The organism is Arthrobacter sp. SAFR-023, from assembly GCF_051965295.1.
Classification (GTDB): Bacteria; Actinomycetota; Actinomycetes; order Actinomycetales; family Micrococcaceae; genus Arthrobacter.
Genome location: NZ_JBQCMF010000009.1, coordinates 1 through 111,838, shown reverse-complemented (window position 1 = coordinate 111,838; position 111,838 = coordinate 1). Strand labels below are relative to the sequence as shown.

Genomic DNA, 111,838 nt, shown 5'->3' with positions numbered 1-111,838 from the left:
CTGGACAAGCTGGATCCGGCTGTCCTGGATGCCCTGCGCATCGGGGTCCACCAGCTGGTGGCAATGCGCGTACCCGCCCATGCGGCCCTGGACCAGACCGTCGGTTTGGCGCGGGCGGTCATCGGTGCCGGGCCGTCCGCCCTGATCAATGCCGTCCTCCGGAAGGTAGCGGCACACAGCCTGGACGAGTGGCTGGACGAACTGGTTGCCGGCGAGAAGGACGAGACCAAGGTTGCCTCAGTCCGGTACGCCCATCCCGAGTGGATTGTCCGTGCCCTGCGGCAGTCGCTGGTGGCCCACGGCCGCCCGGTCGGCGAGATCAATGACCTCCTGGAAGCCGACAACGCGGCCCCCGTGGTCAACCTGGTGGCGCTTCCCGGACTCGGAAGCCTGGACGAGGCCCTGGAGAACGGAGCCGTCCCCGGTGAACTGGTGGAGGGATCCGCCCTTTCCAGCGGTGGTGACCTCGGCCGGCTGGAGTCCGTCCGGTCCGGCACCACCCGCGTGCAGGACGTCGGCTCCCAGCTGGTGGCCCGGGCGTTGGCAGCCGCCAGCCTTGAGACAGGGCCCGGCTTTGAGGCAGGGCCCAGCCTTGAGACACGGCCTGGCGAAAACGTGGCAGCTGCAGAAGGTTCCGTGACAGGGGGAAGCGGCACCGGGGAAGCCTGGCTGGATCTCTGCGCCGGGCCGGGCGGGAAGGCAGCCTTGCTGGGCGCGCTGGCGAACGAACGCGGAGCCACGCTCCTGGCCAACGAGCCCGCCTCGCACCGGGCCAAACTTGTTAGCCAGGCATTGTCCGCTGTTCCGTCGGAGGTCTGGACCGTCAGGACCGGCGATGGCCGGGAGGTTGGCTCCGAGCAGCCTGCCGCCTTTGACCGTGTGCTCGTGGACGTGCCTTGCAGCGGACTCGGAGCCCTGCGCCGCCGGCCCGAATCCCGCTGGCGCCGCACCCCGAAGGACCTCGCCGATCTGGGGCCTCTGCAGCGCGAACTGCTGAACTCAGCCTTGGCGGCCGTGCGGCCCGGCGGCGTGGTTGCCTACGTGACCTGCTCACCGCACCCGGCCGAAACCACCGCTGTGGTCAGCGACGCCCTGCGGAAACGCGATGACCTGGAACTTCTGGACGCCGGCAGCGTGCTGGACGCCGTCAGCCTGGGCGGCGGCCTGGGTGCGGGGCACGAGAAGACAGCCCAGCTGTGGCCACATGTCCACAGCACGGATGCAATGTTCCTCGCCCTCATCCGCCGCAAGCGCTGATTTCCCTGCGCTGACTTCCCGGAAGCGCTGACTTCCCGGAAGCGCTGGCTTCCCGTAAGCGCTGAGTTCCCAATGACCGTTTCCACACCCCGGACTTCCGTCCCGCGAAAGGACCCCGCATGACGCAGTGCTGCATCAACCCCAGCATCCTCTCCGCCGACTTCGTGAACCTCGAAGCCGAGCTGCAGAAAATCAGCAACGCTGATTCCGTGCATGTGGATGTGATGGACAACCACTTTGTCCCCAACCTCACCCTGGGACTTCCCGTGGTCCAGCGGATCCAGGCCGTTAGCCCGGTGCCGCTGGACGCCCACCTCATGATCTCCGACGCCGACCGCTGGGCGCCTGGTTATGCGGACGCCGGCCTTGCTTCCGTGACGTTCCACGCCGAGGCATCAATCGCGCCGGTGAAACTGGCCCGGGAGCTGCGGGCCCGGGGCTCGAAGGCCGGGATGGCGCTGCGGCCGGCCACTGCGCTGGAGCCGTACCTGGACATGCTTTCGGAGCTGGACATGCTGCTGATCATGACAGTGGAGCCCGGCTTTGGCGGCCAGGCATTCCTTGACCTCACGCTGCCCAAGATCCGCCGTGCCCGCGCCGCGATCGAGGGATCCGGCGTGAACGTGGCCATCCAGGTTGACGGCGGCATTACCGAGGAAACCATCGTCCGTGCCGCCGAAGCCGGGGCCAACGTCTTCGTCGCCGGGTCCGCGGTGTACGGCGCCGCAGATCCGTACGGCGCCATCGACCGGCTGCGCAAGGCCGGCAGCCTTTAGCCGCAGTCTGTAAGGGTCAGGTTTCCCGGGAGCCCGGTCAAGGGCCCGATTCCCCGGGAGCCTTGTCATGGAACCGCGTCTCGGAGGTCGCAACCTGCCTCCATGACGGCCGCATGACGCTTTGTAGCGGGAATAGCCTGGGCACCCGCCGAGTTGTGTCAGAATAGCAACACACAATACGTGCTCCGGGGTCGGTGTAAGTCCGAACCGGCGGTGACAGTCCGCGACCCGCGAGCTGGTGTTTCCTTCACGGAAGCCCGGCGGACGGTTGAACTGGTGAAATTCCGGTACCGACAGTTAAAGTCTGGATGAGAGAAGCACGTACAGCTGTACTTGTGGCGTTCCAGGACGCCGCTGCGTTTCGCTGTCGTATACCCCCGGAGCAGTCTCGGCTCTTGAGGGAAGGAACGGCACGCACGCATGGACATCCTGCGTTGGCTCTTCGAGGCACAGATCCCCGTGGGCGGATCAGTGCTCATTCTCCGCGAAGTGCTGGGAAACATCTTTGGCCTAGCCAGTGCCCTCGGCGGCATGCGGCGCAAGGTCTGGGCGTGGCCGGTGGGCATCGCCGGCAACCTTCTCCTGCTGACAGTCTTTCTGGGCAACGTCTTCGGCTCCGCCACGCCGGCCACCCTCTGGGGCCAGGCCGGGCGGCAGGTCATGTTCATCATCGTGGCTGTCTACGGCTGGCAACGCTGGCAGCAGAGCCGGCGTGCGTCCGGGTCCTCGACGGCGATCGCGCCCGCCTGGGCCAGCGCCAGGACCCGCATGGTGCTGGTACTCGCGCTGGTGGCCGGCACCGCTGCCCTCACCCCGCTTTTCGACTCCCTGGGCTCCTACCCGCCGGTGTGGGCTGACGCCTGGACGTTCATGGGCTCGCTCCTTGCCACGTACGGCATGGCCCGCGGCTGGACCGAGTTCTGGCTGATCTGGGTTGCCGTGGACGTGGTGGGCGTTCCGCTGCTCTTCAGCGCCGGATACTTTGCCAGCGCCTTCATGTATCTTTTCTACGGCTTCTTCACCCTGGCCGGCTTCATCGTCTGGTGGCGGGCCTCGCGGGTCCCGACTCAGGCGGCCCCCTCCACGGTCAAGGTTGAGACCGCCTTCCCGGATCCGGCGGTGTCCAAGTGACCGGCCTCCAAACGAACGGACAGCCGGTATCGGCCTTCACCGCCGCTGAAACAGCCGCTATGGACATGGCCCTGGAAGCCGCCCTGCAGGGCCCCCGGGGCGCCAATCCGCTGGTGGGCGCCGTCGTCGTCGGACCTGACGGAAGCCAGCTGGCCACGGGATACCACCGCGGTGCCGGCACCGCGCACGCTGAGGCCGACGCGATAGCGGTGGCGGTCAGCACCGGCGTCGACCTTCACGGGTCCACCATGGTGGTCACCCTGGAGCCGTGCAACCATGTGGGCCGTACAGGACCGTGTGCCCAGGCAATCATCGACGCCGGGATAGCGAACGTCGTCTACGCCGTCGACGACCCCCATGACCCCGCCGCCGGCGGGGCCGCTACCTTGCGGGCGGCGGGAGTCAGCGTTCGGAGCGGACTGGCCGCCGAGCGCGCGCTGGAGCTGAACCGGCGCTGGTTCCGGGCCGTCGGCGCCAAGCGCCCGTTCGTCACCCTGCACATCGCCCAGACCATGGACAGCCGGATCGCGGCCGAGGACGGCACCAGCCAGTGGATTTCCAGCCCGGAGTCGCTGGCGGACAACCACGGCATCCGGAGCCGCATCGATGCCATCCTGGTTGGAACGCAGACCGTGCTGGTGGACAACCCCCGCCTCACAGCCCGCGACGCCAACGGCGATGCCACGGGAAAGCAGCCGCTGCGCGCCGTCATGGGACTTCGCGACGTGCCTGACGACGCCGCCGTGCGCGGCGACGACGGCAAGGTCCTGCACCTGCCCACGCGGGACCCGCACGAGGCCCTGGAGATGCTGTTCGCCGCGGGCGCCCGGCACGTCATGGTGGAGGGTGGATCGAAGATCCTCAGTGCCTTCCTGGGCGAAGGACTCGTGGATGAACTCATCGTGTACCTGGCCCCCACGCTGCTGGGCTCCGGAACGCCGGCACTCAACGGCCTCGGCATCGGAACGCTGGCGGAGGCGCAGCGCTGGGAATGGGACGCCGCGTCCGGCGGCGCGGTCCAGTTCCTCGGCCGGGACCTTCGCCTGCACCTGCTCCCGGAAGCAGCCGCACCCAAAGACCTGCCCGCAGCGGCACAGCCAACATCAACACAATCAGCATCAACACAATCAACGTCAACCGAATCACTACCTGTCCGCACAGCAGCGGGCACAGCCATGGGAGGCTACTGATGTTCACCGGAATTATCGCCGAACAGGGAAAGGTCCTGTCCGTGGACCGGAACGGGGACTCGAGCGCAACGCTGCGCCTGCATGCACCCGGAACCGCTGACGGCCTGCCGCTGGGCGGCTCCATCGCCGTCAACGGCGTCTGCCTCACCGCCACGGCCATCGACGGCAAGGACTTCAGCGTCGACGTCATGGGTGAGACCCTCACCCGCAGCACCATCGGTGAGCTCGCGGCGGGCGACCCCGTCAACCTGGAGCGCTGCGTCCCCGCCGGCGGGCGCCTCGACGGCCACGTGGTCCAGGGCCACGTGGACGGCGTCGGCGAACTGCTCGAACGCGAGCCGCAGGGCAACTGGGAACGGCTCCGGTTCGGCGTGCCCCAGCGGCTTGCCCGCTACATCGCGGAAAAGGGGTCCATCGCCATCGACGGCGTCTCCCTCACCGTCACCGAGGTCAGCCCGGCAGCGGAGACGGCGCCATGGTTCGAGGTGGGGCTGATCCCCACTACCCTGGCCGACACCGGCCTTGGAGCAAAGCCTGCCGGCAGCAGGGTAAACCTTGAGGTGGACGTGCTGGCCAAGTACACCGAGCGGCTGCTTGCTTTCCGCCCTGCAGGTTCGGAATTCGCGCACGGTGCCGAGTTCGGCACGGAAGATTCGGAGGTCCAGCGGTGAACGGCACGGTAAAACTCGACGGCACCGCCAAGCTCGAGGCGGCGGTTTCCGACGCTCTCACCTCGGTTCCCCTGCAGCTCGACCCGATCGAGGACGCTGTCCGCGCCATGGCGGCCGGCAAGCCGGTCCTCGTGGTGGACAACGAGGACCGGGAAAACGAAGGCGACATCATCTTCGCCGCCCAGCACGCCACGCCCGCGCTCATGGGCTGGACCATCCGGTACAGTTCCGGCGTCATCTGCGTGCCGCTTGACGGTGCCCGGGCGGACGCGCTGGAACTGCCGCCCATGGTGGAAGTCAACCAGGATGCGAAGGGCACGGCCTACACCGTGTCCTGCGACGCCGCCACCGGCGTAAGCACCGGCATCTCCGCCACCGACCGGGCGCTCACCGCCCGCGTCATTGCCGATCCGCAGAGCGGCCCGGACACGCTGACCCGCCCCGGGCATATTTTCCCGTTGCGGGCCGTTAATGGGGGAGTGCGTGAACGCCCCGGCCACACCGAAGCGGCCGTCGACCTCTGCCGGCTTGCCGGTCTGGAGCCGGTGGGCGTGATCGCCGAAGTGGTGTACGACGACGGTGAGATGATGCGGTTGGACGGACTCCGGGTTTTCGCTGCCGAGCATGGCTGCCCCTTGATCTCGATTGAGGACCTGGTTGCCTATCTGGGAGCTGACCACCGTGTATCTTCACAGGAGAGCAGTTTGGAAGTCAGTCCGGCCGGAGAAGGGGAAACACGATGACGGCATCTCAAGCAACGGAACCGAGCAGCAACGGCCGGTCGCCGCATCCGGTGAGCAAAGGACCCGTGGTGCAGCTGCCGACGGCGTTCGGCAGTTTCGTGTCGCAGGCCTGGACCGATCTGGTGACCGGCGCCGAACACCTCGCCGTCAGTTCCCCGAATCCGCCCAAAGACGGGAAGGCGCCCCTGGTGCGCCTGCATTCGGAATGCCTCACGGGCGATGTTTTTGGCTCCTACCGCTGCGACTGCGGCGAGCAGCTCGCCTACGCCCTCGAGCTGATCGCCGAGAACGGCGGTACGCTGCTGTACCTGCGCGGCCAGGAAGGCCGCGGCATCGGGCTGGCCAACAAGATCAAGGCCTACGCCCTGCAGGAGGCCGGGTTCGACACCGTCGAGGCTAACGAACAGCTGGGACTGCCCGTGGATGCCCGCTGCTACAAGGCTGCGGCGCAGATCCTGGCCGAGATGGGCCTGCACGAGATCCGGCTGCTGAGCAACAACCCGGACAAGCAGAACCGCCTGGCCACGGCCGGCGTCAAGGTGGTCGAGATGGTGCCCACCGAGGTGCCGTCCCGCGAACAGAACCTCCGGTACCTGCAGACCAAAAAGGACCGCATGGACCACCTGCTGACCCTCGACACCGAGACCGCGGGCCTGCCCCGCACCGGCACTGACACTTTTGACCTCGAACAAGACTGAACGGATTGCGAAGACTTTATGAGCGGACACGGCGCACCCCAGATTGACCTGACCACCCTCGACCCCGCTGAAACCTCGCAGTTGAAGCTGGCGATCGTGGCGGCAAGCTGGCACACGCAGATCATGGACGGCCTCCTGGACGGCGCCCTGAGGGCGGCCAAGGACGCCGGCATCAACGAGCCGACGGTGCTGCGCGTGCCGGGCAGCTTTGAGCTTCCGGTCGCTGCCGCGCGGCTGGCACCGCACTTTGACGCCGTCGTCGCCCTCGGCGTCGTCATCCGCGGCGGTACGCCGCACTTTGACTACGTCTGCCAGGCCGCGACGTCGGGACTCACCGACGTGAGCGTCAACACCGGCGTGCCGGTAGGTTTCGGGGTGCTCACCTGCGATACCGAAGAGCAGGGGCTGGACCGGGCAGGACTGCCCGGATCCTCCGAGGACAAGGGGCATGAGGCTGTCACAGCCGCACTGTCCACGGCACTGCTGCTCAAAAACTACTGAGTGCTCAGGTAGTACCGAGACGACTGGCGGGGATGTGCGCGTGTGTAATCGCTCACATCCCCGCCGTCATGGAACTGCCCGACAGGCGGGCCCCCGCCCCGAGCAAGTAGGCTGGAGGGCGTGAAGAATTTCGAGACGCTGTTCGCAGAACTGAGCGAGAAGGCAGCGACCCGCCCCGAGGGCTCCCGCACCGTCGCTGAACTGGAGTCGGGAATCCACGGCATCGGCAAGAAAGTCGTGGAAGAAGCGGCCGAAGTCTGGATGGCAGCCGAGTACGAATCCGACGAAGCCGCCGCCGAGGAGATCTCGCAGCTCCTCTACCACCTGCAGGTCCTGATGCTCGCCAAGGGACTCAGCCTGGAAGACGTCTACAAGCATCTCTAGCCGCCTCTGAGTGGCCCCGCTTGCCTGACACAACCTTCCAAACCAGAAAGACCTCCTAATGCTGCGTGTAGCCGTACCCAACAAGGGATCCCTGTCCGAAGCCGCCTCCGCAATGCTGTCAGAGGCGGGCTACCGCCAGCGCCGGGACAGCCGCGAGCTGGTCATGGTGGACCCCGACAACGACATCGAGTTCTTCTTCCTCCGCCCCCGGGACATCGCCGTTTACGTCGGGCAGGGAACGCTCGACGTCGGAATCACCGGCCGCGACCTTCTGCTGGACGCGCAGGTGGAGGCTGAGGAACTGCTTCCGCTCGGCTTCGCCGCCTCAACGTTCCGCTTCGCCGGGCCGATCGGCGACTTCCGGACGGTAGATGAACTCGAAGGCAAGCGGCTTGCCACGAGCTACGACGGACTCCTGCGCGATTACCTGGCGGAGCGCGGCATCAAGGCGAAGGTGGTCCGGCTGGACGGCGCCGTGGAATCCTCCGTGCGCCTCGGCGTCGCGGATGCCATCGCCGACGTCGTGGAAACGGGCAACACCCTCAAGGCCGCCGGCATGGAGATCTTCGGGGATCCGATCCTGAAATCCGAGGCCGTCCTTATCCGCCGCGCTGGCGAAGGCGGGGCCGCCAACGGTACTGCCAAGGAGATCGAGGTCCTGATCCGCCGCCTGCAGGGTGTGCTGGTGGCGCGGCAGTACGTGCTCATGGACTACGACATTCGCAAGGAACTCGTGGAGCAGGCCGCCGGCCTCACGCCCGGCCTGGAATCTCCCACCGTCTCGCCGCTGCGCGATTCCGAGTGGGTGGCCGTCCGCTCCATGGTGCCGAAGAAGGAAACCAACCGGATCATGGACGAGCTGTACGACCTCGGCGCCCGCGCCATCCTGGTCAGCAGCATCCACGCCTGCCGGATCTGACCCCGGTTTCCTCAGACAGCACACCCCAGCAGTACAACAGGAGAAGTCATGGCTGTAGCCGTCCGCGTTATCCCCTGCCTGGACGTTGATGCCGGCCGCGTGGTCAAGGGCATCAATTTCGAAGGCCTTCGCGACGCCGGGGACCCCGTGGAACTGGCGCACCGTTACGACAACGCTGGCGCCGACGAACTCACGTTCCTTGATGTGACAGCGTCCTCCGGCAACCGGGAGACCACGTTCGACGTCGTCCGCCGCACCGCAGAGGAAGTGTTCATTCCGCTCACCGTCGGCGGCGGCGTCCGCGGCGTGGCGGAGGTGGACAAGCTGCTGCGGTTTGGAGCCGACAAGGCCTCCATCAACACCGCGGCCGTGGCCCGCCCCGACGTCATCGACGAAATCACCCGGCACTTCGGCTCCCAGGTGCTGGTGCTGTCCGTGGACGCACGGCGGGTCCGCCCCAGATCCCAGCCCACGCCGTCGGGCTTTGAAGTGACCACCCACGGTGGCCGGCAGGGCACCGGAATTGACGCCGTTGCCTGGGCCAAGGAAGCGGCGGACCGCGGGGTCGGCGAGATCCTGCTGAACTCGATCGACGCGGACGGCACCAAGGACGGCTTCGACCTCGAACTCATCCGGCTGGTCCGGTCTGCAGTCAAGGTTCCAATCATCGCCTCCGGGGGCGCCGGGGAACCTGCGCACTTCGCGCCCGCCGTAGAGGCCGGCGCGGACGCTGTGCTCGCTGCGTCGATCTTCCACTGGGGCCCGGACGACATGATGTCCCAGGTCAAGACCGCAATCCGCGACGCCGGCTTCGAGGTCCGCTAAAAGAGCAACGCGGGGTCACTTAGCGCCCATAAACACGAGGTTTTTGGGCGTTAAGTGACCCCGCGTTGCTTTGTTAAAGCCCTACCTCGGCTGACTGCAGGAGGGCGACGGCGTCCGGCTGGCCTTCGAAGGTCACTAGCGCATGGCGGGTGCGGCCGTGGGCGTGCATCAGCAGCTCGCCGGGTTCCCCCACGATGGCCACGGATACGGGTGCGCGCTTGGCGACGTGCCTGGGTCCCGAGGGGCTGACCAGGACGATGCCGAGGTCCACGCCGCGGTAGAGGATGGCTGCCCGCTTGACGAGCTCATCCCACAGGGCGTCCGAGTACGCCTCGTCGAGGGCACGGGGGGCCCAGCGGTCAACGGCGCGCCGGATGTCCTCCGTGTGGACGAAGTATTCGATCAGGTTCGAGCTCTCATCCAGCGCCTTGATCTTCATGGGGGAGAGCGCGGGTGGTCCGGCGCGGAAGGAGTTCACGAGCTTGGCATACTCGTCGGCGGTCCGGAGCTTTCCGGCCAGTCGGGCGGTTGCCTTGTCCGAGGCCTTGGACAGGCTCTTGATGATCAGCCCCAGCCCGACGGCAGCTTTCCGCTCCCGCAGGTACAGGTGAGCTGCGAGATCCCTGGTTTTCCAGCCCTTGCAGAGCGTGGGGGAGTCAGGACCGGCCGCAAGCAGGGTCTCGGCCAGGACTTCTCGGGACGGATCGACGAAATGCATCACTTGGAAAACTAGCACGTCCCCGGGAGAGTTGCGCAGTCTGTTGATCCAGGTGAATTTGTGCCCTTGTTCACAGGGGCGGGCGGGTGACAGGCGGCCATCGTGCCGGCGTCCCCGTGGGGGCACTAGACTTGACGTGATGTCTGAGCAGCCCGCCCCCAGCCCCGCCCCCGCCGCCACGGCCGGTGCCCCTTCGTCCGACGCCGGCGAAAGCATCCTGCCCGGAAGCCCCCTTCCGGCCGGGATTGCCTCGGCGCTGAAGCGCGACGGTGCCGGACTTGTGGCTGCCATCGTGCAGCAGTTCGACACCAATGAGGTCCTCATGCTGGGCTGGATGGACGACGAAGCCCTGAACCGGACCATGACCACCGGCCGCGTGACGTTCTACTCGCGCTCCCGCCAGGAGTATTGGCGCAAGGGTGACACGTCCGGCCACGTGCAGTGGGTCAAGTCAGTGGCCCTGGACTGCGACGGCGATGCCCTCCTTGTGCGGGTGGACCAGGTGGGCGCAGCATGCCACACCGGTACGCGGACCTGCTTCGACGGCCGGGCCTTCGACGTTGTGGCAGGTTCGGCCAGCTAGCGGCCCGCTACCCACCAGGCCGCTTCCACCCAACGGCCATAACTCACCAGGCACTACCAAGAACAGACGGAGAACCAATAGCGATGCAGGACCTCGGAATCATCAGCCCTGGCCTCGAAGAATTCCGGGAACTCGCCGCCCACAGCCGCGTCATCCCTGTCCGGCTGAAGGTGCTGGCGGATGCCGAAACGCCGATCGGGCTGTACCGGAAACTGGCCCAGGGCCAGCCGGGCACGTTCCTCATGGAGTCGGCGGCTGTCGGCGGTGCCTGGTCCCGCTACTCCTTCATTGGTTCCAGGTCCCGGGCCACGTTGACCACCAAGGACGGGCAGGCGCACTGGCTGGGTGAACCGCCGGCCGGGGTGCCCGTGGACGGAAACCCCGTTGACGCCATCCGCGACACCATCGAGGCGCTGCGCACGGACCGGTTCGACGGGCTCCCGCCGTTCACGTCCGGGCTGGTGGGCTTCCTGGGCTGGGAGACGGTCCGGCACTGGGAAAAGCTGACCAGCCCGCCCGAGGATGACCTGCAGCTCCCGGAGCTGGCCCTGAACCTCGTCACCGACATGGCTGTCCACGACAACATGGACGGCACTGTGCTGCTGATCGCCAACGCGATCAACTTCGACAACAGCTCCGAGCGCGTCGACGAGGCCTGGCACGACGCCGTCGCCCGCGTGAAGGAACTGCTGGCTCGCATCAGCACGCCGGTGCTCCAGCCGGTGTCCGTGCTGGAGCCGGCGGCCCTCGATTTCGCCGCCAGCGTCCAGGAACGCTGGCACGAGCCCGACTACCTCGCTGCCCTCGACCGCGGCAAGGAAGCGATCGTGGACGGCGAAGTCTTCCAGGTGGTCATCTCCCGCCGCTTCGAGATGGAGTGCGCGGCGTCGCCGCTGGACGTCTACCGGGTGCTGCGCAACACCAACCCCAGCCCGTACATGTACATCTTCAGCCTCGAGGATGCCGCCGGCCGCCAGTATTCGATCGTCGGATCGTCACCGGAGGCCCTCGTGACCGTCACCGGCGAGGACGTCATCACCCACCCCATCGCCGGCTCCCGGCCGCGCGGCAAGACAGTGGACGCGGACAAGGCGATGGCCGAGGAACTCCTCGCGGACCAGAAGGAACGGGCCGAGCACCTCATGCTGGTGGACCTGTCCCGGAACGACCTGTCCAAGGTCTGCGTGGCAGGTTCCGTGGACGTCACCCAGTTCATGGAGGTGGAGCGCTTCAGCCACATCATGCACCTGGTCTCCACCGTCGTCGGACGCCTGGCTCCCACGGCCAAGGCCTATGACGTCCTGAAGGCCACCTTCCCGGCCGGAACCCTGTCCGGCGCCCCGAAGCCCCGCGCCCTGCGCCTCCTGGACGAACTCGAGCCCCACAGGCGGGGCATTTACGGGGGAGTCGTGGGCTACCTGGACTTCGCCGGCGACATGGACATGGCCATCGCCATTCGCTCTGCTCTTCTGCGCGAGGGACGCGCCTACGTCCAGGCCGGCGGCGGCATCGTGGCGGATTCCAGCAACCCCGCCGAGGCACAGGAAACCGTCAACAAGGCCGCGGCACCGCTGCGGGCTGTGCACACGGCCGGCTCACTGCACAACATCAGTTCGGATTCCGTCAGCGCTCCCGATTCCGTCAGCAGTCCTGGTTCCGTCACGGAGGCAAACTCCTGATGGCGGTACCCGCAGGACCCGCCACCCCGGCCAAATCGCGCAGCACGGTTCCGGGCTGGGCACGCAAGTCGACCGTGGTGCTGCTGATCGCGGCCCTGGCGCTGGCGGTCTTCGGCACCACGACGCAGACCTGGCTGACGGTCCATCTCGACCCCCAGCAAATGGGCCAGGCCGCCGGAAGCGAAGGCGGCCTCCAGGTCCAGGGCAGCAAAGCCGCCACCACGGTCACGGCCCTGGCCCTCGTCGCACTGGCGGGCGGGCTCGCGGCCTCCATCGCCGGAAAGATCGCCCGCTGGGTCACCGCGGCCATCATTGTGCTGGCGGCGGTTGGCGTCATTGCCGCAGCCGCCACTGTCCTCGCTGATCCGCTGGGCGCAGCCCAGGGATCCATCGCCGCGGCCACCGGTGTTTCGGGTGGCAGCGCGGACGTGAGCGTCAGTGCCTTCCCGGTGCTGGCCGTCGTCGCTGGTTCCCTGTTGGCCGCCGGCGGCCTGCTGGTGGTTCCGGCCGGCCGGTACTGGAAGTCCCGCACCAAGTACGACGCCGCCGCGGCGGGTCCCGCAGCCGGCCAGAGCGGCCCGGTGGACGAGATCGACAGCTGGGACAGGCTCTCCCGGGGCGACGACCCCACCTGAGCCGGCGGGTCACGCAGCCGCGCCCCCCGGCCGCGATGCCGAAGGCCGCGGCAAAAAATGGCAGAATGTAAGCAGTATTGATCCTGAGGAGATTCACATGAGCAAAGCCACTGTTTCCGGTACCAAGCCCGCCGCCCCCAAGGAGCACCACGGCATCGACCACAGCATCGACCTGGGCCACGGCAACAGCCCGGCCGCCTGGACCTGCGTGATCGTCATGCTCATTGGCGCCCTCATTTCCTCCATCGCGTTTGTCATTGCCAACACCCCGATCTTCTGGGCCGGCATCGGCGTTATGGTCCTGGGCCTGCTGGCGGGCTTCATCATGCGCAAGGCCGGCTACGGCGTAGGCGGCAGCAAGATCAAGAACAGCCACTAACCGTGACGGTTCTCGACGACATCAACGCCGGTGTCAGGGAGGACATGGAGGACCGGAAGCGCCTCGTGTCCCTCGCGGAGCTGAAGGATCGCACCCTGGCGGCGGCTCCTGCCCGGGACGCCTGGGCTGCCCTGGGCGGCACGTCCGCGGACCGCGGCGAACTCAAGGTCATCGCCGAGATCAAGCGACGCAGCCCCTCCAAAGGCGACCTTGCCAGCATCGCGGACCCCGCGTCGCTGGCCGTGCAGTACGCCGACGGCGGAGCCGCGGTGATCAGCGTCCTCACCGAGCAGCGCCGTTTCAGCGGTTCGCTGGCTGACCTGGATGCCGTGCGCGCCCGGGTGGACGTCCCGCTGCTGCGCAAGGACTTCACCCTGGACGAGTACCAGATCTGGGAAGCCCGCGCCCACGGCGCGGACCTCATCCTCCTGATCGTGGCAGCCCTGTCCGACCAGCAGCTACGTGAATTCAGTGCCCTGAGCCGTGAGCTCGGCATGAACGTGCTGGTGGAAACGCACACGCCGGAGGAAGTCGAGCGGGCCGTGGCCGCCGACGCCCGGATCATCGGCGTCAACGTCCGCAACCTCAAGACGCTCGACGTCGACCGCTCCCTTTTCGCCTCGCTCGCCGGCAGCATTCCGGCCGGCGCCGTGGTGGTGGCGGAGTCGGGCGTTCGGAACGCCGACGACGTCGCGCACTACGCGGCGCACGGGGCCAACGCCATCCTCGTGGGGGAGGCGCTCGTCAGCGACGCCACCCCGCGTGAACGCATCGCGGAGTTCACCGCGGCCGGGGCCGCGGCCATCGCCGCCCGGGCCTGAGCTCCCACCCAACCGTGGCGCCATCCGTCCGCACGACATGCCGGCAGATGGCGCCTGACATCAATAGGAAAAAGTGAACAGGATGGTGAGACTGATGGCCGACGCGCCAACAGCCGGCTCTGACGAGGGCACGGTGGACGCATTCCTGCAGGGAGGCACCTCGCTGCGCCACGCCCCGGGACCCTACTTCGGCGCCTACGGCGGCCGCTGGATGCCCGAGTCACTGATCGCCGCCCTGGACGAGCTCGAGGACACGTTCGAGAAGGCCAAGGCCGATCCCGAGTTCATTGCGCAGATCGCGGACCTGAACAAGAACTACTCCGGCCGGCCCTCACTGCTGACCGAGGCCAAGCGCTTTGCGGAGCACGCCGGCGGTGTCCGGATCTTCCTCAAGCGCGAGGACCTGAACCACACCGGCTCGCACAAGATCAACAACGTGCTGGGCCAGGCGCTCCTTGCCAAGCGGATGGGTAAGACCCGCGTCATCGCCGAGACCGGTGCCGGCCAGCACGGCGTGGCCAGCGCCACTGCTGCCGCCCTGCTGGGCCTGGAATGCGTCGTTTACATGGGCGCCGAAGACTGCCGCCGGCAGGCGTTGAACGTGGCCCGGATGGAACTCCTGGGCGCCACGGTCATCCCCGTCACCAACGGCTCGCAGACCCTCAAGGACGCCATCAACGAAGCCCTCCGGGACTGGGTAGCCAACGTCGGCAACACCCACTACCTGCTGGGCACGGCAGCGGGTGCACACCCGTTCCCGGCTTTGGTCCGCTACTTCCACGAAGTCATCGGCGAAGAGGCACGCGAACAGATCCTGGAGCAGGCCGGCCGGCTTCCGGACGCCGTCTGCGCGTGCATCGGCGGTGGCTCCAACGCGATCGGCATCTTCCACGGTTTCCTCGATGACCCCTCCGTGAAGATCTACGGCTTCGAAGCCGGCGGCGACGGCGTCGAGACCGGCCGCCACGCGGCCACCATCACGCTCGGCCGGCCCGGCGTGCTGCACGGCGCCCGTTCCTACCTGATGCAGGACGACGACGGTCAGACCATCGAGTCGCACTCCATTTCCGCCGGCCTGGACTACCCGGGTGTCGGACCGGAGCACTCCTACCTCGCCGACATCGGACGCGTCAGCTACGAGCCCATTACGGACAGCGAAGCCATGGAGGCCTTCAAGCTTCTGTGCCGCACCGAGGGCATCATCCCCGCGATCGAGTCCTCGCACGCCCTCGCCGGGGCCATCAAGGTGGGCCAGCGGCTGGCAGCGGAGGCCGGTACCGCCGGGGCGTCGGATAAAATCGTGGTGGTGAACCTGTCCGGCAGGGGGGACAAGGACGTGGCCACCGCCGCGGAGTGGTTCGACCTGCTGGACAAGGACTCGGCCGAGGCGGCCATCGGCAAGGAAGGGGAGCAGCTGTGACCACGGCGGACAACACCAGCAAGCAGGCCACCAGCAAGTCGGCCATCGCCATCGACAAAGCCCGCGCAGAAGGCCGCGCAGCCCTGATCGGCTACCTGCCCGCCGGGTACCCCAATGTCGAGGAGACCATAGCCGCCGGCATCGCCCTGGCCCGCAACGGCGCCGACCTGATCGAAATCGGCATCCCGTACTCCGACCCGGTCATGGACGGCCCGGTCATTCAGGCAGCCACCACCGAGGCCCTGGCGAACGGGTTCTCCGTACGCCAGGTCTTTGACGTCGTTGCCGGCATCACCAGCCAGACGGACGCCGCGGTCCTGGTCATGACGTACTGGAACCCGGTGGTCCGCATGGGTGTTGACGAGTTCTCGCGCCGCCTGGCCGAGGCCGGGGGAGCGGGGCTCATCACCCCGGACCTGATCCCGGACGAGGCAGCCGAGTGGATGGACGCGTCGGAGAAGTACGGCCTGGACCGTGTCTTCCTGGTGGCGCCCTCCTCCACCCCCGAGCGCATGCGCCGGACCGTGGACGCTAGCCGCGGCTTCGTCTATGCCGTCTCCATCATGGGCGTCACCGGCGCCCGCTCGTCGGTGAGCTCGGCGGCCGAGGACGTTGTGGCCGCGGCGAAGGCCGCCGGCGCTGAACGCGTGTGTGTGGGTCTCGGCGTTTCCACCGCTGAGCAGGTCGCGGAAATCGCGGCCTACGCGGACGGCGTGATCGTCGGCTCGGCGCTCGTTGCGGCCGTGCGCGACGGCGGCGTGGACGCCGTTGCGCAGCTCACCAAAGACCTCAGTACCGGACTGACCAGGAAGTAACGCAACCATGCAGACGCTCCTCACCGCAGCCGTGCTGGTACAGACTGGCCCGCTTTCAGCGGGTATGGTGCCCGCAAGCATTCCGAGCCCGGACTGGTCCGGGTTCGATATTCCGCTGCCGTGGGGATCGCTCCGCATCCATGCCTACGCCCTGTGCATCCTGGCGGGCATTGTCGTCGGCCTCTGGCTGACGTCCGTCCGCTGGGCCAGGCGCGGCGCGCCTGAAGGCAGTGTCTGGGACATCGCCATCTGGGCCATCCCCTTCGGCATCATCGGCGGCCGGCTCTACCACGTGTTCTCGTCCCCGGACGCGTACTTTGGTCCGGGCTTCGACGGCACCGGGGACCTGTCCCTGATCCCGCAGATCCAGCGCGGCGGCCTGGGAATCTGGGGCGCCGTGGTGCTGGGTGCCTTCGGCGCCTGGATCGGCTGCCGCCGTGCAGGGGTCAAGCTCACGGCGTTCCTCGATGCCGCGGCGCCCGGACTTCTGCTGGCGCAGGCCCTCGGCCGGTGGGGAAACTACTTCAACCAGGAGCTGTTCGGCGGCCCCACCACGCTGCCGTGGGGGCTCCAGGTGGACGCGGACAACGCCAATTTCCCGGCCGGCTACCCGGCGGACACCCTGTTCCACCCCACGTTCCTTTACGAATCGCTCTGGAACATCGCGGGCGTGCTGATCCTGCTGGCCCTGGACCGCCGGTTCCACTTCCGCCGCGGCCGGCTCTTCTGGCTGTACGCCATGTATTACACGCTGGGCCGGGTCTGGATCGAGGCCATGCGGATCGACGATGCCGAGCAGATCAGCCTGTTCGGCATTACCACCCGGCTTAACGTCTGGACCAGCATCTTCGTGTTCCTCGCCGCGCTGGCCGTGTTCATCTGGCTGGGCCGGCGCAAGGACGGCGACGCGGACAGTGTCTACCTGCCGGGGCGGGAGCCAGCCCCTGCTGCGGCTGCCAAGGCCGACGGCGGCACGCCGGCCGGTGCTGGAGCCGCCGGTTCCCCGGTGGCCGGGGTCGGGTCAAAGGACTCGGGCTCCACGCCGAATGTGACCGGCCATCCGGTCCGTAATACGGACCCTGCTGTCTCAGATAGTGAATCGCGTGGTAATCTCCCTGATAACCAAAACGGTTCCGGGCTAACTTCTGCCCAAACGGAAGCAGTCCCGGCATCCACCGGCGGAACCCCAACCGCCGCGGAGTCGCGGAACACCGGAAAGTCCGGTGGCACAGACACCGGGACCGCACCGGAGGCCGACAGCTCACGCTAGAAGGCGCCGGTACCAGGGCAGCAGAGAGTTACCGCTCGGAGCGCCCAGCACCCACAACGTCGTGGCAGAGGCGAACTCCGGTCAGCAAGAGCTGCTGACCGGTCAAGCCCGGGGCGGAAGCCTGCGTAACTGTTAGTTCAGCACGCATGCCTGCCCTACAATTTCCAGTAAGCAATAACACTTTGTTGTGCCCATCACAGTGGCGCTCTGAGTGGGGCCAACGTTGTCCCTTCCATACGCACGATCAGGAGGAAGGACGTCTCCCATGACCCAAACTCTTTCAGGCCCCAGCTGGTCCGAACCGAACCAGCCGGACGCCGCCATGTCGCCGTTCAAGCGGTTCGCGGCGCTCCCCGAAGCAGCCGGGCTCTACAACCCTGAGCAGGAGAAGGACGCCTGCGGTCTTGCGATTATCGCCACCCTGCGCGGCGAGCCCGGTTACGACATTGTCGACGCCGCCCTCACCGCCCTGCGCAACCTCGAGCACCGCGGTGCCGTCGGCGCAGATGAGGGTACCGGTGATGGCGCCGGCCTCCTGATGCAGGTGCCGGACGAGTTCTTCCGGGCCGTCACCGAATTCGAACTGCCCGCGCCCGGCCAGTACGTGGTGGGCACCGCCTTCCTGCCTGCCGAGCAGCGCGAGGCCGAAGCCGCCAAGGCCGGCATCGAGGGCCTGGCCGCCGACGAGGGACTGACTGTCCTGGGCTGGCGCGAGGTTCCCGTCGTCGCCGATCTTGTCGGTGCCATGGCGCGCGCCTGCATGCCGTACTTCTCCCAGCCGTTCTTCGCCTCGGCAACCGGCGAGCAGCTGGACCGCAACGACCTCGACGGCCGCGCCTGGCGTATCCGCAAGCGCGCCCAGAACAAGTTCGGCGTCTACTTCCCGTCGCTGTCCTCGCGGACCATCGTCTACAAGGGCATGCTGACCACGGCCCAGCTGGAGCCGTTCTACCCGGACCTGTCGGACAAGCGCTTCAAGACCAAGCTGGCGATCGTCCACTCCCGGTTCTCCACCAACACCTTCCCGTCGTGGCCGCTGGCCCAGCCGTTCCGCACGATCGCCCACAACGGTGAAATCAACACCGTCAAGGGCAACCGGAACTGGATGCGCGCGCGCCAGTCCCAGCTCGCCAACCCGCTGCTGGGCGACTCGCCGGAAGAGCTGTTCCCGATCTGCACCCCGGGCGCGTCCGACTCCGCGTCCTTCGATGAAGTTGCCGAGCTGCTGTGGCTGTCCGGCCGCCCCATCACCCACGCGATCATGATGATGATCCCGGAGGCCTGGGAAAACCACGCCACCATGGATCCGGCCCGCAAGGCGTTCTACGAGTACCACTCGCTCCTGATGGAGCCGTGGGACGGCCCCGCCGCCGTGTCGTTCACCGACGGCGCCCTCGTGGGCGCCACCCTGGACCGCAACGGCCTGCGCCCCGGCCGCTACTGGATCACCGAGGACGGCCTGGTCGTCTTCGCCTCCGAGGTGGGCGTCATCGACGTCGAACCCTCCAAGGTGGTCAAGAAGGGCCGCGTCTCTCCCGGCAAGATGTTCCTGGTGGACACCGAGGCCGGCCGGATCATCGGCGATGACGAGGTCAAGGCCGAGGTCGCCGCTGCGAACCCCTGGGCCGAGTGGGTCAAGGACAACCTGATCGACCTCAACGAGCTGCCGGAACGCGAGCACGTGGTGCACACCGCCGCGTCCGTGAACATCCGCCAGCGCACCTTCGGCTACACCACCGAAGAGCTCAAGATCCTGCTGGGCCCGATGGCCCGCACCGGCGCCGAGCCGCTGGGGGCCATGGGCTCCGACACCCCGGTGGCTGTGCTGTCCAAGCGCCCCCGCCTGCTCTTCGACTACTTCGTGCAGTCCTTCGCGCAGGTGACCAACCCGCCGCTGGACGCCATCCGTGAAGAGCTGGTCACGTCCCTGACCTGCGCCATCGGCCCCAACGGCAACCTCCTGGACACCAAGCAGGTGCGCCAGCCGCAGGTCTCGCTGCCGTTCCCGGTGATCAACAACGACCAGCTGGCCAAGATCGCCAACATCGAGGACGCTGAGGGCAATCGCGTCGCAATGAAGGTCCGCGGCCTTTACCGCCCCGAGGGCGGAGAGAACGCGCTGCGTGCCCGGCTCACCGAAATCTGCGAGCAGGTGTCCGGTGCCATCAACCGCGGCGTGCAGTATGTGGTTCTCTCGGACCGCGATTCCAACGCCCAATGGGCGCCGATCCCGTCACTATTGCTGGTCAGCGCCGTGCACCACCACCTGCTGCGCAGCGCCAACCGCACCAAGACCGCCCTGGTGGTTGAGGCCGGCGACGTCCGCGAGACGCACCACGTGGCAGTCCTCGTGGGCTACGGTGCCTCCGCCGTGAACCCCTACTTGGCCATGGAATCCGTTGAGCAGCTCATCGCTGCCGGCGACGTGGTGGGCGTGACCCCGCAGGACGGCGTCTACAACCTGATCAAGGGCCTTGGTAAGGGTGTCCTGAAGATCATGTCCAAGATGGGGATCTCCACCGTGGCGTCCTACACCGGTGCGCAGACGTTCGAGGCGCTTGGCTTGGGCCAGGAACTGGTGGACGAATTCTTCGCCGGCACGCACTCCCAGCTGGGCGGTGTGGGGCTGGACGTCATTGCGGCCGAGGTTTCCGCGCGGCACCAGATGGCCTACCCCGAGGGCGGCATTGAGCAGCCGCACCGTCCCCTGCTGGGCGGCGGCGAGTACCAGTGGCGCCGCGACGGTGAGCCGCACCTCTTCAACCCGGAGACTGTCTTCCGGCTGCAGCACGCGACGCGTGAGCGCCGCTACGACATCTTCAAGGCCTACACCAAGGGCGTGGACGACCAGTCCGAGAACCTGATGACCCTGCGCGGTCTGCTCAAGTTCAAGGACGGCGTGCGCCCGGCCGTGCCGCTCGAGGAAGTCGAGCCGGTCTCCAGCATCGTCAAACGCTTCTCCACGGGTGCCATGAGCTACGGCTCCATCTCCAAGGAAGCCCACGAGACCCTCGCGATCGCCATGAACCGGCTGGGCGGCAAGTCCAACACCGGTGAAGGCGGCGAGGACGTGGACCGCCTGCTCGATCCCGAGCGCCGTTCCGCCGTCAAGCAGATTGCTTCGGGCCGCTTCGGCGTCACGAGCCTCTACCTGAGCAACGCGGACGACATCCAGATCAAGATGGCCCAGGGCGCCAAACCCGGCGAAGGCGGCCAGCTGATGGCCCAGAAGGTCTACCCCTGGGTTGCCCGGACGCGCCACTCGACACCCGGCGTCGGACTCATCTCTCCGCCCCCGCACCACGACATCTACTCGATCGAGGACCTCGCGCAGCTCATCTACGATGCGAAGCGCGCGAACCCCTCGGCCCGGGTGCACGTCAAGCTCGTCTCCGAGGTGGGGATCGGCACAGTTGCCGCCGGCGTCACCAAGGCGAAGGCCGACGTCGTGCTTGTTTCCGGGCACGACGGCGGAACCGGCGCGTCGCCGCTGAACTCGCTCAAGCACGCCGGCGTGCCGTGGGAACTGGGTCTCGCAGAGACCCAGCAGACCCTCATGCTCAACGGCCTGCGCGACCGCGTGGTGGTACAGGTGGACGGCCAGCTCAAGACCGGCCGCGACGTCGTCATTGCCGCGCTGCTCGGCGGCGAGGAATTCGGCTTCGCCACGGCACCGCTGGTGGTTGAGGGCTGCATCATGATGCGCGTCTGCCACCTGGACACCTGCCCTGTGGGAGTTGCCACCCAGAACCCCGAACTGCGCGCCCGCTTCAGCGGCAAGCCGGAGTTCGTGGTCAACTTCTTCGAGTTCCTGGCCGAGGAAGTCCGCGAGATCCTCGCGGAGCTCGGTTTCCGGAGCATCGAGGAAGCGATCGGCCACGCCGAAATGCTGGACACCCAGGACGCCATCAGCCACTGGAAGGCCGAGGGCCTGGACCTGGATCCGATCCTGCACGGCCTCGAGTTCGACGATGACGCCCCGCTGCGGAACCTGACCGGCCAGAACCACGAGCTGGACAAGCACTTCGACCAGCGGCTCATCACCATGGCCGCCGAGGCGCTGACCGACCGTGCCCCGGTGAAGATCACGGTGGACGTCATCAACACCGACCGCTCGGTGGGCACCATGCTGGGCCACGTCGTGACCAAGACGTTCGGCACGGACGTGCTGGCCACGGACACCGTCGACATCACGCTGAACGGCACCGCCGGGCAGTCGCTGGGCGCCTTCCTGCCTGCCGGCATCACGCTGCGCCTGTACGGCGACTCCAACGACTACGTCGGCAAGGGTCTCTCCGGCGGCCGGATCATCGTCCGCCCGGACCGCACCAACGTGTTCCAGGCCGAACGCAACGTCGTTGCCGGCAACGTCATCGGCTACGGCGCCACGAGCGGTGAGCTGTTCCTGCGCGGCCAGGTGGGCGAACGCTTCCTGGTCCGCAACTCGGGCGCCACCGCTGTTGTCGAAGGCATCGGCGACCACGGCTGCGAATACATGACCGGCGGCCAGACGCTGATCATCGGCCGCACCGGCCGGAACTTCGGCGCCGGCATGTCCGGCGGTACGGCCTACGTGCTGGACCTGCGGACCGAACGCGTCAACAAGCAGGCCCTCGAGTCCGGCGAACTCCAGCTCCTCGAGCTGGACGCCGAGGACCGCGACATCGTCCACGGCCTGCTGGTCAAGCACGTGGAGGAAACCGAATCCCAGCTGGCCGCGCGTCTGCTCGATAACTTCGACGACACCGCTGCCCGCATAACCAAGGTGCTGCCGCGCGACTACGCCGCAGTACTGCAAACCCGTCTTGACGCCATCGAAGAGGGCCTTGACCCCGACGGCGAAGAAGTTTGGTCTCGAATCCTGGAGGTGACCGGTGGCTGATCCACGCGGATTTCTGAAAGTACGTCAGCGTGAAACCCAGCCGCGCCGTCCCGTTCCCGTCCGCATCATGGACTGGAAGGAAGTGTACGAGGCCCAGGAGAAGGGCACGCTGAAGGCCCAGGCGGGCCGCTGCATGGACTGCGGCGTGCCGTTCTGCCACCAGGGCTGCCCGCTGGGGAACCTGATTCCCGAGTGGAACGACCTCATGTGGCGGGACAAGGGCGAGGAAGCGATTGAGCGGCTGCACGCGACCAACAACTTCCCCGAATGGACCGGCCGGCTGTGCCCCGCCCCGTGCGAGGCGTCCTGCGTGCTGGGCATCAACCAGCCCGCGGTGACCATCAAGCAGGTCGAGGTGTCCATCATCGATGAGGCCTTCGATAACGGCTCGGTCAAACCGCTGCCGCCGCACCGCCTCACCGGCAAGACGGTCGCCGTCGTCGGTTCCGGCCCTGCCGGCCTGGCGGCTGCACAGCAGCTGACCCGCGTGGGCCACACCGTGGCCGTCTACGAACGGGACGACAAGATCGGCGGCCTGCTGCGCTACGGCATCCCCGACTTCAAGATGGAAAAAGAGCAGGTGGACCGCCGGCTCGAGCAGATGAAGGCCGAAGGCACCCGCTTCCGCACCGGCGTCGCGGTCGGTACTGACGTCACCTGGGAGCAGCTGCGCCGCCGCTACGACGCCGTGGTGATCGCCACCGGCGCCACCGTGCCGCGCGACCTGCCCATCCCGGGCCGCGACCTCGACGGCGTGCACTTCGCCATGGATTACCTGGTTCCCTCCAACCGCGTGGTGGCGGGGGAGTCCCCGGAGAACCACATCGACGCCCGCGGCAAGCACGTGGTCATCCTCGGCGGCGGCGACACCGGCGCGGACTGCATCGGCACCGCGCACCGCCACCAGGCGGCCTCGGTGACCACGCTGGCCATCGGCAAGCAGCCGTCGCTGGAACGCGCCAGCCACCAGCCGTGGCCGACGTTCCCCACCCTCTTCGAGGTGGCCAGCGCGCACGAGGAAGGCGGTGAGCGCACGTACCTCGCCTCCACCGTTGAGTTCGTGGGCGAGGACGGCAAGCTGACCGGCGTCAAGGTTGCAGAGACCGAATTCGTTGACGGCAAGCGCCTCCCCAAGGCCGGCACCGAACGGATCATCCCCGCTGACCTGGTGTTCCTGTCCCTGGGCTTCACCGGACCTGAAAAGGCCGGCATCACCGAGCAGGTCGGCGCCGAGTTCGACGGCCGCGGCAACGTGGCCCGCGACGGCTACTACATGACCAACACCGAGGGTGTCTTCGTGGCAGGCGACGCCGGCCGCGGACAGTCCCTGATCGTGTGGGCCATCGCCGAGGGCCGTGCCGCCGCGGCCGCGGTGGACAAGTACCTGATGGGAAGCACCATCCTTCCTGCGCCTGTGGCTCCGACGGACCGCGCCATAGCTGTCCTGTAGCGCGCCTTCCTTCTGGCGGCCGATCCGGGGAATTCATCTCCGCGACAACTTAACCAATGCAAGTGACAAATAGGGTAGGTATATGAGACGCGCAAAAATTGTGGCCACCTTTGGACCGGCCATTGCCAGCTATGAAAACACCCTCGCGGTGCTGGAAGCCGGCGTTGATGTAGCCCGTATGAACATGAGCCACGGCGACTACTCCGTGCATGACAACACCTATGAAAACGTCCGCAAGGCCGCGTCCGATCTGGGCAAGGCCGTGGCCATCATGGCCGACCTGCAGGGCCCGAAGATCCGCTTGGGCCGCTTCGTCGACGGTCCCCACGAGCTGGCCGTGGGGGACATCTTCACGATCACCACTGAGGACGTTCCCGGCACCAAGGACATCTGCTCCACCACACTCAAGAGCCTTACCGAGGACGTCAACCCGGGCGATGCCCTGCTGATCGATGACGGCAAGGTTGCCCTGCGCGCCATCGAGGTCGACGACGTCAAGGTGGTCGCCAAGGTGACCGTGGGCGGCTTCGTGTCCAACAACAAGGGCATCAACCTCCCTGGCGTTGCCGTCAACGTCCCCGCACTGAGCGAAAAGGACGAGGACGATCTTCGCTGGGCCATGCGCCGCGGCGTGGACCTCGTTGCCCTGTCCTTCGTCCGTGACGCCTCGGACATCAAGCGCGTGCACGAGATCATGGACGAAGAAGGCCGCCGCGTGCCGGTGATCGCCAAGATCGAAAAGCCCCAGGCCGTGGACCAGCTCCACGAGATCATTGACGCGTTCGACGCGATCATGGTGGCCCGTGGCGACCTCGGCGTGGAGCTTCCGCTGGAGGAAGTGCCGATCGTGCAGAAGCGCGCCATCGAACTGGCACGCCGCTGGGCCAAGCCGGTCATCGTGGCCACCCAGGTGCTGGAGTCCATGATCGACAATCCGCGCCCGACCCGTGCGGAGGCCTCCGACTGCGCCAACGCCGTGCTCGACGGCGCCGACGCGGTCATGCTGTCCGGCGAGACCAGCGTGGGCAAGTACCCGATCGAGACGGTCAAGACCATGGCCCGGATCATCGAGTCCACCGAGGAGCACGGACTGGAGCGCGTCCCCCCGCTGGGCACCAAGCCCAAGACCCGTGGTGGCGCCATCACCCGTGCCGCCGTCGAAATCGCGGACCAGCTGGACGCTAAGTACATCTGTACGTTCACGCAGTCCGGTGACTCGGCACGCCGCCTGTCCCGCCTCCGCCCGATCAAGCCGGTATTCGCGTTCACTCCGGTGGAGCACGTCTGGAACCAGCTGGCGCTGACCTGGGGCATCCAGCCGCAGCTGGTTGCCATGGTGGGCCACACGGATGAGATGACCGCACAGGTGGACCGCAGCCTGCTGGACATGGGGCTGGTGGAAGACGGCGACCTCGTGGTCATCGCTGCCGGTTCCCCTCCCGGAAAGGCCGGTTCCACCAACTCCCTGAAGGTACACAAGGTGGGCGACCTCGCCGACACCCCGCGCCTTGGCGAAGCAGCCGAGAAGAAGGAAAAGCTCGGTCCGTGGCCGGAAAAGAAGAAGAAGAACAAGGACAAGGCTGCAGCAGCTCCGGCTGAGTAGCTAGTCCTGAGGGAGGATCCCCGCCTGGACCAGTTTGCTGGTCGGTAGCGGGGGTCCTTCCTTTTTGTTTTTCTCGGGCTCCGTCCCTGGTTTCCGGGAAACCAGAAGGACCCCGGCGCGTTGTGCCGGGGTCCTTCCTGTCTTGATGCTTTTCTTGCTGCTTGTGGCGCTAGTTGACCTGGTTGATGATGGTCTCAGCCACTTCGCGCATGCTGAGGCGGCGGTCCATCGAGGTCTTCTGGATCCAGCGGAAAGCTTCCGGCTCCGTGAGACCCATCTTGGTGGTCAGCAGGCTCTTGGCGCGTTCGACGAGCTTGCGGGTGGCGAACTGTTCCTGCAGGTCGGTGACCTCGGATTCGAGGGCCTTGATCTCCTCGTGGCGGGACAGCGCGATCTCCAGGGCGGGGATCAGGTCGGCAGGGGTGAACGGCTTCACCACGTAGGCCATGGCACCGGCGTCGCGGGCGCGCTCCACGAGTTCCTTCTGGCTGAAGGCGGTCAGCAGCACCACGGGGGCGATGCGTGCCTTGACGATCTTCTCGGCCGCGGAGATGCCGTCCATGACGGGCATCTTGACGTCCATGAGGACAAGGTCGGGCTTGAGCTCTTCGGCCAGCTGCACGGCCTTCTCGCCGTTGTCGGCCTCGCCGATGACGTCGTAGCCTTCGCCGCGCAGGATTTCGATGATGTCCAGGCGGATGAGGGTTTCGTCTTCGGCCACGACGACGCGGCGCGCCGGCTGGGACGTTTTGTTTGACTCCGTCGGTTCTGACACGGGATCTCCTTGAAAAGGTACGGCGGGACTATGACTATCTTAGTTGGGCCCCGCGCTTGTACTTGGATCGGCATGGCTTGTTGCGACGGCGGTGGCGCGATTCTGCCTTTCAGCCTATCTGCATGTAGAGTAATTCCGCGCACTGGTAGTGGCCGCGTTGATCACACTTCGCTGTGAGCCTACGATTGTTACTCCGTGTACTCCGCGCCCGAGTGGCGGAATTGGCAGACGCGCCGCACTCAAAATGCGGTATCGAAAGGTGTGTGGGTTCGAGTCCCACCTCGGGCACAGTGTTTTCCCATTCAGGGGCTTTTAGCCTCCTGAGTGTGCACATATTGTTCACTTGTGGGCCCCTTCGGGGGCCTTTTCATTGGTGGCCGGGTGCCTCCTTGCATGCCTTGCCGATCGGCGGTGCGTCCTTCGTTACCAGTTCATGGATGTCCGTGGCCTGGGCAACATGACCTGAGAAAAATCTGGCCCGGTTTCCTTTCCCGCGTTTTTGGGCCTTCACTGGATTCCTCCTATGCGTTTCGCGGTGTCTTCCTGCTCCTTCATCGGTGGCTCCGGCGTCTACTGCATGACGCTGTGACTTTTTGGCGAGATTTCCTGAAGCGAGGTGGCGGCTGCCCTGTGTGTTCTTCATACCTGTTCATTGCCTCCATCTTGGACAACTACATGACCCTGGGGGATTGGGGCGAGATGTCCCGAACGATGCTGCCCGCTGCCTGGCTGGTTGTTCATATCCGTTCATGGCCCACGCTTTGCTCGACAGCATGACCGTAGTCGACGAGAGCTCATGTGTCTGCGCAGGGATCCGCTGACGGCCACTTGCGCGGGAGTATCTTCAAGGGCATGGCTAAGCTGTTCGTGTGCGGGTAATCCGGCGTGCCACGGCTGCGTTCCGCCCGGACGTCGAGCTTCCTGCATTTATGGACATGCCCGACGCACGACCTGGCGGGCGCTTGTGCCCGCCAGTGTAACCCCCTAGGGCACCCTTGCGGGTATTAAAGTAGGGCAGGGCATAAGGCTGTCACGAGGGCAGCATTCGCGTGGATTTCTACCAGCAGGGGAGCCGCCATGAGGTGTCGCGTTGGTGGACCGCCTTACGCGACTTAACAACTGCTCCTGCCGACACCGAGCAACTGTCAGTGATGGGTGCATGGGGGCAGGTGACGACTGCCCCATGCGAGTTTTTTACGCCTAGGCGAGGGCGGGGGTGTCCCAGAGGTTCAGGACGGTGCCGATGTTCTTTTCCTCGGCCGTGCGATACAGCTCGGTGGCCCAGGCAACGTCTTCTATGGGCATGCCACCGACGGAGTAGAGGATGATCTCTTCATCGTCGCGGCGGGCTGGGAGCTTGCCGGTGGCGATGTCGGCGATCTCCTCGATCTTCGAGGCCGGGATCTTCCCTTCCTCTAGCAGTCCGAACCAGTGGGATCCGGGAATGCCGAGAATCTGGTAAGCCGTGGGGCCGTATTCCTCGAGCCAGGCCTGATAGAGGCCCTCGGCGTCGATTACCAGGCGGGCATCGCCCTGGAGGAAGTCGTCATCGAAGCGGGCAGCTGCGGGCAGGAGCAGGAGGGCTCCGGGTTTGATGGCGTGCTTGGGGAAGTAGGGGAATGCTTCGCTTCCTGCGGCGTCGGTGGACGTGGTGGCCATGACGACGTCGGCATCGGCGATTGCGTCCTCGATGCTTTCGGCTGCGGCGACCTTGGTGAGCTGGGGGAATTTTGCCGTTGCCCATTCGACGAATGCTTGCGTGGTGCCGGTGCTGCGGCCCTTCACGAATAACGTGTCGATTGAGGGGCGCAGGGCCAGCGTTGTTTGGAGGACAGAGCGGGCGATCACGCCGGGGCCGACCACGGCGGCAACCTCGGCGTCGGCTTTGGCGAGGTTGCCGCCGGCGCCCGGGACGGCGCCGGTGCGGTAGGCGCTGAGGAGGTTGGCGCTCATGATGGCCAGCGGCGCTCCGGTGTCGCTGTCGTTCAGGACGAACACGTGGATCGAGCGGGGGAGCCCTTTCTGGCGGTTCTCGGTGTTGGATCCGTACCACTTCACGCCCGAGGTGCCGAAGCGGCCACCCAGATAGGCGGGCATGGCCATGAAGCGCCGGTCCGGGCCATCCTTTGGCATTCCCTCGAATTCAGGGGCTGCCGGGAACGTGATCATTGCGCCGTGGGAGTTGCCGTTCTCGCAGGCCATCCGGTAGTCGCCTTGGGGTTGCGCCTGCGGACGAAGTCGTGGTGCAGCAACGGGGCCTCCTCCCGGGCGAGGACGACGGCGCGGCGCGCGTCCGCGGTGAAGGGTTCAAACCTGGCATTCCTTCCGGTTCGGCAGAGAGCTGCTGGAACCCATGTGTGTGGAGGAAGACGACCGCCTCGCCAGTGACCTTCCGGACGCGGTTGTCACAGTTCCGCTGAGTTCGTGGCGGCCACCAGAAACCCGGCGCTGCGGCACTACACTGATGCGGTGGATCAAGATTCTCCGGGTGGACGTACCCTCAGTTCGCCGATGATCGCCGTCATCGCGATCGGTGTTGTCCTGGTGACGGTCATCGTCATTCTTGTCGGTGTCCGGCTTGGCCAGTCGCTGACAAGCGCACCATCGAGTGCGGTGTCCAGTCCTGGGGCTGCTTCATCAACTGCAGAGGTGCCGGCCAGCACCCCGAAGGTGGAGAGTAAGCCGACGGAAAGCACGGAGCCCGAACCAACTGAGAGCAGCACGGCGCCCACCGTGTCGGTGCCGCGCCACTTCGAGCGGGTGACACCAGCACCCGTCCCGGAGCAGTCCTTCGCTGAAGTCCAGCCGCTGCCACCGCCACCGCCGACGGTTGGGCAGGCCGATGTCGTAGCCGCCGCGCCTCCCAGCCCGACACCTGAGCCCACCTGCCCCGCCGACGAGGGTGTGGCCTTGACGCTCGTCAGGGCCGAACCTGTACCGGGCAGCGACGTCTTCGATGCCTTGAAGCTAACCTTCGTGCTGGACAGTAGGTTCTCCGTTCCGGTCAGCATCGAGGTCGGTGACCTGCTCACTGTCAGCGCCGTCCGGGTGAACGGTGCTGAGATGGGCACCGGCTACGTCGACCTGCCTGAGACGTACGAAGTCCCGCCGGGCCGGACGACCTTCGCGACGGACGAAAGCCACCACCTGCTGGCGTTCAGGAACTTCGGCTCGCCAATTGCATCCTTGAAGCTCAGCGGATCAGCACGGTTGATAACGCGGACCTGGGACAGCGAGAACTCGATGTTTTGCCAGTACAGGGGCATGACATTGGGTAAGCCGCTGCAGGGAAACTGGGGCAGCTAGCACGAATCTTTACGCAGCCCTGTGGGTACCTGTGCGCAGGTCCAACTCAGCCCATTTCAGCAGGACGCAGTATGCGCTGAGGACTTCCAGCGCCGCCTCTTACTCCTCGACAACTTCCCAGGCAGTCATTTCCTCTTCACTGTAGTGGCTCAGGGAGATGAGGCGGTCAGCGGTTGTCCTGTAGCCGGCCCTGAGCTCAGCTGAGTGGAGGCCGAGCTTGCCGTAGGCCGGATCGCAGCCGCCCAGCCTGGCGATGCGTTCCCGGCGGAGCTGAGGCTCAATGATTGCCCATTCGGGATCGTCGCAGAGGTGGCTAGGTGTCGTCGACCTAACCCGGTCCCGCTCCAGTGCGTCAATCCATGCTTCCTGCTCGGGCGTGGCCGGGACAAAGTGGGATGAGGTCTTTTGGTAATGACAGAAGGTGCACATCAGTTGCAGGTTTTCCAGATCGCTGGAGTCACCGTCGATGTGATCGATTTCGTTGCCGACGCAGCCGCACAGGACACAGACCTTGTCCCGTTCCAGCACCAGGGTCCGCACCCCGGCCGGGATGCGCCGAGCCATCGCGTGATAGCCACCCGCGAGCAAGTGGGCGATCCTGACATTCAGCGCCGATTGCACCTCCGGGTCTGCGAGCCGCTTTTCATCCTGAATGACGCCACGCCAATACCTGACGTCAATGGCAATGGAGCGGCACAGCTCCGTGCAGAACAGGAACGGCCGATGCGATTCGTCGGCCAGGAGCAGGTCGAAGCAGTTCGCGCAGCAGTCCTCGTCGTAACGGGGCCTTGAAGGCGCTGCGGCGGTGTCGGTCATGGACTGATTGTGGCAGACAATGCGGCCGGATCAGCGTGACCGCAATAAAACAAGCGGTCCTGTGAGCCGGGATAAACTCCGGCCATGGGATTCATGGATGGGGCAGTCAACGGCATGATGACGAGACTTGTACCGGCCGGCTTTATGCCGGATGAGGCGTTCTGCCTGGGGCAGGCCGCATACATCAAGGAAGGCAAGCGTGACCCGGGTGTCCCACCAGCAGTGGTGGACCGCCAATCTGCGACGGCACTCATCAACCAGACGCTGACCACGTTGGGCACCTACCCGATGGGCGTGGAGGCGCACATACAACGAATCAGGCTCTGGGAGCGCATTTTCGGCTTCCGCTCGTGGCACGAACCGATCGACCCCGAAGAGGTTTACGGCCCGATAGAGCTGCTGACGCTCGGCTATTCAGTGCCGGCCTCCCAGGCTTCAGGCGGCAGGGCAATCGCCCCACAGGCTTCGCCGCTGCAAACGGAGGCTCCAGGCGAGCGGACCTTCCGGATCGTCGTTGGCAGCAGCCAGGACGGAGGGTTCATCGACCAGATGACCGAGGCACTTCAGAAGGCGGAGAACCTGCTGCGACGAGAAGTGGAGTCCACAGGCTACGTCTGGAACGGTGATGACGGGGACTACTCAATCTTCACGGTGGGCGACGACGACCTGCCCGAAGGGATACCGGACGGCGCCTTGGACCGTTATTTCCCCGGGACCGTCTGCGCGCTGGGCGTGATCACCGCAGGGAAGAAGTAGGACAGAGAGTTCCCTCTACCGAGCCCTCCGCGGATGAGACTCGGGCCGAGGACGTGCCCTTGCTGTTGATGGCCGGACCCGACGCAGGACAAGTTTGTCGGGTCAGATCATTCACAGTTTACTTACTAATTGATAACCGAGTAACTTCAGTGGGTGCGAGAGCGCCGGAAGGTCCCGCAGTGTCCCCATGCCCCGGGGCTTTTTGCTGCCCTGACTGAGGAACCGGGCGGAAAATCACGCCTATCCGATGTCCACTATCAGCGGCATGTGATCGCTGTGGGTCAGCCACGCCTCCGGCTCACCGACGGAGACTTTTGCTTCCACAGCCGATGACAGGAACGCGTAGTCGATGTGGTGCCCGAACCGCAGGTTCTTTGTATGGAAGTACGTTTTGACCAGCTCGCTGCCGTGTGCAGTTTGCTCCTGGCGGTGGAAGACGCTGTCGAGGCCGAGTCCGCCCAATTTGTCAACCAGCATGGAATGGTTCCGGCCGGGATGTTCGCGGTCCCAGATCGTGTTGCTGTTGAAGTCGCCGACGATCAGGCCGCGTCCGCCGGCAAGGTAATCGGCGTGCCGGTCAACGATCTCGTGTGTGACCCGGACATAGCGGAGCTCGCGGCTTGCCTGGTGCGCCCACAAGGCAACGATATTCAGCCCGTCGACGCTGAACGGGATGTGCCATGGCAGGGCATGGTGCGCAGTCTCGGTGACATTGTAGCTGGCGGGGCGGAACCCGATCACCCCGAGGCCCTTGTTCGGATTCGACCCCGTCCAGGCCGCGAAGGGGAACTCCGTGTTCACGATGTCTTTCTTCGCTACCTCCTGGATGATGGCGACGTCGGGAAGCAGGGCTTCGATCAGGTGGCGCTTCTTGTAGAAGGCCATCGAGCAATTCCAGGAGACAATCCGCATTCAGCACAGCACCTTTGTTCAATTGAGATTCGCAACCGGTCGGAACTTGCTAACTGAGCCTAGCGGCAGCTGAATTCGGTCAGGTCGACGCTGGTGGCATTACCGCCATAATCGTTCGCCTCGACGGCGGCCTGCTCGTTCGCGTAGAGCGGCCCGGTGACCTCGAAGACGGTCCCGGTGACTGTCTCGCCGTTCAGCCACCGTCCCCGAATCACGATGCCGCCCGGGCAGCCGCTCTCCAGCGTGGTCATCACGTTGAACTTGGCGCAGGCCGTGTAATCGCAGGTGTGATCCGGGGAGTCCGCGTAGAAGATGCCGGGGGCTTTCTCGCTCCAGCCGGCGTCAGCAATGGCCTTGGTGGCCGCTGCCCGGTCCGCGGACGCCTTCGCAGCGGCGCTGGCCTCCGCCTTGGCTTTGGCGGCCTTCTCGTCCGCATAAACCTTGGCCCAATACGCGTCGGACTTAGCCTTCTTCGCCGCCGCAGCATCCTCCGCGGCCTTTTGCTCCGCAGCCGCCGTGGCCTCCGCCTGGCGGGTGGTTTCCCCTGCGCTCCAGGCGAACCAGCCAGCCGTCCCACCACCGATCAGCAGGACGGCCACCAGGAAGGCGACGAGAAGCTTGCGCTTCCTTTTGGGCGCAACGGGTACAGCGGTGTCGGTCATGAGATCCCCCAGAAACTTTCAGTGAACGTACAGATGATACGGCGCTAAAGCGTCCGACGGTGCCGTGCGGGCTTATTACGGCAGCCGTAGCGAGGGGCTGAAAGACTCGCCTAGTCTGCGCATGAAGACGATGCGGACGCGAGCCGACCGGCGAGGACTGAACTAAGGAGAGGAATGTTCAACGCTGAAACTGCACCTGTGAGGGCATCAGCCGTGACGGAGCTTGCACGCACCGGGCACCGCGCGCTCACGGGCCTCGGGCGGAGGATAGGGTTGTCTTCGTGATGAACGAAGGCCTTGTCCACACCAATGCTGCCGATTGGCTGTACAACGCCATCAAGGACGTCGATGGTGACGTGTTCCTGGCCAGTCCCTATGTGTCCTCTGATGTGTGCAGGCTGTTGGCGGCTACCGGCACAGCATCAGACTTCCGGTGGCGGCTCTTCACTTGCTTGGACCCGACCGCGGTGGCGAACGGCTACTTGTCCGTCGAAGGCTTGATTGAACTCAAGCAGAATGGTGTCAACGTCAGCCATGTTGACCGACTGCATGCCAAGACGTTCATCGTTGGTAGCCGTGGCTTTCTTGGGTCAGCGAACCTCACCGGTGCAGGGCTGGGCAGTTCGAAGGCTGCAAACTTTGAGCTGGGTGTTGAGCTGGGAGCTGCCCAGATAGACGGAGTTAAGAGAGCCATAAGTACTTGGCCGAGTCGAGACGTTCGGGCCAAAGACTTGGAGAAGCTTCTCCTGCAAGCCCGTAGGCTAACGGCGGCAGAGACACCTGCTTCCGGTGACTTGGACCAAGACTCTGCTCTGGCTCTTGTCGAGCAGTTGCTGGTTGATGCTCGTGATGAAACCCGGACCCTGTGGCTCAAGTCCGAGTACGGCGAGCCGGCGCTGGACCAGTGGCGCAGCGAGTGGTATTTCGGCAGCCCTGCTAAGGGCCGGCCAAGCATCAAGCCAAGAGACTTGGTGTTCATTTGCGCACAGAACCGAGACTGTTACGCCGTCGTGGAAGTGACGTCAGATCCAGAGTTCCTGCCTGATGATTACCGTACCGAAAGGGGCGAAGAAGCCGATCGTTGGCCATGGGTGAGCCGGACAACGCCCCGCTTCGTGCCGGATGAAATGTTGGAGCTCAAGGCACACGAGCTCGTACGCAGCACTGGCGGGCTTCAGAACGGTCACATCAAGCTGAAGTTCGACCAGTTCACCTATGGTGTTCGTTCCCTCGCCAGGCTCGTGACGAACTAGGATTGGCAATCCGCATCTAATATGCCTGTCCGTGGCTACGGGGGGCCTTTTGTGGTGGCTGTGCCCAGCAGGAGCACTAGCTGAGGGATTACTTCGTCGTATGGCTGAAGCTATGCGGGCCAAGATCTTGCGGTCGGGATCAGCCGGATTCCGACTCGTAGGCGGGGCTCAGGACATGCCATCTTCCAGTAGTTCGCCTATGAGATGTACGAAGGAGGTGAGAACGCCAATGACGTTCGTTGAACGCCAGCCATCGGCTTGGTTCGCATATCAATGCTCGGGCAAGGTCGTGCATCGAATACCGGCTAAGCCGGCCGCCGAGGTGCTTTTCATTTCTAATTACGGGAACGGTTGGAGACGCTGGAGCGCGCAGGGAGTGGCCCTGATTCTGAAAACCCGTGCCAATCTGATCCCGCCGCAGCCACCAGCGGCGTAGGTTGAGCGACCGGCGAGTCCGAAGGAGCGGGTACGGAATAGACGCCGTCCACCGGCGAGAATGGTCTCTATGAAGACTGGGGACGACGTGCACGCGCAGGCGCCGCGTAGGGCTAGGGCCGGCGGCGGGGTTGCTGACAAGCTGGGCAACTCGTACGAGTTGTCGTGGGCCGTCCACTACGCTTTACGGTGCATCCAAGATGAGCGGCGCGCTATCACCCTCGAGGATCTCGATCCGGAGCTTGCTGAGGGTTCTGAGTTCACGTTCACTGATGAACGGGGCAGCGTCGCCGTCACGCAGGTGAAGCGTCAGCACAGCATTAACGATCATTGGACCGTCGCAGCCCTGCGGAGTCGCGGCATTTTCGCGGCTGCAGCGGGGCACGTCGCTGACGGCCGGGAGTATCACTTTCACTCGATGACGCCGTGCGGGCGGCTACGCGTGCTTAGCGAGTGGGCGCGACAGTCCACGGATCTCGGGCAATTCATAAGGCACCAACTCACCGAGCAGTTGAGTCCGGTATTCGATGAGCTGTCAGCTCCCGACATCTTTGGCAGCGCGGACGGCGCTTGGCAAGCGATTCGCGGCATGTGGTTCGAAGTCGGTGACGAACAGCAGCTTGTCAAGACGAACGCCATGATCGCCGCTACGGTGCTGGAAGGGGCGGCAGAGCCGCTGCTACCCGTCGCCGTCGGCGCAGTGTTGCTAAACAATCTCCGTAAGCGGCTCACGAGACGTGAACTGCTTGAAGGACTGGCCCTACACGGCATATACGCCCGCCACGCAACAGCGAAACGAACAGCTCATGATGAGGTACACGCCACAACATCGAGTTGGTGCCGTACCGTGGAGCGAGAGTTACTCCAACCAGCTATCCCGCGCACAGAATCCACGGAGCTCATCGAGCTTATGAGCAGAACGCGCCTGGCACTGGTGGTCGGCACTGGCGGCGGAGGCAAGAGTTCGGTCGTCTATCAGGCGGCGAAGGGCCTTGAATCAAAGGGCTCCGAAGTGCTGGCGTTCCGACTCGACCGTCGCGGAGCGTTCAATTCGACGGCCGAGTTGGGGGCGCAGCTGGGCTTGACTAGCTCGCCGGTTGCATCCCTGCGGATGGCCGCCGACGGTCGCGACGCTTTCCTGATCGTCGACCAGCTCGACGCCGTGTCACTCGCGTCCGGACGACTGTCCGAACGCTACAACGTCATCGAGGATCTGATCCACGAGGCTACGGCAGTCGAGGGTGTACGGGTCATCCTGGCCTGCCGCCTCTTCGATGTGGAGAACGATCATCGCATCCGCAGGCTTGAGGCCCGGAGCGACGTTGAGCGCCTCACAGTCGAGCCGCTGCCAGATGAGGCCGTCACGGATGCCGTAGAAGCTATGGGTCTCGACGCCACGGCGCTCACGTCGTCGCAACATGAACTGCTGAAGTCGCCACTGAATCTCGTGCTCCTCGAAACTGTCGCGAGCCAACCTGGCGTGCTCAACTTCACCACACGAGGATCGCTATTTGAGGCATTCTGGCAGCGCAAGCGCCAGACCATCAACGATTATCGCCCAGATGTTCGCTTTAACGACGTGCTGGCGCGCATCGCTAACACCGCGAGCGATCAGCAGGCCCTGTCGGTTGCCATCGAGATCCTCGACCCCGGAGACTACATCAGTGATGCCCAAGTGCTGGCGTCTGAGCAAGTCTTGGCCATCGATGGTGAGCGCGTCTCCTTCTTCCATGAAACGTTCTTCGACTACACCTTCGCACGGCAATGGTTGTCGCGGCAGCAGTCAATGGTGGAGTTCCTGTGTGCACAAGAGCAAGAGCTTTTCAGACGGGCTCAGGTGCGCCAGATTCTTGAACTGCTGCGTGAGCGTGATTCAGAGCGTTTCCGCACGGAAGTCGAGGCGTTGCTCACCGGATCGGCAATTCGTTTCCACATCAAAGAAACGGTCATGATCGTTTTTGCCAACGTAACCACACCGACGGATGAAGACCTGGACCTCATTCTGCGAATCGGTGACGGCGACTCGACTTTGACCGGACGTCTATGGCAGCAAATAGCGCGCCCGAGCTGGTTCGATGTGCTCCACAACCGCGGACTCATCGAGACATGGCTCGATAGTAACGATCAGGCGCAGCGCGAAAGAGGTATCACCTGGCTGGCAAACGCCGGAGCTGTTCACGGCGCTCTAGTTGCGGAACTTCTCTCAGCGAGACGGGATTCACCCGAGTACCTCCTGTGGCTCCGATGGCTCACGCAGCGCGCCGATCTCCACAAGAACAGACCCCTATTCGACCTCCTGCTGAGCGCCGTGCGGTCGGGAGACCTCGACCCGACTGACAAGAACCTCTGGCTCTCTGCCCATGACCTTGCTGCCTATGAACCACTTTGGGCAATCGACTTGCTCAGCGCCTGCTTCATCGAAAGCCCATCGGCGCTCGTGACAGGTCCAGACGGCAAAATTGGTATTCTCGGTTTGCACGACTACAGCGCCACTGAGCTCATCAAAGAGGCGAGCAAAGTGGAACCTCGAGCCTTTGCCAAAACTGTTGTGCCATATCTTCTCGCCGTCATGCAGGCGACATCCATGGAGGGGCGCCGCGACGGCCCACACTACGACCACCATTTCAGCCTCCGCCTGCGATCAGAAGCGGGGTTCGACAACGCTGACGATTCGCTCTACAACGGCGCGGCCGATGCGCTCGCCAGGTGGGCGCCAACCGAACCAGAGTCGGTCGAGCCGTTGCTTAGGACCCTCGCGGCAAACCAGCACGCCTCCGCTCAAGCGTTACTATTCCGCACGCTCATCGCCGGTGCCGCGTACTTCACCGAATGGGCGGCGGAGCTGATCCTCGAAGGCGGCAGCCGTCTTGAAAGCGGTTATCTCTGAGACGTTCACTGGCTCTCTAGAGAGCTTGTCGAAGCTATCGCCCCCCTCGTCTCCGACGAGGTCCACGCCCGTCTCGAAGACAAAATGCGAGACCTCCGCAATCCATACGAACGCTTCCGCTCGTTTGGCTACACCGCCTTCAAATTTTTGTCGGCGCTAGATAGAAATCGGCTTAGCTCCCTGGGTACACGACGACTTGCCGAGTACCAACGGAAGTTCGGAGAGGAGGTTCCACCGTCCCCGACCGGCATCATCAGCTACACCGTCGGCTCTCCGATCGGCGATGCCGCGGCCGCGAGGATGTCAGACAAGCAATGGCTTCGCGCCATGGCCAAGCACGACAACGACCGCGATCGAGGCAGCTCGATCGGTGGTGCCCACGAACTGTCGCAGACACTCAAGAACCACACCCAACAGGACCCTCAACGGTTTGCCGGCCTAGCCATGCAGATAACCCCAACGACAAACCCTGCCTATCCCAGCGCTATCCTTTGGGGATTCGGTGAGGCAACAATCCCACCTATTGCGCAGTCGGCGATATTTGATGCCATTCGGCACATCATGAGCCTCGGGATCACGGAATGTGATCGCTGGCTCGGGTGGTCTGTGCGACGCCTCCTCGTCGAGACACCTCTCGACATCGTCGAGCTAGTCAGGGACCGGTCCCAGCATGCGCCAGACCCAAAGGACAACTCACCAGTCTTCACCCCACAACAGGAGGAACGCCGCGGTCGAGACCTGCGACAGCACGGTATAAACACAGCAAGAGGCAGCCTCGTCGAAGAACTCGGCGACCTCCTAGTTCACGACGTACACGGAGAGCGCACCGCGACGGTCAGCCCTCACCTGGTCACGCTCGCCAGCGACCCGGTCCTCAGCGTCCGCTCCTGCGTTGCGCACACCATCGCGGCCTGCCTTCGACATGCACGGCCAACAGCCTATGAAGCATTTGAGCGCCTCATCGCGGCTAACGACATCCTCCTGGCCTCTGACCACGTCGTCAACCTAATGATGTACATCGGCAACGTAGACCCAAACCGAATCGATCCACTGATCGACCGGATGCTCGGATCAGGGAATGGAGAAGTACGCCAAGCGGGCGGTAGCATGGCTGCGTTCGCGGCCCTCCAGTGGGATCGCCCGCAGCTAATGGAACGAGCACTCGCTGGGACGTAGAGGTTCGGACTGGAGCGGCGGTCGTTTGTAGCGCAAGGGTGGACAGCGCCGCTAACTCACAACTCGTTCTCGCCACTTTGAGCGAACTTATGCACGACGATGACGATGAGGTTCGCAAGGCAGTGGGTGCGTTCGCCATGCACCTCAGAGGACGGAATCTGCGTCCTTTCGCCAGTTGCCTTGCAGACCTGATCGACTCTCCGAGTTACGTTCACGCTGCACCGCAATTGCTTATCACCTTGCAGGAAGCACCCGACAAGGTTGATGACCTTGTTGACCTCGCAGCACACCGCTTCCTCGACGTTTACGGCAGCGAAGCCGCAGATATCCGAACCGGAGCAGCTGGCGACTCACACTACATCGCAGACCTAGTCGTTCGAGGACTGGCGCAGGCTCTTGACAAGAAGCGCATCTCAGCACTGCTCGACATTCTCGATCGGATGCTCGAACTCGGCGTCTACGGAGTCGACCGAGCGATAGAGCAAGCGGAACGCCGCTGAGCGTTAGTACCGATCAAACATGAGAATCGGTCACCATTCGACGGTATGCCCCCGTAGGCTGACTAGCACGATAAAATTAGACATGACTGCAGCGGCGTATCCTCTCACCCAACTCGGCGCTGTCGTTCGTGAAAAACGAAAGGCTTCGACAGTCACAGAAAACGCAGCTTCCCAATCATGCACTTGTCAGCAGCGTTTTTCATCATGGAACTTGAGCAGGGACAACCACATGGTGAGTTGGACAACGTGCTTGGGTTAGGTAATGCAATACGAGTTAGCGCTGTCGTCGATGGGCACCAAGCGAGTTCCATCGCAATTGAGATTCTTGAACGAGTAGAAGGAGCCTGAGATGTCATGCGAAAAGACCAGCTCACCTTCCATGGACCCCGTGTCGAAGCGTCGAGAAGCTATGACTGAGATTTTGGCTAGCTGGGACCTCGAAGGTGCAATGCCCGATGTGACCGGCCTACAAGTCGTGCGTGAGTATGTTGTTGGACAGCTGGAGCTGCCGGTGGCGCTCCTCAAAGTTGCTGAACGCGCAGAGCAGCTCCGGGCGAAAGAGATCCATAGCGCATAATGGTCGAATTCGATGACCCGTATTGTTATCCCGGGACCGAGGTGCTGAAAAACAAGCAGGATCTCCGAGACCTTCAGCACGCGCTCGAAATCGAGCGCGAATACTCACTGTTGCGCCGTCGTGAACTTGAACTGGATCCCGTGCTGGGAACTTTTGGACTGGCGCACCTGCAGGAGATCCATCGCCGGCTCTACCAGGATGTCTGGGATTGGGCCGGGCAGCTCAGAACCGTTGAAATCACCAAGGGTGACTCGCATTTTCTGCCGACTCACTTCTTCCTGAACGCTGGAGAGGAGCTAAGCACATTCGTACACAGCACTGAGCTGCTGACAAACCCCGGTATCACTGATGACGACTTCATTGCACAGGCGGCTGACCTATTGGAGAAGGTGAACTTTATTCACCCCTTTCGCGAAGGCAACGGCCGCACGCAGCGTGCCTACTTGGATCAGATCGCGGAGCTCTCAGGGCGCACTTTTGCCTGGCGTAATATCAGCAAACTCGACAACGAACGCACTTCCATACGAGCTTTCAGAAAAGGTTCTGGTGAGCCTTTTAGAGTTCTGCTCGAGCAAGCGCTCGAACCTCCCATGGATGGTCTGTCGATCCTCGACGATAAGTTATATCGGGTAAGCTCACCGATCGGCGGTAACCCGGCAGCAGTCTCGACTGCGACACAGGTGAATCCCAAGAGGGACGAATAGAACCGACAGTATTGGGCACGCCATCTAAGACTCGAACATGGCCCTGGACCCGGGTTAGGGAAGTCGTATGCAGTCCATCAAAAGTGATCGCCCCTGAGTTCAGACGGTGGTCTCAGAGACAAGGTGCCACAGTAGTTGGCTTTAGAAAGAGAGAGTGTGGACAATGTCCACACTTTTCGGTTCGTATTGGGCTGTACAGGCCTCGGATAGGTCCGGATTCCGTATGTTTCGGGGGTTCCCAAGTGTTTGCAGGGGCTGGAATGTAGTTCGAGTCCCAGCTTGGGCACGTGTTTTCCCTGTTCAGGGGCTTTTAGCGTCTGAGTGTGGACAAATTGTGTTGTGAAGGGCCCCTTCGGGGGCCTTTCTTATTGGTGGCCGGCGGTGTGGCCTGTTGCCTCCTTAGCTTCCTGGATCGACGTGTCGTTGTTCCATGCCTGTTCATGGGTGTTCATGGCGCGGCTGGCATGATTGAGAAAAATTCGATGTGAGCTGCTTCGTTGCTTCGTTCGTTGTTCACCGGATTCCTTCTCCTCGGACTTTGTGGTGGTCGTTCTGCTTCTTCATTGCGGCTCCGGGTAGGGCGACGTGACTTGTGACTCTGGCTGCCGCAACGTTCTTGCGACCGGCATTTCTTCACGCCGATGCCTCCTTTGGGGCGGTGGTTTAGCCTGTGCGCCGGTGCATTACTTGGTGATGCGTCATTCAGGCTGTTGCGGTGTGATCCTATTCAGGAGGCTCTGTCTCCTCTGTCCGATGCGTGCCGGTCATCACTATGGTTGTCGGTATCATGAGTGTGCCCTTTTCGGGCGGCGGCAAAATGGTCTGTCGTGAACGTTCGGTCGCGCGATTTGAGCTCGGTGAGCGAAAGGGTTGGCAGGTGGATTCAACCCTCCTCACGCGCTGCGATGTTCTGGTCCGTGGCGGGTGGCCTTGGGGGTGTGCGGGCTGTGGGGCGCGATGACGGAATAGAGGAGATAGTCTGGGACGGCCCGGCCTTCGCAGGCTGCAGCATCACGTCGGAAACTCAAGGGCGGAGTCAAAAAGAATCTTGACGCTGGAAGAGTTTCTGTACTGCCTGCCTGAACTTGCGGAAGCGATCGAGACGCGAGACGCCTCTCTTAGGAGCTCCTAGGAGTGAGCTGAAGCATGGTTCGTCAGGTCGGTTAGCAACGCCGTCAATCGTTCCTCTTCAAAAATGCCATCTTCTGAGGGTAACCAAGGAGATACGAGTGGTCCGTAGCGCCGTCCAATTAGTGCTTGCACCTCCGTCGCGATTTGGTCACCGGCAACGTCCCGATCGGTACTTAGAAGGATTTGAGCTCCCGCGGCCGCGACGGCGGACAACACCGACCACGCCGCAGATGATGGGCGCCCGTACAGGCACACGAGGGGCGGGCAGGAGGCTCCGAGCCGATTGGCCGCCGCCTCGATCACCGACGGGTTCTCGCACACCCGCACGACCAGCTGGTCGGGCTCCGTACCTTTGGACTGGCAGCGCCGGAGACCAGTATTGCTGGTCCAGTTCATCGCCGTATGGCATGGCTCAACGGTCATGCGTGCGGTCAGCCAGATAGGCTCCCCAGCCACGGCCGTTACCTCTGCGAGCGCAGGATTGGCGCCATTCAGCGGCAAATTGAGCACGAGGACCGTAGATGACACCTGGTCGCACGAGATCCCGACGCGCTTCCACGTTCCACGCCACGACCTAGCACGAAGCACCGACCCCGCAGCGTCGACGGCGGCGGCTGCCAGTGCATCCTCAAGTACTTTTTTCATAACTGCTTCGACACCCCCGCCGGGTGCCTCGCTTTGGTCGAGCCAGGCGAACGTCGCGGCGAGGAGGCGGGCGACCGCGCGACCTGCGGGCTGGTCCCGGTCGAGCGCATGTGGGTCGAGGAGTTTCTGTCCGGCAAACTCGGCCAGCCCAACCGTGTCGAGCTGGCTGTGCGAGCCTCCGGGCTTGGTCGGCAGTGCGGACCAAGCGGCAGCAACGACGCCTGCGACCGCCTGCGGGTCCGCGCCGAGCCAACGACGCAGGACGGCCAGCTCCGCAATGGGTTGAAGGACCCCTGCGTCGGCCAGCAAATCGACGACATCGGAGCGCATCTGCTCTTTCGCGTGGGCCACCAGCCGTCGCTCGGTCGGCTTGTCCCGCAGCGGCCCACCGACCTCAGTCAGCAGCCCGGTCAGGTCCGCCCCCGCCTTGGTGAGTGCATCTCGTAGGAGCCGCAACGTGACGGGCTTGCGCGAGAGCTCCCACGCAACGCCGAGCATCCGTCCCACGTCGTCACGTTGGTCCTCGACGACCGCAACCTGCACCCGGTCACCGGTCTTGCCTGCTTCGACCTTCTCCCGCACCTCGGCCAGCAGCGTCGCGGAACCGGGACGGCGAGCCCATCGCAGCACCGCCTCCGGCACCGCGCGGTTCTGGTTGGGGCTGACGGTCACTCCCACAGCCCCTGATGCTGGTGATGCGCGTCAGCGGAGCCGACGCCGTCGCTGTTCTCATCGTCCGAGGCCAGCACGGCCGTGGTGCTGTCGACGGGAGCCCAGGTGTGTGCGGCCATCGGCAAGCGCTCCTGGGTGCCGCCAGCGAACAGCCATAGGCCGAGGTCTACCCCGGGCAGCGGCGCTGGCGCCCGGTTGACCATCCAGACGGCCGCGCAGGGCACGTGCCGGGACGCGACTAGGGTCTTCGGGCCGGCGAGGAGGAAGTCGAAGTCGAACTCGACCAGCATGCCAAGCAGGCTGGAGATGTTGCCCGGGTCGAGACCGTCGAATGCCTCATCGAGCCAGAGCGGCCGCGGAGAGGTCTGCGACGTCTGGTACAGGGTCGCGAGCGTGGCCAGCAGCGGCTGCACCATCGTCATCACTTTCCCGCCACCGGAGTCCTGTCCGTGCCGGGCGGTAGTGAGCTCGGTCCACTTCTGCGACGCGCCCTCCTTCGCACTCGCCAGGACCCGCCACTCCGTGACGACTGCGAACCAGTTGCGGTAGTCGAGGTTGTCTATCACTAGCTCCTTCCAGTCCTGCCCGGTCGCGTGCCCTTCGTCTTGTGCCGCGCGGATCTGTCCTGCGAGGAAGGTCTGAACCTGCTCCTGGACCGCGGGGGAGTCGATGCCATCGGTCAGGAGGCGCTGGAGGACATGGTAGCCGCCGACATGCTCGGGGACCGCCTTGCGCTGCAGCCGGACGACGGTGCGGGTCGTGCCGGTCGGGTGTTTGGAGAGTACGACGTTGACGTCATTGATCAGTTTCTCGGTCTCCTTCACCTTCGCACGCAGGTGATCGACGAACGTCGAGGAGAGCAGTTCCTGCATCACCTCGTGCATCTGCTCGTCATGGAGCTCGCCGAGCTCGGCGGCCTTTGCTTCCAGCGCCCGGACCGCTGCAGCTGGCTCGAGCGTCGTGCCGGAGGAGTCGACCATGACTCGAACTTGCGGCAGGCCGGTGTCCTCGTCGTGCTCGATGAAAGCGGTCCGGCCGCCCGTCCGGTGCAGCGTGTTGTTCAGGGCCACGAGGTCCTGCCCGGAGAGCCGGTCGCGGAGCCGGTTGAGGATCTGGTCTCGTTCCTTGTCGCCACCGGTGCCGGCGGTCGTGTCGGGCCAGCCGCGCGGCGGACGCCGATCGGCGCGCAGAGCGCGGACCTGGTTCACGGCCGCACTCAGCGTCCGGGTCGCATCTCCCGTGTCGATGCCTCGGGCGGCGGCGAAGCCTGCGTCTACCGGGACCCACCAGGCGGCGAGCTTTTCGGTCCGGGATTCCTCGGCCTCGCGCCGCTTGTCCTCGATGGTCTCGAGGACACTGGTGGCCTTGACGACTTCCCTGCCAAGGTCCCGAATCCGGATGTTGAGCTTCTTACGCTCGTCCTCGAGCTCCTCGATTCGGGCGTCGAGCCGTTCAGCGTTTGCGAGCAGTTCTTGGTCCGTGGACTCAAGCGCGTCCTCGGCTGCTTGTAGTGCGACGTCGAGGTTTTCCCGTCGTGACTTGGAGACAAGGGCGAGGTGTTCGGCTTCGTCGGCGGCGGCACGGAACTGGTTGGCAAGCAACTGTTTCCCGTCGACGTTACGCTGCTCGCGTGCCAGCTCGGAGACGCGGAACCCGAGCCGGTCGGCCTCGAGGCGCGCTTGATGGAGTGCGGTTTCAGTCTCTGGGAGTCGGGCCACGATTAGGTTGTGCTCGGCGGCGTATTCGACGAGGTCGGCCTGCGCTTGGTCCTTCGCGCCCTCGGCCGCCTCGGCGGTCTGGTTTCTGTCGTGTCGGTCGCGCTGTGCAGCCTCGAGCTCGGTGGCTGCGGAGGCCAGCGCCCGCGCGGCGTCGATAAGCGCGATGTCGTCGGGTGCAGCCTGCGCGAGCGAATGCAGCCGCTCCGCAAGTTCCCGGTTCCGTTCGGCGTTCCGGGTGTGCTCCTCTGCGTCCTCGCGCTCCTTGTGCGCCTGTTCTCGTAGCTCGGAGACCCGGCGAGCGCGGGCTGTTTCCCGGGCGGACGCACCCAGCAGGCTGGCTCCGTTGGCGGAAGGGACTGCACGCCCGGTCGTGGTCGGCGTCATCCAGGAGCCACCGCTGGCAACGTGAACACATGCTCCCCGAGCTCCGTCCTGATTAGTACCACTAGCCCGGGTGTCAGCCGTCTCGATGGTGTCTTTGTGCCAGATTACCGAGTCGAGCACCCACCCTGCGGTCCTGGCTAGCGCGGCAAGCGGCTGGCCGTCTTGGACCTTCTCGGCTAACGTCAGGACCGCCCGAAGCCGGTCGTCGTCGGTGTGATCGGATGGGGTGGCGAGGGTGAGGACTTGTTCGTGCCCGTCGCGGTCAGCGGCCCAGAGTCCGTCGGGGGTCACCCAGGCGTCGAGGAGGCCGGCGCCGGCGAGTGCTGCCTCGAGGCCGGCGATCTGTGTGTCGGTGAGGTGGGGGAGCGGGTCGAGCAGTTCCCACAGTGGTGCACCGGCTGGCCCCGACGTGGGACGGGTGCGTCGCTGCCACAGGTGTGGATTGGTGGGAACGGGGGTCGGCTCGGCTTCGACCTCCGACGCCTCGGCGTTCAGTTTCTCCGCCCGGTCGATGGCCGCGGCGGCGGCGTTGTGGGACGTGATTGCAGCGGCGGTGACTGGCTCGAGCTCTGGGGTCAGCCACTCGTCACGGACCAGGCGCGCGAGTGTCTGCGCTGGCCGCGGCTGCTCGCACGCGGAGATGACCATGGCCAGCCACCGTTCACGGGACGGTGCGTTCGGGGGTGCCACCCGCTCGAGCTGGCTGACGGCTGCGGCCCAGGCTTCGAGCTCGTCGGAGAGCGCCTGGGCGGCGCTCTCGTAGCCGCCCTCGGCGGCCTCGTGCGCCATCTGGCGCTGGTGCTCCCGTCTCTCCGCGTCGGCGAGCAGGGCAAGCGTGCGCTCGTGCCGGTTGGTCGCCTCCTTGACCTTGTCGGCGCGGCGGCGGGCGTGCGCGACGTGCTCGGACCGGTGTCGGATGGCGGTCAACAGTCTCTGGCTGTCGTGAGCCGCCGCCCAAGCTGCCGCGTCCGGGAGGCCGGCGCCGGTGCCTGCGGTTGCGGCTAGCTCGACCTGGGCGGTGAGCTCCTGCTGGGTCTGCTCGAGGTCGCCCAGAGCGCGTCCGAAGTCGCCGTCGGCCTGGTGGGCCTTTGCCCGGGCGTCGTTAGCGGTCTTGGCGCGTTCTCCCTCGTCCTCGCGGGCACGCTTCGCCTGCTCGGTCAGATCAACGACCTGACGGCCGGCCGCGGCGGCGGCGTGGTAGGCCCTGGATGCGATGAGGGTGTTGCGGCGACTGGTCGTGATCCTGCGGTCGGCTTCGTTCTCCTGTTCGGCGGCCTCGGCGGCCTCGCATTCCTCGCGGGCCTTCTTCTCCTGCTGTTCTGCGCGGCTGCGTTCGCGGGTGACGCCGTCGAGGATGGTGACTGCGGAGACCAAGTCGTCGGCGGCGCGGCGGAGGAGCGCGTCGGCCCAAGGGTTCCACGTCGACCGCAGATAGGCAGTGACCGCCTCCTGTGCCTCGCGAGCGTCGTCGCGGTCTTGGGCGAGCTGGCCAAGCTGGTCCCATCCGTCTGCGAGCTCGTTGATTTCGGAGGTGTCCAGCGGTGGGAGTGCCTCCCGGATCCGGTCGACGACCCATGAAGGGTTCAGCCGGTTCCCGAGCTTCGGAGTGCGCAGGGTCTTCAGCAGCTCCACAACCGTGCGCAGGCGCTGCGGATCGGTGAATCCGAACAGGACGGAGGCGACCGTCTTGACGTACTCTTGGCCGTTCGGGTGCCGGGTCAACCCGGGCAGGGTAGGTAGGTCGGCGGCAGGGACAGTGGCCTGCTCCCGCAACAGCGTCAGGCCGGCCCGGATCCGTTCGGGTCCGCGGTGGGTGATCCAGTGCTTCGCGACGGTTGGGGAGGTACGTCGTGCCTGCACGAACAGCAGCGTGGTGAAGAACTCGGGGCCATTCTCGCCGCGGCGGCCGTACTCGACCCAGGTCCAGCCGCGGTTCAGCTGGTCCTTGGTCGGGCGTCGGTCCTTCGGGTCGTCGGTCGGCTCGAGGTAGTAGCGAAAGGTGCGGTGCGACTCCCCGAAGGTGTCGACATACCTTGGAGACAGGTCGCCGGTGAGCATGGTCAGGGTCGTCATCGTCATCATCGTCGACTTGCCCTGCTCGTTTCCGCCGACGAACTGGGCGCGTCCGTCCGCAGTCCAGTACTCCGCGGCATCGAACTCCCACATGTTCACCACTCCGGCGCGCAGCTGCTGCCACCGGTCCCGGCCTGGCTCGGGCAGGCCCCCGCTGATGGCCGCCTGCCGCCACGCGCGCAGGGTCTCGTCGTCTGTCAGATCGAGCGTGATGGATGCGCCATCGAGCGCGGTTACGGTCAGCGGCTCGTCGCGGCCAACCGTTCCCCCGTTGGAGGGATTATCCACGGTGTTGTTGGCGGTTTCACTGGTCACGTGTGTCCTCCGGAAGGTCAAATGCGGTTTGGGTAGCCCGATCGGCACGGTCGGCCTGGCCGGATGTGAAGAAAATTGAGTCGCTGGTGGGGTCGGGGAACAAGTCTGCCTGCTCGGGTCCAGGCATGGGCTCGACGAGTTCGGGGTCGCGGTAGCGGCCGGTGACCGGTGACAGGTGCCAGGATCCGTCAGCGTCTGTACGAAGCAGGTCAAGCCATCGCAGGGTGTCCTCGACTGCGATGCGAAGCTCTGTTGGGTCGTTGCGGAGGTCGACTCGGAACAAGTGCCCCTTCCACTCAGTGAGGTCTTCGAGAACGTCTTCGACCTCGGAGCTGGCGAGGTGAACGAACCCGTCGTCGTCGTGGTGCCCATCGCGGCCAGCCTTATCGGCCACCATCAACGCTGCCCAGGATTCGGTTCTTGCGGTTGGCCACACGACAGTCGCAGGACACTCGTCCTCGCGGCTGATCCACACGAGCCCCTCGGCGCGCGCTTCGATGGATCCTCCGATCAGTCCGATCGACTCGGCGGCTCGCAGGCCACGCTGCCCTCGTGCCAGCTCGGCCTCGTCCGGGGGAAGGTCGGCATATAGCAAGGCAGGGGTCTCGACCAGAGTGCGCAGGTGGCGGACAACACGGCTCGCCTGCCGCTGCGACTCCCAAATGGCATCCGGGGAGTCCTCTTCGGCGGAGGGGCCGATCATTGGGGAACGTGTCGCGGGCTCGTCCCCGTCGACCTGGTCAGGGCGGTGGAGCTGCGCGAACTGGACATGCTGATGTGCGGCGAGCGCGATGGTGTCCGGGTTGACGAACAGCAGGAGGGCTTCGCGGTCAACATCATAGCCGGCACCGATCCCGTGGCGCGTCTCGGTCCACTCCTGGACATCACTTACCAGGGTCGTCCGTTTGCGCAATACGCCCCAGAACTCCAGGATTGCAGCCGCCTTCACCAGCGCACGACGTTCAGCAAGCAGGTCTGGGTCATACGGAGTCAGCTGCCGGTCGGCGCTGGAGGAGAGCTCGGCGACGAGCTCGGACAGTTTCACGAGCGTGACTCCGCCCTCTACCTCCTCACACGCGGCCGCGAGCATGGCGGTGAGTGTGAGCACTCGCTTCGGGGGCAGATCTAGCGGCCGGGGCGGGGCGATCACTGTTCCGAGGATGGGATTGCGGACGAGCCGGATGGCTCCGCCCAGATGCGCGCGCCGGTAGTCCAGTCGCTTGCAGTACCCATCGATCTGTTTGGCGTAGCGCAGGACATCACGGTAAAGCTGTGTGTCGACATGCGCGGTCACCAGCGGTTGGCAGAGCAACCGCAAGAACGTCTGCCGCGCCTGTACCTCCTCGCTCGTTGATGTCGCCTGGGCTGGCGCGTATTCCGGGACCGGAGGCGCCGGATGGGTGGCCTTCGTCATCGCCTTCTCTCATCTTCGACGACCACAAGCTGATGGGCAGCTGTGCTGCCGAAGCTGTCGCCTCTGCTGCTGGTTGTGGGAGCGACGCTGCCGGTGAGGGAGGGTGCGTCGACTGCCCGGGAGACGCTGACCGTCAGGTCGCGGTAGACCAATCGGCCCTCGGGCAGCCTGACGACCGCATCGGGCGTACCGGCCGGCGGGACGGTCGCAGTGAGGTCCCACAGCCCGTCACCGGTGCAAGCGCGGACCACTGTCCCGGGCCTGGGGTCATGACCGCAGCTGCGCCGTATTTCCGCGATCGTGGAATCGAGGACCATCACGAACTCGGTCAGGTGCTCCGCGACCTTGCCGCTAATGTCGTTCCACTGCGACAGCGGGTTCCCAGACAGGGCGAGCAGCCGCTCCCAAGTCCTCGTTTCTTCACGCGCGGCTTCCGTGGCCGCCTGCCGGGCGGCCTGCTTGCCGGCGGTGCGGTCGTACATCCGCGAGGGGCCGCTGCGTCCGGACCGGGGTCCCTGCCGACGTAGCCGGGCCTCGACCGGCGCCGGGTCAGCCGTCCAGAACGATAGAGCGTCCGACCCGTGACCCGGATGAGGTGCAGGCTGGCCCAGATGGCGTGCTGAGAATAAGCCCGTGTAGGTGGCCCACACATGCCACGCTGCGTCATCGTCGGTGGTGCAGTCGAGACGTTCGGCAAGGTTGAGCAACTGGTTGCGCCTCGACACATGTCCGCCGACCGCGGCGAGCGCACGTTTGCCGCGCACCATCGGCACGATGGTGTCGCGCATCTGCCGGCGTAACAACCCAGCCTGGCTGGTCTCGCCGTCGAACCAGGACAGAACGCGTCCCAATACGGCCACGATCTCAAAGACGACCCGTCCGAGAATGTCCTCGGAAACGTCAGGTCCGGCGATGTGGAGCGCGATGTGCCGGAGCGCGGTTTCGGGGACCGCAAGAACTGCCCGGGCATCGCGACTGATGTCGGCAGAGTAGGTATCGATGCCAGCGCCCCACATCGACACGTAACTGGACAGCGTGTCGTTGAGTGCGGCAATCTTGTCCGCGTCCGGGCTTCCAGACAAGGCAGCCGCAAGGCGCGCCTGCCAGCCGTTAGCGGCGTCTGACATGTTCCGCATCGTCGGGGTGATTACGCCCCACGCGGCAGCGGCGGCCGCAGGGTCGCTTTCAACGGTCGCGCGCAGCTGGGTAAGCTGGGCCGCGATAACTGGCGGCGCCAGCGTCGCGGCGACGGCGGAACTGCTCTCGGCACCGAGAGAGCGAACCGCTCGGTGCAAATGAGCGGCTTCTTCGGAGAGCTGGTAGCGACCGCGGTGTCGGGTGAAGTCCTCGTCGGACCGAACCTTGTCCTCCCACATGACGATGACGCCCCAACCGGCGAGCTGCGCCAGGCGGTTGTCGAGGTTGAGAGTGTCCGGGTCGAGGGCGGCGGCGAGGGTCTGGTCATCGCCGGTTAGATGCCTTGCGAGGCGCTCTCGGATCAGCATTTCGAGCTGGTCGTGCGGGATCCCACTAAGGTACTGCGGCTGGTGCTCGAGCATTACGTCGACGATTAGTCGGTAGATCGGCGCCAAGCTTTCGGTGAGGTAGCTCGCGACGCGCATGACGCCAGGAAGGCCGATGGCCTTCCATAATTCCTCATGCGGACCACCTGACGCTGTCTTGGGGTCGTGAATCGGCATTGGCTACCTCCTTTCGGCATAGCCTAGGCTGACCCACTGACAGTGAACTAGCGAACCCCCGATTCCTCCAGCCAGGAGCGGCTCCGCTTGTCCGCATCAGTGGCCGATCGATCGCCATCAGCTCGAACCTGCACCGACAAAACTGCCGCGCCTCCTTGAAGGCGCGGCGGTCGCTTTGATGGTGCGGAAGGGGGCCAAAAATGGAGTGTACAAAATACACACATTTCGCCTCGGACTGGCTCGTACATCGGCCGGACTGGGCCGGACTGCTTATGTTTTCTGGAGTTCCGTGTGTTTCCAAGGGGTTTCTGTGGTCCGGGCGGTGTTCCTATCCGACGAGGCAGTCTCGAATGCAGGGTTGTCGCCCCGCCACGTGTGGGCCGCGGCAGGAGTGGTGCTGTCGAACCGGGCCTCAACCGTCCTGTGCCTCGGTGTCCCAGCCAGGTGGCCAAGGAGATCAAGAAAGCCTTCGAGAAAGGCGTGGCGTCGTCCAGAGTATGGCGGGGGGAGCAGTAAGCACGGGCTGGTGTTCGGGACGCTGCCATATGCTGTTTCTCGTCGGGCCGTTGAAGGCTGGCACGGGCCGGCGTCGCTGGGCCCCGCGCCTGAATGGATGGGGAGCACTATGGGAGCGCAGTGAGCTTGCAGAACACTTCAAGAAGCATTCGAACCGCTAGCCGGATTCGGACTGGGGAGACTCGGAAGGGACGTTGGCGAAGCTGATGGAGGACAGACTCCTTAGGTGATAGACGATCAGCGGGTTATCTGGGCGAACGGCGGACCGATGCCGACTGCGGGCCATGGCGCGTCGTTATCGGTTGTGGTTTTCACTGAGGCGTATTTCATTGTCGACCACGCTGAGGCCATACTAGGTAGGGGACTACTCCGGAAGGTGCCGTGGGCGTCATCCCCTGGACGGAACTCAAGGGCCTGACACTGAGGGAATCCTGGCTGCCGGGGAAGGACCGGATGTAGGCGGCGCCTCGTTTGTTGTCCACCTTGGCGATGCTTTGGATGTGGATGTGAATCCGGGGCGGTGGGAGGGGTACCCCGCTGCATCAGAGCTGCATACCATGGTGCTGCGAAAGCTGGCAGCGAAGAAGTGACCCTTGAGGGGACAGGACACCTTGGGCTTCGAGCGCCGATCTAAAACGGTGCGCGCACTTGGTCCGGGACCTAGCGCGATTGGCGTCCCTTCTGGCTCGCGCTCAGAGGTCAAGCTGATGAGCTCGGGCGAGTAAGTCCGCTATGTCGTGCATCCCCTGAGAACGAAGGTACGGAATAAAGTGCGTCATAGGGGGTTGATTTGAGCGATAGGGGCTAGGGTCGGCCCCCTTGTACAGCCCGCCACCCGGAAATGATGACAAGCCACCGCCGGGCAAACTGGAGAGGCCGCCTCCTGGCAGAGAGGACAATCCACCCCCAGGAAGCGAGGACATACCTCCGCCCGGGAGGCTGGAGAGGCCGCCGCCTGGCAGGGAGGACAATCCGCCGCCCGGAAGGCTGGAGAGGCCGCCTCCGGGCAGAGTCGAAGCGCCATCGCCGGGAAGTGTAGACATACCTCCACCTGGGAGAGTTGACAGGCCGCCGCCAGGAAGCGTCGATCGATTGCGGGGCCACGCGTTTCGTACCGTCATGGCACGAGGATGCACCATCGTCGATGACTGGGCAAACCGACGATTTCTCTGCCGGCGTTGACTAGACCGCCGATTAGCGGGATTCCGTAAGGCAGGCTCGGATCGCTACTTATGTAACGGCAGGGTCAGGTCCGACTTCAGGTGATGACAGCGAGCAGCAGCCGAAGACCGATCTGGCGGCTGCAACGTCCCTTGTCCGTTTGTGGGCCTGGGACTATGCCATCCCCGGGGGCCGTCGAGCACCCGATATGCCGCCGCCGCGTCACTGTACATGCCCGAACTCACAGCAAACGGGAGGGGCGTACAGCAAAGCGCTCAAGAGCCGGCCCATTGTCCAGACAGCATTTTGATAATTGGCGGCAGTTCAGAGACTGGTGGTGCACTGCACAGTACGGCCGCCGCTCCGGACCGGTTCTACTGTGCCCACCGTCCGAGCGATGTTGCGGGCGCGCCTGCCCTATTGCGAACCCCGGCGTCGACCCGGGATATTGACCGGCTCCGCCGATTTGATCGGCGTTGCGGAAGCTGAGACGGACAACTGCTGATGTACATTGTGATCTTGATTGCCCTCGTCGTGAGGTCAATTCGTGGACATAAATGCTTCGAATTTGGGGACGTTACTTGAGGATAAAGCGCGTTGAAATTGAAAACTTTCGTTGCCTGGACAAGGTCAACGTAAACTTTGACAAAGTAACAACCCTTATCGGACCCAATGGGGCCGGCAAGTCATCTGTTTTGCGGGCATTGGATTGGTTCTTCAACGGCGATAAGAGTGCCGTACTAACTCCGGAAGACGTCTTCTCTGGTGCCGAAGAACAGAAGATTGTCGTTCGAGTTGATTTCAATGATTTGACGGATAGCGACCGCGAGGTACTTGGTGAGAAGTATGCGCCAGCTGCGGTCGACGAGTTTTCTGTGTGGCGTATATGGGAAGACGGTAAGGACAAGATAACCGGGAAAGCGCTGGCTTTTGCCCCGTTTGAGGAGGTCAGGGCAGCATCCGGTGCGGGACCCAAAAAAGCGGCCTATGAAAAGGTTGTCGCGGAGCACAGCCAATTGACTTTTCCTAAGTGGACGAGCCTAGGTGCGGCCGATGCGACCCTGGATACGTGGGAAAGGGAGCATCCTGAACTACTTAGCCCAGCTCAGGTTTCCGATACCAACTTCTTCGGCTTTGCCGGCCAGGGACGTCTATCAGGACTCTTTGACTTCGTGCTCATAACAGCGGACCTCCGGGCCTCGGAGGAGGCTCAGGATACAAAGACGAGTGTCATCGGACGCATCATCGAGAAAACGGTTGATCGCTCCGTGGCTGACGATGAGCTCAGCACCCTTAACGACGAGCTAACGTCCCGCCACGAGGAGATCTCAGAGCGGCATTTCGCAAGCCAGCTTCGGGCTTTGTCGGCTGATCTCACCGCAGAAGTAGAATCATTTGCCCCCGGGCGATCTATTGATGTGGGGTCTGTCCAAGCGACGTTTAAGCCTCAAGTCACGCGATTCAACGTAAAGGTGGACGACCATGGCACCAAAACGAACATCGAGCGCCAAGGACATGGGTTTCAACGGTCATTGCTGATTGCTGCTTTGAAGCTCTTGGCACATCGCGGGGCCGCGAATAGGGATGCAAGCGTCATCTACATGGCGATCGAAGAACCTGAGCTATTCCAGCATCCGACCCAGGCAAAGGCGTTCGCGACTGTTTTACGAAGCCTTGCCGAAGATAAGGACTCGGGAATTCAGGTTGGTTATGCGACGCACAGTCCCTACTTCATCGAACCTACCTACTTTGATCAAGTTCGACGGGTACAGCGTTCTGCAGATGCTTCGGTCAGTCCTCAAGTCACTGTTTATGAGGCATCGATGGACGCAGTCGTGAAGGAGTTGGATACCTTTCTCGAAGAGAGCGCCGTAAGAAGCAGACTCGATAATGCCTGCCTGCATGAGCTACGAGATGCGATGTTCGCTTCCGCCGTTCTCGTAGTAGAGGGTACGACCGATCGCGCCATAATTGAGGGCGTCGCTGAAGCCAATGTGGCCTTATCGAGCCTTGGCGTGGAAGTAGCTGTTGCTAATTCCAAGGGACAGATACTGCTGCCAGCAGCTATCCTCCGCCTGCTTGGTGTCCCCCACTTCATTTTGTTCGATGCGGACAAGGATTCTGGACGGAGAGTCCGCGCCAAAGGGAAGCCTGAAGCAGCGGCCATAGCTCAAGAGCAAAAGGACTCCAAAGACAATCGAACAATGCTCCGCTTCCTCGGTGAACCGGAGACGGACTGGCCGAGCGGGTTTTGCGGTACTGCTGCCTGGGCAATGGAAGATATGCTTGAGACCTTTGTTGCTGCCAAATGGCCTCAGTTCGAGATTGTCAGACAGGCCCTAGTTGACGCGGGACGAGGAGCCGACGGCAAGAATGCTGCTACATACCGCATCGCCGCGAGGAGCGCAGGTTCTTCTCCAGCTGATCTCGCAACCATCATTTCTCAAGTATCAAGTATGGCCGTCTAGGGACGTTTGGTGATGCTTGCGCTCAGATTGATGTTTTGCAGTTCGGCGAGCTGTATTGACCAGCGAGGCTAGTGACGCTCGGCGTGGTTCGGTGACATGAAGACTTCCGGGTGGAGTGGGGCTTGTCTAGAGTCCAATTCCACGCACGGAGGTGTTCATCTCCCGCCCTCACGCTCTTCTGATGCTTCGTGACCGGCTGCAGCTCGCGCAGTTTGCCGTTGACTAGTGCTGGAGTCTGCGCGCATGTCGGTGACGGTGGAAAACTGAGCCGTATCCAGGAGTGCACGCCCCGCCGCGTCGATCCCAGGGCCGCGGAACCGGGAGCTAACTCTTTCTTGGCGTTCTGGTCTGTTTCACTAAGTCGGCTGCCCATGGTCGGATTACTTGATGGAATCGTGTGACAATTGTCGGCAGGTGCCAGTCTGAACACTCTGCGGCCTCGAACAGAGCGGCGGAGATCCGCAGTGCCTGTTCGATGAGGCCGTATCGGAGTGATCCGGCTGCGATGATCGCGTTGTGGTGCGGCCAGCCTTGCTTACGAATCCCAAGACCCTGCAACTCACCGCCGCGGAACAGCGTCGGCGGCGAGCTCCGTGCCCAGTGGGTATCACTTTTGGGTTGATGCCCTGGCCGGATACGCGGCAGCCCGGCGTAGAAACTCATTCTCCTGACATCTGGGAACTTTCTCTGCGATTCGTCGAGGCGCGCGAGTTGTTCGACGGCGCAGGCGAGCTCTTTGATCCCGAAGGTGGTCAGCGCGGATGTGTTCCATTCGGAAGGCCATGTCCTGCCATTCGGTGACGGTGTTGTCGAGGCCGGCGCGGGTCAGCCGGGTGGAGGCGATGATGCTGTCCATGCTCATGGGCGCCCATGTCTGCGGGCAGGTCCGTTGGCTCAGCGACGTCCTACAGGTCGCAGATGGACAGGTCTACGACCTGGTAATCGGAGAGCCGGCGGCGTTCCAGTTCGGCGATGGCGAGGGCGTGCAACCCATCAGGGGCATGTGTTCGTGGCCGGCTTCAAGGATGGGACATTCCTAGCTCCGTTTACCCCATACAGTGGACATCCGCCATGCTTGCTTGTGGCGCCTCAATTGCAGTGGAAACTGCGAAAACGCCCTTGTCGTCCGCCCGCATCCCGGGGGTAATCTCGTTGGCCTTCCCGATTATTGTTCCAGCATCGTTTTTGAGCTGCAGCTCAATGTAAATGCCGCTGACACAAGCGAGATTGGTCTGGATGGCGACCTTATAGCAAGACTCGGCGTACGACGGGCACGTCGTCCCACTTTTCTCGGACGCTTTTGCCCAACGGACTGCGACTCCATCGCCGACGTATACAAAGCCGTCGGCCTTCTGATCTGGAGTCAACCCGTCTCCAAGCTTCTCCATCGCGGCATCGACCTCCTGCGTTGCCCTACTCTTGTCGGCAGCCGACTCAGCGGCGCAGCCGGACAATGCAAGGATTGCAATACAAAGCACAAGTGGCTTGAATTGAGGATTCTCATGCATGGTCTTGACCCGGTAATTCATCTTTCCCCCAAAGTTGCTCGTGCATTGAGGTTACTGCCCGGCGACTGCTCAACAGGCAATCCTGAGTAAATCCTGAGTCAGTCCTGAGAAAGGTTGTCACACAGCAGCGACTCTGCTCTCCGGACCGCGTGGCGGTGGAACCGAGGTGGTTTTCGCCCCTGCGGCGCGAGTGTGATGCTCTCCCTGGTGTGCCTTCCAGTTCCAACCGGTACACGTCCGGCCGGACCCCATCAGGAGATAGTCGCCGAGTGAGTCGCCCCTCAGTTCACCCAGGAGGGCAGGGCGGTTTTCGACGACTATTCGCACAGCTGCGACGGTGATTTCCCGGCCTTCAGTAGCCGCACCGGAACTCAGCACCTACTGCACCCGGGTCTGGTAGTGGAAGACGAAGGTGTATTCTCCGGCAGCGGCCGAGGCTGCCGACCGGCGGTTGCTTCGGTCTCACGCGCTGGGCGGAGGGATGCATGCTCGGGTCTTTCAGCCTTGCAGACGTGGACGGAGGATGGCGCCGACGAATGATAGGCAGGTAGCCGTGTCGGCAGCCATCATGCGCGCATGTGTGTGGAAGCGTCCAAGTCCGCCTCCGCTTCCGTCAGCTGAGTGACTGGCGCAGTCGCTCGACACCGTCGGACACTCTCCGGGAAGAGGTCCAGATGCTCAAATGCTTACCGCCCGCGACGCGACGGAACGCATCGGCGACACAGTGGCGGACTCGCTCCGCCTCTGGCACGACGATCCTCGGGTTCGTACGGCTCTTCTCGGCAAGCTGAAGACCTGCTGACAAGGCGGGCGCTGTGAAGCTTTGCTTGGGTGGACCAGGGCTGACGGGGCAAGCGTAGGCGGGCTCCCAGTCATGCCCGATTCCCGTCCTTCGACCATGAGATGTCTGAAGGAGGTGGAACACCGTGCTGAGCCGCGACTGCAATCTGGGCGTCATGACCCGACTGCCGCCCTGCAACGCGCAAAGAGCACGGCATCACTTTCGCTACTGAAGCAGAAGCGACCACCCTGAAGCGTCTCCTCGACGCCAATAACCAGTCGTTCGAAATCGCTCAGCACGCGATGGTTCAGAACCAGACCAAGGCGCCGACGGTCGCCGCAGTCATCCAGGAGCACATCGATCTGTTGGTGCGCCCCTCCGTCGGAACGGTCCAGACGTACCAATCGACGTTGAAGCTGCATATCGCCGACGTCATAGGGCACATTCCGGTCGACAAGCTCGATTACCGGCATATGACGTACTGGATCAAGTCGATGCAGGCCAAGGGCAGGTCGCCCAAGACCATCAAGAACAACCATGGTTTGATCTTCGCCGCCATGGAAACCGCCGTCATGCTGCGCTACCGGAAGGACAATCCGTGCCGGGGCGTCCAGCTTCCGTCTGGCGAGAAAGCAGAGGATGAAGCCCGGTTCCTGACGCATGCCGAATTTGGGCTCATCCTCGAGGGCATGGGGGAGCGGTACAAGGCTTTCACTGAGTTCCTGGTCATGACTGGGACCCGCTTCGGCGAAGCAACTGCGGTTACCGTAGCCGACGTCGATCTCATGTCCAAGCCGGCAACCATGCGGATCAACAAGGCGTGGAAGCGCGGGAAAGGTTCGGAGTACTACATCGGCGCCACAAAGACGGGCGCAGGGAAGTTCGCAGTACTTGGAGCGCTCCTGTCCGGTGCCGGTTGCGGAAACATGCATTAGATGCACGAAATCTACAGTGGCAAGGGATACGCGGGCAATACAGCTTTAAGGTCAAGATGGTCGTGCTCGCCGGGATCCCTATCTGACATGTGGAAACGGCCAGTTCCTTGGCGCACTGAAGGAAGTTCTCGCAGCTACTCCACTCCCGTTGTTTTTACGCCGATAACCGGCCTTTCGTCAACCTGGGGGAGAGGTGCCGGTCCGGGGCCCTGGCTAGTCTTCCTGGACTTCCTCCAGGACCGCGCGCGCGGCTGCCGCGTCGTGGAGGTCCGGCAGGTACTTCTCCTGCTCCTCAATCTTGCGGCGGTAGAAGTCATGAGCGGCTTGTTTAGTGATCCCCAGCGCTTCGCCGATCTGCGCCCACCTCGCGCCTGCCTCACGCGCCGATTTGATGACGTACCAGCGCCTGGCCGTGAGCAGTTCGACGGCCTTCGCGTTCGCGCGTAGCGCCTCAAGCGCTGCGACTTCCCTTACCCCGGCAAGGAACTGTGCTGCGGCCTCCCGCGCCTGGTCGCTGCCGGTGGCAGACACTTCGCGCCAGGTCTCACCGCTGTTGAAGTCTTCCCACACTTTGAGCAACTCGTGGATATCACCGCTGCTGAGTGCCTGCTCGACCGACGCCGCATCTCCATCCATGAAGTCAAGCTAGCTTGACGACTCCCGCAGGTCAACTGAAGCTTCGATTTGCCAGAGCTGTCCCGGTCCACCAGCAGCCACATGCAGAGTTGCCGGGCAGCTCGAACTCACAGACCTACAAGTAGATGAGGGATTCTCTCCTCTAATGACGGTCAAGACCGAACGCCGATATTTTGCGATTCCGTCAATCTGGCGCGGTGGTTGTTCTGGTTGATCACGCGGCCGGAACTGGTGCGATTCTGGTCCGTCCATGGGTGGGGATCAATTCAGGTTATCCACGGCTGGAAGGGGAGCCGTTGGGGACGCTCCATGGCAGCAGTAGCGGTGGATAACCTATGAGAATTGTCCCCGGCTGTGGGCGGGCGGACCTGACTTCTCGTTCAAAAGTCGATCTGTTCCGAGGACCAGGCAAAGGAGCCGTGTGTCAGCTTTGGGTGTACTCAAACTTGGCGACGCGGCCGCCAATTCGCTGAGAAGAGAAGCCTGCCGATCTCGCGTCAGAATCAGGCTGCCGTCCACCCTCTTCGCCATGTGTCCGCCCATTCAACGGCGAATGTCAGTTAGGTGAGGGGCAGGAAGAGTACGGTGTATATTCCCAGTGCTGCGAGGACGATGACACTGCCGGCCACTGCTGCTGTTGATGCAATGTCCGGGGTCATCCTTTCCTGTTGGATGCCGCGGATGGCGCGATGGAAGCGGCGCTTGTGGGTGAGGTTGATGGCCAGGGCGGTGACGGCGGCAGCGGTTACCAGGGTGCCGGTGAACCAGCCGTGGTGGGGCATCCAGCGGAGGAAGATGGCCGCGGCGACTACCAGAGATAAGGTGGTGCGGCCCCAGGCCAGATCAGTGCGTTCGGGCTGGAGGCCGGCGTCGCCGTGCTTCGGCTTGCTGCTGGGCATGGTCAGGCGGGACGGGCGAGGACGAAGACGACCATGGCGGCTGCGATGAGGGCGCCGCCGGCGGCGAGGATGGGAGCGATCCAGGGCAGCGGCAGCGGGTTCTTGCGTCGCATGGCGCGTTCGATGTTTAGCCAGCGGAAGAATGACCCTGCGCCGATGGCGAGGGCGAGGAGGAGCAGGAGCACGGCGAGGGTTTTGCGCAGTTCCGGGCCGAAGAGATCGGCCATGTAGGCTTCGACGGCGACGCCGCCGGCGAGCAGGGCCAGCGAGGTGCGGATCCAGGCGAGGAAGGTGCGCTCGTTGGCGAGGGTGAAGCGCGGGTCCGGCTCAGTTCCGCCGCCGAGGATCCGGGCGGAGAAGCCCTCCGGTCCGCCGTTGCGGATTCGTGCATCAGCCATGCCTGCTGCTTTCTGTGTAGACCCTGGGTTTAGGTGAAGACTATGGTGCGGAAGCCGAGGTTGCCGGAGGAGGATTCGGGCGTGTTGGAGGTGCGTGCTGCGACGCGGTACCGGTTGCAGTAGGAGTCGTGGCAGAGGTAGGAGCCGCCGCGCATGACCCGTCCGGCGCCGATGGTGGGTCCTTGGGGATTGTCGGCAGGGGAGTTGCGGTAGTACTTGGGCAGGAACCAGTCGGCGCACCATTCCCAGACGTTGCCCGCCATTTCATAGAGGCCGTACCCGTTGGGCGGGAAACTCCTAACGGGGGCGGTGCCGAGGTGGCCGTCGTCGCGGGTGTTGGTGGTGGGGAAGGTGCCTTGCCAGATGTTGCAGCGGTGTTCCCCGTCGGGGGTGAGCTCGTTGCCCCAGGCGTAGCGCATCCCGGCCAGGCCGCCGCGGGCGGCGTATTCCCATTGGGCTTCGCTTGGCAGTCGCCGCCCTGCCCAGTCACAGTAGGCGAGGGCGTCGTTGTGGGAGATATGCACCACGGGGTGGTCCGGGGTGTCGTGCCAAGTGGAGTTCGGCCCGGTCGGATGGGCCCAGTCCGCGCCCCTGATGTCCAGCCACCATGGCGCCCCGGCCGCAGCGCCCAGGATGGCTGCGCTGCTCGCGGTAGACAGTAGGTGGAACACCGCTGAAGAACAGTACTGCTCAGCCTCGGTCCGGTAGCCCGTAGCTTGAACAAACGCTCCGAACATGCTGTTTGTCACCGCTGTCGCATCGATCCGGAACCCATCCAGCCGCACTTTGTGCACCGGAGTCTCCCCGTCGGCCGGGTACCCTTCCCCGAACGCGTCCCCCATGCTGAATGTTCCCCCGGGGATTTCAATGTCGTGATGTAGTTTCTGCCCGGCCCGGCGGCTGCTGTGGGCGGTTCCGTCGTGGGCGGGCTCCGGCAGGTGCGTCTGACGGGAGGGCGCGCAACATCCCTTCACCTGGCCGGTGGTGAGGACTCCGCCACCAGATGAATCTTTTGTTGTGGAACCAGTGATTGGCAGGTTCATATTTCCTCTTTGGGCTGGCTGTTCTCGAAGTGTGGAGGGGCTTTTCGGGTGTTTCGCTGGGTCCGCGCCCTCTGCGGATGACCCTGCTGATCAGGCGAGGGACCCGCAGAGGGCTGGGGGTCAGACGCTTGCTGAGATGGGTTCTTCGGTCGCTGCCGTTCTCGGGGGTTCCCCGGCTATGAGTTCGGCGGCGCGCTCCCCGATCATGTACACGGTGAGGTTGGGGTTCACGGTGACGAGTTCGGGCATCACCGAGGCGTCCGCAACACGCAGGGCCGTGACTCCCTTGACCCGCAGCTCGGGATCAAGAGGGGAATTCCCGTCGTCAGAGGCGCCCATACGGACTGTACCAGCGGGATGGTAGACGGTGTTGTGGGTGCGCCGGATGTAGTCCTGGATCTGCTCGTCGGTTTGTACATCCGCTCCGGGGAAGAGTTCCTCGCCGGCCCATTCATCCAGGGCCTGCTGGGAGACGATTTCCCGTGCCTTCCGCAGACCGGCGGTCATGATGCGCTGGTCGTATCCTTCCGGGTCAGTGAAGTAGCGGGGATCGACCCGGGGCTTGTCGCGGTAGTCCCGGGAGCGGAGCCGCACTGTCCCCCTGGAGCGGGCGTGCGTGACATTGGGCGTCAGGCAAAACACGTTGTCTGCCGTGGGGTAGCCCTGCCTGTACGTGTGCATGTCAAAGTTGACCGTGCCGTAGTGCATCATGAGGTCGGGCCGGTCAAGACCCTCGTCCACCTGGGCAAAAACTCCGATCTCCCACCACTGGGTGGAGGCGGTGACCATGGGCTTTTTGGCCTGCCACTGGATCACGGCCTCCGGGTGGTCCTGCAGGTTGGCACCAACGCCGGGAGCGTCAACGAGTACATCCACCCCCACCTGGGCCAGATGCTCTGCGGGACCGATACCTGAGAGCATCAGCAGCTTCGGTGAGTCAATGGCCCCGGCGGAGACGATCACTTCCCGGGAGGCGCCGATCATCTTGGGGGCGCCGAAGGCGCTGTCGACCACTTCGACGCCGGTGCAACGTTTGCTGTCGTCGAAGACCAGCCGGGTGGCATGGGTGCAGTCCAGGATCACGAGGTTGTCTCGGTCCGCGGCGGGGTGGAGGTAGGACACCGATGAGGATGCCCGCTTTCCGTCCTCTGTGGCATTGATCTGGAGGAAGTTTGCACCTTGTGTCACCGTCTTGCCTGCATTGAACCTGGCCCGTGGTATTCCGGCGGCGTCGGCGGCGTCGAGCAGTGCCACGCCACAGGGGTCGGCCGGGGGCACGTTGCGCAGCCGTACCGGGCCGTCGTGACCGTGATGTTCGCCGTCGTCGGCGTTGTTTTCGATCTTGCGGTAGAGCCGGAAGGCCAGTTCGGCGTTCCAGCCTGTGGCACCGAACTTCGACTCCCATTCGTCGATGTCCTCGGCCGGGGCCCAGAACGCGATGCACGAATTGTGCGAGGAGCATCCGCCCAGGACTTTAGCGCGGGCCATCCGCATGAAGGAGTTGCCGTTCTCCTGTTCTTCAACGGGATAGTCCCAGTCGTAGCCGGATTCCAGTAGTTCCATCCACCGGTTAAGGGTCAGGACTTCGTCAATGCCTTCGTCTCTGGGCCCAGCCTCGATGAGGGCCACCCTGACCGAGGGATCCTCGCTCAGGCGGGCCGCGACCACGGCGCCGGCCGATCCCGCACCCACCACTACATAGTCAAAATTCTGCTCTTGCGGCCCGTGCAACATACTTTCCTTTCCGGGTTGCGTCATTGGAACCTGCGCGTCGTGCCCTGCCATTACTGGGGGAACCAGCCGGTGGCAGCGGGACGCAGGTTTTGGTACACATGCTTGATCTCCTGGTACTCGGCCATTCCGGTCGGCCCGAGTTCCCGTCCGGTGCCGGACTGCTTCATTCCGCCCCATTCGGCCTGGGGCAGGTAGGGGTGGAAGTCATTGATCCAGATGGTGCCGTGACGCAACCGGGCGGCCACCCGCTGGGAGCGTCCGGCGTCCTGGCTCCAGACCGCCCCTGCCAGGCCGTAAATCGTGTCGTTGGCGAGGGCGACGGCCTCGTCCTCGCCGGTGAAGGTTTCCACGGTGACGACCGGGCCGAAAGCCTCTTCCGTCAGTACCGTCATGCCGCTGTGGACGTTGTCCAGGACGGTGGGGAGGTAGTAGTAGCCGCCCACCAGTTCGTCCGTTCCCCATCGGCCTCCGCAGCGCAGGCGCGCGCCCTCGGCCAGGCCGGCTTCCACGTAGGCTGTGACCTTGTCCCGGTGGGCTGCCGAGATCAATGGCCCGGCGTCCGCATCGGCGTCGAAGGGTCCGCCAAGGCGGATGTTCTCGGCCCGACGCACCAGCTCGTCCACGAAAGCCTCTGCTATGGACTCCTCCACGATCAGGCGGGCGCCGGCCGAGCAGACCTGTCCCGAATGGACAAAGGCGGCGTTGAGGGCATTGTCCACGGCGGCATCGAAGTCGGCGTCCGCGAAGACGACGTTGGGATTCTTCCCTCCCAGCTCCAGCGCTACTTTCTTGACAGTGTCTGCCGCCTGAACAGCGATCATCTTGCCCGTGGTCAGGCCGCCGGTGAACGAGACCATGTCCACGTCCGGATGGCTTGCCAACGGTGCTCCGACGACGGCGCCCGGGCCGAGTACCAGGTTGGCCACTCCAAGTGGGAGGCCTACTTCGTCCAGGACCTGCATCAGCAGTATCGCCGTGTGCGGTGTGAGCTCCGCGGGTTTCAGGATGAACGTGTTCCCGGCGGCCAGCGCCGGCGCGACCTTCCATGCTGCCTGCAGCAGGGGGTAGTTCCACGGCGTGATCAGGCCGCATACTCCGACCGGCTCATGGACGATTCTGCTCACGACGTCAGGATTACCGGCATCGACAACCCGGCCCGCCTGCTGGCCAGCGAGCTTCCCGAAGTAGGTGAAGCACGCGGCAACATCGTCCATGTCAATCTCTGATTCCACCAGGCGCTTTCCTGTATCCAGGGACTCCGCCCGGGCGAATTCGTCCTTGCGCTCCCGCAGGCGTCGTGCCACAGCCAGGAGGAGGTCTCCGCGTTCAGGCTCCGGCACCGAGGACCAGAGACCCGCGTCATGGGCGGCTTTGGCCGCCTGGATCGCGACGACGGTGTCCGCTTCCCCGGCCTCGGCAACGGGCCCGACTACAGACCCGTCTGCGGGACAGGTGATAGTGCGTGTTCCTCCTGCCTGTGGGGCGACCCATCGGCCTGCGATGAACAAGGTCTCCGCTGCCGCAGGGGATCCCGCGGCCGCTACAAGCTCAGCCTCGGCATGTGCTGACTCTTCGCCGACATACGTTCCAGACATAGAGTCCTTCCTATACATAAAGTTTGGTGCTCACGGGGAGGGCGCGTTGCATGCACGTCAGGAGAGCTACTCGGCGGAGCCCTGCGTGCATTAGGGGAGGATGCTCACCTGCCCGCCTTCGGGTTACTGGTGGGCCAGTGCCATGCGCTGTCGGTCTGCAGCCGTGAGGTGCTGGTTGTGATCGTCATCATGCAGGTCAATGCGCACGGTATGCATCGTGCCGGTGAACGCGTTATCCACCGGGAGGTAGTCATCGGTGACCGGGGTTCCGCGGTCGACGCCGATGTTGAGCGTCTCGTCGAAGGAGAAGTAGTAGGCGGTGGTCTGGTCCACCCTGCCCTTGCCGACGACCCTGCCATCAGCAGCGAGCCGGATTTCCGCGCCCTGGCCGATGCCGCCGCCGTCGTAGTGGAATTCCATGCTAAGTTCCTGGGGGCCAGGGACGAGTGCCTCGTCGGAACGGACGATGTAGAGGTCCCGCCCGTAGCAGTTGTGGGCGTAGCTGAGGCGCCCGTCTGCCACGTACAGGGACCAGCCGCCGAAACGGCCGCCCTGGGCTATCAGGACACCTTCGGCTCCACCTTCCGGGACGTCAACCCGGGCGGTCACGCTGTGCGACCTGTTCTTCACGTTCAGGGTGGTCTCTTCGGTGAAGCGGCCCATGCCGGCACGGTAGGTCACTGTTGTCCGGTCGCCGAGCAGGTCGATCCGTCCGGCGACTTCGGGGTTTTCCCGCTCGGTGACCCGGTCATCGAGGGGGAAGACGTTGTATTTGCTGGCTTCGATGAGGAAGAGCTGCTGGAGTTCCCGCAGCTTCTCCGGGTACTTGTCGGCGAGGTTGTGGGCCTGGCTCCAGTCGTTCCGGATGTTGTAGAGCTCCCAGATGTCCTCGTCGAAGGAGGGCAGCCCTTCGGGGACCATTTCCCATGGTGTGCCGTGGCGGGTCACCGCCGTCCAGCCTTCGTGGTAGATGCTGCGGTTGCCACACATTTCGAAGTACTGGGTGCGCCTGCGGTCTTCGGCGTCGGGTGTGTTGAAGGTGTACAGCATGCTGGTGCCTTCGATGGGCTGCTGCGTCACGCCGTTGACCGTGACCGGGTGGGGGATTCCGGCCGCTTCGAAAATGGTCGGGGCGATGTCGATGACGTGATGGTACTGGTGCCGCACACCGCCGCCGTGCCGGATCCCATTGCCCCAGCGCATGATCATGCCGTCGCGGGTGCCGCCGAGGTGGGAGGCGACCTGCTTGGTCCACTGGTAGGGAGTATTCATGGCCAGGGCCCACCCGACCGGGTAGATGGCGTAGGTGGTGGCGTCGCCGAGGGCGTCGAGTTCCTGTGCCATGGCTTCGGTGCTGTCTTTGAAGCCGTGTCCTACCAGGTGCTCGCGCATGGTGCCTTCGATGCCGCCCTCACCGGAAGCGCCATTGTCCCCGAGGATGTAGATGAAGAGGGTGTTATCGAGCTCCCCGATTTCGTCCAGGGCGTCAACGAAGCGTCCGACCTGGACGTCGGTGTGTTCGGCGAACCCGGCGTAGGTTTCCATGAAGGAGGCTGCCACCTGGTGCTCGGTGTCGTTGAGTTCGTCCCAGTGCGGGACGACGTCGGCCCAGGGGCTTAGTTCGGCGGAGTCGGGGACGACGCCCAGTTCCTTCTGCCGGGCCAGCGTCGATTCGCGTTGGGCGTCCCAGCCATGGTCGAAGCGGCCACGGTACTTGTCCTTCCACTCGGGAGCGACGTGGAACGGTCCGTGGGTGGCGCCGAAGGCGATGTAGCTGAAGAACGGCTTCTCCGGGGTGAGTGTCTTCTGGGTCTGGACCCAGTTGATTGCCTGGTCCACGAGGTCCTCGGAGAGGTGGTAGCCGTCTTCGGGCCGCTGCGAAGGCTCCACCGGTGTCGTGCCGTCAAAGAGCTGCGGGTACCAGTGGTTCATCTCGGCACCCATGAACCCGTAGAACTTATCGAACCCCTCCCCGATGGGCCAGCGGTCAAAGGGCCCTGACGGGCTGACCTCGCGGGGCGGGGTCTGGTGCCACTTGCCGAACGCCGCGGTGCTGTAACCGTTCGCGCTGAGGGTCTGGGCGATGGTGGCGGCACTGTCGGGACGGAATCCCGTGTAACCGGGGGTGGAGGTGCTCATCTCGGTGGTCACGCCCATGCCCACGGAGTGGTGGTTCCGCCCCGTCATCAGGGCCTGCCGCGTGGGGGAGCACAGTGCTGTGACGTGGAAGCGGCTGTAGCGCAGCCCTTCGTCGGACAGCTTCTCCGCTGTCGGCATCTCGCATGGGCCGCCGAAGGCACTCGAAGCGCCGAAGCCCATGTCATCGATGAGGACGACCACCACGTTAGGGGCGCCCTCCGGTGCCTGAAGAGGGGCGACGGGCGTGAAGGGTGCCTCTTGCTGATGTATTCCCATGGCCGCCGTGACCGGCTGGCTCCTCCGCGCGGGGATGGGAAGTATTTCGCGGATTTCACTCATGGTGGCTTGCTCCTGTTGTAGGTCTGCAGAGTTTTTGATCAGTCTTGCCGGCAGCTCAGAAACCCGAGCTGACCTTTGAGGTCGTGGTCGGTGTGGAGGGCACCACCTCGATGGCGCCGGTCTCTTCCAGGGAGCGGCTGCGGGTCTCTTCTGCCCAGGCGATGCAGGCAAGGAAGCCGACGAAGGTGATACCGGCCCCGATGAACATGGTTGCCGAGGTGCCCAGGGTGACCAGTGAGACCGGGACGAGGAACGTGCCGACTGCTGCCCCGAACCGTGTCAGGGCGACGGCGACGCCGACAGCCGCGGCACGGATCCTGGTCGGGAACAGTTCGTTGGGGTAGGCCCATTCGAGGATGCTGGGGCCACCGGAGAAGAGAGCGTAGAGGCTGAAGAAGGCAACAATGAGGGGGCCGGGTGCGTTGGTCCACACGCCGAGCGCGATCAGTGGGAGCACCATGAGTCCAAAGGACCAGATGATCGTCCTGCGCCGCCCGATGGTTTCCAGGAGCTTCATCGCGGGCAGGCACCCGAGCGCGAAGACCAGGTTGATGATCGCCGTCCCGAGATTGGCGAGGTTTCCTGCCCCCAGTCCCAGTGAACCGAGCAGTTGCGGACCGAAGGTGAGCAGTGCGAACAGGGGGATGATGGCGCAGGTGAAGAAGACGATGATGAACAGCATGCGGCGCAGGTAGATTCCGCGGAAGAGGTCGATGATGTTACCGCGCGATTCCACGGTCCGAGGCAGGCTGCCGGTCAGCTCTTCGGCGGTAACTCGGACGTGGAGGGAGTTCTCGATTACCTGGCGGGCTTCGTCCACCCGTCCGGCCCCTACCAACCACCGTGGCGATTCAGGGGTGCCAATGCGGAGCAGGAAAACGATGAGTGCCAGGACGGCGCCGCTGCCCAACATCCAGCGCCAGCCGTCGCTGCCCATGAATTCGTTGATCAGGTATCCCACGAGGTAGGCCAGGGATGCGCCGATGTACCAAATAATGATGACCGCGCTGAACATTCCGGCGCGCCGCTTCCGGGGAAGCCATTCAGAAAGCAGTGAGGTCGCGATGGGGTAGTCCGCGGCGATGGCGGCGCCAATGATGAATCGGAGTGCGATCAGCTGCCAGGCTTCGGTAGCTACTACCGAGAGGGCCGATGCGACGACGAGCACGAGCAGGTCGAGGGTGTACATGGGCTTGCGACCGATGCGGTCAGTGAGCGGGCCGCAAATCAGGCCACCGAAAAACATCCCGATAAGGGAGGCAACGCCGATCGTTGCTTCGACTCCCGTGTCCAGGTGCATGTTGCCGGTGATCCCGGGCAACGCGATCCCAACAATGGCGAGCAGGTAGCCATCAAGTAAGGGGCCGCCGGAACATGCGGCCGTGAGTTTGCGGTGGAAACCTCTGACAGGGGCATCATCAACAGCAGTGAAACTCATGGAAATGATCCTCAAAATTAGTTGTTAGCTGCGCCTCTTGCATAGTTCGAGCTCAGCCGGCAAGGGCAGGCAGGCCATGGACTTACTTCTCGAGCAGGCCTTTCATCAGTGCCCAATCAACAGGTTGACCTGCCATAGGGATGAGGGACAAGGGAAGGGTTGACTTAGCGGTCATCCGCTCCATCGCGGATGCAGTGCTACAAAGGGTCTTCGATTTCTGTTCGGTACGCGTATCGGGGTTGCGCCTTCCGCAACCCGCGCTTTCAGTGTTACCCGAATCACTGCGGTCGTCAAGATTTTTTACGGCGAATCAATGACTGTTTCTTTGAGGAGGGGGTCCGTCCTTGAACTTGCTTTGCGGGGTAACAGTCGCAAGCCGGTGCCATTGGCGGAGATTACCGACCAGCTGGAGCCGGGGCAGCCAGCGCTCCAAATGTAGTAGTAGCATCCGGCTTGGTGTCCATTTGACACAAAGCGCAGGACTGAAGATGCCTGCCGGAAGCAGCAGGGGCTGGCTGTCCCCATTTTCTGGGTCGGTGACAAGACGCGCGCTGGGGGAGCCCGGCATTCGGCCGCAGCGGGTGCTGCTCGACACATATGCGAGATAGCAGTCCATCACGAAATGCATACCCTGAGGGACATGCTCCAAAGCGCTCTTTCTCTGTCCTGCGAACTGGGGGCTTGGGTGAGAGTATGAAGTCATGGCCATTTCAGTACGTGACGTTGGCACGAATTCCAACGGGTACCTTCAGGGGGGAAGTCTTCAGTCAGTTGATCGTGCCATTACAGTCCTGAAGATTCTGGCCCGGGCTGGCAGTGCCGGCGTCACTGAAGTCGCAGAGGAGATGGGAGTCCACAAGTCGACAATTTCCCGGCTTCTCCGCGCATTGGAAGCACAAGGAATGGCACAGAGCAGCGGGAGAGGCAGGTATCAACTCGGACTTGGCATCCTGCATCTGGCAAACTCGATACCGGTGCGGCTCGATCTGGCCAAGGAAGCGCGCCCCGTCCTGGAAGCCCTCGCCGCTAAATTCGGGGAAACCGTCAACCTGGCCGTTTTGAACTCGAACCACGTGGTTAACATCGACGAAGCGTTCGGGCCCTCCAGGCTGGGTACCAAGAACTGGATGGGACTTCTTACGCCCATTCACGCTACTTCAAGCGGAAAAGTCTTTCTGGCCTCACTGTCTGCCGCGGAGCGCGACCGCATGCTCAATGAATCCGGTATGCCCGCATTAACAAACCAGACCATCACCTCGCGGCAGGAACTGGAGGCGGAAGTGGCGGCAGCGGCGAAATTAGGCTATGCGACGGTGCAAGGTGAACTCGAGGACGGACTTAACGGCATTGCCGTCCCTATCCATGGCCACCAGGGAACTGTCATTGGGGCGGTAAGCATCTCTGGCCCGTCTTTCAGGTTCGAACCTGAAAAACAGGCTGGGCTGATCGAAGCGCTTAAGCAGGCAGGCCTGAACATAGGTGAAAAGATGGGTTACCGCCTTAGCTCCTGAGCGAACAGGGAAACGGGTTTAAAATCACGCGCCACATCACCTGTCACCACTTCCAGAATGGTGCGCCCGTCCACATCTGCTGGCACCACCAATCCAGTCGCAAGGAACGCCGATAATGGACCTTCCGTCAAGCTGGTTTGGCTGTTGATTGGGTCAGCGGCTGGCACGACAGGGAGGGTGTCAGGACAGTTTGGCCTGGCGCAGGTATTGGTAGACGGTTTCCCGGCTGATGCCGTAGTCGCTGGCGAGGACGGATTTGGGGATGCCATTCGCTGCCCGCTGGACCACCTCCGCCGGCCGTTCCGGTGTGACGGTCCCGACGAAAATCAGGAGATCAGTTTCGTCCAGAAGACCGTAGGTGGGGCGGGGGCGCCCACCAGGCATGAGGGATACGCACTACTGACGGTCCCAGGGGAGTCGGCATTTGCCTGCGTTTCGACCGGCATTTGTGTCCCCGGGAGGGCTTGACCTGGTCACTTGGTCTGTTTTCCAGCTGTGAGGCGTTTGCAGGAAGCGCCGCGACACGTGCGCATCCCCCCTGCCATGCCGTTCATGGCAATTAGGGACGCTTTGCCCTGAGTTGTTGGGTGATTTCTGCTGATCGGTCCACCGTTGCACGGGCCCCTTCGGTGATGATGCCGGGCGTGCCCCGCTCATCGAAAACGGCAAGGGCGCGAAGGGTGATGCTGTCGGGGCCGGCCATGGTCTTGCGCAGGGCGGAGGCATCGGCGCCGGGTTCAGCGAGCATCAGGCCCGCGCCTGCCACCGTTTCACGGGCCAGAAGAACGGACAGTTCCGGGTCGAGGCCCAGTTCTGCACCTGCGGCAGCCATGGCTTCGGCCAAATAGTAAGCGTAGGCCGGGCCTGAGCCGCTAATGGCCGAAACAGCGTTTACCTGCTCCTCCGGCACCTCCACAACAGTGCCTGTGCCTTCGAGAATGCCTTTGACTTGGCCCAACTGCTCAGGGCCGCAGTGGCTGCCGGGAGTAAGTGCTACAACCCCGCGTCCCAGCTTGATGGGTGTGTTGGGCAGGGCCCGGATCACTGGCTGGCCTTGGGGCAAGGCAGCTTCCAGCTGCGTCAGGGTCACGGCTGCGGCCACGCTAACGACCACGGTTTCGGGTGCTAACGAGCTGCTGATCTCTCGGGCGAGATCGGCAATCCCTGCCGGTTTGACTCCGAGGATGACGACGTCGGCCCAAGTGGTCGCGCGCTTGTTGCTCTCGGGGTTTTCCTGCACGGCCATGGCGCTCAGGCCCGGATACCGGGAGTCCAGTTCAACCGCTCGTTCAGGGCGGCGGACCGTCACGATGACTTCTTCCGGCGCTGTTCCGGCTTTCAGCAGGCCAGCCAGGATGGCTTCGTTCATCGATCCGCAGCCAAGGAATGCCGTTGTCATGCTCATAGGTCCTTCCGGGTTTGCTTGGGGCATAAGGGTAGCCGTTTGGGCAGGGAACGCCGAACGGCGGATTTGGTCAAGACAAAGGGAGGCGGAAGCCGTCCTCAATCTAAGGTCAGGCTCTTCTGCCGGATCAGCGGAAACCAGTCCAGCGGCCCCGCCACTGAGGGACCATCCATAGGCGACAAGTCGAAATTCGAAAAGTTCATTATATTGACCTATATCTGGCAAGCCTTTCAGCATAGGAAGCAAAGCTTTCGCCCCTGGAAGTACCGGCCACTCTGATGCCCGCGAGAGGGGCCGTCGCAATGACGCTCCTGGGCCCATTTGCTGGCGTGGTTTCCCCCTCAGCCCGCGTGAGCTTGGGGTCAACAGGCATCATGTTTCTTGACCAACTTGGCCCCATGGCGATCCTTCGAATGCAGCTTCTGCTGGCGCAGCAGGTAGTTCGTGACGAGCGCATCCAGTTCCCAGATTCGTTGAGTTTCACCAGCTCTTCGGCGGTGCCGTAACGGTAGGAGCCCACGAGCTTTACCGACGGCTGGCGGCGGGCTGGAAGAACGCATGCTCGAAGATACCGACAGTGAAATGCTCTACCAGAGAGCGATGGACGGCTTCGAAGGCGACGCTGGACTGAACATGCAGCTCGGCCTCGCCCCCATGGAGTTCAGGGACTGGTTGGAGCCCTTCAACGACTCGGACGTTCCGGCCTGCGTACACTGACCACGCAGGCCAGGAGCCCCTGCGCCTAAGTGCTTTTGGAACGCCGATAATGAGGATTCCGTCAAGCTGGCTTGGCTGTTGTTTGCGTCAGCGGCTTGCTCGACAGGGGAGGGTGTCAGGGCAGTTTGGCTTGGCGCAGGTACTGGTACACCGTTTCCCGGCTGATGCCATAGTCGCTGGCGAGGACGGATTTGGGGATTCCGCTGTCGGCCCGCTGGATCAGCTCGCCGCCCGTTCCGGTGTGAGGGTCTTTTTCCGTCCGCGGTAGGCGCCGCGCTGCTTGGCCAGCGCGATGCCTTCCCGCTGCCGCTCCCGGATCAGGGACCGCTCGAACTCGGCGAAGTTCTCTGCACTTCGCAGACACAACTAGTAAGGCTACTGTCTATATAGGGGCGGGCGGCCCGCCGGCTCCTCTCTTCGTCTATCGATCAGGAGAAGTCCGTGAGCCACATCACTTCAATGCTGGAAACCTATCCGAAAGAGCTCGGCGGTGTTGACCGTCAGAAGCTGGCCGATTCTATCGAGGCATGTTTCGAATGTGTGCAGACCTGTACCGCCTGCGCCGACGCCTGCCTGAGTGAGGACATGGTGGCGGACCTGACTAAATGCATCCGCACGAACTTGGACTGCGCTGACATTTGCGCCACTACCGGAAATGTCCTGTCCCGCCACACCGGGTATGACGCGAACCTCACACGAGCAGTCCTCGAGGCATGCCGGACCGCCTGCAAAGCTTGTGGTGATGAGTGTGAGCAGCACGCAGGAATGCATGAGCATTGCCGGGTCTGCGCTGAAGCATGCCACCGCTGTGAGAAGGCCTGCGAGGAACTCCTGTCTTCGTTGGGCTGATAGCCGTTAACTGAAGGAGTAACAGTGAACGCAGCGGAAAATAGGGACAATCCCCACGAAGGCACGTCAGGGCAAGACCATTCCGGCCATGGCAGTTCCAGTGGGATGTACGTGAAGTTCGGCATCATGTTGCTGGTCAGTCTTGGGCTTATGTGGATGTTGTCGATGTCCATGATTCGGTCTATCGATCACTTCTACTTCAATCTGAGTAACTTCTGGATGGCTCTGGTCATGGTTTCAGCGATGGCCATCGTTATGGTCGTTGGCATGTGGTCGATGTTCAAGAACAAAAAAGCGAACATTGCCATGTTGGTCGGCTTCGCCGTCCTTTTTGGTGGCGCGTTCGCGCTTGGACGGACGGAAACCTTCGTGGGCAACGAGGAATTCCTGAAATCAATGATCCCTCACCACTCCCGGGCCGTTCTGGTCTGTCAGGAATCGGGCATCACTGATCCGGAGATTGTTGAGCTCTGCAAGGGAATCGTGGAGTCTCAGCAGCAGGAAATATCCCAGATGCAGTCCATCCTCGATCGTTATGAATCGGACTGACAGGCCTGAGCAAAGGACATGCCGTAGGAGCTGGCCCCCAGCTGCGGCCAGGATGAACGGGGAAATAGGTTTGAGGAATCCGTTCAAGGACGGACGATCGGAATGCCCAGCATGGTCGGACCCAGCCGGGCGAGTCGTTGTGCGTCTGCGCGCTTGTCCTGAAGGAATCGAAGGGTGAGGTCGACGCCTTCGAGCTCACCGAGCCATCCGTTTGCTTCCGCCAGCGCACGTCGGGTGATGAGGTCGATTGGATCTCATCGAGGCGGTCGATCATGACAGGGTCGACTTGGAGCATGGGGCAACGGACACCGGCATGTTCGTGCTCGCAGGGGGTGGCGTAGGGGCGGACGCAGCTGCCGAGCTCGACCTTTCGCTTGTCGAAATGCTCTTCGAATTTGGCCCATTCATTCCGTGTCCTTGGCCGCCCGGTACTCCCTGGCAGGACGGGCGGCTCTGCGTCTGGCAAGTGCCTGGTAGGGCCGGATGACGTCCCTGGGATACGCTGACGTAGCCATGGGTGGTTTGCACGTCCAGGTGGCCAAGGAGTGCGGCTCCGATGTGGATGGTCAGGCCGTGATTGACGAGGTCTGTAGCAAACAGACGGCGGAAGTCGTGCGGAGTGAACCGGCAGGCGGCCAGCTCGGGATGCTCGACAGACAGGGCATCGCTCAGCTTTGCCAGTTCAGCGCGCAGTGACTCCGGGGTGATGACCTCGGTGCGTTGCCCGATCGTCCTTTGAAACAAAAAGGGCTGCAACTCAAATCTGGCCTGGTAATAGGTATCGGGCTATATTGCTGGGGGATGCCACTTCCGTGGAGTTCCAGGCCAGCGCGTTCAGGAGATGGTTATGACCCCTACACCGAGGCAGCCTCTAACCGATGACAGCATCAAGGTCCGCCAAGTCAGTCACTACCAGTTCAGCTGGGTAGCGGGCGAGCCGGGCAAGCCGGGCACTTGGACTCTTCAGTTGGTCCTTGACCAGGGAGCGTGGGAAGAGGTGCTCACCCTGAACTCCCAGGATGCCGACAATCTTCAAGATCTGCTATCGACTTCAGAGACTGTGTTTTACGACGTTCCCCGCAGAACCCTGATGTTCGGTACCACCGGCTCAGGCCATCATTAATTCAGGGAACACCATTCCAAGGCCGCTGAGCCCCGATTCCACAGCGAGCAGGTTGAACTGACGGGCCGGAACCGGGACTATACCCGGCGGACATTGCGGCAGGTTTTAAAGATGCGGCCCGTGCCCCGTCCGGCCGTGGCCACCAGTGCATGGTCCGCGGTGGACGAAGGGACATTGACGGGACCTGCCTCAAATGGAACCGGGGTGCTCACTAACCAGCGCAACCCTGCAGGGCGAGATCAACGCCAATGAACATACCACCAGCAACAAGGAGCTCTCCCGATCTCTGGAGGAAACCTTGCCTCCACTCTGGACGTCCGGTTGAGCATCAAGGTGACGATCTGGGATAAGAACGGGCAGTGAATGACGGAGCCCTTCTGGAAGTGAAAACAACGCCTACCCCCTACGGAGATCCTGTGCGCCAAGGAGTGGGGAAGGTAAGAAAGGGGCATGACTGCGCCGGCCCCGAATGAGATCTATGACCGTGCCAAGCGTGAGGGCGGGCGTCGGCTGGACATGCCTGCGCTCGAGCAGGTGTCCACCGGATTCATCGCCGGGGTGACGATCGTATTCGGGATCGTCGCTATGGCCATGGCCAGGGAACTGATCGCGCCGGCTCTGGGAACTGGCCCGGGGAAACTGGCCGGGGCACTTGCTTTCGGCCTCGGCCTGGTGTTCCTGGTGATCGGCAGGTCGGAATTGTTCACCGAGAACTTCTTCGACCCGGTCGCGACCGCGATCGAACGACGTCGGGGCTCTGCTCCAAGTGGTTGTCAGGAAGCTGGCCGGTTGCAAACCGGCCAGCTTCTCTGTTTTCACCCAGCCCCGTTGCCGCACGCATAGCGGCATGACCACAACGGAAGCCCGCCAGCCAAAAAGAATGTCCAACAATTCCCTAAACAGCAGCAGTGGCGGTTCAGTAACCGCTTCGAGCCCTTTAACGGCTCACCCGTTTCGGCCTTCGTGCACGGCCCGGAGCCCCTACTCCTGAGTGATTTCGGAACGCCGATAATGGAGATTCCGTCGTGTTGGAAGGGCGGGCCCTTATGGATGTTCCGTGCTCCATGGAGCGAAGTCTTGGTCATGCTCTCTTCCGCTGTCTGCGCCCATGAAATGGTCGAGGGGAGGTCGCAACGCTATGACGTTGTACGAATTCCAGTTCTCGGCTGGGTCCGCACATCACTGCTCGGCGCATTTCGTCAGTCGGGTTCCGGCTGAGCCCGGGAACGTCGTCGTCTCGTCGCAGTTGGCCTGCGCGGCAGTTGGTGGTGGAGAGGGATTCCCAGCGCCCCAAAGGACCGCCACACTCGGATGGGTTGGGGCTCAAAGTGCTCACAAAAGAGGGTTTGCACACTGTGCACACCCTGGGCTTCGGATTCGGTTGTACCGGTATCGGACGGGGCCGGATTCGGGATGTTTTCGGGGGAGTGGCGGATTTTCAGGGGAGGAGGCTGGTTCGAATCCCACCTTGGGCACGCAAACCCCCTCGTCAGAGGGGGTTTTTGCTTTAAGCGTGTGTATAAAGCTTTGGCCCGTTGACTCTGACGGTGGTTCGCGGCCGTGGCCTGGCTGGCCGCCGCGGTGGCCTATTCCGGTGTGTGGGTGGCAGGCTCAGTGCTCTGGCTGGTGGGCTCACCGCCTGCTGTTTATGGGTGCGGGTGGTTCCTCGTTCCGGTTCTGTCGGTTGGTCTGGGATGGCCAACACCCGTTCATGGCTTTGCGGTGCGGGAACGACATGACGAAGCCTCTCGGGTGCGGAACGGTCTCGGAAGGCCGCTTTTGGTTGCGCGGGGGAGCCGTGGTCGTGTATTTGTCCGGCCAACGGAGGTGTGGACAGTGTCCACACCTACGTCTGCTTCTTCGAGTGCGCCGTAGGGGTCGCGTCCACTGTCAGGCTCTGGGATATGAACTCGTACCGGCGTTCTCAGAAAAGAAACAAACCGAGCCCAGCCGGACACCCTTCACACCACCGCCTGAGTCAGGTTGGGGTGTAGTTGTCTCAGACACCCAGGATCACAAGCCTGGGCTAAACCCCCCTCATGCCACTAGGCTGATCAGTCTCGAGCGAGCTTGCCCCCGATCGCTTTGGAGTCGATAACGGGGATCCTCATGCTGTTCCTTGGTTCTGCGTTCACTGTCCGCCGCCCAGACGGGGGTCGAGTCCGTACTGTTGGTGGGCTTCAAGGTTCTCGCGCAGGGTGGCTCCTTCGTAGTCCAGGTGGTAGAGGCCGCGTTCCTGGAGCAGGGGGACGACGTCGTCGACGAAAGTGTCGATCGCGTCTTCGTAGACGTCGAAGAGGAGCCAGAAGCCGTCGACGGCGTCGGCTTCGAACCACTCCTGCATGTGGTCAGCCGTCACTGATGCGGGACCTACCGGTGTCGGGTGGTAGTCGATGACGCCATGGGCCAGTACGTCGCGGATGGTCCACCCCTCCCGGGCGATCTCCAATGCCCGCGGGGAGCGAGGATCGAACGGGCTGGCGTGAGCTGCCGCCAGTTGGGCGGGGGTCAGCGGCTGGTCCAGCTGATCCACCTTCAGGTCAAGGCCCAGCATGGAACCCAGGTAAGGGACGCGGGCGGGGAAGGTGTGCCCGCCCAGGGTTACCCGCCGGTCCAGCGCTGCTCGTTTAGTGGCGCCGATTGCAGGCATGAGCCCGGCGAAGAACTTCACCTCGTCGGGGTCGCGGCCGGCCCGACGGGCGGCGTCGCGGATTGCTTCGCGCTGGGCGCGGGCGTCTTCGATGGTGAATACCGCGCCGATGACCCCGCTGGCGTACCGGCCGGCGAGTTCCAGCACGTTTTGCCCGCCGCCGGCGGAGAAAATAACGGGCTGTCCCTGTTCGGAAGGCGGGATGGGCAAAGGGCCGCGTGAGGCGACATAGTTTCTTTGGAGATTGATCGGTTGGATTTTGTCCGGGTCGGCGAAGCGACCGTTCGCGGTGTCTTTGAGCCAGGCGTCTTCCTCCCAGCTGCCCCATAGTGTCTGCACGATCTGGATTGTCTCGTGAGCGCGCTGGTAGCGCTCCGGGCGAGGATCGATCTGGCGGCCGAAGTTGGCCGCCGACCCTGGATCGGCGGTGGTTACCGCGTTCCACCCGATTCGGCCGTGGCTCATGACGTCCAGTGCTTTGAACTGGCGGGCGACGTTGTACGGCTCGTTGAAGGTCGTGGAGCCAGTGGCCACCAAGCCGATGTGGCTGGTGCCACGGGCGACGGCTGCCGCTGTCATCAGGGGATCGAGGGTCAGTTGCGGAGCCTCGTGATCCAGGTCCCCGGTCTGGACCACGAAGTCAGGCAGAAACAGGAACGCGAACTTGCCCCGTTCGGCGGCTTGGGCGTAGCGCACCTGCGCGTCGAAGTTGGTGTAGTTGGAGGCGTCGACACCAGGTGCCCGCCATGCCCCGCCCTGCATGCCGTACCCGTTGCCGAGTTCCGTCACCGCGGACCACATGCAGGAATGGTTCGAAGCTGGTGCCTGCGACGGGTTCTGGGTCTCCATCGACATCAACGAGGACGGAATTGACACCTTCGTCGACGAAGTCGTTCCACTGTTGCAGCAACGCGGGCTTTTCTACGACGACTACGAAGGCATCACGCTCCGGGACCACCTTGGCGCGCCCGCGCAGTACGGGCTCGACCCCCGGATCTCTGGGTCGGGAGAGTGACGTGACAACCGCCATCAGAACCGGCCTGCAGCCGCAGGGAGCACTCTCGGCATGACAACGACCGCCACACTCAGCAACGACCCCGGCCTGTTCCGCAGCACCGTAGGTCGCTACGCCTCCGGGATCACTGTCATCACCGGCCAAGACGACCCAGGACCAATCGGGTTCACCTGTCAGTCGTTCTACAGCGTCTCGGTCGACCCGCCGCTCGTGTCGTTCAGCGTCATGAAAACCTCGACCACCTACCCGCGAAACCGCGACAGGGGAAAGTTTGCGGTCAACATTTTGTCCCGGGAGCAGGAAGGCTTGTCCAGCCAGTTCGCACGGAAAGGCACCGACAAATGGGCGAATGTCCAGTGGACTCCGTCCAAGGAGGGAAACCCCGTCCTTGACGGCATCCTTGCCTGGCTTGACTGCAGCATCTGGGCCGAGCACGATGCCGGCGACCACCTCATCATCCTCGGACGAGTCCTCGAACTCGGAGCGAGCGAGAACCCCGTTCCCGATCCGCTTCTCTATTTCCAAGGCCAGTACCGGGCGCTGCTGCGGCCTTCGGCACACAACTAGCACGCATGCGGGGAGACCACCACCGTAGCCCACCCTGCCGCAGGAATCGCGTCTTCCGCTTGCTGCAGCATTTCCACACCCACAACTACTGTTCTGGGCAGGTTTGCCCAGAATCAGAGAAGGAGTGATTGTGACCACCCGACAGATGATGCTGGCCATGCAAAAGGAGGTCCGACGGGGGTGGGGTGGTAGTCGATGACTCCATGGGCGAGGATGTCGCGAACCGTCCACCCTTCCCTGGCGACTTCCAGGGCACGCGCGGAGCGGGGATCGAAGGGGCTGGCCTGGGCTGCGGCCAGCTGCGAGGGGGTCAGTGGCTTGTCGAGCTGAGTGACGTCCAGAGTCAGTCCCAGCATGGAACCCAGGTACGGGACACGGGCCGGAAATATCTTTTCACCGAGTGCGACACGACGGTCCAGGGCGGCACGTTTGGTGGAAGCGATAGCCGGCATTAGTCCAGCGAAGAACTTCACCTCGTCGGGATTGCGGCCTGCTCGACGGGCTGCTTCGCGGTATGCCTCGCGCTGGTTGCGTGCGTCCTCAATAGTGAACACCGCGCCGATGACTCCGTTGGCGTAGCGCCCGGCCAGTTCCATCCCGTTCCCGCCTCCGCCGGCGGAGAAGATGACCGGCTGTCCCTGCTCGGAGGGTGGGATGGGCAGCGGTCCACGGGAGGCGACGTACTCTCCCTGCATGTTGATTGGCTGGATCTTCGCCGGGTCGGCGAAACGTCCGGTCGTCGTGTCCTTGATCCACGCGTCCTGCCGCCAGCTGCCCCACAGCGCCTGGGCGATCTGAATTGACTCCTGGGCGCGCTGGTAACGCTCCGGCCGAGGCGCGATGGCTTGTCCGAAATTGGCCGCAGATGCAGGGTCGCTGGTGGTCACCGCGTTCCAGCCGGCACGGCCATTGCTCATGACATCCAGAGCCTTGAACTGTCGGGCAAGGTTGTAGGGCTCGTTGAAGGTCGTGGAGCCAGTGGCCACGAGGCCGATGCGCTCGGTTTCACGGGCGATAGCCGCCAGGGTCATCATGGGTTCGAGGGTGATCATGGGCGACTCGCGGTCCACGTCGCCTTGTAGAGCCAGGAAGTCGGGCAGGAACAAAAAGGCGAACTTCCCGCGCTCCGCGGCCTTGGCGTAGCGCACCTGAGCTTCGAAGCTGGTGTAGTTGGCAGGGTCGACGCCGGGCGCACGCCAGGCGGAGCCCTGCGAGCCGTACCCGTTGCCGAGGTGCATGCCAAGGATCATCTGTCCTTCCACTGTCATATACGTCCTATCTGTCGAATGGGGTCTAAGCCCGCGCGTTTCTGTAATTGGCTGGGATTAGTGGGTGGCATAACCGCCGTCGATGATGAGTTCTTCGCCGGTAACGAACTTGGCTTCGTCGGAGGCGAGGTAAAGGATTCCGTAGGCGACGTCGGAGGCCTCGCCGATGTGGGGCGGGAGTGTCACGTTCACGGGATCGGCCGCCTGTTCCTTCGTGATGCCATAGTTCTGGATCAGACTGGTGTAGATCGGACCGGGGTGGACAGAGTTGACTCTGATGTGGTCTTTGGCGAACCACTGCGCGGCGTGTTTAGTGAGGGAACGGACGGCGCCCTTGGATGCGGAGTAGGCGGCGCCACAGCCGTCGGCAGGCCCTGAGGTGATAGCGGCCAGTGACGAGACATTCACGATGGATCCCCGTCCGGCTGCCTGCATAATAGGCAAGACGTTCTTCATTCCCAGCCATGTGCCGGTCGCATTGATTGCCAGGACTTTGTTCCAGTCCTCCAGCTCGGCCTCGAGGATGCCCTTCGGGATAGCAATACCGGCATTGTTGACGAGAATGTCGATGGTTCCCCGTTCGGCGACGACGCCGTTCACAACCCGCTGCCAAGACTCCGGGGAACTGACGTCCAGAGTGCGGGCGAGGACCTTTCCACCGGTGGCCGTGACAGCCTCGACCGCGCGGTTGCGTGCGTCCTCTGAGATGTCAGTGGCGATGACCGTCGCTCCTTCCGCCGCGAAGATCTCGACGGTGGACAGGCCGATCCCGCTGGCCGCTCCGGTGATGATGGCGACTTTGCCGTTCAGTCGTGACATGGTTCGTGCTCCGTTTCTTGTTCTTGCAGGGGGTTCTCGTCAGATGTGGGCCGCTCGGGCAAGAGCCCGAGCATTCGCTCGACGAGGGGTCGCGCTCAGGATCGCCTGGTCACTCCGAATCCAGGTGGAGAGCGCGACGATGACGCCCCGGCCGAAAACGTGGCGGCGAGGCCGGGGTTTTCGTGGGGAAGACTTATGCGACTGCTGTGACCGCCCGACGATCAGGCGACGCTCGCTAGGCGCTTTCGACGTCGCGGTACCGCTTAGCCTCGGCCAGCCGTGCGGCCAGCTCGTCACGGAAGACCGGACGACCGAGGTTCGGGTCGGTTCTGCTGAAATACGGGCGGGTGTATGCGGGAGTGTCACGTTGGAACCGCCACCCCTCCGAGAGAACGCCCGCGTCTAGGGTGTCGTACCCGATCGCGTCGAGGAACTCGGTCACCGCTGCTTTCGCGGCTGCATCGTCTCCGGCAATGGCGAGGACGGAGCGCTCCGGGTCCCCCGATGGCCGGGCCAGGTTCGTGAGGTGGGGGAAGTAGATGTTGTTGAAGGCCTTGACAACACGTGATTCCGGCAGATGGGCCTGCAGCAGCTCGGCCGTCGTCGTCGACTCGTCGTCGAGCTCCGGGTAGTGGCCATCCCGATCGGGATAGTAGTTGTTCGTGTCGATCACCGTTTTGCCGCGGAGTTCAGCGACCGGCACCTGCGGATAGGCGCTCAGGGGAATGGAGACGATCACGATGTCGCCGGCTGCGGCAGCCTCGGAAGGCGTCGCCGCTCGCGCTCGGGGTCCAAGGTCGGCGACAAGGCCTGCAAGTGTCTCGGGGCTCCGGCTGTTACTCAGCACCACCTCGTAGCCGGCCGCTATGGCTAAGCGTGCCACACCGCTTCCGATGTTCCCGCTCCCGATCAAACCAATGGTCGTCATGATCTCTTTTTCCTCTTTCTTAGGGCACCTGTAAGTGCCATGACCTGCGATCTGTATCGGCAGGTGTTAGTTGTGTGCTGCACGGTTGATCGCGACGGTTTCGTCCAGCGACGGCATTTTCTCGAGCGAGCCGAAGTACTCCATGAGACGGTCACGCGTGATCGGCGCCTTGTCCTTCTCGGCCTCGGCAAGAGCCTTGCCGAGGTCCTCAAGGCCCAGCTCCGTGCAGTACGCCGGGGTGCCCGGATGCTGACGCCACGAGTCGGCGATCACGCCTGCATCGAAGGGATCGAAGCCGGTATCGTCAACGAGCTGCATGACCGTGGCGCGAGCCTCGGCGGAGTCGGCCGCAACCGGAATCGCGATGCGGTCAGGGGAACCCTTCGGCAGGCCCCGCGTCTGCTGAGTTTCCGCCAGAGCAGCATTCCAGGCCTTGACTACCGGCCGACGGAGCTTTTCCTGGCTCCATTCGCTCTCGACCTGACCGTTGTCAACAGCCTCGACCGGGCCCCGCATGAAGGGATAATAATTCGATGTGTCGACGACGATCGTTTCCTCAGACACAGCGGCCAGGAGATCGGCCAGATCCGGCTGCACCGAGAAGGGGACCGCCAGCACGATCACGCTGCGATCGGCAACGGCGGCATCCACCTCAACGGCACGCGCACCTGCGGCGAGGACTTCGTCAGCGACGACTTCAGGTCCACGGGCGTCAGCGACGACCACATCGTGTCCAGCTTCGCTGAGACGACGTGCGAGGTTGCCGCCGATAGCTCCGGCACCGATAACAGCGATCTTCATAGATGATTCCTTCGTTCGTAGTTCCCACACAGGCGGGGCAGCGTGGGGGATATGTGGCGGGAATGGCCTTAGGTGGTAGTCATCGTGCACTCATGACATGATGTACACGGCAGCACGTACATTTACAGTAGCCTATGTACGCTCAAAAGTGTACATAGAGTTTCGACCCGGGCATACGGAAGAAGATCATGGCAAGTCGCTTAGCGCACCCACTCTCAATCCCCGCCGAGGATGAATTCGACCTGTTTGAAGCGATGTTCGCACTGACTGATCCCGTCCGCCGTGCGATCGTTCACTACATCGCCCAGGAGCCCGGAACAGCGTGCAGCGGCTCTGACTTCGGAGTGTCGAAATCGGCGCTGACGAGGCACTGGCGGGTGCTCCGCGAGTCGGGGATCATCAAACAGGAAGTGGACGGCACCCGCCACCGTAACTGGCTTCGCCGCGAGGAGCTCGACCGTCGCTTCCCAGGCCTGATGGAACTGGTTCTGCGCGAGCACGAGGCGGGTCTTAGGCGAGCCGGCCAGACAGGCCCTGGGATCCACTGATCTTCGCCCGACAATCATTAGCAGTAGCGGTTGTAGACGATAACCGATGAGGTTTGTCCCCGTTTGATCCGGCGACAGCCTCGGTCTGCCATGCGCGACCACTTGGGGGCCTGGTCGGTTTGGGCGAACAGGATCTGTTGCATGGGTTCGTCGACTCCGGGGATGTCTGCGATGAGCCGGTCTCGGATTGCCGGGAATTGCAGGTTCGCGACGAGGGCATGGCAGTCCTCATCTGTCGGGAAGGTCTTGGAGTGGAGCATGTCTGCCCAGAGTCTCCGGCCTTGCTGGAGTGCGGTGTCGGTGGGTTGGGAGGCGATGGTGTTCACGTGGTGTTCGACGGCGGCAGCTTTGGCCTCTGCCTGGTTGCTGCTCGGGAGAGTGATCCGGTCGGTGGGTTCGATGAAGCTGCCGCGGTAGATGAATTCGGCGTTGATTGCGCTGGTTTGGGTGGAGCTGACGGGCAGGGCGAGGCTGGTGCCGGGTTCGCCGTCGTAGGGGGAGAAGGTGTGTTCTCTGACGAAGAGTCCGTCCCGGATGGTGATGCCTTGTTCGGCGAGCACGCCGGTGAGCGCGGCGATGGTGCCTGCCTGGGGTCTGGGCTGCCCGTGCTGGCTGGTTTCGCTGGTGTAGACGGCGAAGTGGACGGATGACGCATTAGTGTCGCTGGTCAGGTAGTGGGCGCCGGTTCGTGCGCAGGGGAGTTCCTGGCCGGGTTGGCGGGGAAGATCGATGCGCAGGGTCGCGCCGATACTGTTCTGGTTCATGGTGATGCAGACCAAGCTTTCCTGCGGCCAGAAGCCCAGGGTGTGGCTGATGAAGCTGAGCACATCTGATGGTGTTGTGATCGTGAGCTTTTCCATGATCCCGGTTTTCCCTTCACCCGTTCTGTTGCATGACTTTTCTGTGGTTGTTTGGCTGTGGGTGTCGTTCTGGTAGGGGACCACCCGCTGGGCTGAGGGGCCGGAGTGCAACTTGGGGGACCGGCGCCGGGGGCGAAAACTTCATCCGCGGGGACTGCATCCACGGCTTTTTGGAGAAGTTTTCGTTGCCGGGGTCGGCGCGGTAGCGCCCTGGTTGCGCGGAGGACCCGCCCAGAGATCATGGGACATATCAGAATGACAAGCAGCGATAGAAGTTCCACTTGTCTATCAAAGCGAAAGAACGAAGCGGCATGACTTCGGCATCAGCAATGATCCGTTCGCAGGGCGCCTCTTTCGTTGTTCCCGCCCATGCTAGATCGCTCCCGGCCGGCCGCAGAGTTCGGACGTGTTTCAGCCCGAGAGCGGTTTGATCCCTATTGGCTGGGGGGCGGTGTCCGCGGTGACCGGGGCCGTTTCCTTGAGAAAGGGGACGGAAGGGTGGATGCCCTCGTGGATGTCACGCCTGCCCGTTAGTACGGCAGATATTTCTGCTGTTATGGAGAAGTGATCCCTAGCCCCGGCTATCAATGTGTTGGCGCCATAGGCGCGCAACCCCGAAGCGGCACTCCCAAGGGGTAGGGTGTGCCCTAGTGGACGAAGGGGTCACGATGAGCTATAAATATCGAACTGTTCGGGTTCGCGGTACCGATCTGATTGGAACAATTGCGAGGAAGCACGGGAGTGCGACTGAAATCTACGAAACGTCCAAAGATCTGAGCACATCAGTAGTTCCTGTGTTCTTCGAGGCAACGGGCGAGATCCGTTTTTTCGACAGGTCAGTGCTGGAGGACGTTGTGGCACCAGCCAGTTAACCCCGGTAGGCATACCCGGGCATTCAAGGCGTGGAAGCCGGTTCGAGTCCCACCTTGGGCACGAAAACCCCCTCGTCAAAGGGGGTTTTCGCTTTAAGCGTGTGTACAAAGCTTTGGCCCGTTGGACTTTGACGGTGGTTCGCGGCCGTGGCCTGGCTGGCCGCCGCGGTGGCCTATTCCGGTGTGTGGGTGGCGGGTTCAGTGCTCTGGCTGGTGGGCTCACCGCCTGCTGTTTATGGGTGCGGGTGGTTCCTCGTTCCGGTTCTGTCGGTTGGTCTGGGGTGGCCAATACCTGTTCATGGCTTTGTGGTGCGGGAACGACATGACGAAGCCTCTCGTGTGCGGAACGGTCTCGGAAGGCCGCTTTTGGTTGCGCGGGGGCCGGCGTGGTTGTGTATTTGTCCGGCCAAGGGAGGTGTGGACAGTGTCCGCAGCTACGTCTGCTTCTTGGAGTAGCCGTAGGGGTCGTGTCCACTGTCAGCTTCAGCGATATGAACTCATACCGGCGGTCTCAGAAAAGAAACAAACCGAGCCCAGCCGGACACCCTTCACACCACCGCCTGACGTCAGGTTGGGGTCTGCCGCAACAAGCCAGTAATTCCGCGACCTTGGACAAACGAGCGCCGAGCAGCGCCGAAAAGTGATCTTCGGGATTTTCGCGGCCCTGGCTGAATTCGAACGCGAGCTAAGCACTGAACGCACCCGAGGGACTCGCTTCGGCCCGTGCCCGTGGCGGGAAAGGCGGGCGGCCCTTCAAGATGACACTGATGAAACTCAGGTTCGGCATGGCCTCCCTGGGCGAGCGTGGTACCAAAGCCTGCGGCCTCTGGTTTTAACTGGGGTCAGCCGCCGGACCCTGTACCGGCCCGTCCCACCCGCCGGGGAGTTGCGTCCGAACGGCGAATAGCTGCTTTCTCGATAGATGCCCAGGTCCGCAAGAGAGGGTTTATCGCTGTAGGGGGCCAACGAGACCGTTCCTTGCCCGCCGTCGAATTCGTACGGCCGGTAGGTATTGTTCGGCGCTAAATGGCCTGGATGTGTCAGCGCTATTTGGCTGTAGTTTACGGGTTGCAGCCCCCGTAGCAGGCTTCCTTACAGGTTCTTCAGGAGGCGTTCGACTCGTGGTTTGACCTCGGTGGCCAGAAGGGTGATTGATTCGAGGAGGTGTTCGTGGGGCAGGCCGCCGATGTCCATTTGCAGGAAGTGTCGCATGTGTCCGAGGTGTCCGTGCAGGTCGACGATGCGTTGTGCGATTTCGTCGGGGGCGCCGACGTAGTAGGGCCGGGGCGCTTCTACCAGCGCTTCGAAGTGGCTTTTCTCGGGGGCGGGCCAGCCGCGGAGCTTGCCCATCTCGATGTTGAGGTTGTGCCATCCGGGGTAGAAGCGTTCCATTGCTTCCTTCTTGGTCGGAGCGATCAGGCCGAAGGCTCCCACGGAGATCTTGATATTTTCTCCGCTGTGCCCGGCCTGGGCGGCGGATGATCGGTACAGCTTGGCCAGGGGTGCGAACCTGGACGGGGTGCCGCCGATGATGCCGTAGGAGACGGGCAGGCCCAGCTTTCCCGCGCGGGCCGAGGAGGGTGCGCTGCCGCCGGTTCCCAGCCAGAGGGGCAGCCGGCCGTGGACGGGACGGGGAACCACCGCGAGGTCAGTCAGGGCTGGCCGGACCGTCCCTGCCCAGCTGACGCGGGCGCCGTCGTCGGCGTTGTTGATAGTCATCAGCAGGTCGAGCTTTTCTGCGTAGAGCTGGTCGTAGTCATGGCGTTCATACCCGAACAGGGGGTAGGACTCGGCGGAGGAGCCGCGGCCGGCGGTGATTTCGACCCGGCCTCCGCCGGAGACGGCGTCGGCTGTGGCGAACTGCTGGAATACCCGGACCGGGTCGTCGGTGCTGAGTACGCTTACGGAGCTGCCGAGGATGATCTGCTGGGTGGCTCCTGCGGCGGCGGCGACCATGGCCCCGGGGGAGGAGGCCGGCATGTCCGCGGTGTGGTGTTCGCCGACGCCGAAGTAGTCCAGGCCGACTTGGTCGGCGAGGATGATGGCCTCGTGCAGGTTGCTGATTGCCTCCGCGGTGGGGCGGAGGCTCCCGTCGGGGTTGCGCTGGGTGTCGCCGAAGCTGTAGACGCCGAGTTCCATGGAGCGTCCTTAGGCCTGTGATCCGGCGGCGGCCGGCAGAATGAGGCCGGTGGCGTTGGCGCGGGCAGCGTCGAAGCGTTTGGCGACGTCGGCCCAGTTGACGATGTTCCAGAAGGCCTTGACGTAGTCGGCCTTGACGTTGACGTAGTCCAGGTAGAAGGCGTGTTCCCACATGTCCAGCATCAGCAGCGGGGTGGTGCCGAGTGCGGTGTTGCCCTGCTGGTCGTAGAGCTGTTCGATGACGAGGTTTCCGCCGATGGGTTCGTAGGCGAGGAAGCCCCATCCGGAGCCCTGCAGGCCGAGGGCGGCGGCGGAGAACTGGGCAAGGAATGCGTCGAAGGAGCCGAAGGCGTCGTCTATGGCGGCCGCGAGCTCGCCCTCAGGCTTGTCGCCGCCATCTGGGGACAGGTTCTTCCAAAACACGGAGTGGTTGATGTGTCCGCCGGTGTGGAACGCGAGGTCCTTGGAGAGGCGGTTGATGTTGGTGAAGTCGCCCTTGTCGCGTGCCTCGGCCAGCTGGGCGAGGGCGTTGTTGGCGCCGGCGACGTAGGTGGCGTGGTGCTTGCTGTGGTGCAGCTCCATGATCCGCGCCGAGATGTGGGGCTCCAGCGCGGCGTAGTCGTAGTCAAGTTCGGGCAGTACGTAGGTGTTCATGTTTTCTTCCTTGCTGTTGAGAACGTGGGGGAATGATGGGTGCGTGAACGCCGGGCCTATTTGCCGGCCAGGAGGCGCTCGACGCGCGGTTTGACCTCGGTGGCGAGCAGCGTGATTGATTCCAGGAAGTGCTCCTGGGGCAGGCCGCCGATGTCCATTTGCAGGAAGTGGCGCATGTGTCCCATGTACCCGTGCAGGTCCGCGATGCGCTGGGCGATTTCGTCGGGGTCGCCGACGTAGTACGCGCCGGGGTAGTCCGCCTGTGCCAGGAACTGGCGCTGGTCCGGTGCGGGCCAGCCTCGGAGTTTGCCCATTTCGATGTTGAGGTTGTACCAGCCGGGGTAGAAGCGTTCCAGCGCTTCTTCCTTGGTGGGGGCGATGAGTCCCAGGGTTGCCACCGAGACTTTGATGTTCCCGCCGGTGTGTCCTGCCTGTGCGGCGGTCTGCCGGTAGAGGTCGGCGAGCGGGGCGAACCTGGCAGGGGCGCCGCCGAGGATGCCGTACGAGATGGGCAGGCCGAGCTTTCCGGCGCGGACCGAGGACGGGGCGCTGCCCCCGGTTGCGAGCCAGAGGGGCAGGCTGCCGTTGACCGGGCGGGGCACGACGGCCAGGTCGTGGAGGTCAGGGCGGACGGTTCCGGACCAGGTGATGTTTTCGGTTTTGCTGTTGTTGATGGTCATCAGCAGGTCGAGTTTTTCGGCGTAGAGCCGGTCGTAGTCGTTCAGGTCGTAGCCGAAGAGCGGGAACGTCTCCACGGATGATCCGCGGCCGGCGGTGATTTCCACCCGGCCGCCGCCGGAGACAGCATCGGCGGTGGCGAACTGCTGGAACACCCGGACCGGGTCGTCGGTGCTGATGATGCTCGCGCCGCTGCCGAGCTTGATCTGCTTGGTTGACGCGGCAGCGGCCGCGATCACAGCACCTGGGGAAGACGCCGGCATATCGAGGGTGTGGTGCTCTCCGACGCCGAAGTAATCCAGCCCGGCGTGGTCGGCCAGGACCATCGCCTCGAAGAGGTTGCTGATGGCCTCCGCAGTGGGCCGAAGGCTTCCGTCGGGGTTGCGTTGGGTGTCGCCGAAGCTGTAAGCGCCGAGTTCCATGATGTTCTCCTGAGTGCAGGGCTGTGTGGTTATTGAATGCAGGGCTTCAGGCCCTGGCGGGTTCGCGGTCCGCGGCGAGGATTGCCCGCAGCTGTGGTTCCGAGTGGCTGCCGTTAAAGATCTCGGTGCCGGGCTGGAAGGCCCGCCCGGATTCGAGCGGACCGGTGTCCACCGTGTCGTAGCCAAGGCGATCAATGAAGCCCGCCACGAGGGCCTTCGCATCGTCACTGCCACCGGCCAGGGCCAGAGCACGCCGGTCTTCGGAACCCGGCACCCTGCCGTCCTCTTCGAGGTCGTGGTACCCGATGTGATTGAGAGTCTTCACGATGTCCGAGCCGGAAAGGTAGGCCTGAACGATTGCGCTGCTCGTCCTGTCATCGTTCTCGAAGTCGTCGATCTCCCCGTCGATGGGCGCCCAATAGTTCATCGCGTCGATGACCGTCCTGCCGGCCAGAAGATCCGGGTCGAGCGTGCGGTACTTGTGCAGCGGTACAGCCACGACGACGATGTCCGCCGCCGCCGCTTCGGCGGCCGTGACGGCCGCCGCACCGGGGGTGATGATCTCCACCAGCAGGGCGATTTCGTCGGCTGGCTTTGCGGTTGCAATCTTCACGTCGTAGCCGGCTTTGAGAGCCTGGCGGGCGACGGCGGTTCCGACCCGGCCGGCCCCGAGAATTCCAATCGTCCGGGCCTCTGCCGGCTGGTGCTGCGGAACGCTCATACTGCTGGTCCTCCCTGAGTCAAAATGCGTTGTTACACAGACTATATTCCTCACAGAACATCTGTGCAACTTCACGCTGGGCGGTATGATGTGTTCATGACCGAAAGCACAACCACCCAACGCGGCACTACCACAGCATCTGTTCCAGGGGATCTGGGCTGGCACCTCGGCATGGTGCTGCGCGGCTACCAGACCCGCTTCGAGGCCGCTGTTGCCGAGATGCCCGCAGGCATCCGCGGCTTCCAGATACTCTCCGCCGTCATACACAAAGATCCGCCGAACCAGCAGGCACTCGGGTCACACTTGGCCATCGACAGGACCGTCCTGACCTACCTGCTGGACACGCTGGTGGTTGCCGGCCTCGTCGAGCGCATCCCCGACCCGACCGACCGCCGGGCCAGGAAAATCATCGCCACCGAAAGCGGACGCGACATGCTCGCCGCCTACGAGGAACGGGTCGCGGCAGCCGAGGCAGACCTCTTGACCGGACTGGAAGAAGATGACGCACAAGCCCTCGGCGTCCTCATCGGCCAGCTGGCAAAAAACGTCCACCGCACCCAACCCGGAGCCAGCCCCTGTGAAGCAATGGACAATCTCTAAGACTTACGATTGCTGGGGGTAATTAACCTCAAACCACGAACTCTTGGTCGGGTGGCCGAACCATGTCCTCTGCGCTTTTCCCAAGCCTGGGTCCCAGTGGTTCAAGAGCTGACATCCCCGCCCAACCCATGCGCGGGCTGATCGGGTTTTAACTCCTCGAGTGTGGGAGAAATCGACCAAAGATGGCGTGCGGGCAGCCCCTTTTGCCGGCCCCGCCCACTTTCAAGCGCCGATAGTGGACCTTTCCTCGTCTCCGTCGACCAGGGTCAGCATAGGTTCTTAGCCACGTGGGCTTGGTACTGGTTTGGTACCATGACGTCATGGCTATGAATTTGCGTGTCCCCGAGGAGCTGGATCGTCGTTTGGACCAGCTCGCGGCCGAGGAACACACCTCGAAATCGGCGCTGCTGCTGCAGGGCGCAGAGCTTGTACTGCAGCGTCACCGCCGAAGTCGTGAGATCGGCGAGGGACTGGATTTCGTGATGAGCCATGATGCTGAGCTGTTGACGCGCCTTGAGGATGCGTGACCGCGTACTTTGAGATTGAAGACGCGTTGCAGGTCGTTGGCCGATACGGGTTCCATATTCGCGATATCGGACTCCTGGTCTCGGCCTTGGCCCGTGCGGCAACGACGGTCATGGGTGTGGATGCCTACCCGCCGTTAGCGATGAAGGCGGCGGCTCTCTTGGAGTCTGTGGCGAGGTTCCACCCGCTGATCGACGGGAACAAGCGGACTGCGTGGACGCTGATGGTGTTGATGCTCTGGATCAACGGTTGCAGGCATGACTTCAGCACTGATGAGGCGTTCGATCTCGTCGTGGGAGTGGCCGCCGGCGACATCTCCTTGGAGGACAGCGCAGGGATGATTGCCTCGCACCTCGTGAAGCGGTAACCGTAAGAATCTTGTCGACGGGCGCTTGGTGATCCTGTGATCACAGACCGGCATTCCGCGCCCTTCGCTAAAGCCGACACCGGTCCTGGTGCAAGCCGGATGCCCTCATAGCCGCTTTTGCCTCGCCATGTGTCTGTCTGCCCAAGAGCTGCAGGAGGCGTCAGCCAAAGCAGGGGCCGGGCCCACCACGCGGACTTCCAACGCAGAGAAGAACCGCCTTCCTCAGCTGGGTGCCGCTGCCGTTTTAGAGTGCTCCGACGGGTGAATTTGGGGCGTGGACATTGTCCACAGTTTTCGGCTCGGACTCGCTCGTTCAGTCTTCGGACTGTTTCGGATTCCGCATGCTTCCGCGGCTTCCCAGTGTTTCCAAGGGCTGGAGTCCAGTTCGAGTCCCACCTCGGGCACAGTGTTTCCGCACGTCAGAAGGTTTTTTGGCGTTTGGTGTGTACAAATATTGACAAAGTGCAAGTGTGAGAATATAAGCGGACTTTCCCGTCATTCCCATGTCCTTGCAACTGAGGACTTCCGGGCGAGATAAAGATGTTTGCGCCCTCAACCCTGTTGCCGTGCCGGTTGGAACGGAACCGCCGACTACTTCGGCTTGTTGGGCTCGGTAATCCGGAAAAGTCCTATCTGGGGTGCGCTCTGGCCAAGCAGGCCTGCCAGCACCGGATCCGGGCTCACTACATCCGTATGCCCGACCTCGAGGAAGCCTGGGCGCTGGCGAAGGACAAGCCGCAGGGACAAACCAAATTCCTGAACAAGTACGCAGCCTTCACCCTGCTCGTGATCGACGAATGGCTTCTCGACCACCCCGACGAGAGCATGCGCAGCATGCTGCTGGAGCTGCTGGGGCTGCTGGAGCGCCGGTATGACACAGCATCGACCGTGTTCTGCACTCAGTACGCCAAGAAAGACTGGCACCAACGGCTCGGCTCCGTGGTCCACGCCGATGCGATCATGGACCGCATCGTGCACAACACCATCTGGGTCGATACCGACAACCACAACATGCGCCAACACGCCACCATGAAGCAGTAAGAAAACGTCGGTGGGGGCCAATGGTGGACCACACGGCAGGAGCTCCGGCTGGCGATCACGACCTGGATCGAGCGGACCTACCACCGCCGGCGACGGCAAAGACGGCTGGGAAAACTCACGCCCATCGAATATGAAACAATCAACCGGACCGCGCTCACAGCGGCCTAAGACCCCGAGTCAACAGAAGCCGGGCAGTCCCGTTCATTCCGAAGGTCAGTTTGCGCATGGCGGGGCAGTCTCCCGTGAGTCGGTATTCGTTGTACAGACCAGCACGGCCCGGAAAAGTCATCGGTCAGGCCAGACTGAGGGCCAGTTGGCCGCCACGCCAAGCAGATGCTCCGTGCGGAAACGATCCGCTTGAGGAACCGCTACCGGGAAGGTTGTCGTGGTCTGGTCCCGTGAGATGCAGCTTGCACGCGTTGATGTGCCCCGCCACTCAGGCTCATGGATTGGTACTTTATCCATCGGAAGCCGCAAAATGGCTCGAATTGCATCTACTGTGCGGCCTTTGTCTAGCCGTGCGCGGGTGAATTCTTCCTTTGGGCAGTGTCAAAAACGGTAGTGGATGCTGGCTTCTGGCATTGCCGACGGCGGCGGGTACGGGCACCATCAGTGCATGGGTACACACCAAGTCAGTCCCGGCCGGTTTTTGGAGGTGCCTGATGGGCGCGGCCAGTGACGGCCGGACAGGGCTGCTGACCGGTGACGTCCGGTATGTCCCGTTGCCTGTGCATCAGTCATGGGCTGACGTGGTATTCCTTCATTGGAGGATTCCCATGGCAACAGCACAGCGTTATATGCCCCTGGGTGTCGAGCCTGACGTGTATGCCGGTATGACGTGGGTCGGCCTGATCGGTTTCCGGGTTACCGGCACCTGCCTCGGGCCGCACCTGCGCCTTCCCTACGCTGGAACGTTCACGGAGGTCAATGTCCGGCTGTATTCCCGTGACGTTGCGGGGCGGCGCGGAGTGGTGTTCCTCTCACTGGACGCCGACAGGCTCGCGTTCGTGCTGGCCGCCCGCACCGCCGGACTGCCATACGTGTGGTCCCGCTGCCGACCCACGGCGATGCCCGGAACCTCCCGCGGATACGGGTACGAAGTGGAACGGTTCCGCGGGCAGGGGAATTCCTCGTTCAGCGCCTATCCCGACATGGACCACCGGGCACTGGACGGATTATCACTCTGGCTCACAGCGCGCTTCGGGCTCCATACCCGTGTGGGGCAGCGGGTCTTTTACCTGCCCATTGCTCACCGGCCCTGGCCGCTGTATCACGCCGCTGCAACCGCATTCGATGACGCGCTGGTCTGCGCCGTTGGGCTCACGGTGCACGGCCCGCCTGACTCCGTGCTGTATTCCCCCGGTGTTCGGACACGGTTCGGACAGCCCTTGCAGGTCCGGGGCTGATTTAGGACACCATTACCGTGATCGGTCCGGAAACAGAGGAAGGCGCAGTCGAAAGCGGCAGTCAGCTCCCAAGTATTCAACGGATCCGGTACCCGGATGAGGGTCGCAATCGTCGAGATGCCTTTCCTGCGGAATGGACCTTGCAGGCCAAGACGAAAACGCCGGGAACCGTGCGGGCCAGACGGGAACTCCTGAACCCCGCCCGGCCAGTAATCTGAAGGGCCAGAAGCGGAAAGAACCGGAAGGTGCGGGGCCCTTAAATACGGAAAACCCCGCACCGTGCGAAGGTGGTGCGGAGCTTCCCGTTGCCGGCAGCACCTGCATCCGGGGGGGCTGCCGGCCCTCATGTCACTCTTACGAGGATTTATCTCTCAACTTGATGGCCACCGTACTCCGCCCGGTGCGCCTGTCCGCACTGGGCGGAGAACCTCGGGTAAGCGTATGGCCCGGTGATGGGGAATACTGCAGTTTCCAGCTCAGACACCTGTTCGGCGGAGCCATCGCCGAACCCGGAGCCGTAATCGAGGCTGTCTCGTCGTTGCTCCGTGCTTGCCTGGTCCGGGGATCACCTCCACAGCTGGAAGGCCGCTGCTGGACCATCATTCGGGTAGCTCAATTTGGAAGCCGCAGGCGCATCTGAGCACCCGGGTTGAGAGGTAGACGTCCAGGCCGTCCTCGACCATGCCTTCGGTGGATAGGGGCGCCGACAGCCGGCGGAGTTCCGAACCTGCCCTTCCCATGGGCTGTCCGCAGTGCATGTAGTGGCCGCCGAACATCAGCACGTCGCCTGTCTGCTCGGTGCTGGCCGGGACCATGGACACGTCCGCAACCCGGGCAGGATGTTCACTGAAGCGCCGGCACCGGCCACAGGTGTAGGACGCCAGGACGACACCGGCCGGGTAGTCCGGAAGATCTGTCATGGACCTGATGGTGAGGTGGCGGTGGGTGCCGCAGTTCTCGCACATTACCGGCTGCACGCGGGGCTGCCGGCCGGCGCCGTCGGGGCGGAAGCCGGGAAATCCGAGTGACATGATCAGGCGGTGTGTGGGTAGCTGGCGAGGATGTAGTCTGCTGCGGCGCGTCCCTTCATCCTCAGTCTGCCTCTGTGGACATTGATGCGGCACAGGCGCATGCCTGCCCGGAAGGACGCTACGGGTTTGGGTGCCATCCCTTGGAGCAGGCACCAGCTTGTGTACAGCCCATAGAGGCAGTCCGGCCCCAGCGGGAGGTCGGTGTCAGGGGCGGGGGAAGTGGCGTCGTGGAGGAACTGCTGGAAGTGGGAGGTGGCCATGGCGGGCTCTTTCCTCGGGTGCATGTTAGGCCGCCATGAGGCTACAGCGGCGTTACCTCCGGGCGGTGCACAAAGCCGGGAGGGTCCCCCTGCGGAAAAGACGCTGGCACGCAGGGGTCCTGTATCAAAAATACCCTGCGCCGCCGGAGGCTGTACAGAGCCCGGTCACGATCTTCATACCGGTGGGGCCACGTTCAACACCGCGTCCTGGGTCCTGAATCCTGGGTTCTGATCCTTCGGTCTCCCGGGGCGTAGACTCGCGATTATGACCGCAGCCGAGGTCCGCACGGCCTTCCGCTTCCGGGCCCGCGCCCGGTAGCCACGGTGGATCGTATCCTCGGCATCGCCCACGATCTGTTCGCCCGGCGAGGCATCCGCGATGTGGGAGTCAATGAACTGATCGAGTCCTCCGGGGTTGCCAAGTCGACCTTCTACCGGCACTTTGCATCCAAGGACGATCTGGTCCTGGCAGTTCTGGCTCTCCGGGACCAGATCTGGTTCGCTGAGGTCGTGGCCGAGGCCCAGCGCCGCAGCGCGACCCCAGAGGAAGAGCTGCTGGTCATCTTTGACGTGTTCGCTGACCGGCTCGGGGACGGAGGATACAGATCCAACCTGTTTATCAAGGTCCTGATGGAAATGGGCCCGGACCACCCCCTGGGCAGGGCCTGCCTGGGATACCTGGCAAGGATCCGGGGACACGTGGGCCTTGGCCGAGGACGCCGGGCTGGAGCGCTGCGGTGAATTCGCCCGGTCATGGCACCTCTTGCTGAAGGGCTCAGTCATCTCCGCCATGGAGGGCGATCCGCAGGCCGTAGAACTCGCCCAGCTGATGGCCCGGTCGCTCATCGAGCGCCACCGCCACACCTACGCTAACCGAAGCTCTTAGGCAGGCCCTGCCCTGGGTTGCATTTGGTGTTGTGCTCGCCGTCAGGTGATTCGAGCGTCAGATGCACCAACCATCGCGGGTTCTGCCGCCATCAGGTAGTTAGGGGAATGCCTGTTTTACGCCCGATGAGTCCTGTGGTGTTGAGGCCGATCTCGGTATGGTCAGGGTGACGGATGCGACGCCCGCAGGGCATACATCGACGTAGGACCGGAGACGAAACCATGACGCAAAAGGACAGGATTGCCGAACCCTGGGGGACGCGTACGCCATTCGGGAGCGGTGAGCCGTGGCCGGTACGGGTGGATTCACACCTGGCGGAGGGGGTAGCTGTGGATGAGGTCGACAGGTGGGTACAGAGCGCCTCGATACTTCATTCAAACGGTGACGCGATGGATATAGCAGTCAAGGACAACAGGATCGTCGGCGTGCGGGGCCGTTCGGGGGACCGGGTCGACCATGGACGTCTCGGCCCGAAGGATCTTTATGGTTGGCAGGCGAATTCGTCACGGGACCGGCTGATCAGGCCTCTTATCCGTAAGGGCGGGAAGCTGGTGGAAACGGACTGGGACAGCGCGATGGAGGCGGTGGTCAGCGGCAGCAAGTCATTGCTCGCCGAGCAGGGGCCGAGTGCGATCGGTTTCTACCCTACGGGGCAGTTGTTCGCCGAGGAGTACTACACGCTCGGCGTTGTGGCCCACGGGGGCTTGGGGACAAATCACGTGGACGGCAATACCCGGCTTTGCACCGGGACTGCTGCGGAGGCGCTTAAGGAGTCCTTCGGCTGTGACGGTCAGCCCGGGTCCTAGACGGGTGTGGACCATGCGGACGTGATCGCATTATGCGGGCACAATGTGGCAGAAACCCAGACCGTCCTGTGGACGCGGATGCTGGACCGGCTGGCCGGGCCGAACCCGCCCAGGATCATCTGTGTGGACCCGCGCCTGACCCCCGTGGCCAGGGCCGCGGCAGTGCATCTGGCACCCCGGGCCGGTACCAACGTGGCCCTGATGAACGGGATACTGCATGAAATCACTGCCAACGGCTGGGTGGACCACGGCTACATCCAGGCCCACACCGTCGGCTATGGGGAACTGCAGGCAGAGGTCAAGAAGTATCCGCCGGAACTGGTGGCAGACATATGCGGGGTGCCGGCGGAACAGATCCGGGAAGCGGCGAGCATCATCGGGCACGCCGAACGGCTCCTTTCCACGGTGCTTCAGGGCTTCTACCAGTCGAACCAGGCAACTGCCGCCGCAGTCCAGGTGAACAACATCAACATCATCCGCGGGATGCTCGGAAAGCCCGGGTGCGGGATCCTGCAAATGAACGGGCAGCCCACGGCGCAGACCACGCGCGAGTGCGGGGCGGACGGGGACCTGCCGGCATTCAGGATGGCTCCAGAACTTCCCGTCCACGTAGATCCGCTCGGTTCCGTCCGGGTTCTCTTCATTGCAGGGCCATTGGATGCCGGAGCTGCCGCGGAGCTTGTCATAGGTGATACCTGTGTAGTCGCACGGCCGTCCGCGGGTGCACTCCTTCCAGGCCTGGAAGGCCGACTCCGGATCATCCCACTTGACCAGCGGGGCGCCGTCCTTGTCCTTCAAGCCCATCCGGGACGCATAGTCCAGGAAGATGTCCAGGTCTGGCCGGGAACCGTCCTCCACGTAGCGCATCATCTGCATGGCATGGGTCGGCGGAGAATAGTGCGGAATGGTCCTCGGTTCGACGTTCCAGACCCTCGCCAGGTCCTCGACGTGTGCGTCATTTGACCAGTTGCGGAACTTCCCAGCCAGGAGTACCCCTTCCAGCTCATCACCGGCCGGACGCTCTTCCACTTCCACACACGCACGAAGACTGCCCGGGTCCCCGAGCTTCAGGCCGCTGCCCCTGAAGTTTGGATTGAAGTGTCGGCACAGGACGCGGGCGCCTTGGGAATTGCCGAAGAGGATCTTGCGGAGGTTTCCACCCCGCGCGGATCAGTCCGGGCCCCGGTTCGCATCAGTGGCATCCGCGTCGGTGTCCTGTTCCTGCCCTTCCATTACGGCTACTGGGACACCGATGGCGGGCATCAACCGGATGGCGCCGGCAGGGCAGCGAATGAACTGACCATCACCGACTGGGACCCAGCGTCCAAGCAGCCCATCTTCAAGACGGCCGCGGCGAACCTCAAACGGATCGGGGCAGGTGACGCCCCGTCGTCGGCCCCCACCAACACGGCGTCGGCCCCGATCGCCGGCGCCGCGGCGGTGCCGACCGCCGGAATAGCCTCCGCCCTGGCGGATGAGGAAATCCGTACCGCCGCGACAATGGCAGCACCATGAAAATCGGTCTTGTCCTGGAAGAGCTGCACCGGTCAGAAAACGATCTGGCGCACGAATTGTTTCTGCTTTCGGAGCGGCACAAAGTGGACCATGAGATTTTCCACCTTGCCCGTGATCTCGCGGGTTGGTCTCAGGAGCACGCCCGTAGGATTCTGTTTGCCTATCTCAGCAAGGACGGGCAGGACCTTGACCCGGAGCCGCGCGGGGAGACGGGGCTGGTGGAAAAGGTAAGGGAAACGGGTAGCGAACTGGTGGCCCGGCGACCGGAAGCCGGCCTGCTGCTGCTCAGAGACTTCCGCGGCGTGTACCTGAAAGCTTCGGGCGTCTCGACCGACTGTGAAATGCTCGCCCAAGCCGCCCAAGGAATCAAGCATGGTGAACTGCTCGGCGTCGCGCAGGCCTGCCACCCGCAGACCCTGCGGCAGATGAAGTGGGCCAACGGCAAACTCAAGGAATCATCTACGCAAGTCCTCGTCAGCTGATAAACGTGCAGCTTCGCCGGATCATCGCCGTCCTGCCCCCGGCGAACTGCTGGCCGGGGCTCGCCGGCCAGGATCTGATACTGCCACGTGGCAGGCTTAGTGCCGGAAAAATCCATACGCACTGTGCGCGAGCCTACGGACATACCGGATGCGGTGAGAAGGATCAGGCGTTTGGGGTGTGGCGGTGGTTTTCGGTGCTGCGGGAGCTTCGCAGATCCTGGTAGTAGGGTGCCCGCGGCGGCGGGGGCAGTTCGTCGATCAGTTCGTTGGCGGCGTGGGCCAGTAAGTCGCGTTGCAGTTCCGGGAGCGGAAACGCGCCCTGCAGGTGTGCGTCTACTTCGTATTCTCCGACGTTGCCGCCGATGCTGAAGTAGTGCAGCCACAGGTCAGCCGTGTCGATCCGGGCGTGCTGCAGTGCTTCGCGCAGGCATCGACGCTGCTCTTCTTCAAGACTGTCGAAACCCATCTGCCGCCCTTATTTCTGCCCGGGAGCGGTTTCTGGTGCCGCGGAATCAAGGAGGGATGAGCTTGCCTGAAGCAAGGGAAGCTTCCTGGTGCGGGCAAGCCGGAGGAGCTCGTTCATCGCCTGCTCCGGGCCGAGCCCGTGCCGTTCCATGAGCAGGCCGCAGGCGCGGTTGATGGTGTCCCGGCTGCCCAAGGCGGTTTCGAGGCTCTCGCTGATCCGATGCGGGAGGTCGCTGCCTTGAATGTGAGCAAGCAGCGTCGCGGCCGGGCCGGCGAACTTTTCGAGCAGCCGGGCCGCGTCGGCGTCGTAGGCGCTCGGAACTGCAGCGTAGATTTTCAGGGCGCCGATGCACCGGCTGTCAGCGATCAGGGGAGTGCTTACCACGGAGCGGACGGGCAGCGAGGCGACCGCCTGGCACCAGTGCGGCCAACGTTCTTCGTCGGCCACATTCTCGATGAGCACTGTCGTCTGCGCCGCCCAGGCGGTCAGGCATGGGCCCTGGCCGAGGTCGTACTGGGCTGTGTCAGCCTGTTCGACGACGGCGTCGGTGGCCCCGTGGCTGGTTCTGCGGCCCTGGTCATCAAGCAAGGATACTCCCGCGCCGGTTGTTCGGGGGATCGCGTCCCTGATCGCCTCGGCGAGCAGCTGCACGGCGCGGTCGACCTTTTCCTCGGTCAGGAGCAGGCCCTTGATACGGGCTATCACGAGGGAGAGTTCATCGAGCGGAATCCGGTGTGCCATGAGTGCCTCTTTAACGATGGTGGCCGTCACACTGCGGCCATTTTTGAGGGCCCGCTGCCAGAACAGACCGGGCGCTTTGTACCTGTCCGCTACTCTCAGCATAGCCCTCCGGCCTCGCGTTCGACGCCCGGGCCGCATTGCCCGACAGTGGGCTCCGGATTCAATGACACGAACTGCCTGTCGGGTCAGAGACCGAACGTCAGCGCAGATGTTCCAGATACGGTGCCGGGACGTGGAGCCGCAGCGCCAGCTTGAGGGCCTTGGAGATTCTCGCCGAATGTTCCTGCCCGGCCGTGAACGTGGCGTCATGAGAAGCGCCCTGTCCAGGCACGTAACACTTCAAAGCGGCACGGGACGAGGCGCGCCAGCCTCGATCGGAACAGCCAGGCCTGGTCGGGTACCTTCCCGGGCGATCTCACGGGGACACCGCTCCACCGCTCGTCAACGGTCAGGTTCTAGATCAGTACCTGATGCTGCTGACGCATCGCGGTCAGCCACGGGCCGTCACCGAAGGCGTACTGCTTTTCATTCAGCGACTGCGCCGAGTCACTGCTGCTGTCCACCGTGGCCGGAGCAGAATCCGCTCAACGGTGATGACGCCAGACCATCGGCTCTGGCCCGCGCAGAAGCGACGCCGAAACAGTGGTCAGACCGAGTAGAAAATCCGTGAAGCCCAGGCCTTCAACCAAAAGATCCTGCAACTGCTCCAACGTCTCAAACGCGTCATCACTGGCCATCAGGCTTCGATCCTGGTCACGAACTTCTATGGCGCAAACGGTCTGTCGCCAAATCTCCCCACTGCTTTTGGAACGCCGATAACCGGCCTTTCCTCAAGCTAGCTACGGCATGCAGCCTGATCCGGGACGGTCTGGACGTGGCTGGTCTGTACCGCCGGTCCATCCAGCTGCGCCGGGACAATTTGTCTGGAATCTCGACTGCCTGCAGTCGAATCGGCGGCATAGGGTGGTGCGACTTTGGGGGTAGACAAGGCGAACAGGCCAGCGCTCGGTCACTGCGTCGGCTGCTGATCCTGGTTCTTTGCAGTAGCAGCGGTGCTCGCGGGAACTGCGGGTTCGGGAGCCAACTGGGATGGTTCGCCTACACTCTCCTGGCTGAGGAGGCCTTCATATCGGACCAGCTCGTCCTGATGGCGCCGGCGCTCGGCTGGGTAGTGCGTGCCTGCTGACACTGGCGTTCTGGTTGGGTTACCGCCCTGGGCCCCCGACGCAAAGGCAGCTGGTCCGGGACGAACCGCTGAACTCTTGCTTGAAGACTATGAGCCTTCCAGCAGTCCACGGTTCTTTTAGGCATTCTGGGCACCGTCAGATTCGTGAAACGGCGCTATTGAGGTCCGCATCCTCGACCATGCCCTGCACTCCGGGACCTACGGCGGACCGGTGCTGGACGCGCTCACCGTGCTGGCCCGGCTGATGGCCACCTTCCACCATGCTGACGGCTCCGTCGCAGTAAAAGGACTGCCTTGCGCGGACGCCACCAGCCGTGAGATGCCGGAGTCGGATTTCCGGAGTGAGGCCGGGCTGCGTGCAGGTGTCCGGCTCGCCGGCGGCGGCTCCCTGGCATCCCGCCTCTGGACGAAGCCGGCGTTCTCATTCGTCGGTCTTGACGCCCCGGCGATCACTGCGGCATCCAATACTCCATGGGAGTGGGCGGCTCCATCCCCTTCGTCGCTGCCCTCGCGGAGCGCTATCCGAGCTGCCCGGTCCTGCTCACCGGCGCCGAGGACCCTGATTCCCGGGCCCACGGCACGAACGAATCCGTGCACCTGGGCGCACTGGAAAAAGCCATCCTGGCAGAAGCCCTCTTCCTTGCCGCACTCAGCAACGTCAGCGGTCGTCACAGAAGGCGACCGGCATGAAAGCCAACACGGCCTTCGGGCGACACCGTCCCAAGGTCCAAGAGGGCCTGCGCGCCCGCGCCGGGGCCGCGGCTGCTTCTTATTTCGCACTGTTGTATGCCGTTGGAGGCCTCGGCCGGTGGTGGACGAGACTCGTTCGGGTTCTTGGATGCACGGCACGGACTGACGGAAGAAGGCGTACATGGAGCACTGTGAGTTCTGTTCGATAGTGCGTGGTGGCGAAAAAGCGCACATCGTGTACCGCGAAAAGGATGTCGTGGCGTTCTTTCCACGCAAACCTGTCCGCCGCGGCCACACACTGATCATTCCCGCAGCCCATGTCCAGCACTTTCTGGACGCCCCGGACGCCCTGGCAGCCAGTCTGGCAGCTGCCTGCCGTGCGGTTGGCGCAGCGCTCCAACGCGCCCTGCAGCCGGAGGGGATGAACCTGATCACCTCAGCCGGAGAGGCAGCCACCCAGTCAGTGTTCCACCTCCACTACCATCTCCTCCGGCGGTGGAAAGGAGACCGCATGGGTGACTTCTGGCCCGGCGGCGAACACGTACCCGACGACGCCCAGAAACCAGGAAAGATGTCAGCCCAGTTCGTAATCGACAAAGGACGATCTTGTTCCCCTTTCCTGGACGGCGTGGTCCAGGGCGGGCTGGACCTGTGGGCGGGCCCACCACGATCGGCGGGGGCGCCGCTGGTGATCATGCCCTCGATGGCGACGAAATACCCGGTCTCTCTGGCACCCTGGAACCGAAGGCGACAAAGGCAGCACCATGAAAATCGGTCTTGTCCTGGAAGAGCTGCACCGGTCAGAAAACGATCCGGCGCACGAGCTGTTTTTGCTTTCGGAGCGGCACAAAGTGGAGACCCGTCCTGGTCCATCGGCTCCCATTCTGCCTCGAAGCCCTGAGCGCTATCGTGGCAACTCCGGCGACGCCCCGGTGAATTGGCAGGGTGAGAGCATCCGCGTCAACGTGGCCATCGCGTCCGCGGGATCGTCGTCGTCCTCGTCGACCCAGAGCGGCAACATCGGCGTCGGCTTCTCCATCCTGATGGAGCAGACGAAGCGGGTGGGGGAGGAGATCAGCTCCATGGATAAGGCAAGCCATGGCCCGCTGGGGCTGTCTTCAGGACAAAACGTCAGGGTCGTCGTCGGACTTCACGGCCGGCGCCGAGGTGGCCTCGGTGACCTCAGGCTCTGCCGCTGACAAGGCCCGGCTGCAGGCCGCCGGCTCGACGGTAAAGATCACCTTCCAGCACGACGGCCAGGAACAGACCGCGGACCTCACCCTGGACGCGGCCTCCTAAGCGGGAGCATGTTCACGGGGCATCACGCTCTAGGAGCCCGGGGCTTCGGGGCCGGTTGACCAACGGAGCAAGGCCGCAATTTCTGCATTGTTGGGCAGGGCTGCCGCGGGGATAAGTTGTACCCGTGCGTCGGTGAGGGCGGCTGCGCGCAGCAGGGCCGCCGGCGCCGGGACCCTGCCCAGGACCTCCGCGCCAAGGGATTCTTCCTCCGAGTTGGCGATCCATGGTTCGGCACCCAACGCCAGCAGGGTGTGCTCCGAGAGGGCCTGATCGTCGAACATCAGCACGTCCACCTGCGCCTGCTGGAGGGCGTGCACCACGGCGCCGATTCCGGTGGCCGACTCCGGGTTTGCCTGCCCTTGCTGCTCAGCGAGGCGGTCCATCAGCTGCTTCTGGTCCTCCGCCCACTGCTGGGCCACCAATGAGCTGACCTCTGCCTCGAACTTTTCGCGGTCCGAGCCTGCTGTGAGGGTGTGGGAGTCAACAACGCTCAGCGCGGCTTTGCTCGCCTCCGACAGCTGGTCCGCCACCAATTGCCGCGCCCGGATGTCGCCGGCCAGCACCAGAAGCCGGGCATTGCTGTCAGTCATGACCCTGTCGATTTCCTGGACCACCTGGTCAGCATTGCGCCTCCAGATGTCCTCGGTGCGGTGTTGAAAGCGGCCCTGCGCCCAGCCGCCGCCGGGGACCTTCTTCAGGTTCTCCTCCGTTCCCTGAACATGCTGGCTTGCGTCCACATCCTGCCGGCCCGCCCGCTGCAGCCGGATTTCCCCTTCGTCGCGGCTGACTTCTGCCACAACATAGGGAAACTCATCCGGCTGGTGCTTCAGCAGGGGCAGCAGATCCGGGACGGCATCCACGGAGATGCGTTCCGGCACCGCAAGGGGCCCGGGGAGCAGTTCGTTGATCACTGCCGCTCCATCCCGAACCAGAACGAAGCGGCTCACAGGTGAGGGTTCGCCTGTGGCGGGCTGAATTGCCTGTTCAACGGCGTCCAGATCCTCGTTGGCGGCGCCCTGCCGGGCCAGGGCGTTCCGGACATTGTCGGGCTGGACGTCGGCGGCTTCGAGGCTGTCCACCGTGCCGGTGCTGGCATCGATGTAGGCCACGCACCACGGCCCCGGCTGACGGTACAGGTCCGCGTATCGTGATAACCGGTCACTCACGGGACGTTCCTTCGTTCTCTGCCTCTCCTGTTTCAGCGCCTCCTGCTTCCGGGCCGGGGGTCACGGCGTCCTGGACCTCTGCGGTGTCGGTGTCGTCTGGGAACGGCTCGGTTTCCCGCCATTCTTCGACGTGGGCTGGTTGGTTTCCCTTGACCATGCCCTGCGTTTCCTGCTGCATCTTGTCATCCAGATGCTGCCCGTGCTTGGTGTTTCCACGCTCAGCCATGGCGAGCTCCCTTCCAAATCGTGGTGCACTGCATTCAATGTCAGCGGCGGACGAGCCTAAAGAATGTGCTCGCTTCCCCGCTGGCTTTTTCGGACTGATACAGGAATGCGAGTCTGTTCTCTTCGAATTTGTCGAACCACTCCTCCCAGCTGATGTGCTCCAGGCTGTCCTCGCCGGCACCGCCCGGGAAGTCGATGCGCAGGATGCCCGGATCGTCGCCACCGCCGGTGTCTTTGACGCTGGCAGGCTTGCCCTTGTTGCTTTCGACCCACTTGCGGATTTCGTCGTGGTCGGTGGTGGTTTGCGATTCCGAGGCCATGCTGGTCTCCTTCCCTATCCCTAAGGCCGGAAGCGGCTGCACGGTTTGCTACCGACGAAAGTATCGGACGCTTCGACCCTAGCCCCGGCCCGGCCTAAATAGAAAGGGTGCTGAGTGTTTTTGTAGGGTTTCCCTTCTGACGCTCGACAGGGGTCAGAAGGAGATGAATTCGACGAGCTCCCCGACCCGGTCTTCGGGGTAGTTCCGGGCGATGTCGGCCTGGCTGATAATGCCGACAAGGTCATGGCCATCAATGACGGGCAGCCTGCGAACCTGGTGTTCCTGCATTGTCTTGATGGCTTCTTCGATGGAGTCATCAGCGCCGATGGTGACTGGCTTGCCCTGCCCAAATTGGCCGGCGGTCATAGTACGGGGATCTTGGCCGTCGGCGAGGCACTTGATGACGATGTCGCGGTCGGTCAGCATTCCCTTGAGCCTGTTGTCTTCGCCACAGATTGGGAGGGCACCGACGTCCAGGTCTTTCATCTTCCGCGCGGCCTGTTCCAGCGTTTCGTTTTCCCCGACGCACTCCACGCCGCCGCTCATGATGTCACGGGCCAAATCAGACATAACTGTCTCCTTAGGATGGTTATCCGGGGAGTCAGGTCCCCGTTCCTTGGAAGCAGGTAGTCGGCTCCCGGCCCGGCGTTACCCGGTCAGGAGCGTTCTGCCTGCTCGTTATCATTCGCCGTTTTGGGGAGTATGTGAACCCCCTAAAATGCGGATGGTTTTAGCCGCTATGACTGCTGCGCTGAGCCGTCCTGGGTGCTGAGCTCGTCGAAGTACGGGGCGCTGCCGTGTGGGGTTTGGGTGTGGGGTTCGTTGGCGGCCATGGCGAGCAGGTCCCTTTGCAGCACGGGCAGTGAGAGCAGTCCACGGACGTAGGCCTCTATCTCGTATTCGCCGGCCTCCCCGCCGAGGCTGAAGTATTTGAGCCAGAGGTCGCCGATTTCGATGCCTGTTGAGCTCAGTGCAGCGGTCAGCATGCGACGGTGCCGCGGCTCGTGCGGATCGAAGCCCACGGGGCTGTCCTCAGTCTGATGATGCCGGTATTCCGGCGATGAGCTCGGCGCTGATCTGTTCCAAGGTGATCCCCTGGTGCCGGGCACGGCGCATCAGCTCGGCACGGGCCATCTCTTTTGTGAGCGCATCACTGTGCATCAGGATGCCGCAGGCGTGGTTAATCTGGTCGCGGGCATGAAGCGATGATGCGAGTGCTTGGCTGATGCGGTGTGGTGCTTCGCTCGTCTGGATGTTATCAAGGAGTGTCGCCGGGGCTGCAAACAGTTCCAGGAGCTGGCCCATTTCCTGGCCAAAGGCATTGGCGCGGTTGGACTAGACCTTCAGTGCGCCAATGCACCCGTGGCCGGCGAGCAGGGGAGCGCTGGCCACGGAACGAACGGGCAGGGTTTTCACGGCTTTTGACCAGTGCGGCCATCGCGGGTCTGTAGTGATGTCCTGGACGATGACGTTTTCTTTGGACGCCCAGGCCGTGAGGCACGGGCACTGCCCGAGTTCATACTGGCGGGTGTCTGCCCGGGTGACGATCTCGTCGGTGGAAGCGCTGCTGGTTCGCTTGCCGCGGGCATCCAAAAGAGAGACTCCGGCGCCGGTGGTTCCGGGCACGGAGACCATGATGGCCCGGGCGAGCAGGCGCACGGCCGGATTCGTGGCCAGGATTATTCATCAAAGTGTGCTGGCAGTTCGCTTTCACCGGAAACCGAGGCGATCACGCCGGCGGCGACGTCCCGGAGTTTGACGTTGCGGTGGTTTGAGGCCTGGGTGAGCACACCGAAGGCTGCGTCGCGGCCACAGCGGTTCTGGGCCATGATGATGCCCACCGCCGTGTCGATGGTGGCTCGGGATTTCATGGCCGCGGCGAGGTCGTCGCGTGTATGACGCAGATGGGCGAGCCTCAGGGCCAGACGCAACGCCTTCGCTGCGTGCTCAGCGAACGCTTTTGTTGCCGTAATGTCCGGCCCGGAAAATCCGTGTGGACTGGCCGAGTAAAGATTCAGTACGGCGTCGGCTTCGCCGGCCAGGTCCAGTGCTACAGCCAGAATGGATCCAATGCCGTGCCGGGCCACCGCTTTCATGTACGCGGGCCAGCGGGGCTCCGCACTGGTGTCCGGGACGTGGACGATTGCCTTGTCGCGGAGTGCCGTTAGGCAGGGTCCGTCGCCGAAGCTGTTCTGGAGTTCATCCAGTGCCCGGCCTTTTTCGTCACTGCTGGCGGCGACGACACCTTTCTTCCTGCGGACTACCGTCACCCCGCACGTCACGGCATTCGATGCGGTTGAGAGCTCCGAAGCGGCGAGGGCGGCGAAGTCCGTGAGGAATTCTTCTACGTCCGGGCTTTCCAAGACGAGGTCCTGCAGCGTGTAGCCCAGGCTGTCATCCCGTTCAGGCTGAGTTGCGTCCTGGGCAGCGTGCGTTTCCGTCGATTGTGGCTCGGCCATGGATCCACCCTCTTCTCTGCTTCCCGTTGAACTCATGGTTTCTGTCCTTCCCCATCATCCCAAGGATGTTCGCTGTCCATTTCGCGCATGGTCACGGCCAGGAGGCTCGCTTGCAGGGGTGGAAGGTCTGCGAGTTCATGGAGATAGGCATCCAGGGTGACCTCGTCCGCGTCACCACCCACACTGTAGAACCACGTCCATATCCTGGCCAAGCCAGTGTTGGCGTCATGGAACCAGTCGGCAGCAGCCCGGCGCTGTTCCGAAGCCCCGCTCGGCATTGCGTCCGCGGCGTTGCCAGGCCCAATGGTCATGACTGGTCCTCCTTCACTGATGCTGAGGAACCGGGGTCGCGGCGGTCAGTTCCGTGGAGTAGGTCGGTGGCGATCTCATGAAGACGTCGGTTGCTGTCCCAGGCTGCCAGCTGCAGGAGCTCCATGGCGCGGTCGCGTCCGCGGTGGTTTTGCAGCATGATCAAGGACACGGCAGCATCCGCCACTGCCCGCGACTGCAGCGCCGAGCGCAGATGCTCCGGATACGGTTCCGGGAAGAGGAGCCGCAGCGCCAGCCTGAGCGTCTTGGAGATTCTCACCGAATGTTCCTGCACGGTCCTGACCGTGGCCACATCCAAAGCGCTCGGTCCAGGTGCATAACAGTTCAAAGCGGTGCGGGACGAGCCGCCAGCCTCGATCGGAACAGCCAGGACTGACCGGATACCTTCGCCGGCGATCGGATGGGCATACCGCTCCCACCGCTCGTCAACGGTCAGGCACGGGCCATCATCGAAGGCGAACTGCTTTTCATCCAGTCGCAGCGCCGCATCAGTGCTGCTGGCCACGGTGGCCGGAGCAGAATCCCGCTCAACGGTGATCGCACACAGCATCGGCTCTGTCCCGCCCAGAAGCAACGCCGTAATAGGCGCCACGCCAAGCAGAAAACCGGTGAAGCCCGGACTTTCGAGCAGAAGATCCTGCCACTGCTCCAACGCCGGAAACGCGTCGTCCCTGGCCATCAGGCCTCGATCCTGGTGAACACCAAGGACCATGGCAGCAATCCCGGGCTGGCGGCCGTGCCCTCTTGGACGTGCATGGCCCCATTACTCAATCCCGGAACAAAACATCTACCCGAAATCTCCTACTACCGACACTACGCCTGCCCATGCTCTTTGGACACGAACTTCTGCGGTCCAAACGGTCTGTCGCCGCTGCTTTCCACTGCTTTTGGAACGCCGATAACTGACTTTTCGTCAAGCTGAAGGGGTGCGGGGCGAAGTCCGGGTAAGCCCGAGCATGTGGGCGGAGGGTGTTGCAGGCTTTCTAGATCAGGTCGGGCGCACTTGAAAGAATGTAGTCGGCTGCAGCCGGCCCAGTCATTGAGAGGGTGTTCTTTCTAGGGATGATGCCCCTGGCGCGCAGCCCCGCCCACAGGGCATCGGCCGATTCAGGAGGACACCCTTTGAGCGCGCACCAGCTGGTGTAGAGGCCGAAAAGCTGTTCTTCGCCCAGTCCCTTCTCACTGCCTGGGTCAGCCGTCGTTGCTTCTCGCAGGAAGTCCGCAAAATGGGTTGTCGTCACGCCAAAGCTTTCCCTAATCATGTTCGCCACCGAGGCCCAGGTTCCCGGCAGCAGTGCCTGGTACTGCTGACCTGAAGTTATCTGCACAGCGTTCTTCTTGTCCAGTGACTCGCATCCGGCGAGAGCCAAGCAAAAGGCCGAACCGCCGACCGTCGAGAGCGCAGCTGAACTGGCTGTCGGCCACCTTGATGCAGGAATCTCTCTCATGCAGTGGGAGGCAGGATCGAACGATTGTGATTTTGTCATGCGTGGGCGGCTGAGGGTTATCGAGGCTTGTAGACGTCTGAGCGGTGTTCGACGCGGTGGACGTAGAGAATGTGGGCTTCAAGGTCGAGGGTAAAAAGGACCCTGTAGTCGCCGCGCCTGGCGGTCCGCAGTCCAAGGAGTTCGTTCGTGAGGGGCTTGCTCAACTTGTACGGGTTCTCTGACAGGACGCCGGTGATGAACTCTACGATTTGGTGTTCACCTTTCAGTCCTGCCGCAGATCCTGACATGGTTCCCCGCTGTGGACCCATCAGTATTCAGCAGGGAAGACATGCCGGTCTTCCTCAGGAGGGCGGGAGGTGAGCCGGGAAGTCTGGTCGGCATGTTCTTTGTCGACCCAGTGTTTAGGACACCTTCATGAGTAAAGACTCGTCTGCTCCTCCACGTTCCTCCGTTTTGGGACGGGGAAGCTACCGCGAAGTGCTGCGCATCGGTGAAATCCTGCGCAAGGAAACCGTGGGCGGTATCCTGCTCGTCGCGGCAGCGGTCATTGCGCTGATCTGGGCGAATTCCCCAATTGCGGAGAACTACTTTGCGTTGCGCGACTTTCGTATCGGGTACGGGCCGTGGCATCTGGAACTCAGTCTGGGCGCGTGGGCTGCCGACGGATTGCTGGCGATCTTTTTCTTCCTGGTGGGGCTGGAACTTAAGCGTGAGTTTGTCGCCGGAGACCTTCGCCAGTTCAGCAAGTCCGTGGTGCCCATCGCAGCGGCGATCGGCGGCGTGGCAGTCCCCGCAGTTATCTATGCATTGATCAACCTCACCAGCCCTGAGACCCTGCGGGGCTGGGCCATCCCCACGGCGACGGATATCGCCTTCGCGGTGGCTGTGTTGGCGATCATCGGGTCGCACCTGCCCAGTGCGCTGCGGATCTTCCTGCTTACTTTGGCGGTGGTCGATGACCTTCTGGCCATCGCAATTATCGCTGTCTTCTATTCCAGCGACATCCAGGCCGGGCCGCTGCTGCTGGCCCTCATTCCGCTGGCGCTGTATACCTTCCTGGCCCAGAAGTACCGCCGGTTCTTTGGCTCCAGGCCCGTTGCGGCGTGGGTGATCCTTCTTCCCCTGGGAGTGATCACCTGGGCTTTGGTGCATGCCTCCGGTATCCATGCCACCATCGCCGGTGTGCTGCTGGGGTTCGCCATCCCCGTGATCCGGTCACAGGCCAGCGGCGGCCCCGCTGCAGGTCCTGGCCTCGCCGAGATCTTCGAACACCGGTTCCGGCCGATTTCCGCCGGCATCGCAGTGCCGGTCTTTGCCTTCTTTTCCGCCGGTGTCGCCGTGGGAGGGTGGGACGGTCTGATCGCCGCCGTGACTGACCCTGTAGCGGTCGGTATCATCGTGGCGTTGGTGCTGGGAAAACCGGCCGGGATCCTGGGCACCACGTGGCTCCTCACCAAGGCCACCAAAGCGTCCCTGGACCGGTCCCTGAAATGGATTGATGTGTTCGGGATGTCCCTCCTGGCCGGCATCGGCTTCACCGTTTCCCTCCTCGTGGCGGAACTGAGCTTCGGGCACGGCAGCGCCCATGACGATCACGCCAAGGTGGGAATCCTCGCCGCGTCCCTGCTGGCCGCAATCCTGGCATCGGCAGTGCTGGTCACCCGTAACCGCCAGTACCGTGCCGTGGAGGCCGAAGAAAGCATCGGCACTGACCGGGACGGGATCCCGGACGTATACCAACAGGACCGCCAGTGAGCTGACCCGGCCAAAAACGGAGGACCGGTTTCCGGTTTGAGCAAACAGAGGCCAAATCGCGGTGTTCCCCCATAAGGGCGAGGGTGCCCGGGGCCACCACGGGCCGCGCGACTCAGGAAATGAACGGATAAGGCCGTGCATCAGCGGGCTAAATGGGCGCAACCCGGCCCGACTGACTAGTCACTCCGAGGACTGGCAGCACGGCCGCGAAGGGGCCGAAGACCACGGGTCTTCCCTGGCGGGTTGCCCCGGACGTAGGCTGTGGATTGGAGAGCCGGGAAGCCTGGTCGGCCCGCGGGGCGTCGTGCCCGCGGAACGCCGTGGCAGCCGCCTCGGTCGTTGTTGCTGGACCGAGAGAACGGGCTCCACCATGACATCAGCAGCAGATCCGGTCATTGACGCCACACAGCTCGTGAAGACTTTCGGCAGGACCCGGGCGCTGGACGGCCTTGATCTGCGCGTGGGTCCGGGCGAGGTCCACGGTTTTCTTGGTCCCAATGGGGCCGGCAAATCAACAACCCTCAGGGTGCTTCTCGGACTGATCCGCCCGACCTCGGGAACGGTTCGCGTGTTCGGGCTCGATCCGTGGCGGGACCCGGTCCGGACCCATTGGGACATCGCCTATGTTCCGGGGGATGTGAGCCTCTGGCCGAACCTGTCCGGCGGGGAAGTCATCGACCTGCTCACCGGGCTGCGCGGCGGGGCCGTGGAGCGGATGCGCCGGGACCTGATCGATGAGTTTGAGTTCGATCCGCGGCTTAAGGCCCGGAGTTATTCGAAGGGCAACCGGCAGAAGGTGGCACTCATCGCGGCGTTCGCCCGCCCGGCCCGGCTCTATCTGCTCGATGAGCCCAGTGCGGGCCTGGACCCGGTGATGGATTTGGCGTTCCGCCGGCAGGTCCGACGCGTCAGCGCTGAGGGTGCCACGGTTCTGCTCTCCAGCCATATCCTCAGCGAGGTCGAGCAGCTCTGCGGCCGGGTGACGATCATCCGGTCCGGCAGGGCCGTGGAGTCGGGGACCTTGGCTGGGCTGAGGCATCTGAAGCTCACCCATTTCCGGGTCGAGGGCGCAGACGCTGAGCTGCTGGCTGCCGTGCCCGGCGTGCAGGATGTCCTGAGCGACGGGCATGCTGTTGAGTTTGAGGTGGACTCCGCTCACCTTGCCCTGGTGCTGGACGCGGTCGTGGCGGCCGGGGCCACGGGGCTGAGCGTTTCCCCGCCGTCGCTGGAGTCCCTGTTCCTGCGTCATTACAGCGCCGTCAACGGGCAGGTGCGCTGATGTCCGCCATCATCGACCTGATGCTGGTCCAGGCACGCAGGGACCGGATAGTGCTGCCCGTCTGGATTCTGGGCATCGCCTTTCTGGGATTCGCAGTTGCGGGTGCGGTTGCCACGGAATTCGCGGACGAGGCTGAGCGGTCGGCGATCCTCATGGTGGCCGCGGCCAGCCCTACGTTCCGGTTCGTCCGCGGCCTGCCCGACGGATCCGGCATCGGAGCGGTGGTGTTCTTCCAGGGCTATGCCTTCACCGCAGTCCTGGCGGGACTGATGAGCACATTTCTGGTCATCAGGCATACCCGCGCCGATGAGGAGCTAGGACGCGGAGAGCTTATCGGGGCCGTGCCGATCCCGCGGGCGGCCCCACTGACAGCAACCCTCCTGCTGGGGGCAGCTGCGAACCTGGTGCTGGCTATTTGCGTGGCTGCCGGCTTGGCCGCCGCCGGGCTGCCAGGACCCGGAGCCATCACGGCCGGGGCCGCTGTCGGCGCGGCCGGGGTTTTCTTCGTCGCGGTCGCCGCCACCATCGCACAAGTCATGCCCTCAGGGCGGGCCGCCAATGGCGCGGCAGCGGCCCTGGTCGGTGCAGCGTATTTCGTTCGAGGCATCGGTGACGCGTTGGGCACGCCGACCGCCGATCTGACCAGGGTCACCAGCGGATGGGTTTCGCTGTTCTCGCCCATCGGGTGGGGCCAACGCTCCAGGCCCT

Annotated in this window: 105 protein-coding genes, 1 tRNA gene, 5 pseudogenes and 1 riboswitch (1 of these 112 cut by a window edge); of the genes and pseudogenes, 60 read left to right on the top strand and 51 right to left on the bottom strand. The window is 63.6% G+C overall.

Annotated features, from left to right (window positions below; genetic code table 11):
- The 11 genes from ACTHQX_RS11475 to hisF form a co-directional block, all read left to right on the top strand.
- A protein-coding gene (locus tag ACTHQX_RS11475) for an RsmB/NOP family class I SAM-dependent RNA methyltransferase (protein ID WP_440157655.1) crosses the window boundary here: on the top strand, positions 1-1,257 show its 3' portion. It extends 444 nt beyond the left edge of the window; only the last 1,257 of its 1,701 coding nucleotides appear in the window; the start codon falls outside the window, past its left edge; it ends in the stop codon at positions 1,255-1,257.
- 119 nt (positions 1,258-1,376) lie between these two features.
- Positions 1,377-2,033: a ribulose-phosphate 3-epimerase gene (gene rpe, locus ACTHQX_RS11470; RefSeq protein WP_440157656.1), complete on the top strand. Its 657-nt coding sequence runs from the start codon at positions 1,377-1,379 to the stop codon at positions 2,031-2,033.
- Positions 2,034-2,209: 176 nt separating this feature from the next.
- A riboswitch (FMN riboswitch) is annotated at positions 2,210-2,358 on the top strand.
- A gap of 95 nt (positions 2,359-2,453) precedes the next feature.
- On the top strand, positions 2,454-3,164 hold the full coding sequence (pnuC, locus tag ACTHQX_RS11465; protein WP_440157657.1) for a nicotinamide riboside transporter PnuC: 711 nt from the start codon (positions 2,454-2,456) through the stop codon (positions 3,162-3,164).
- Between the two features lie 59 nt (positions 3,165-3,223).
- Positions 3,224-4,354 (top strand): bifunctional diaminohydroxyphosphoribosylaminopyrimidine deaminase/5-amino-6-(5-phosphoribosylamino)uracil reductase RibD, encoded by a 1,131-nt coding sequence (gene ribD, locus ACTHQX_RS11460; RefSeq protein ID WP_440157676.1) that lies wholly within the window; start codon positions 3,224-3,226, stop codon positions 4,352-4,354.
- Positions 4,354-5,025, top strand: a complete 672-nt coding sequence (locus ACTHQX_RS11455) for a riboflavin synthase (protein WP_440157658.1) — start codon at positions 4,354-4,356, stop codon at positions 5,023-5,025. The genes ribD and ACTHQX_RS11455 overlap by 1 nt, the downstream gene beginning before the upstream one ends.
- A 107-nt stretch (positions 5,026-5,132) precedes the next feature.
- Complete coding sequence (gene ribB, locus ACTHQX_RS11450; protein WP_236809240.1) at positions 5,133-5,768, top strand: 3,4-dihydroxy-2-butanone-4-phosphate synthase; 636 nt, start codon at positions 5,133-5,135, stop codon at positions 5,766-5,768.
- On the top strand, positions 5,765-6,466 hold the full coding sequence (ribA, locus tag ACTHQX_RS11445; RefSeq protein WP_236808075.1) for a GTP cyclohydrolase II: 702 nt from the start codon (positions 5,765-5,767) through the stop codon (positions 6,464-6,466). The genes ribB and ribA overlap by 4 nt, the downstream gene beginning before the upstream one ends.
- An 18-nt stretch (positions 6,467-6,484) precedes the next feature.
- Positions 6,485-6,967: a 6,7-dimethyl-8-ribityllumazine synthase gene (gene ribH, locus ACTHQX_RS11440; RefSeq protein ID WP_102973087.1), complete on the top strand. Its 483-nt coding sequence runs from the start codon at positions 6,485-6,487 to the stop codon at positions 6,965-6,967.
- 120 nt (positions 6,968-7,087) lie between these two features.
- Positions 7,088-7,351, top strand: a complete 264-nt coding sequence (locus ACTHQX_RS11435; protein WP_003801526.1) for a phosphoribosyl-ATP diphosphatase — start codon at positions 7,088-7,090, stop codon at positions 7,349-7,351.
- 58 nt (positions 7,352-7,409) lie between these two features.
- Positions 7,410-8,270 carry an ATP phosphoribosyltransferase gene (hisG, locus tag ACTHQX_RS11430; protein ID WP_102973088.1) on the top strand — a complete coding sequence of 287 codons (861 nt, stop codon included), beginning with the start codon at positions 7,410-7,412 and terminating at the stop codon, positions 8,268-8,270.
- Positions 8,271-8,318: 48 nt separating this feature from the next.
- On the top strand, positions 8,319-9,095 hold the full coding sequence (gene hisF, locus ACTHQX_RS11425; RefSeq protein WP_236808076.1) for an imidazole glycerol phosphate synthase subunit HisF: 777 nt from the start codon (positions 8,319-8,321) through the stop codon (positions 9,093-9,095).
- A gap of 73 nt (positions 9,096-9,168) precedes the next feature.
- Here the strand turns inward: hisF and ACTHQX_RS11420 are convergent, their stop codons facing one another.
- Positions 9,169-9,813 carry a TIGR03085 family metal-binding protein gene (locus ACTHQX_RS11420; RefSeq protein WP_236809242.1) on the bottom strand — a complete coding sequence of 215 codons (645 nt, stop codon included), beginning with the start codon at positions 9,811-9,813 and terminating at the stop codon, positions 9,169-9,171.
- A gap of 139 nt (positions 9,814-9,952) precedes the next feature.
- Here ACTHQX_RS11420 and hisI point away from each other — a divergent pair, with 139 nt between their 5' ends.
- The 11 genes from hisI (at position 9,953) to pyk (ending at position 25,350) form a co-directional block, all read left to right on the top strand.
- Positions 9,953-10,396 carry a phosphoribosyl-AMP cyclohydrolase gene (gene hisI / locus ACTHQX_RS11415; RefSeq protein WP_236808077.1) on the top strand — a complete coding sequence of 148 codons (444 nt, stop codon included), beginning with the start codon at positions 9,953-9,955 and terminating at the stop codon, positions 10,394-10,396.
- An 83-nt stretch (positions 10,397-10,479) separates the two neighbouring features.
- Positions 10,480-12,075, top strand: a complete 1,596-nt coding sequence (locus ACTHQX_RS11410) for an anthranilate synthase component I (RefSeq protein WP_236808078.1) — start codon at positions 10,480-10,482, stop codon at positions 12,073-12,075.
- Complete coding sequence (locus tag ACTHQX_RS11405; RefSeq protein ID WP_236808079.1) at positions 12,075-12,710, top strand: Trp biosynthesis-associated membrane protein; 636 nt, start codon at positions 12,075-12,077, stop codon at positions 12,708-12,710. Before ACTHQX_RS11410 ends, ACTHQX_RS11405 begins: the two co-directional genes overlap by 1 nt.
- A 97-nt stretch (positions 12,711-12,807) precedes the next feature.
- Entirely contained in the window at positions 12,808-13,089 is a 282-nt protein-coding gene (locus ACTHQX_RS11400; RefSeq protein WP_236808080.1) for an HGxxPAAW family protein, read from the top strand.
- A 2-nt stretch (positions 13,090-13,091) separates the two neighbouring features.
- Complete coding sequence (gene trpC, locus ACTHQX_RS11395) at positions 13,092-13,910, top strand: indole-3-glycerol phosphate synthase TrpC (RefSeq protein ID WP_236808081.1); 819 nt, start codon at positions 13,092-13,094, stop codon at positions 13,908-13,910.
- A 94-nt stretch (positions 13,911-14,004) separates the two neighbouring features.
- Positions 14,005-15,330: a tryptophan synthase subunit beta gene (gene trpB / locus ACTHQX_RS11390; protein ID WP_236808082.1), complete on the top strand. Its 1,326-nt coding sequence runs from the start codon at positions 14,005-14,007 to the stop codon at positions 15,328-15,330.
- Positions 15,327-16,145 (top strand): tryptophan synthase subunit alpha, encoded by an 819-nt coding sequence (trpA, locus tag ACTHQX_RS11385; protein ID WP_236808083.1) that lies wholly within the window; start codon positions 15,327-15,329, stop codon positions 16,143-16,145. The genes trpB and trpA overlap by 4 nt, the downstream gene beginning before the upstream one ends.
- Before the next feature lie 7 nt (positions 16,146-16,152).
- Positions 16,153-17,415 carry a prolipoprotein diacylglyceryl transferase gene (gene lgt, locus ACTHQX_RS11380; protein WP_236808084.1) on the top strand — a complete coding sequence of 421 codons (1,263 nt, stop codon included), beginning with the start codon at positions 16,153-16,155 and terminating at the stop codon, positions 17,413-17,415.
- Between the two features lie 265 nt (positions 17,416-17,680).
- A complete protein-coding gene (gltB, locus tag ACTHQX_RS11375) occupies positions 17,681-22,297 on the top strand; it encodes a glutamate synthase large subunit (protein WP_236808085.1) in 4,617 nt (1,538 codons plus the stop codon).
- Positions 22,290-23,747: a glutamate synthase subunit beta gene (locus ACTHQX_RS11370; protein WP_440157659.1), complete on the top strand. Its 1,458-nt coding sequence runs from the start codon at positions 22,290-22,292 to the stop codon at positions 23,745-23,747. The genes gltB and ACTHQX_RS11370 overlap by 8 nt, the downstream gene beginning before the upstream one ends.
- A gap of 82 nt (positions 23,748-23,829) precedes the next feature.
- A complete protein-coding gene (gene pyk / locus ACTHQX_RS11365) occupies positions 23,830-25,350 on the top strand; it encodes a pyruvate kinase (protein WP_236808087.1) in 1,521 nt (506 codons plus the stop codon).
- A gap of 169 nt (positions 25,351-25,519) precedes the next feature.
- Here pyk and ACTHQX_RS11360 read toward each other — a convergent pair whose 3' ends face one another.
- On the bottom strand, positions 25,520-26,125 hold the full coding sequence (locus ACTHQX_RS11360; protein WP_003800911.1) for an ANTAR domain-containing response regulator: 606 nt from the start codon (positions 26,123-26,125) through the stop codon (positions 25,520-25,522).
- Between the two features lie 206 nt (positions 26,126-26,331).
- On the opposite strand from ACTHQX_RS11360, the gene ACTHQX_RS11355 reads away from it, so the two are divergent.
- Positions 26,332-26,413 (top strand) — tRNA-Leu (locus ACTHQX_RS11355).
- Between the two features lie 912 nt (positions 26,414-27,325).
- Here the strand turns inward: ACTHQX_RS11355 and ACTHQX_RS11350 are convergent.
- Positions 27,326-28,330: pseudogene (locus ACTHQX_RS11350) on the bottom strand (tyramine oxidase subunit B); the annotation flags it as partial.
- 264 nt (positions 28,331-28,594) lie between these two features.
- Here ACTHQX_RS11350 and ACTHQX_RS11345 point away from each other — a divergent pair.
- Positions 28,595-29,431: a hypothetical protein gene (locus ACTHQX_RS11345; RefSeq protein WP_440157660.1), complete on the top strand. Its 837-nt coding sequence runs from the start codon at positions 28,595-28,597 to the stop codon at positions 29,429-29,431.
- A gap of 99 nt (positions 29,432-29,530) precedes the next feature.
- Here ACTHQX_RS11345 and ACTHQX_RS11340 read toward each other — a convergent pair whose 3' ends face one another.
- On the bottom strand, positions 29,531-30,247 hold the full coding sequence (locus tag ACTHQX_RS11340) for an HNH endonuclease (RefSeq protein ID WP_236808091.1): 717 nt from the start codon (positions 30,245-30,247) through the stop codon (positions 29,531-29,533).
- Between the two features lie 84 nt (positions 30,248-30,331).
- Between ACTHQX_RS11340 and ACTHQX_RS11335 the strand changes: the two genes are divergently transcribed.
- Entirely contained in the window at positions 30,332-31,003 is a 672-nt protein-coding gene (locus tag ACTHQX_RS11335; protein WP_236808092.1) for a hypothetical protein, read from the top strand.
- A 240-nt stretch (positions 31,004-31,243) separates the two neighbouring features.
- On the opposite strand, the gene ACTHQX_RS11330 is transcribed toward ACTHQX_RS11335, so the two are convergent.
- Together ACTHQX_RS11330 and ACTHQX_RS11325 are read right to left on the bottom strand one after the other, a co-directional pair.
- Positions 31,244-31,915, bottom strand: a complete 672-nt coding sequence (locus tag ACTHQX_RS11330) for an endonuclease/exonuclease/phosphatase family protein (RefSeq protein ID WP_236808093.1) — start codon at positions 31,913-31,915, stop codon at positions 31,244-31,246.
- Between the two features lie 59 nt (positions 31,916-31,974).
- Positions 31,975-32,577: a hypothetical protein gene (locus ACTHQX_RS11325; RefSeq protein ID WP_236808094.1), complete on the bottom strand. Its 603-nt coding sequence runs from the start codon at positions 32,575-32,577 to the stop codon at positions 31,975-31,977.
- Positions 32,578-32,858: 281 nt separating this feature from the next.
- Between ACTHQX_RS11325 and ACTHQX_RS11320 the strand changes: the two genes are divergently transcribed.
- The 6 genes from ACTHQX_RS11320 (at position 32,859) to ACTHQX_RS11295 (ending at position 40,109) form a co-directional block, all read left to right on the top strand.
- Positions 32,859-33,830 carry a hypothetical protein gene (locus ACTHQX_RS11320; protein ID WP_236808095.1) on the top strand — a complete coding sequence of 324 codons (972 nt, stop codon included), beginning with the start codon at positions 32,859-32,861 and terminating at the stop codon, positions 33,828-33,830.
- Between the two features lie 505 nt (positions 33,831-34,335).
- Positions 34,336-37,152 carry an nSTAND1 domain-containing NTPase gene (locus ACTHQX_RS11315; protein ID WP_236808097.1) on the top strand — a complete coding sequence of 939 codons (2,817 nt, stop codon included), beginning with the start codon at positions 34,336-34,338 and terminating at the stop codon, positions 37,150-37,152.
- Between the two features lie 327 nt (positions 37,153-37,479).
- Positions 37,480-38,328 carry a hypothetical protein gene (locus ACTHQX_RS11310; RefSeq protein ID WP_236808098.1) on the top strand — a complete coding sequence of 283 codons (849 nt, stop codon included), beginning with the start codon at positions 37,480-37,482 and terminating at the stop codon, positions 38,326-38,328.
- 38 nt (positions 38,329-38,366) lie between these two features.
- Positions 38,367-38,828 carry a hypothetical protein gene (locus tag ACTHQX_RS11305; RefSeq protein WP_440174582.1) on the top strand — a complete coding sequence of 154 codons (462 nt, stop codon included), beginning with the start codon at positions 38,367-38,369 and terminating at the stop codon, positions 38,826-38,828.
- A 409-nt stretch (positions 38,829-39,237) separates the two neighbouring features.
- A complete protein-coding gene (locus ACTHQX_RS11300; protein ID WP_236808100.1) occupies positions 39,238-39,405 on the top strand; it encodes a hypothetical protein in 168 nt (55 codons plus the stop codon).
- Positions 39,405-40,109: a Fic/DOC family protein gene (locus tag ACTHQX_RS11295; protein ID WP_236808101.1), complete on the top strand. Its 705-nt coding sequence runs from the start codon at positions 39,405-39,407 to the stop codon at positions 40,107-40,109. Before ACTHQX_RS11300 ends, ACTHQX_RS11295 begins: the two co-directional genes overlap by 1 nt.
- A gap of 1,128 nt (positions 40,110-41,237) precedes the next feature.
- Here the strand turns inward: ACTHQX_RS11295 and ACTHQX_RS11290 are convergent.
- From ACTHQX_RS11290 to ACTHQX_RS11275, 4 genes are read right to left on the bottom strand one after another with little or no spacing between them, the layout of a single operon-like run.
- A complete protein-coding gene (locus ACTHQX_RS11290) occupies positions 41,238-42,557 on the bottom strand; it encodes a TIGR02679 domain-containing protein (RefSeq protein WP_236808102.1) in 1,320 nt (439 codons plus the stop codon).
- Positions 42,554-47,047, bottom strand: coding sequence for an SbcC/MukB-like Walker B domain-containing protein (locus tag ACTHQX_RS11285; RefSeq protein WP_440157661.1), 4,494 nt, complete (start codon positions 47,045-47,047; stop codon positions 42,554-42,556). The genes ACTHQX_RS11290 and ACTHQX_RS11285 overlap by 4 nt, the downstream gene beginning before the upstream one ends.
- Positions 47,037-48,461 carry a DUF2398 family protein gene (locus ACTHQX_RS11280; RefSeq protein ID WP_236808104.1) on the bottom strand — a complete coding sequence of 475 codons (1,425 nt, stop codon included), beginning with the start codon at positions 48,459-48,461 and terminating at the stop codon, positions 47,037-47,039. The genes ACTHQX_RS11285 and ACTHQX_RS11280 overlap by 11 nt, the downstream gene beginning before the upstream one ends.
- On the bottom strand, positions 48,458-50,161 hold the full coding sequence (locus tag ACTHQX_RS11275) for a DUF2397 domain-containing protein (RefSeq protein WP_236808105.1): 1,704 nt from the start codon (positions 50,159-50,161) through the stop codon (positions 48,458-48,460). Before ACTHQX_RS11275 ends, ACTHQX_RS11280 begins: the two co-directional genes overlap by 4 nt.
- 2,258 nt (positions 50,162-52,419) lie before the next feature.
- On the opposite strand from ACTHQX_RS11275, the gene ACTHQX_RS11270 reads away from it, so the two are divergent.
- Positions 52,420-54,306, top strand: coding sequence for an ATP-dependent nuclease (locus ACTHQX_RS11270; RefSeq protein WP_236808106.1), 1,887 nt, complete (start codon positions 52,420-52,422; stop codon positions 54,304-54,306).
- A gap of 761 nt (positions 54,307-55,067) precedes the next feature.
- A complete protein-coding gene (locus ACTHQX_RS11265; RefSeq protein ID WP_236808107.1) occupies positions 55,068-55,346 on the top strand; it encodes a hypothetical protein in 279 nt (92 codons plus the stop codon).
- Positions 55,347-55,352: 6 nt separating this feature from the next.
- On the opposite strand, the gene ACTHQX_RS11260 is transcribed toward ACTHQX_RS11265, so the two are convergent.
- A complete protein-coding gene (locus ACTHQX_RS11260) occupies positions 55,353-55,835 on the bottom strand; it encodes a hypothetical protein (RefSeq protein WP_236808108.1) in 483 nt (160 codons plus the stop codon).
- A 1,062-nt stretch (positions 55,836-56,897) separates the two neighbouring features.
- On the opposite strand from ACTHQX_RS11260, the gene ACTHQX_RS11255 reads away from it, so the two are divergent.
- Positions 56,898-57,530 carry a tyrosine-type recombinase/integrase gene (locus ACTHQX_RS11255; protein ID WP_236808109.1) on the top strand — a complete coding sequence of 211 codons (633 nt, stop codon included), beginning with the start codon at positions 56,898-56,900 and terminating at the stop codon, positions 57,528-57,530.
- 213 nt (positions 57,531-57,743) lie between these two features.
- On the opposite strand, the gene ACTHQX_RS11250 is transcribed toward ACTHQX_RS11255, so the two are convergent.
- The 8 genes from ACTHQX_RS11250 to ACTHQX_RS11215 form a co-directional block, all read right to left on the bottom strand.
- Complete coding sequence (locus ACTHQX_RS11250) at positions 57,744-58,166, bottom strand: hypothetical protein (RefSeq protein WP_236808110.1); 423 nt, start codon at positions 58,164-58,166, stop codon at positions 57,744-57,746.
- Positions 58,167-58,726: 560 nt separating this feature from the next.
- A complete protein-coding gene (locus ACTHQX_RS11245; protein ID WP_236808111.1) occupies positions 58,727-59,065 on the bottom strand; it encodes a DUF202 domain-containing protein in 339 nt (112 codons plus the stop codon).
- A 2-nt stretch (positions 59,066-59,067) separates the two neighbouring features.
- Positions 59,068-59,463: a YidH family protein gene (locus ACTHQX_RS11240; protein ID WP_236808112.1), complete on the bottom strand. Its 396-nt coding sequence runs from the start codon at positions 59,461-59,463 to the stop codon at positions 59,068-59,070.
- Between the two features lie 29 nt (positions 59,464-59,492).
- Complete coding sequence (locus ACTHQX_RS11235; protein WP_236808113.1) at positions 59,493-60,506, bottom strand: formylglycine-generating enzyme family protein; 1,014 nt, start codon at positions 60,504-60,506, stop codon at positions 59,493-59,495.
- A gap of 120 nt (positions 60,507-60,626) precedes the next feature.
- Entirely contained in the window at positions 60,627-62,240 is a 1,614-nt protein-coding gene (locus tag ACTHQX_RS11230) for a GMC family oxidoreductase (protein WP_440157662.1), read from the bottom strand.
- A 50-nt stretch (positions 62,241-62,290) separates the two neighbouring features.
- Complete coding sequence (locus ACTHQX_RS11225) at positions 62,291-63,835, bottom strand: aldehyde dehydrogenase family protein (protein WP_236808115.1); 1,545 nt, start codon at positions 63,833-63,835, stop codon at positions 62,291-62,293.
- 123 nt (positions 63,836-63,958) lie between these two features.
- The gene (locus tag ACTHQX_RS11220) at positions 63,959-66,313 is read right to left on the bottom strand and encodes an arylsulfatase (protein ID WP_236808116.1); all 2,355 of its coding nucleotides are present in this window, start codon (positions 66,311-66,313) and stop codon (positions 63,959-63,961) included.
- Between the two features lie 55 nt (positions 66,314-66,368).
- Positions 66,369-67,751: an MFS transporter gene (locus tag ACTHQX_RS11215; protein ID WP_236808117.1), complete on the bottom strand. Its 1,383-nt coding sequence runs from the start codon at positions 67,749-67,751 to the stop codon at positions 66,369-66,371.
- A gap of 701 nt (positions 67,752-68,452) precedes the next feature.
- Here ACTHQX_RS11215 and ACTHQX_RS11210 point away from each other — a divergent pair.
- Positions 68,453-69,262 carry an IclR family transcriptional regulator gene (locus ACTHQX_RS11210; RefSeq protein ID WP_236808118.1) on the top strand — a complete coding sequence of 270 codons (810 nt, stop codon included), beginning with the start codon at positions 68,453-68,455 and terminating at the stop codon, positions 69,260-69,262.
- Positions 69,263-69,442: 180 nt separating this feature from the next.
- On the opposite strand, the gene ACTHQX_RS11205 is transcribed toward ACTHQX_RS11210, so the two are convergent.
- Both ACTHQX_RS11205 and proC read right to left on the bottom strand, forming a co-directional pair.
- A complete protein-coding gene (locus tag ACTHQX_RS11205; RefSeq protein WP_440157677.1) occupies positions 69,443-69,550 on the bottom strand; it encodes a helix-turn-helix domain-containing protein in 108 nt (35 codons plus the stop codon).
- A 271-nt stretch (positions 69,551-69,821) separates the two neighbouring features.
- Positions 69,822-70,667 carry a pyrroline-5-carboxylate reductase gene (gene proC, locus ACTHQX_RS11200; protein WP_236808119.1) on the bottom strand — a complete coding sequence of 282 codons (846 nt, stop codon included), beginning with the start codon at positions 70,665-70,667 and terminating at the stop codon, positions 69,822-69,824.
- Positions 70,668-71,225: 558 nt separating this feature from the next.
- Between proC and ACTHQX_RS11195 the strand changes: the two genes are divergently transcribed.
- On the top strand, positions 71,226-71,384 hold the full coding sequence (locus ACTHQX_RS11195; protein ID WP_236808120.1) for a hypothetical protein: 159 nt from the start codon (positions 71,226-71,228) through the stop codon (positions 71,382-71,384).
- 115 nt (positions 71,385-71,499) lie between these two features.
- On the opposite strand, the pseudogene ACTHQX_RS11190 reads toward ACTHQX_RS11195, so the two are convergent.
- Positions 71,500-71,726: pseudogene (locus ACTHQX_RS11190) on the bottom strand (recombinase family protein); the annotation flags it as partial.
- Positions 71,727-71,843: 117 nt separating this feature from the next.
- Between ACTHQX_RS11190 and ACTHQX_RS11185 the strand changes: the two are divergent.
- Both ACTHQX_RS11185 and ACTHQX_RS11180 read left to right on the top strand, forming a co-directional pair.
- Complete coding sequence (locus ACTHQX_RS11185; protein ID WP_236809251.1) at positions 71,844-72,233, top strand: four-helix bundle copper-binding protein; 390 nt, start codon at positions 71,844-71,846, stop codon at positions 72,231-72,233.
- A gap of 24 nt (positions 72,234-72,257) precedes the next feature.
- The gene (locus ACTHQX_RS11180; protein ID WP_236808121.1) at positions 72,258-72,782 is read left to right on the top strand and encodes a DUF305 domain-containing protein; all 525 of its coding nucleotides are present in this window, start codon (positions 72,258-72,260) and stop codon (positions 72,780-72,782) included.
- Between the two features lie 270 nt (positions 72,783-73,052).
- On the opposite strand, the gene ACTHQX_RS11175 is transcribed toward ACTHQX_RS11180, so the two are convergent.
- Both ACTHQX_RS11175 and ACTHQX_RS11170 read right to left on the bottom strand, forming a co-directional pair.
- A complete protein-coding gene (locus ACTHQX_RS11175; RefSeq protein ID WP_440174590.1) occupies positions 73,053-73,526 on the bottom strand; it encodes a tyrosine-type recombinase/integrase in 474 nt (157 codons plus the stop codon).
- A 127-nt stretch (positions 73,527-73,653) separates the two neighbouring features.
- Positions 73,654-73,818, bottom strand: a complete 165-nt coding sequence (locus ACTHQX_RS11170; protein WP_440157664.1) for a hypothetical protein — start codon at positions 73,816-73,818, stop codon at positions 73,654-73,656.
- A gap of 537 nt (positions 73,819-74,355) precedes the next feature.
- On the opposite strand from ACTHQX_RS11170, the gene ACTHQX_RS11165 reads away from it, so the two are divergent.
- A complete protein-coding gene (locus ACTHQX_RS11165) occupies positions 74,356-74,748 on the top strand; it encodes a formate/nitrite transporter family protein (protein ID WP_236808123.1) in 393 nt (130 codons plus the stop codon).
- Between the two features lie 1,288 nt (positions 74,749-76,036).
- Here the strand turns inward: ACTHQX_RS11165 and ACTHQX_RS11160 are convergent.
- Complete coding sequence (locus ACTHQX_RS11160) at positions 76,037-77,356, bottom strand: NtaA/DmoA family FMN-dependent monooxygenase (protein WP_236808124.1); 1,320 nt, start codon at positions 77,354-77,356, stop codon at positions 76,037-76,039.
- Here ACTHQX_RS11160 and ACTHQX_RS11155 point away from each other — a divergent pair.
- Entirely contained in the window at positions 77,355-77,570 is a 216-nt protein-coding gene (locus ACTHQX_RS11155) for a hypothetical protein (protein ID WP_236808125.1), read from the top strand. The genes ACTHQX_RS11160 and ACTHQX_RS11155 overlap by 2 nt on opposite strands.
- A 51-nt stretch (positions 77,571-77,621) precedes the next feature.
- The gene (locus ACTHQX_RS11150; protein WP_236808126.1) at positions 77,622-78,137 is read left to right on the top strand and encodes a flavin reductase family protein; all 516 of its coding nucleotides are present in this window, start codon (positions 77,622-77,624) and stop codon (positions 78,135-78,137) included.
- A gap of 113 nt (positions 78,138-78,250) precedes the next feature.
- Here the strand turns inward: ACTHQX_RS11150 and ACTHQX_RS11145 are convergent, their stop codons facing one another.
- The 4 genes from ACTHQX_RS11145 to ACTHQX_RS11130 form a co-directional block, all read right to left on the bottom strand.
- Positions 78,251-79,405 carry an NtaA/DmoA family FMN-dependent monooxygenase gene (locus ACTHQX_RS11145; RefSeq protein ID WP_440157665.1) on the bottom strand — a complete coding sequence of 385 codons (1,155 nt, stop codon included), beginning with the start codon at positions 79,403-79,405 and terminating at the stop codon, positions 78,251-78,253.
- Positions 79,406-79,462: 57 nt separating this feature from the next.
- Positions 79,463-80,224, bottom strand: a complete 762-nt coding sequence (locus tag ACTHQX_RS11140; protein ID WP_236808128.1) for an SDR family NAD(P)-dependent oxidoreductase — start codon at positions 80,222-80,224, stop codon at positions 79,463-79,465.
- 235 nt (positions 80,225-80,459) lie between these two features.
- Entirely contained in the window at positions 80,460-81,152 is a 693-nt protein-coding gene (locus ACTHQX_RS11135) for an NADPH-dependent F420 reductase (protein ID WP_236808129.1), read from the bottom strand.
- Between the two features lie 66 nt (positions 81,153-81,218).
- Positions 81,219-81,953 (bottom strand): NADPH-dependent F420 reductase, encoded by a 735-nt coding sequence (locus tag ACTHQX_RS11130; protein ID WP_236808130.1) that lies wholly within the window; start codon positions 81,951-81,953, stop codon positions 81,219-81,221.
- A gap of 188 nt (positions 81,954-82,141) precedes the next feature.
- Between ACTHQX_RS11130 and ACTHQX_RS11125 the strand changes: the two genes are divergently transcribed.
- Entirely contained in the window at positions 82,142-82,501 is a 360-nt protein-coding gene (locus ACTHQX_RS11125; protein WP_236808131.1) for an ArsR/SmtB family transcription factor, read from the top strand.
- A 17-nt stretch (positions 82,502-82,518) separates the two neighbouring features.
- Here ACTHQX_RS11125 and ACTHQX_RS11120 read toward each other — a convergent pair whose 3' ends face one another.
- The 5 genes from ACTHQX_RS11120 to ACTHQX_RS11100 all read right to left on the bottom strand — a co-directional run bounded on the left by ACTHQX_RS11120 (position 82,519) and on the right by ACTHQX_RS11100 (position 88,901).
- Positions 82,519-83,361, bottom strand: coding sequence for a DUF4192 family protein (locus ACTHQX_RS11120; protein WP_236808132.1), 843 nt, complete (start codon positions 83,359-83,361; stop codon positions 82,519-82,521).
- Between the two features lie 1,964 nt (positions 83,362-85,325).
- The gene (locus ACTHQX_RS11115) at positions 85,326-86,372 is read right to left on the bottom strand and encodes an LLM class flavin-dependent oxidoreductase (RefSeq protein ID WP_236808133.1); all 1,047 of its coding nucleotides are present in this window, start codon (positions 86,370-86,372) and stop codon (positions 85,326-85,328) included.
- A gap of 9 nt (positions 86,373-86,381) precedes the next feature.
- Positions 86,382-87,026: a superoxide dismutase gene (locus tag ACTHQX_RS11110; RefSeq protein ID WP_236808134.1), complete on the bottom strand. Its 645-nt coding sequence runs from the start codon at positions 87,024-87,026 to the stop codon at positions 86,382-86,384.
- A 56-nt stretch (positions 87,027-87,082) separates the two neighbouring features.
- Positions 87,083-88,126, bottom strand: a complete 1,044-nt coding sequence (locus tag ACTHQX_RS11105) for an LLM class flavin-dependent oxidoreductase (RefSeq protein WP_236808135.1) — start codon at positions 88,124-88,126, stop codon at positions 87,083-87,085.
- A 46-nt stretch (positions 88,127-88,172) separates the two neighbouring features.
- Positions 88,173-88,901: an NADPH-dependent F420 reductase gene (locus ACTHQX_RS11100; RefSeq protein ID WP_440174580.1), complete on the bottom strand. Its 729-nt coding sequence runs from the start codon at positions 88,899-88,901 to the stop codon at positions 88,173-88,175.
- 42 nt (positions 88,902-88,943) lie between these two features.
- Between ACTHQX_RS11100 and ACTHQX_RS11095 the strand changes: the two genes are divergently transcribed.
- From ACTHQX_RS11095 to ACTHQX_RS11070, 6 genes and pseudogenes are all read left to right on the top strand, one after another.
- Positions 88,944-89,447: a MarR family winged helix-turn-helix transcriptional regulator gene (locus tag ACTHQX_RS11095; protein ID WP_236808137.1), complete on the top strand. Its 504-nt coding sequence runs from the start codon at positions 88,944-88,946 to the stop codon at positions 89,445-89,447.
- 320 nt (positions 89,448-89,767) lie between these two features.
- Positions 89,768-89,974, top strand: coding sequence for a ribbon-helix-helix protein, CopG family (locus ACTHQX_RS11090; protein WP_236808138.1), 207 nt, complete (start codon positions 89,768-89,770; stop codon positions 89,972-89,974).
- A complete protein-coding gene (locus tag ACTHQX_RS11085; RefSeq protein ID WP_236808139.1) occupies positions 89,971-90,339 on the top strand; it encodes a type II toxin-antitoxin system death-on-curing family toxin in 369 nt (122 codons plus the stop codon). Before ACTHQX_RS11090 ends, ACTHQX_RS11085 begins: the two co-directional genes overlap by 4 nt.
- Before the next feature lie 540 nt (positions 90,340-90,879).
- Positions 90,880-91,380, top strand: coding sequence for an ATP-binding protein (locus tag ACTHQX_RS11080; RefSeq protein ID WP_440157667.1), 501 nt, complete (start codon positions 90,880-90,882; stop codon positions 91,378-91,380).
- 18 nt (positions 91,381-91,398) lie between these two features.
- A pseudogene (locus ACTHQX_RS11075) lies at positions 91,399-91,548 on the top strand (IS3 family transposase); the annotation flags it as partial.
- Positions 91,549-92,042: 494 nt separating this feature from the next.
- Entirely contained in the window at positions 92,043-92,786 is a 744-nt protein-coding gene (locus ACTHQX_RS11070) for a YqjF family protein (RefSeq protein WP_440157668.1), read from the top strand.
- A gap of 599 nt (positions 92,787-93,385) precedes the next feature.
- On the opposite strand, the gene ACTHQX_RS11065 is transcribed toward ACTHQX_RS11070, so the two are convergent.
- Entirely contained in the window at positions 93,386-93,817 is a 432-nt protein-coding gene (locus ACTHQX_RS11065) for a hypothetical protein (RefSeq protein ID WP_236808141.1), read from the bottom strand.
- Between the two features lie 2 nt (positions 93,818-93,819).
- Complete coding sequence (locus ACTHQX_RS11060) at positions 93,820-94,077, bottom strand: hypothetical protein (protein WP_236808142.1); 258 nt, start codon at positions 94,075-94,077, stop codon at positions 93,820-93,822.
- 324 nt (positions 94,078-94,401) lie between these two features.
- Here ACTHQX_RS11060 and ACTHQX_RS11055 point away from each other — a divergent pair, with 324 nt between their 5' ends.
- The 5 genes and pseudogenes from ACTHQX_RS11055 to ACTHQX_RS11035 all read left to right on the top strand — a co-directional run bounded on the left by ACTHQX_RS11055 (position 94,402) and on the right by ACTHQX_RS11035 (position 97,766).
- The gene (locus ACTHQX_RS11055) at positions 94,402-94,818 is read left to right on the top strand and encodes a TetR/AcrR family transcriptional regulator (protein WP_336885604.1); all 417 of its coding nucleotides are present in this window, start codon (positions 94,402-94,404) and stop codon (positions 94,816-94,818) included.
- A 22-nt stretch (positions 94,819-94,840) separates the two neighbouring features.
- Positions 94,841-94,963, top strand: coding sequence for a hypothetical protein (locus tag ACTHQX_RS11050; RefSeq protein WP_336885605.1), 123 nt, complete (start codon positions 94,841-94,843; stop codon positions 94,961-94,963).
- A gap of 221 nt (positions 94,964-95,184) precedes the next feature.
- A pseudogene (locus tag ACTHQX_RS11045) lies at positions 95,185-96,354 on the top strand (molybdopterin-dependent oxidoreductase); the annotation flags it as partial.
- A gap of 420 nt (positions 96,355-96,774) precedes the next feature.
- The gene (locus ACTHQX_RS11040; protein ID WP_236809253.1) at positions 96,775-97,284 is read left to right on the top strand and encodes a molybdopterin dinucleotide binding domain-containing protein; all 510 of its coding nucleotides are present in this window, start codon (positions 96,775-96,777) and stop codon (positions 97,282-97,284) included.
- Positions 97,281-97,766 carry a hypothetical protein gene (locus ACTHQX_RS11035; protein ID WP_236808143.1) on the top strand — a complete coding sequence of 162 codons (486 nt, stop codon included), beginning with the start codon at positions 97,281-97,283 and terminating at the stop codon, positions 97,764-97,766. Before ACTHQX_RS11040 ends, ACTHQX_RS11035 begins: the two co-directional genes overlap by 4 nt.
- Before the next feature lie 163 nt (positions 97,767-97,929).
- Here the strand turns inward: ACTHQX_RS11035 and ACTHQX_RS11030 are convergent, their stop codons facing one another.
- The 3 genes from ACTHQX_RS11030 to ACTHQX_RS11020 all read right to left on the bottom strand — a co-directional run bounded on the left by ACTHQX_RS11030 (position 97,930) and on the right by ACTHQX_RS11020 (position 99,710).
- Positions 97,930-98,232, bottom strand: a complete 303-nt coding sequence (locus tag ACTHQX_RS11030) for a hypothetical protein (protein WP_236808144.1) — start codon at positions 98,230-98,232, stop codon at positions 97,930-97,932.
- Positions 98,233-98,241: 9 nt separating this feature from the next.
- Positions 98,242-98,973, bottom strand: coding sequence for a GAF and ANTAR domain-containing protein (locus tag ACTHQX_RS11025; RefSeq protein WP_236808145.1), 732 nt, complete (start codon positions 98,971-98,973; stop codon positions 98,242-98,244).
- A gap of 584 nt (positions 98,974-99,557) precedes the next feature.
- Entirely contained in the window at positions 99,558-99,710 is a 153-nt protein-coding gene (locus tag ACTHQX_RS11020) for a hypothetical protein (RefSeq protein WP_236808146.1), read from the bottom strand.
- A 920-nt stretch (positions 99,711-100,630) separates the two neighbouring features.
- Between ACTHQX_RS11020 and ACTHQX_RS11015 the strand changes: the two genes are divergently transcribed.
- From ACTHQX_RS11015 to ACTHQX_RS11000, 4 genes are all read left to right on the top strand, one after another.
- The gene (locus ACTHQX_RS11015; protein ID WP_236809498.1) at positions 100,631-100,849 is read left to right on the top strand and encodes a hypothetical protein; all 219 of its coding nucleotides are present in this window, start codon (positions 100,631-100,633) and stop codon (positions 100,847-100,849) included.
- A 181-nt stretch (positions 100,850-101,030) separates the two neighbouring features.
- Positions 101,031-101,750, top strand: coding sequence for an HIT family protein (locus ACTHQX_RS11010; protein ID WP_440157670.1), 720 nt, complete (start codon positions 101,031-101,033; stop codon positions 101,748-101,750).
- Positions 101,632-102,048, top strand: a complete 417-nt coding sequence (locus ACTHQX_RS11005) for a hypothetical protein (RefSeq protein WP_440174587.1) — start codon at positions 101,632-101,634, stop codon at positions 102,046-102,048. The genes ACTHQX_RS11010 and ACTHQX_RS11005 overlap by 119 nt, the downstream gene beginning before the upstream one ends.
- Positions 102,026-102,148, top strand: coding sequence for a hypothetical protein (locus ACTHQX_RS11000; RefSeq protein ID WP_336885607.1), 123 nt, complete (start codon positions 102,026-102,028; stop codon positions 102,146-102,148). Before ACTHQX_RS11005 ends, ACTHQX_RS11000 begins: the two co-directional genes overlap by 23 nt.
- 29 nt (positions 102,149-102,177) lie before the next feature.
- On the opposite strand, the gene ACTHQX_RS10995 is transcribed toward ACTHQX_RS11000, so the two are convergent.
- From ACTHQX_RS10995 to ACTHQX_RS10940, 12 genes are all read right to left on the bottom strand, one after another.
- The gene (locus tag ACTHQX_RS10995; RefSeq protein ID WP_236808147.1) at positions 102,178-103,314 is read right to left on the bottom strand and encodes a baeRF2 domain-containing protein; all 1,137 of its coding nucleotides are present in this window, start codon (positions 103,312-103,314) and stop codon (positions 102,178-102,180) included.
- Positions 103,307-103,540, bottom strand: coding sequence for a hypothetical protein (locus ACTHQX_RS10990; protein ID WP_236808148.1), 234 nt, complete (start codon positions 103,538-103,540; stop codon positions 103,307-103,309). Before ACTHQX_RS10990 ends, ACTHQX_RS10995 begins: the two co-directional genes overlap by 8 nt.
- Before the next feature lie 40 nt (positions 103,541-103,580).
- On the bottom strand, positions 103,581-103,859 hold the full coding sequence (locus ACTHQX_RS10985; RefSeq protein WP_236808149.1) for a hypothetical protein: 279 nt from the start codon (positions 103,857-103,859) through the stop codon (positions 103,581-103,583).
- A 153-nt stretch (positions 103,860-104,012) separates the two neighbouring features.
- Positions 104,013-104,429, bottom strand: coding sequence for a CBS domain-containing protein (locus ACTHQX_RS10980; RefSeq protein WP_236808150.1), 417 nt, complete (start codon positions 104,427-104,429; stop codon positions 104,013-104,015).
- A gap of 167 nt (positions 104,430-104,596) precedes the next feature.
- Entirely contained in the window at positions 104,597-104,881 is a 285-nt protein-coding gene (locus tag ACTHQX_RS10975) for a hypothetical protein (RefSeq protein ID WP_236808151.1), read from the bottom strand.
- Between the two features lie 10 nt (positions 104,882-104,891).
- On the bottom strand, positions 104,892-105,164 hold the full coding sequence (locus ACTHQX_RS10970) for an ANTAR domain-containing protein (RefSeq protein ID WP_236808152.1): 273 nt from the start codon (positions 105,162-105,164) through the stop codon (positions 104,892-104,894).
- A gap of 30 nt (positions 105,165-105,194) precedes the next feature.
- Complete coding sequence (locus tag ACTHQX_RS10965) at positions 105,195-105,518, bottom strand: GAF domain-containing protein (RefSeq protein WP_236808153.1); 324 nt, start codon at positions 105,516-105,518, stop codon at positions 105,195-105,197.
- 20 nt (positions 105,519-105,538) lie between these two features.
- Positions 105,539-106,318: a GAF and ANTAR domain-containing protein gene (locus ACTHQX_RS10960; protein WP_236808154.1), complete on the bottom strand. Its 780-nt coding sequence runs from the start codon at positions 106,316-106,318 to the stop codon at positions 105,539-105,541.
- 32 nt (positions 106,319-106,350) lie between these two features.
- Positions 106,351-106,629, bottom strand: a complete 279-nt coding sequence (locus tag ACTHQX_RS10955; protein ID WP_236808155.1) for a hypothetical protein — start codon at positions 106,627-106,629, stop codon at positions 106,351-106,353.
- Complete coding sequence (locus ACTHQX_RS10950; RefSeq protein ID WP_236808156.1) at positions 106,626-107,327, bottom strand: ANTAR domain-containing protein; 702 nt, start codon at positions 107,325-107,327, stop codon at positions 106,626-106,628. The genes ACTHQX_RS10955 and ACTHQX_RS10950 overlap by 4 nt, the downstream gene beginning before the upstream one ends.
- A 304-nt stretch (positions 107,328-107,631) precedes the next feature.
- Positions 107,632-107,976 (bottom strand): hypothetical protein, encoded by a 345-nt coding sequence (locus ACTHQX_RS10945; RefSeq protein ID WP_236808157.1) that lies wholly within the window; start codon positions 107,974-107,976, stop codon positions 107,632-107,634.
- Positions 107,977-108,152: 176 nt separating this feature from the next.
- On the bottom strand, positions 108,153-108,383 hold the full coding sequence (locus ACTHQX_RS10940; protein WP_236808158.1) for a type II toxin-antitoxin system RelE family toxin: 231 nt from the start codon (positions 108,381-108,383) through the stop codon (positions 108,153-108,155).
- 127 nt (positions 108,384-108,510) lie between these two features.
- Between ACTHQX_RS10940 and nhaA the strand changes: the two genes are divergently transcribed.
- The 3 genes and pseudogenes from nhaA to ACTHQX_RS10925 all read left to right on the top strand — a co-directional run.
- Positions 108,511-109,851 (top strand): Na+/H+ antiporter NhaA, encoded by a 1,341-nt coding sequence (gene nhaA / locus ACTHQX_RS10935; RefSeq protein ID WP_236808159.1) that lies wholly within the window; start codon positions 108,511-108,513, stop codon positions 109,849-109,851.
- A 370-nt stretch (positions 109,852-110,221) separates the two neighbouring features.
- The gene (locus ACTHQX_RS10930; protein WP_236808160.1) at positions 110,222-111,130 is read left to right on the top strand and encodes an ABC transporter ATP-binding protein; all 909 of its coding nucleotides are present in this window, start codon (positions 110,222-110,224) and stop codon (positions 111,128-111,130) included.
- A pseudogene (locus tag ACTHQX_RS10925) lies at positions 111,130-111,838 on the top strand (ABC transporter permease); the annotation flags it as partial. The gene ACTHQX_RS10930 and the pseudogene ACTHQX_RS10925, both read left to right, overlap by 1 nt.

What these genes read in the sequence shown, in the direction of transcription:
- rpe (WP_440157656.1), top strand. Translation starts at nt 1,377, where the DNA reads ATGACGCAGTGCTGCATCAACCCCAGCATCCTCTCCGCCGACTTCGTG.
- pnuC (WP_440157657.1), top strand. Translation starts at nt 2,454, where the DNA reads ATGGACATCCTGCGTTGGCTCTTCGAGGCACAGATCCCCGTGGGCGGA.
- ribD (WP_440157676.1), top strand. Translation starts at nt 3,224, where the DNA reads ATGGACATGGCCCTGGAAGCCGCCCTGCAGGGCCCCCGGGGCGCCAAT.
- ACTHQX_RS11455 (WP_440157658.1), top strand. Translation starts at nt 4,354, where the DNA reads ATGTTCACCGGAATTATCGCCGAACAGGGAAAGGTCCTGTCCGTGGAC.
- ribB (WP_236809240.1), top strand. Translation starts at nt 5,133, where the DNA reads ATGGCGGCCGGCAAGCCGGTCCTCGTGGTGGACAACGAGGACCGGGAA.
- ribA (WP_236808075.1), top strand. Translation starts at nt 5,765, where the DNA reads ATGACGGCATCTCAAGCAACGGAACCGAGCAGCAACGGCCGGTCGCCG.
- ribH (WP_102973087.1), top strand. Translation starts at nt 6,485, where the DNA reads ATGAGCGGACACGGCGCACCCCAGATTGACCTGACCACCCTCGACCCC.
- hisG (WP_102973088.1), top strand. Translation starts at nt 7,410, where the DNA reads ATGCTGCGTGTAGCCGTACCCAACAAGGGATCCCTGTCCGAAGCCGCC.
- hisF (WP_236808076.1), top strand. Translation starts at nt 8,319, where the DNA reads ATGGCTGTAGCCGTCCGCGTTATCCCCTGCCTGGACGTTGATGCCGGC.
- ACTHQX_RS11420 (WP_236809242.1), bottom strand. Translation starts at nt 9,813, where the DNA reads ATGCATTTCGTCGATCCGTCCCGAGAAGTCCTGGCCGAGACCCTGCTT.
- hisI (WP_236808077.1), top strand. Translation starts at nt 9,953, where the DNA reads ATGTCTGAGCAGCCCGCCCCCAGCCCCGCCCCCGCCGCCACGGCCGGT.
- ACTHQX_RS11410 (WP_236808078.1), top strand. Translation starts at nt 10,480, where the DNA reads ATGCAGGACCTCGGAATCATCAGCCCTGGCCTCGAAGAATTCCGGGAA.
- ACTHQX_RS11405 (WP_236808079.1), top strand. Translation starts at nt 12,075, where the DNA reads ATGGCGGTACCCGCAGGACCCGCCACCCCGGCCAAATCGCGCAGCACG.
- ACTHQX_RS11400 (WP_236808080.1), top strand. Translation starts at nt 12,808, where the DNA reads ATGAGCAAAGCCACTGTTTCCGGTACCAAGCCCGCCGCCCCCAAGGAG.
- trpB (WP_236808082.1), top strand. Translation starts at nt 14,005, where the DNA reads ATGGCCGACGCGCCAACAGCCGGCTCTGACGAGGGCACGGTGGACGCA.
- lgt (WP_236808084.1), top strand. Translation starts at nt 16,153, where the DNA reads ATGCAGACGCTCCTCACCGCAGCCGTGCTGGTACAGACTGGCCCGCTT.
- gltB (WP_236808085.1), top strand. Translation starts at nt 17,681, where the DNA reads ATGACCCAAACTCTTTCAGGCCCCAGCTGGTCCGAACCGAACCAGCCG.
- pyk (WP_236808087.1), top strand. Translation starts at nt 23,830, where the DNA reads ATGAGACGCGCAAAAATTGTGGCCACCTTTGGACCGGCCATTGCCAGC.
- ACTHQX_RS11340 (WP_236808091.1), bottom strand. Translation starts at nt 30,247, where the DNA reads ATGACCGACACCGCCGCAGCGCCTTCAAGGCCCCGTTACGACGAGGAC.
- ACTHQX_RS11335 (WP_236808092.1), top strand. Translation starts at nt 30,332, where the DNA reads ATGGGATTCATGGATGGGGCAGTCAACGGCATGATGACGAGACTTGTA.
- ACTHQX_RS11330 (WP_236808093.1), bottom strand. Translation starts at nt 31,915, where the DNA reads ATGCGGATTGTCTCCTGGAATTGCTCGATGGCCTTCTACAAGAAGCGC.
- ACTHQX_RS11325 (WP_236808094.1), bottom strand. Translation starts at nt 32,577, where the DNA reads ATGACCGACACCGCTGTACCCGTTGCGCCCAAAAGGAAGCGCAAGCTT.
- ACTHQX_RS11315 (WP_236808097.1), top strand. Translation starts at nt 34,336, where the DNA reads ATGAAGACTGGGGACGACGTGCACGCGCAGGCGCCGCGTAGGGCTAGG.
- ACTHQX_RS11310 (WP_236808098.1), top strand. Translation starts at nt 37,480, where the DNA reads ATGGCCAAGCACGACAACGACCGCGATCGAGGCAGCTCGATCGGTGGT.
- ACTHQX_RS11300 (WP_236808100.1), top strand. Translation starts at nt 39,238, where the DNA reads ATGACTGAGATTTTGGCTAGCTGGGACCTCGAAGGTGCAATGCCCGAT.
- ACTHQX_RS11295 (WP_236808101.1), top strand. Translation starts at nt 39,405, where the DNA reads ATGGTCGAATTCGATGACCCGTATTGTTATCCCGGGACCGAGGTGCTG.
- ACTHQX_RS11280 (WP_236808104.1), bottom strand. Translation starts at nt 48,461, where the DNA reads ATGACGAAGGCCACCCATCCGGCGCCTCCGGTCCCGGAATACGCGCCA.
- ACTHQX_RS11275 (WP_236808105.1), bottom strand. Translation starts at nt 50,161, where the DNA reads ATGCCGATTCACGACCCCAAGACAGCGTCAGGTGGTCCGCATGAGGAA.
- ACTHQX_RS11265 (WP_236808107.1), top strand. Translation starts at nt 55,068, where the DNA reads ATGTGTTCCATTCGGAAGGCCATGTCCTGCCATTCGGTGACGGTGTTG.
- ACTHQX_RS11260 (WP_236808108.1), bottom strand. Translation starts at nt 55,835, where the DNA reads ATGAATTACCGGGTCAAGACCATGCATGAGAATCCTCAATTCAAGCCA.
- ACTHQX_RS11255 (WP_236808109.1), top strand. Translation starts at nt 56,898, where the DNA reads ATGGTTCAGAACCAGACCAAGGCGCCGACGGTCGCCGCAGTCATCCAG.
- ACTHQX_RS11250 (WP_236808110.1), bottom strand. Translation starts at nt 58,166, where the DNA reads ATGGATGGAGATGCGGCGTCGGTCGAGCAGGCACTCAGCAGCGGTGAT.
- ACTHQX_RS11245 (WP_236808111.1), bottom strand. Translation starts at nt 59,065, where the DNA reads ATGCCCAGCAGCAAGCCGAAGCACGGCGACGCCGGCCTCCAGCCCGAA.
- ACTHQX_RS11240 (WP_236808112.1), bottom strand. Translation starts at nt 59,463, where the DNA reads ATGGCTGATGCACGAATCCGCAACGGCGGACCGGAGGGCTTCTCCGCC.
- ACTHQX_RS11235 (WP_236808113.1), bottom strand. Translation starts at nt 60,506, where the DNA reads ATGAACCTGCCAATCACTGGTTCCACAACAAAAGATTCATCTGGTGGC.
- ACTHQX_RS11230 (WP_440157662.1), bottom strand. Translation starts at nt 62,240, where the DNA reads ATGTTGCACGGGCCGCAAGAGCAGAATTTTGACTATGTAGTGGTGGGT.
- ACTHQX_RS11225 (WP_236808115.1), bottom strand. Translation starts at nt 63,835, where the DNA reads ATGTCTGGAACGTATGTCGGCGAAGAGTCAGCACATGCCGAGGCTGAG.
- ACTHQX_RS11220 (WP_236808116.1), bottom strand. Translation starts at nt 66,313, where the DNA reads ATGAGTGAAATCCGCGAAATACTTCCCATCCCCGCGCGGAGGAGCCAG.
- ACTHQX_RS11215 (WP_236808117.1), bottom strand. Translation starts at nt 67,751, where the DNA reads ATGAGTTTCACTGCTGTTGATGATGCCCCTGTCAGAGGTTTCCACCGC.
- ACTHQX_RS11210 (WP_236808118.1), top strand. Translation starts at nt 68,453, where the DNA reads ATGGCCATTTCAGTACGTGACGTTGGCACGAATTCCAACGGGTACCTT.
- proC (WP_236808119.1), bottom strand. Translation starts at nt 70,667, where the DNA reads ATGAGCATGACAACGGCATTCCTTGGCTGCGGATCGATGAACGAAGCC.
- ACTHQX_RS11195 (WP_236808120.1), top strand. Translation starts at nt 71,226, where the DNA reads ATGCTCGAAGATACCGACAGTGAAATGCTCTACCAGAGAGCGATGGAC.
- ACTHQX_RS11185 (WP_236809251.1), top strand. Translation starts at nt 71,844, where the DNA reads ATGCTGGAAACCTATCCGAAAGAGCTCGGCGGTGTTGACCGTCAGAAG.
- ACTHQX_RS11165 (WP_236808123.1), top strand. Translation starts at nt 74,356, where the DNA reads ATGACTGCGCCGGCCCCGAATGAGATCTATGACCGTGCCAAGCGTGAG.
- ACTHQX_RS11155 (WP_236808125.1), top strand. Translation starts at nt 77,355, where the DNA reads ATGCAGGAATGGTTCGAAGCTGGTGCCTGCGACGGGTTCTGGGTCTCC.
- ACTHQX_RS11160 (WP_236808124.1), bottom strand. Translation starts at nt 77,356, where the DNA reads ATGTGGTCCGCGGTGACGGAACTCGGCAACGGGTACGGCATGCAGGGC.
- ACTHQX_RS11150 (WP_236808126.1), top strand. Translation starts at nt 77,622, where the DNA reads ATGACAACGACCGCCACACTCAGCAACGACCCCGGCCTGTTCCGCAGC.
- ACTHQX_RS11145 (WP_440157665.1), bottom strand. Translation starts at nt 79,405, where the DNA reads ATGACAGTGGAAGGACAGATGATCCTTGGCATGCACCTCGGCAACGGG.
- ACTHQX_RS11140 (WP_236808128.1), bottom strand. Translation starts at nt 80,224, where the DNA reads ATGTCACGACTGAACGGCAAAGTCGCCATCATCACCGGAGCGGCCAGC.
- ACTHQX_RS11135 (WP_236808129.1), bottom strand. Translation starts at nt 81,152, where the DNA reads ATGACGACCATTGGTTTGATCGGGAGCGGGAACATCGGAAGCGGTGTG.
- ACTHQX_RS11130 (WP_236808130.1), bottom strand. Translation starts at nt 81,953, where the DNA reads ATGAAGATCGCTGTTATCGGTGCCGGAGCTATCGGCGGCAACCTCGCA.
- ACTHQX_RS11125 (WP_236808131.1), top strand. Translation starts at nt 82,142, where the DNA reads ATGGCAAGTCGCTTAGCGCACCCACTCTCAATCCCCGCCGAGGATGAA.
- ACTHQX_RS11120 (WP_236808132.1), bottom strand. Translation starts at nt 83,361, where the DNA reads ATGGAAAAGCTCACGATCACAACACCATCAGATGTGCTCAGCTTCATC.
- ACTHQX_RS11115 (WP_236808133.1), bottom strand. Translation starts at nt 86,372, where the DNA reads ATGGAACTCGGCGTCTACAGCTTCGGCGACACCCAGCGCAACCCCGAC.
- ACTHQX_RS11110 (WP_236808134.1), bottom strand. Translation starts at nt 87,026, where the DNA reads ATGAACACCTACGTACTGCCCGAACTTGACTACGACTACGCCGCGCTG.
- ACTHQX_RS11105 (WP_236808135.1), bottom strand. Translation starts at nt 88,126, where the DNA reads ATGGAACTCGGCGCTTACAGCTTCGGCGACACCCAACGCAACCCCGAC.
- ACTHQX_RS11095 (WP_236808137.1), top strand. Translation starts at nt 88,944, where the DNA reads ATGACCGAAAGCACAACCACCCAACGCGGCACTACCACAGCATCTGTT.
- ACTHQX_RS11090 (WP_236808138.1), top strand. Translation starts at nt 89,768, where the DNA reads ATGGCTATGAATTTGCGTGTCCCCGAGGAGCTGGATCGTCGTTTGGAC.
- ACTHQX_RS11080 (WP_440157667.1), top strand. Translation starts at nt 90,880, where the DNA reads ATGTTTGCGCCCTCAACCCTGTTGCCGTGCCGGTTGGAACGGAACCGC.
- ACTHQX_RS11070 (WP_440157668.1), top strand. Translation starts at nt 92,043, where the DNA reads ATGGGCGCGGCCAGTGACGGCCGGACAGGGCTGCTGACCGGTGACGTC.
- ACTHQX_RS11065 (WP_236808141.1), bottom strand. Translation starts at nt 93,817, where the DNA reads ATGTCACTCGGATTTCCCGGCTTCCGCCCCGACGGCGCCGGCCGGCAG.
- ACTHQX_RS11060 (WP_236808142.1), bottom strand. Translation starts at nt 94,077, where the DNA reads ATGGCCACCTCCCACTTCCAGCAGTTCCTCCACGACGCCACTTCCCCC.
- ACTHQX_RS11035 (WP_236808143.1), top strand. Translation starts at nt 97,281, where the DNA reads ATGAAAATCGGTCTTGTCCTGGAAGAGCTGCACCGGTCAGAAAACGAT.
- ACTHQX_RS11030 (WP_236808144.1), bottom strand. Translation starts at nt 98,232, where the DNA reads ATGGGTTTCGACAGTCTTGAAGAAGAGCAGCGTCGATGCCTGCGCGAA.
- ACTHQX_RS11025 (WP_236808145.1), bottom strand. Translation starts at nt 98,973, where the DNA reads ATGGCACACCGGATTCCGCTCGATGAACTCTCCCTCGTGATAGCCCGT.
- ACTHQX_RS11020 (WP_236808146.1), bottom strand. Translation starts at nt 99,710, where the DNA reads ATGGCCAGTGATGACGCGTTTGAGACGTTGGAGCAGTTGCAGGATCTT.
- ACTHQX_RS11015 (WP_236809498.1), top strand. Translation starts at nt 100,631, where the DNA reads ATGGGAGTGGGCGGCTCCATCCCCTTCGTCGCTGCCCTCGCGGAGCGC.
- ACTHQX_RS11010 (WP_440157670.1), top strand. Translation starts at nt 101,031, where the DNA reads ATGGAGCACTGTGAGTTCTGTTCGATAGTGCGTGGTGGCGAAAAAGCG.
- ACTHQX_RS10990 (WP_236808148.1), bottom strand. Translation starts at nt 103,540, where the DNA reads ATGGCTGAGCGTGGAAACACCAAGCACGGGCAGCATCTGGATGACAAG.
- ACTHQX_RS10985 (WP_236808149.1), bottom strand. Translation starts at nt 103,859, where the DNA reads ATGGCCTCGGAATCGCAAACCACCACCGACCACGACGAAATCCGCAAG.
- ACTHQX_RS10980 (WP_236808150.1), bottom strand. Translation starts at nt 104,429, where the DNA reads ATGTCTGATTTGGCCCGTGACATCATGAGCGGCGGCGTGGAGTGCGTC.
- ACTHQX_RS10970 (WP_236808152.1), bottom strand. Translation starts at nt 105,164, where the DNA reads ATGGGCCAGCTCCTGGAACTGTTTGCAGCCCCGGCGACACTCCTTGAT.
- ACTHQX_RS10960 (WP_236808154.1), bottom strand. Translation starts at nt 106,318, where the DNA reads ATGGCCGAGCCACAATCGACGGAAACGCACGCTGCCCAGGACGCAACT.
- ACTHQX_RS10955 (WP_236808155.1), bottom strand. Translation starts at nt 106,629, where the DNA reads ATGACCATTGGGCCTGGCAACGCCGCGGACGCAATGCCGAGCGGGGCT.
- ACTHQX_RS10950 (WP_236808156.1), bottom strand. Translation starts at nt 107,327, where the DNA reads ATGGCCAGGGACGACGCGTTTCCGGCGTTGGAGCAGTGGCAGGATCTT.
- ACTHQX_RS10940 (WP_236808158.1), bottom strand. Translation starts at nt 108,383, where the DNA reads ATGTCAGGATCTGCGGCAGGACTGAAAGGTGAACACCAAATCGTAGAG.
- nhaA (WP_236808159.1), top strand. Translation starts at nt 108,511, where the DNA reads ATGAGTAAAGACTCGTCTGCTCCTCCACGTTCCTCCGTTTTGGGACGG.
- ACTHQX_RS10930 (WP_236808160.1), top strand. Translation starts at nt 110,222, where the DNA reads ATGACATCAGCAGCAGATCCGGTCATTGACGCCACACAGCTCGTGAAG.